General features: G+C 59.5%; 91 protein-coding genes and 1 tRNA gene. 35 read left to right on the top strand and 57 right to left on the bottom strand.

Annotation, left to right across the window (positions count from 1 at the left end; translation table 11 throughout):
* Positions 1–167: 167 nt before the first annotated feature.
* Both J3456_RS17590 and dgt read right to left on the bottom strand, forming a co-directional pair.
* Positions 168–941 (bottom strand): hypothetical protein, encoded by a 774-nt coding sequence (locus tag J3456_RS17590; RefSeq protein WP_349581511.1) that lies wholly within the window; start codon positions 939–941, stop codon positions 168–170.
* Entirely contained in the window at positions 938–2,494 is a 1,557-nt protein-coding gene (dgt, locus tag J3456_RS17585) for a dGTP triphosphohydrolase (protein ID WP_349581510.1), read from the bottom strand. The genes J3456_RS17590 and dgt overlap by 4 nt, the downstream gene beginning before the upstream one ends.
* A gap of 763 nt (positions 2,495–3,257) precedes the next feature.
* On the opposite strand from dgt, the gene J3456_RS17580 reads away from it, so the two are divergent.
* From J3456_RS17580 to J3456_RS17570, 3 genes are all read left to right on the top strand, one after another.
* Complete coding sequence (locus J3456_RS17580; RefSeq protein ID WP_349581509.1) at positions 3,258–4,112, top strand: universal stress protein; 855 nt, start codon at positions 3,258–3,260, stop codon at positions 4,110–4,112.
* Between the two features lie 28 nt (positions 4,113–4,140).
* Positions 4,141–4,554, top strand: a complete 414-nt coding sequence (locus J3456_RS17575) for a c-type cytochrome (RefSeq protein ID WP_349581508.1) — start codon at positions 4,141–4,143, stop codon at positions 4,552–4,554.
* 120 nt (positions 4,555–4,674) lie between these two features.
* A complete protein-coding gene (locus tag J3456_RS17570; protein ID WP_349581507.1) occupies positions 4,675–6,204 on the top strand; it encodes a PAS domain S-box protein in 1,530 nt (509 codons plus the stop codon).
* On the opposite strand, the gene J3456_RS17565 is transcribed toward J3456_RS17570, so the two are convergent.
* Positions 6,201–6,935 (bottom strand): response regulator, encoded by a 735-nt coding sequence (locus tag J3456_RS17565; protein ID WP_349581506.1) that lies wholly within the window; start codon positions 6,933–6,935, stop codon positions 6,201–6,203. The two genes, J3456_RS17570 and J3456_RS17565, sit on opposite strands and share 4 nt — an antisense overlap.
* A gap of 156 nt (positions 6,936–7,091) precedes the next feature.
* Here J3456_RS17565 and J3456_RS17560 point away from each other — a divergent pair, with 156 nt between their 5' ends.
* The gene (locus J3456_RS17560) at positions 7,092–7,775 is read left to right on the top strand and encodes a helix-turn-helix domain-containing protein (protein WP_349581505.1); all 684 of its coding nucleotides are present in this window, start codon (positions 7,092–7,094) and stop codon (positions 7,773–7,775) included.
* A gap of 52 nt (positions 7,776–7,827) precedes the next feature.
* Here J3456_RS17560 and ccoS read toward each other — a convergent pair whose 3' ends face one another.
* The 17 genes from ccoS to J3456_RS17475 form a co-directional block, all read right to left on the bottom strand.
* Entirely contained in the window at positions 7,828–8,019 is a 192-nt protein-coding gene (gene ccoS / locus J3456_RS17555) for a cbb3-type cytochrome oxidase assembly protein CcoS (RefSeq protein WP_349581504.1), read from the bottom strand.
* Complete coding sequence (locus J3456_RS17550; protein ID WP_349581503.1) at positions 8,016–10,136, bottom strand: heavy metal translocating P-type ATPase; 2,121 nt, start codon at positions 10,134–10,136, stop codon at positions 8,016–8,018. The genes ccoS and J3456_RS17550 overlap by 4 nt, the downstream gene beginning before the upstream one ends.
* Complete coding sequence (locus tag J3456_RS17545; protein ID WP_349581502.1) at positions 10,133–10,609, bottom strand: FixH family protein; 477 nt, start codon at positions 10,607–10,609, stop codon at positions 10,133–10,135. Before J3456_RS17545 ends, J3456_RS17550 begins: the two co-directional genes overlap by 4 nt.
* Positions 10,606–12,195 carry a cytochrome c oxidase accessory protein CcoG gene (gene ccoG / locus J3456_RS17540; RefSeq protein WP_349581500.1) on the bottom strand — a complete coding sequence of 530 codons (1,590 nt, stop codon included), beginning with the start codon at positions 12,193–12,195 and terminating at the stop codon, positions 10,606–10,608. Before ccoG ends, J3456_RS17545 begins: the two co-directional genes overlap by 4 nt.
* Positions 12,196–12,294: 99 nt before the next feature.
* Positions 12,295–13,197 carry a cytochrome-c oxidase, cbb3-type subunit III gene (gene ccoP, locus J3456_RS17535; RefSeq protein ID WP_349581499.1) on the bottom strand — a complete coding sequence of 301 codons (903 nt, stop codon included), beginning with the start codon at positions 13,195–13,197 and terminating at the stop codon, positions 12,295–12,297.
* The gene (locus J3456_RS17530; protein WP_349581498.1) at positions 13,197–13,382 is read right to left on the bottom strand and encodes a cbb3-type cytochrome c oxidase subunit 3; all 186 of its coding nucleotides are present in this window, start codon (positions 13,380–13,382) and stop codon (positions 13,197–13,199) included. Before J3456_RS17530 ends, ccoP begins: the two co-directional genes overlap by 1 nt.
* A gap of 10 nt (positions 13,383–13,392) precedes the next feature.
* Complete coding sequence (gene ccoO, locus J3456_RS17525) at positions 13,393–14,229, bottom strand: cytochrome-c oxidase, cbb3-type subunit II (RefSeq protein ID WP_349581497.1); 837 nt, start codon at positions 14,227–14,229, stop codon at positions 13,393–13,395.
* Between the two features lie 5 nt (positions 14,230–14,234).
* Complete coding sequence (gene ccoN, locus J3456_RS17520; RefSeq protein ID WP_349581496.1) at positions 14,235–15,845, bottom strand: cytochrome-c oxidase, cbb3-type subunit I; 1,611 nt, start codon at positions 15,843–15,845, stop codon at positions 14,235–14,237.
* Positions 15,846–15,965: 120 nt separating this feature from the next.
* A complete protein-coding gene (locus J3456_RS17515; protein WP_349581495.1) occupies positions 15,966–18,413 on the bottom strand; it encodes a GcvT family protein in 2,448 nt (815 codons plus the stop codon).
* Position 18,414: 1 nt separating this feature from the next.
* Positions 18,415–20,877 carry a GcvT family protein gene (locus tag J3456_RS17510; RefSeq protein WP_349581493.1) on the bottom strand — a complete coding sequence of 821 codons (2,463 nt, stop codon included), beginning with the start codon at positions 20,875–20,877 and terminating at the stop codon, positions 18,415–18,417.
* 88 nt (positions 20,878–20,965) lie between these two features.
* A complete protein-coding gene (locus tag J3456_RS17505; protein WP_132443370.1) occupies positions 20,966–21,553 on the bottom strand; it encodes a helix-turn-helix domain-containing protein in 588 nt (195 codons plus the stop codon).
* A gap of 91 nt (positions 21,554–21,644) precedes the next feature.
* Positions 21,645–22,910 carry an ABC transporter permease gene (locus J3456_RS17500; protein ID WP_349581491.1) on the bottom strand — a complete coding sequence of 422 codons (1,266 nt, stop codon included), beginning with the start codon at positions 22,908–22,910 and terminating at the stop codon, positions 21,645–21,647.
* Positions 22,910–23,713, bottom strand: coding sequence for a taurine ABC transporter ATP-binding protein (locus J3456_RS17495; RefSeq protein WP_349581489.1), 804 nt, complete (start codon positions 23,711–23,713; stop codon positions 22,910–22,912). The genes J3456_RS17500 and J3456_RS17495 overlap by 1 nt, the downstream gene beginning before the upstream one ends.
* A 114-nt stretch (positions 23,714–23,827) precedes the next feature.
* Entirely contained in the window at positions 23,828–24,820 is a 993-nt protein-coding gene (locus tag J3456_RS17490; RefSeq protein ID WP_349581488.1) for a taurine ABC transporter substrate-binding protein, read from the bottom strand.
* A 426-nt stretch (positions 24,821–25,246) separates the two neighbouring features.
* Positions 25,247–26,023, bottom strand: a complete 777-nt coding sequence (locus tag J3456_RS17485) for a MetQ/NlpA family ABC transporter substrate-binding protein (RefSeq protein WP_349581487.1) — start codon at positions 26,021–26,023, stop codon at positions 25,247–25,249.
* A 41-nt stretch (positions 26,024–26,064) separates the two neighbouring features.
* Positions 26,065–26,739: a methionine ABC transporter permease gene (locus tag J3456_RS17480; RefSeq protein WP_349581486.1), complete on the bottom strand. Its 675-nt coding sequence runs from the start codon at positions 26,737–26,739 to the stop codon at positions 26,065–26,067.
* Positions 26,729–27,790 carry a methionine ABC transporter ATP-binding protein gene (locus J3456_RS17475; protein ID WP_349581485.1) on the bottom strand — a complete coding sequence of 354 codons (1,062 nt, stop codon included), beginning with the start codon at positions 27,788–27,790 and terminating at the stop codon, positions 26,729–26,731. Before J3456_RS17475 ends, J3456_RS17480 begins: the two co-directional genes overlap by 11 nt.
* Positions 27,791–27,982: 192 nt before the next feature.
* Between J3456_RS17475 and J3456_RS17470 the strand changes: the two genes are divergently transcribed.
* A complete protein-coding gene (locus J3456_RS17470; RefSeq protein ID WP_349581483.1) occupies positions 27,983–28,897 on the top strand; it encodes an MBL fold metallo-hydrolase in 915 nt (304 codons plus the stop codon).
* A 347-nt stretch (positions 28,898–29,244) separates the two neighbouring features.
* On the opposite strand, the gene J3456_RS17465 is transcribed toward J3456_RS17470, so the two are convergent.
* The 3 genes from J3456_RS17465 to J3456_RS17455 form a co-directional block, all read right to left on the bottom strand.
* On the bottom strand, positions 29,245–29,802 hold the full coding sequence (locus J3456_RS17465) for a hypothetical protein (RefSeq protein WP_349581481.1): 558 nt from the start codon (positions 29,800–29,802) through the stop codon (positions 29,245–29,247).
* 94 nt (positions 29,803–29,896) lie between these two features.
* Entirely contained in the window at positions 29,897–30,622 is a 726-nt protein-coding gene (locus tag J3456_RS17460) for an RlmE family RNA methyltransferase (protein ID WP_349581480.1), read from the bottom strand.
* Positions 30,622–31,740 carry a Ppx/GppA phosphatase family protein gene (locus J3456_RS17455; RefSeq protein WP_067266266.1) on the bottom strand — a complete coding sequence of 373 codons (1,119 nt, stop codon included), beginning with the start codon at positions 31,738–31,740 and terminating at the stop codon, positions 30,622–30,624. Before J3456_RS17455 ends, J3456_RS17460 begins: the two co-directional genes overlap by 1 nt.
* A 297-nt stretch (positions 31,741–32,037) precedes the next feature.
* On the opposite strand from J3456_RS17455, the gene J3456_RS17450 reads away from it, so the two are divergent.
* From J3456_RS17450 to J3456_RS17440, 3 genes are read left to right on the top strand one after another with little or no spacing between them, the layout of a single operon-like run.
* A complete protein-coding gene (locus J3456_RS17450) occupies positions 32,038–32,334 on the top strand; it encodes a virulence factor (RefSeq protein WP_349581478.1) in 297 nt (98 codons plus the stop codon).
* Positions 32,335–32,364: 30 nt separating this feature from the next.
* A complete protein-coding gene (locus J3456_RS17445) occupies positions 32,365–33,294 on the top strand; it encodes a methylenetetrahydrofolate reductase (RefSeq protein ID WP_349581477.1) in 930 nt (309 codons plus the stop codon).
* A 10-nt stretch (positions 33,295–33,304) separates the two neighbouring features.
* Complete coding sequence (locus J3456_RS17440) at positions 33,305–34,384, top strand: methyltetrahydrofolate cobalamin methyltransferase (RefSeq protein WP_349581476.1); 1,080 nt, start codon at positions 33,305–33,307, stop codon at positions 34,382–34,384.
* A gap of 133 nt (positions 34,385–34,517) precedes the next feature.
* Here the strand turns inward: J3456_RS17440 and J3456_RS17435 are convergent, their stop codons facing one another.
* The 6 genes from J3456_RS17435 to J3456_RS17410 all read right to left on the bottom strand — a co-directional run bounded on the left by J3456_RS17435 (position 34,518) and on the right by J3456_RS17410 (position 40,898).
* Positions 34,518–35,312 (bottom strand): SDR family NAD(P)-dependent oxidoreductase, encoded by a 795-nt coding sequence (locus J3456_RS17435; RefSeq protein ID WP_349581475.1) that lies wholly within the window; start codon positions 35,310–35,312, stop codon positions 34,518–34,520.
* A gap of 64 nt (positions 35,313–35,376) precedes the next feature.
* Positions 35,377–36,372: a zinc-binding alcohol dehydrogenase family protein gene (locus J3456_RS17430; protein ID WP_349581474.1), complete on the bottom strand. Its 996-nt coding sequence runs from the start codon at positions 36,370–36,372 to the stop codon at positions 35,377–35,379.
* A 306-nt stretch (positions 36,373–36,678) separates the two neighbouring features.
* Positions 36,679–37,461, bottom strand: a complete 783-nt coding sequence (locus J3456_RS17425; RefSeq protein WP_349581473.1) for a dimethylarginine dimethylaminohydrolase family protein — start codon at positions 37,459–37,461, stop codon at positions 36,679–36,681.
* A 1-nt stretch (position 37,462) separates the two neighbouring features.
* Complete coding sequence (locus J3456_RS17420) at positions 37,463–39,070, bottom strand: 5-guanidino-2-oxopentanoate decarboxylase (RefSeq protein ID WP_349581471.1); 1,608 nt, start codon at positions 39,068–39,070, stop codon at positions 37,463–37,465.
* On the bottom strand, positions 39,067–40,254 hold the full coding sequence (locus J3456_RS17415; protein ID WP_349581470.1) for a pyridoxal phosphate-dependent aminotransferase: 1,188 nt from the start codon (positions 40,252–40,254) through the stop codon (positions 39,067–39,069). The genes J3456_RS17420 and J3456_RS17415 overlap by 4 nt, the downstream gene beginning before the upstream one ends.
* Entirely contained in the window at positions 40,251–40,898 is a 648-nt protein-coding gene (locus tag J3456_RS17410; protein ID WP_349581469.1) for a TetR/AcrR family transcriptional regulator, read from the bottom strand. The genes J3456_RS17415 and J3456_RS17410 overlap by 4 nt, the downstream gene beginning before the upstream one ends.
* An 86-nt stretch (positions 40,899–40,984) precedes the next feature.
* On the opposite strand from J3456_RS17410, the gene J3456_RS17405 reads away from it, so the two are divergent.
* The 4 genes from J3456_RS17405 to J3456_RS17390 are packed head-to-tail and all read left to right on the top strand — an operon-like array spanning position 40,985 to position 44,151.
* Positions 40,985–41,818 carry an ABC transporter ATP-binding protein gene (locus tag J3456_RS17405; RefSeq protein WP_349581468.1) on the top strand — a complete coding sequence of 278 codons (834 nt, stop codon included), beginning with the start codon at positions 40,985–40,987 and terminating at the stop codon, positions 41,816–41,818.
* Positions 41,819–41,848: 30 nt separating this feature from the next.
* Positions 41,849–42,622: a transporter substrate-binding domain-containing protein gene (locus J3456_RS17400; RefSeq protein ID WP_317389299.1), complete on the top strand. Its 774-nt coding sequence runs from the start codon at positions 41,849–41,851 to the stop codon at positions 42,620–42,622.
* Positions 42,623–42,637: 15 nt separating this feature from the next.
* Positions 42,638–43,384 (top strand): ABC transporter permease, encoded by a 747-nt coding sequence (locus tag J3456_RS17395; protein WP_502989522.1) that lies wholly within the window; start codon positions 42,638–42,640, stop codon positions 43,382–43,384.
* Positions 43,381–44,151 (top strand): ABC transporter permease, encoded by a 771-nt coding sequence (locus tag J3456_RS17390; protein WP_349581466.1) that lies wholly within the window; start codon positions 43,381–43,383, stop codon positions 44,149–44,151. The genes J3456_RS17395 and J3456_RS17390 overlap by 4 nt, the downstream gene beginning before the upstream one ends.
* 54 nt (positions 44,152–44,205) lie before the next feature.
* Here J3456_RS17390 and J3456_RS17385 read toward each other — a convergent pair whose 3' ends face one another.
* A complete protein-coding gene (locus J3456_RS17385; RefSeq protein ID WP_349581465.1) occupies positions 44,206–45,144 on the bottom strand; it encodes a GlxA family transcriptional regulator in 939 nt (312 codons plus the stop codon).
* Positions 45,145–45,226: 82 nt separating this feature from the next.
* Here J3456_RS17385 and J3456_RS17380 point away from each other — a divergent pair, with 82 nt between their 5' ends.
* Genes J3456_RS17380 through J3456_RS17360 form a run of 5 tightly spaced genes read left to right on the top strand, consistent with a single transcriptional unit; the run spans position 45,227 to position 51,517 of the window.
* On the top strand, positions 45,227–46,135 hold the full coding sequence (locus tag J3456_RS17380) for a beta-keto acid cleavage family enzyme (RefSeq protein ID WP_349581464.1): 909 nt from the start codon (positions 45,227–45,229) through the stop codon (positions 46,133–46,135).
* Positions 46,132–47,550: a carnitine 3-dehydrogenase gene (locus tag J3456_RS17375; RefSeq protein WP_349581463.1), complete on the top strand. Its 1,419-nt coding sequence runs from the start codon at positions 46,132–46,134 to the stop codon at positions 47,548–47,550. The genes J3456_RS17380 and J3456_RS17375 overlap by 4 nt, the downstream gene beginning before the upstream one ends.
* Complete coding sequence (locus tag J3456_RS17370; RefSeq protein WP_349581462.1) at positions 47,550–48,710, top strand: acyl-CoA dehydrogenase family protein; 1,161 nt, start codon at positions 47,550–47,552, stop codon at positions 48,708–48,710. Before J3456_RS17375 ends, J3456_RS17370 begins: the two co-directional genes overlap by 1 nt.
* Before the next feature lie 9 nt (positions 48,711–48,719).
* Positions 48,720–50,738, top strand: coding sequence for an acetate--CoA ligase family protein (locus J3456_RS17365; protein ID WP_349581461.1), 2,019 nt, complete (start codon positions 48,720–48,722; stop codon positions 50,736–50,738).
* Complete coding sequence (locus tag J3456_RS17360) at positions 50,735–51,517, top strand: carnitinyl-CoA dehydratase (protein WP_349581459.1); 783 nt, start codon at positions 50,735–50,737, stop codon at positions 51,515–51,517. Before J3456_RS17365 ends, J3456_RS17360 begins: the two co-directional genes overlap by 4 nt.
* Before the next feature lie 277 nt (positions 51,518–51,794).
* On the opposite strand, the gene J3456_RS17355 is transcribed toward J3456_RS17360, so the two are convergent.
* The 10 genes from J3456_RS17355 to iscR all read right to left on the bottom strand — a co-directional run bounded on the left by J3456_RS17355 (position 51,795) and on the right by iscR (position 60,392).
* Positions 51,795–51,871, bottom strand: a tRNA-Arg gene (locus tag J3456_RS17355).
* Positions 51,872–51,945: 74 nt separating this feature from the next.
* Positions 51,946–53,166, bottom strand: a complete 1,221-nt coding sequence (locus J3456_RS17350) for a cysteine desulfurase (protein WP_349581458.1) — start codon at positions 53,164–53,166, stop codon at positions 51,946–51,948.
* A 3-nt stretch (positions 53,167–53,169) separates the two neighbouring features.
* Positions 53,170–53,748: a YIP1 family protein gene (locus J3456_RS17345; RefSeq protein WP_349581457.1), complete on the bottom strand. Its 579-nt coding sequence runs from the start codon at positions 53,746–53,748 to the stop codon at positions 53,170–53,172.
* A 1-nt stretch (position 53,749) separates the two neighbouring features.
* Positions 53,750–54,232 (bottom strand): YIP1 family protein, encoded by a 483-nt coding sequence (locus J3456_RS17340; RefSeq protein ID WP_349581456.1) that lies wholly within the window; start codon positions 54,230–54,232, stop codon positions 53,750–53,752.
* Complete coding sequence (gene sufD, locus J3456_RS17335) at positions 54,232–55,512, bottom strand: Fe-S cluster assembly protein SufD (protein WP_349581455.1); 1,281 nt, start codon at positions 55,510–55,512, stop codon at positions 54,232–54,234. Before sufD ends, J3456_RS17340 begins: the two co-directional genes overlap by 1 nt.
* On the bottom strand, positions 55,512–56,267 hold the full coding sequence (sufC, locus tag J3456_RS17330; RefSeq protein WP_067625310.1) for a Fe-S cluster assembly ATPase SufC: 756 nt from the start codon (positions 56,265–56,267) through the stop codon (positions 55,512–55,514). The genes sufD and sufC overlap by 1 nt, the downstream gene beginning before the upstream one ends.
* Positions 56,268–56,350: 83 nt before the next feature.
* Entirely contained in the window at positions 56,351–57,157 is an 807-nt protein-coding gene (locus J3456_RS17325) for a polysaccharide pyruvyl transferase family protein (protein WP_349581454.1), read from the bottom strand.
* Positions 57,157–58,680, bottom strand: a complete 1,524-nt coding sequence (sufB, locus tag J3456_RS17320) for a Fe-S cluster assembly protein SufB (RefSeq protein ID WP_120352208.1) — start codon at positions 58,678–58,680, stop codon at positions 57,157–57,159. Before sufB ends, J3456_RS17325 begins: the two co-directional genes overlap by 1 nt.
* A 36-nt stretch (positions 58,681–58,716) precedes the next feature.
* Positions 58,717–59,817, bottom strand: a complete 1,101-nt coding sequence (locus J3456_RS17315; protein ID WP_349581453.1) for a cysteine desulfurase family protein — start codon at positions 59,815–59,817, stop codon at positions 58,717–58,719.
* Between the two features lie 113 nt (positions 59,818–59,930).
* Positions 59,931–60,392, bottom strand: coding sequence for a Fe-S cluster assembly transcriptional regulator IscR (gene iscR / locus J3456_RS17310; protein ID WP_349581452.1), 462 nt, complete (start codon positions 60,390–60,392; stop codon positions 59,931–59,933).
* A gap of 172 nt (positions 60,393–60,564) precedes the next feature.
* Between iscR and J3456_RS17305 the strand changes: the two genes are divergently transcribed.
* The 4 genes from J3456_RS17305 (at position 60,565) to J3456_RS17290 (ending at position 63,346) form a co-directional block, all read left to right on the top strand.
* The gene (locus J3456_RS17305) at positions 60,565–61,218 is read left to right on the top strand and encodes an alpha/beta hydrolase (RefSeq protein ID WP_093926309.1); all 654 of its coding nucleotides are present in this window, start codon (positions 60,565–60,567) and stop codon (positions 61,216–61,218) included.
* Positions 61,218–61,454 carry a hypothetical protein gene (locus tag J3456_RS17300; protein WP_349581451.1) on the top strand — a complete coding sequence of 79 codons (237 nt, stop codon included), beginning with the start codon at positions 61,218–61,220 and terminating at the stop codon, positions 61,452–61,454. The genes J3456_RS17305 and J3456_RS17300 overlap by 1 nt, the downstream gene beginning before the upstream one ends.
* Positions 61,451–62,035: an HD domain-containing protein gene (locus J3456_RS17295; protein ID WP_349581450.1), complete on the top strand. Its 585-nt coding sequence runs from the start codon at positions 61,451–61,453 to the stop codon at positions 62,033–62,035. Before J3456_RS17300 ends, J3456_RS17295 begins: the two co-directional genes overlap by 4 nt.
* Positions 62,036–62,131: 96 nt before the next feature.
* Positions 62,132–63,346 (top strand): NADP-dependent isocitrate dehydrogenase, encoded by a 1,215-nt coding sequence (locus J3456_RS17290; protein WP_067942253.1) that lies wholly within the window; start codon positions 62,132–62,134, stop codon positions 63,344–63,346.
* Between the two features lie 308 nt (positions 63,347–63,654).
* On the opposite strand, the gene J3456_RS17285 is transcribed toward J3456_RS17290, so the two are convergent.
* Positions 63,655–63,861 (bottom strand): DUF6356 family protein, encoded by a 207-nt coding sequence (locus tag J3456_RS17285; protein WP_349581449.1) that lies wholly within the window; start codon positions 63,859–63,861, stop codon positions 63,655–63,657.
* A 115-nt stretch (positions 63,862–63,976) separates the two neighbouring features.
* Between J3456_RS17285 and J3456_RS17280 the strand changes: the two genes are divergently transcribed.
* From J3456_RS17280 to typA, 3 genes are all read left to right on the top strand, one after another.
* Entirely contained in the window at positions 63,977–64,435 is a 459-nt protein-coding gene (locus J3456_RS17280) for an Lrp/AsnC family transcriptional regulator (RefSeq protein ID WP_349581448.1), read from the top strand.
* Positions 64,436–64,446: 11 nt separating this feature from the next.
* The gene (locus J3456_RS17275; RefSeq protein WP_067626829.1) at positions 64,447–64,776 is read left to right on the top strand and encodes a DMT family transporter; all 330 of its coding nucleotides are present in this window, start codon (positions 64,447–64,449) and stop codon (positions 64,774–64,776) included.
* A gap of 146 nt (positions 64,777–64,922) precedes the next feature.
* Complete coding sequence (typA, locus tag J3456_RS17270) at positions 64,923–66,740, top strand: translational GTPase TypA (RefSeq protein ID WP_259944410.1); 1,818 nt, start codon at positions 64,923–64,925, stop codon at positions 66,738–66,740.
* 85 nt (positions 66,741–66,825) lie between these two features.
* On the opposite strand, the gene J3456_RS17265 is transcribed toward typA, so the two are convergent.
* From J3456_RS17265 to recA, 4 genes are all read right to left on the bottom strand, one after another.
* Positions 66,826–67,587, bottom strand: a complete 762-nt coding sequence (locus tag J3456_RS17265) for a phosphatase PAP2 family protein (protein WP_349581446.1) — start codon at positions 67,585–67,587, stop codon at positions 66,826–66,828.
* A 45-nt stretch (positions 67,588–67,632) separates the two neighbouring features.
* Positions 67,633–67,920, bottom strand: coding sequence for a DUF1330 domain-containing protein (locus J3456_RS17260; protein ID WP_269344486.1), 288 nt, complete (start codon positions 67,918–67,920; stop codon positions 67,633–67,635).
* 5 nt (positions 67,921–67,925) lie between these two features.
* Positions 67,926–70,583 carry an alanine--tRNA ligase gene (gene alaS / locus J3456_RS17255; protein WP_349581443.1) on the bottom strand — a complete coding sequence of 886 codons (2,658 nt, stop codon included), beginning with the start codon at positions 70,581–70,583 and terminating at the stop codon, positions 67,926–67,928.
* 139 nt (positions 70,584–70,722) lie between these two features.
* On the bottom strand, positions 70,723–71,793 hold the full coding sequence (gene recA / locus J3456_RS17250) for a recombinase RecA (RefSeq protein WP_120351143.1): 1,071 nt from the start codon (positions 71,791–71,793) through the stop codon (positions 70,723–70,725).
* A 203-nt stretch (positions 71,794–71,996) separates the two neighbouring features.
* On the opposite strand from recA, the gene J3456_RS17245 reads away from it, so the two are divergent.
* Entirely contained in the window at positions 71,997–72,590 is a 594-nt protein-coding gene (locus J3456_RS17245) for a gamma-glutamyl kinase (RefSeq protein WP_349581441.1), read from the top strand.
* A 13-nt stretch (positions 72,591–72,603) separates the two neighbouring features.
* Here the strand turns inward: J3456_RS17245 and J3456_RS17240 are convergent, their stop codons facing one another.
* Together J3456_RS17240 and J3456_RS17235 are read right to left on the bottom strand one after the other, a co-directional pair.
* A complete protein-coding gene (locus tag J3456_RS17240) occupies positions 72,604–74,838 on the bottom strand; it encodes an ATP-binding protein (protein WP_502989521.1) in 2,235 nt (744 codons plus the stop codon).
* 175 nt (positions 74,839–75,013) lie between these two features.
* Positions 75,014–76,174: an RsmB/NOP family class I SAM-dependent RNA methyltransferase gene (locus J3456_RS17235; protein WP_349581439.1), complete on the bottom strand. Its 1,161-nt coding sequence runs from the start codon at positions 76,172–76,174 to the stop codon at positions 75,014–75,016.
* 299 nt (positions 76,175–76,473) lie between these two features.
* On the opposite strand from J3456_RS17235, the gene J3456_RS17230 reads away from it, so the two are divergent.
* Entirely contained in the window at positions 76,474–76,662 is a 189-nt protein-coding gene (locus J3456_RS17230; RefSeq protein WP_349581437.1) for a hypothetical protein, read from the top strand.
* On the opposite strand, the gene J3456_RS17225 is transcribed toward J3456_RS17230, so the two are convergent.
* The 4 genes from J3456_RS17225 to J3456_RS17210 all read right to left on the bottom strand — a co-directional run bounded on the left by J3456_RS17225 (position 76,654) and on the right by J3456_RS17210 (position 81,497).
* Positions 76,654–78,171, bottom strand: coding sequence for a tripartite tricarboxylate transporter permease (locus J3456_RS17225; protein WP_349581435.1), 1,518 nt, complete (start codon positions 78,169–78,171; stop codon positions 76,654–76,656). The two genes, J3456_RS17230 and J3456_RS17225, sit on opposite strands and share 9 nt — an antisense overlap.
* Position 78,172: 1 nt before the next feature.
* Positions 78,173–78,667, bottom strand: a complete 495-nt coding sequence (locus J3456_RS17220; protein ID WP_349581433.1) for a tripartite tricarboxylate transporter TctB family protein — start codon at positions 78,665–78,667, stop codon at positions 78,173–78,175.
* Between the two features lie 73 nt (positions 78,668–78,740).
* Entirely contained in the window at positions 78,741–79,730 is a 990-nt protein-coding gene (locus J3456_RS17215; RefSeq protein ID WP_349581432.1) for a tripartite tricarboxylate transporter substrate binding protein, read from the bottom strand.
* Positions 79,731–79,781: 51 nt separating this feature from the next.
* The gene (locus J3456_RS17210; protein ID WP_349581430.1) at positions 79,782–81,497 is read right to left on the bottom strand and encodes a thiamine pyrophosphate-binding protein; all 1,716 of its coding nucleotides are present in this window, start codon (positions 81,495–81,497) and stop codon (positions 79,782–79,784) included.
* 71 nt (positions 81,498–81,568) lie between these two features.
* Between J3456_RS17210 and J3456_RS17205 the strand changes: the two genes are divergently transcribed.
* Both J3456_RS17205 and J3456_RS17200 read left to right on the top strand, forming a co-directional pair.
* Positions 81,569–82,324, top strand: coding sequence for a GntR family transcriptional regulator (locus J3456_RS17205; protein ID WP_349581428.1), 756 nt, complete (start codon positions 81,569–81,571; stop codon positions 82,322–82,324).
* Between the two features lie 60 nt (positions 82,325–82,384).
* Positions 82,385–83,239, top strand: a complete 855-nt coding sequence (locus tag J3456_RS17200) for a VOC family protein (RefSeq protein ID WP_349581426.1) — start codon at positions 82,385–82,387, stop codon at positions 83,237–83,239.
* A 434-nt stretch (positions 83,240–83,673) separates the two neighbouring features.
* Here J3456_RS17200 and J3456_RS17195 read toward each other — a convergent pair whose 3' ends face one another.
* Positions 83,674–84,399 (bottom strand): GntR family transcriptional regulator, encoded by a 726-nt coding sequence (locus J3456_RS17195; RefSeq protein ID WP_349581424.1) that lies wholly within the window; start codon positions 84,397–84,399, stop codon positions 83,674–83,676.
* Complete coding sequence (locus tag J3456_RS17190) at positions 84,396–85,316, bottom strand: hydroxymethylglutaryl-CoA lyase (protein WP_349581422.1); 921 nt, start codon at positions 85,314–85,316, stop codon at positions 84,396–84,398. The genes J3456_RS17195 and J3456_RS17190 overlap by 4 nt, the downstream gene beginning before the upstream one ends.
* A 130-nt stretch (positions 85,317–85,446) precedes the next feature.
* On the opposite strand from J3456_RS17190, the gene J3456_RS17185 reads away from it, so the two are divergent.
* The 4 genes from J3456_RS17185 to J3456_RS17170 all read left to right on the top strand — a co-directional run bounded on the left by J3456_RS17185 (position 85,447) and on the right by J3456_RS17170 (position 89,705).
* The gene (locus J3456_RS17185) at positions 85,447–86,661 is read left to right on the top strand and encodes a CaiB/BaiF CoA transferase family protein (protein ID WP_349581421.1); all 1,215 of its coding nucleotides are present in this window, start codon (positions 85,447–85,449) and stop codon (positions 86,659–86,661) included.
* A gap of 125 nt (positions 86,662–86,786) precedes the next feature.
* A complete protein-coding gene (locus J3456_RS17180) occupies positions 86,787–87,794 on the top strand; it encodes a TRAP transporter substrate-binding protein (RefSeq protein ID WP_349581420.1) in 1,008 nt (335 codons plus the stop codon).
* A 16-nt stretch (positions 87,795–87,810) separates the two neighbouring features.
* Complete coding sequence (locus J3456_RS17175; protein WP_349581417.1) at positions 87,811–88,437, top strand: TRAP transporter small permease; 627 nt, start codon at positions 87,811–87,813, stop codon at positions 88,435–88,437.
* On the top strand, positions 88,434–89,705 hold the full coding sequence (locus J3456_RS17170; protein WP_349581415.1) for a TRAP transporter large permease: 1,272 nt from the start codon (positions 88,434–88,436) through the stop codon (positions 89,703–89,705). The genes J3456_RS17175 and J3456_RS17170 overlap by 4 nt, the downstream gene beginning before the upstream one ends.
* A 424-nt stretch (positions 89,706–90,129) precedes the next feature.
* Here J3456_RS17170 and J3456_RS17165 read toward each other — a convergent pair whose 3' ends face one another.
* The 3 genes from J3456_RS17165 to J3456_RS17155 all read right to left on the bottom strand — a co-directional run bounded on the left by J3456_RS17165 (position 90,130) and on the right by J3456_RS17155 (position 93,539).
* Entirely contained in the window at positions 90,130–90,804 is a 675-nt protein-coding gene (locus J3456_RS17165) for a c-type cytochrome (protein WP_349581413.1), read from the bottom strand.
* Positions 90,791–92,173, bottom strand: coding sequence for a sulfite dehydrogenase (gene soxC / locus J3456_RS17160; RefSeq protein WP_349581411.1), 1,383 nt, complete (start codon positions 92,171–92,173; stop codon positions 90,791–90,793). The genes J3456_RS17165 and soxC overlap by 14 nt, the downstream gene beginning before the upstream one ends.
* Before the next feature lie 1,012 nt (positions 92,174–93,185).
* Positions 93,186–93,539: an FCD domain-containing protein gene (locus J3456_RS17155; RefSeq protein WP_349581409.1), complete on the bottom strand. Its 354-nt coding sequence runs from the start codon at positions 93,537–93,539 to the stop codon at positions 93,186–93,188.
* A 625-nt stretch (positions 93,540–94,164) separates the two neighbouring features.
* Between J3456_RS17155 and J3456_RS17150 the strand changes: the two genes are divergently transcribed.
* Genes J3456_RS17150 through J3456_RS17140 form a run of 3 tightly spaced genes read left to right on the top strand, consistent with a single transcriptional unit; the run spans position 94,165 to position 97,040 of the window.
* Entirely contained in the window at positions 94,165–95,460 is a 1,296-nt protein-coding gene (locus J3456_RS17150; RefSeq protein ID WP_349581408.1) for a TRAP transporter large permease, read from the top strand.
* Positions 95,461–95,495: 35 nt separating this feature from the next.
* On the top strand, positions 95,496–96,530 hold the full coding sequence (locus J3456_RS17145) for a TRAP transporter substrate-binding protein (protein WP_349581407.1): 1,035 nt from the start codon (positions 95,496–95,498) through the stop codon (positions 96,528–96,530).
* Positions 96,531–96,533: 3 nt separating this feature from the next.
* A complete protein-coding gene (locus J3456_RS17140) occupies positions 96,534–97,040 on the top strand; it encodes a TRAP transporter small permease (protein ID WP_349581406.1) in 507 nt (168 codons plus the stop codon).
* Between the two features lie 169 nt (positions 97,041–97,209).
* Here the strand turns inward: J3456_RS17140 and J3456_RS17135 are convergent, their stop codons facing one another.
* Positions 97,210–98,358, bottom strand: a complete 1,149-nt coding sequence (locus J3456_RS17135; RefSeq protein WP_349581404.1) for a site-specific integrase — start codon at positions 98,356–98,358, stop codon at positions 97,210–97,212.
* Between the last annotated feature and the right edge of the window lie 323 nt (positions 98,359–98,681).

The raw sequence follows: 98,681 nt of genomic DNA, 5'->3' as shown, positions 1-98,681 counted from the left end.
CAAAAATCCCATGTCGATCACTCCAAATCCCCCCAACCAAAACCGTCGGGGAAGTGTGTTCACATGGGTCAATTCTCAGTGACAATTTATGGGGCTACCGGGTCAGTTCTCAGTGACAATCAACACTGACCTTCAGATACTATAAGGAAAGGGGAAATTAGAGGCTTCTAATATATATAAGGCAGCCTTGGCTGTTTGTTCTTTTCGTACGCTGCTGGATCGAAAAGGCCGACACTTCCGTTATCAACGAATTTCAGAAGATCCTGATCGAATTGCGTACGGTCCAAAGTATCTAAGTACCGCGTGCCGAACGAGCGCACTTCGCCTTTTACCAGCGAATCCCAACCAACTGTATCTATAGTTTCCGCGACGTAGCGTGAGAGCTTTGGACCCCAACTAAATCCCTTCAGGAGAGCATATCTGAATGCTCTCACCGAACTACCGCAGGGATTTGGGTTTGGCTCCAAGTTGATTTCTAAAATTTTCCCTTTCAATTCATCGAAATAATTTTTCGAAGCTCGAATACGACTGCTCTCGATGTCATAAATAATTGCATCGCAGTTGAAAAATGTCGCACGCCTCAAATCGTTGATGGTGCTCAATTTGACATGGCCGTGAACATGCGCCCAGCTCTTTTGGAGAGGCCACACATCAATTTGCCAACGATGGGATGAAAGTCCGTACCCACCAAATCTATTTATTGTAGCACCTGTAGTTGCCATATGTTTCTCGAACGCTTCAAGATCGTAAGGCACTATCACAAAGTCCAAGTCAGACTTGAAGCCAGCATTTCCAAAAAGGCTTATATCTCGGAGCATTCCACCCACAAGCGCCAAACGACCAAATCGGCGCAGGTTACGAAGTGAAGATCTGACATCTTCGCGGCCGCGATAAGGCGACCTAAAGAAATACTTCACTTTATTTTCAAGCTGCTCAGTCATGAAACTGGTTTCATCTCCCGATAATGGCAATCCAGATCATTATAAAGGTCTATGCAGAATTGATCCGTCATACCTGACACCATGTCAGTCAGTAGTTGCATCTCTTTGTATCTTATTGGTAGCGACTGATCGCCGTGATATTCGGTAATGGCATTTTCAAAAATTCGTTTGTAGTTCTTGGATATACGGCTGTAAACGTATGCAGAGAACGGCGAGCGTCTTTTGCTGCTCGGATCATCATAACTTTTGCGATCACTGATCCCAATCCATAAGTAATCCATCAGACGATTAAGAGTATTGTAACCATTCAGCTCGATTTCCAGTACTTCCTTGTGACTAAAAGCGTTCTCCCGATCAAATTTCTTCAACGCAGAGCAAAGCTTCCCAGCTTTTGAAACTTTTATCAACTCCCCTGAAAAAGAGCCGTCCATGATCGCTTTATAGTTCTCACCAAAAGCTTCAACCACGGCGGAAACCATCAAATGGATTGCATGCACTCTGAACTTTTGTGTCGCAACATCTTGGAGCTCACTCGGGTGGAGTTTCTCTTGTCCACGAAGTTCATGTAACTCAAAATCTGTAACCTCACAGATATAGCCGATCACCGGATCTTGCTCTGGAATCTTGCCATCCTTGTCCCTTGGCTGGTGCGATAGGGTCGCAAGCAAATCATTTAAGGAAACGAAGCCTTTCTTGATCGCATCTTCGGCATCCATTACGGAATAAGCAATATCATCGCATGCTTCCATAATGAGCGCGATTGGATGCCGTGCGGTCCCACTTAGCCCAACCTCGGCACGAATTTTTTCAACCAAAGACTTCTCGGAAGCGAAATAACCTACTTTCTTCAGCGCTTGCTTGTTTTCGTCTAAGCCGTCCGATGGTGCCACGTATTTCATTACAGACGCCAAAGTACCTAAGGTGAGGTTTAGACCCAAATCATCAGCCATAACTTGCAGTTTCGTAAGAACGCGCAATGTCTGCGCATTCCCTTCGAATTCCAGAAAGTCATTTTTATGCTGTTCGGTTAATGAGGCTAAGTCCTTGCGCATACCTGCTGCAACTTTGCCTGCGACACAGTCACGTTCTGGAACCTCAAATAACGCCTTTTTGTTTCGCTCAAACCAAGCGCGAATTGCATACTCACCTTGATGGCCGAACGGGGGGTTTCCAATGTCATGAGCAAGTCCGACGCAGGCCAATATGGCTGGGACGGAACGGTCCGCAAACTCTGGTAGCCGATCTTTAAACGTTTCGGCAACCTCCAACCCGATAGACCTGGCAAGATTCGCAACCTCGATTGAGTGTGTTAACCGAGTCCGAATGCTCTCATTACTTTCAAGTGGGAAAACCTGCGTCTTGTCTCCCAAACGACGAAAGGGTGTCGCAAATAAAACCCGATCATGATCTCTTTCTTGAGCGGTGCGGAACTGACCTTTCAAGAACGAAAGGTGTTCTGAGCTTGGTCTTTCAGTTGGTTTGGGGCGAGTGAAGACGTTTGAAAAGCGGTTATCGCTTAGGAGCTCATCCCATTTCATGCTGTCGCCTGTCATTACGGAGCTCCTTTGGTATCAACTTAGTTTCCAATGCTTGTAGCTGTTTAGCTTCTCATTTCAACTACATGTTTGCTCTCAATCAGCAGAAGCAGTTCAATCTCCAGCCTTATGCTATATCTCGCAGTGGCTGATGCAGATGTCGGTTATGCATACGATGGCTGAGTTAAATTTTTTTTGCGGCTAAGGCTGCCAGGTAACACATTTGTTGATCAGCTGGAACCATTTTGAACTAAGGGCAGCCCTTGGACACCACTTGCAACAAAGTCCACTATGGGCCGACTGCGTCGCGACAGAAAAGAAGAACCAACCATTAATAATATCATCCCGCCTCCGCGCCATCAAGTCGCGATGGGAGAGCACTGGCACTATGCCGTCTAACTATGCCGCCCTGCTCCGCCGAGGATGCCAAGGACGCGCATTGAGGCCTTCGGAAGCCCAATAAAATATGACGCTTAGCGTGCCAACATAGCTCAAAAACGGTCTCGAAAACCGTTGAGCCTTCACGGGTTCCCAGGGTTCGAATCCCTGTCTCTCCGCCACTACCGCCCTAAGAGTAGTGACTTTTTCCCAGATCGATAATGGATGACGATATGCTAAATATCGCTCAACCTCGGCAGGCGCTGGCGCTGTTCTAGCCCCGCGCATGCCCATTCACAGCACCTCCGCCCCCAGGTGACCCCCACACCTCCAATTGATCCAGATCAATGCAGCCTCCCCGGCGCCGCCCCATACTGGCCTTGGTCACATGAGGAGCGCCGCTATGCAAAATACCACACTGACAGTCGTTCTTGGGATCAACGCCCGGCCCAACCAGCTAGAGAGCCTCGCGCGCGAGGCGCAGACACATGGCGCCCATCTGATCGTTCTTTTGCTCAGCGAAACCGCTCCGGTGCCGGTCTATTCCATGGGCGTGGGAGAGCTCAGCACCTATTCCCTTCCCGCTGGCTGGCAATCGGATGTGGATGAGGCCCGCGCCGCGGTCGAACAGCAGCGCAAGGAACTCTCCCAATATCTGACCGACCAAGGTGCCAGCGCAGATGTCCGCGCGGTCTGCGGTGAAGCCACGGCCCTGCGAAACACCGTCGCGCGGGCGGGGCTGACCTGCGATGCGGTAATCATCGGGACGGACCTGCGCAAAGACGCGCGCTTGTTCGAAGACATCGTCCATGCCGCGCTGTTCGATTCCGCTGCCCCCGTCTTGCTGAACATTTCGAGCCCCCGGACGGCTCTGGCCCCGCAATCGGTCTTTGTGGCATGGAAAGCGGGCCTCCCCGCCACGCGGGCGATCCGGGCGGCTTTGCCAAGCCTGCGGACCGCGCGGGAGGTGACCGTGGCACTCTTCGATCCGGTCTCAATCTCTGCCTATGACGGGGAAAACCCCGGCACAGATGTCGCGGCATGGTTGACCCACCAAGGGTGCCACGTTGCGGTGCAGCAATATGCAAGCGGCGGAGAGGACATTGCCACCGCGATCGTGAAGCGCGCCAAGGAAATCGGCGCCGAGCTGATCGTCATGGGGGCCTATGACCACTCCCGCCTGCGCGAAAAGGTTTTTGGCGGCACGACCCGCAGTCTGATTGAACAAAGCGCCTTTCCTGTGCTTCTGTCGCACTAATGCCCCTGATACAAAGGACCTACTGCACATGCGCCCTTGTCTAACCGCCTTTGTCGGGCTGTCCTGCGCCCTTCTCGCTGCCTGTGCAGACGGGTCTTCCGAAGATGCCGACCGGGTCCGCGAAGGGCAGCGGGTCTATGCAAAGGAATGCGCCGCCTGCCACGGTGCGCGGGGCGAAGGGGCTGGCCCAATGTCGCTGCAGCTTGATGTCGTGCCGCCTGACTTGGCAGGGCTAAAACAGCGCAATGACGGGTATTTCCCGCGCGAATTTGTCAGCCGCTTTGTCATGGGCCAGCTTGCAAAAGACGATCCTGCCTCCCCGATGCCCGACTTTTCCGCCGTTGGGCTGCGCCATGTTTACCCCAATGGCGGCGCGGATGGGGAGGTGCTGGAAACCGATTTTGCCAATCTGCTCGATTATTTGGAAGCGATCCAGTGGTAGTGTAATGGAGATCTGGGGGCAGGCACCCGCCGCGGCCCTGACCGCCCCTTCCATTGCGCCCAAGCCCTTAGCCGCGCTATCGCATGCCCTGCCCCGCATCCCCACAAACGGACCCCGCGCATGAAGATCAACGATGAAAGCCCCGTTCTGCTGGCCCTTCTGGATGCCGCCGTTGACGCCATGGTGGTGGCTGATCACGCGGGCAATATCCTGCGGGTGAACAAGGCCGCGGCGGTGCTCTTTGGCCATTCGGTCGAGGCGTTGGTGGGGCGAAACGTGCGCATGCTGATGCCGGGGGACATGGCCGTTCAACACGATGGCTTCCTGCGTCACCACCTTGATACCGGAGAGAAACGCATCATCGGCGTGGGCCGCGATGTCGAAGGGCTGCGCGCGGATGGCAGCGTTTTCCCGCTGCACCTGTCCGTGGGCCGCGCGGATATCTCTGGCGAGGTCGCCTTTGTCGGCATCATGCACGATCTGTCGCGTAGAAAGGCCGCCGAAGAGGCCACCGCCCGCTCGCAACGGATGGATGCCATTGGCCAGATGACCGGCGGCATCGCGCATGATTTCAACAACCTGCTGACGGTGGTGATTGGCAATCTGGAACTGCTAGAAATGTCGGAAACCTCTGCCAAAAGCGGCGCGCTGATTTCCGACGCGCTGGAAGCTGCAGAGATCGGAGCAGACCTGACCTCCCGTCTGATGGTCTTTGCCCGCAAAAGCACGCTGAACGCGGCGGTGATCGACCTCAACGCCGAAGTCTCCAAGGCAGTGGCAATGCTCAGGCGTACCATCCACGCCCATATCGCGGTCGAAACGGCCTTTGCCGAGGATCTCTGGCAGGCCAAGGTGGACGCCACCCAACTTCAGACCGCCGTCTTGAACATCGCGCTCAATGCCCAGGATGCCATGCCCTCGGGCGGGAAAATTACTTTGGAAACCCGCAACATGCAGCTGGATGACACCTATGTCGCACAAGAGATCGGCATCGACATGGGCAACTACATCCGCCTGTCGATCGCCGATACGGGCGCAGGCATGGCCCCCGAAACCCGCACCCGCGCGATGGAGCCGTTCTTTTCGACCAAGCCGGTTGGTCAGGGCACGGGGCTGGGCCTGTCGATGGTTTACGGCTTCATCAAACAATCCGGCGGGCATATCGCGATTTACAGCGAATTGGGCAAGGGCACGACGATCAGCCTCTATTTCCCCGCGCTTAAAGACAGCGCACGAGCGCGCCCCGTATTGAGTGAGGACCCCGCGCGGCACGCCGGCATCGGCACCGGCCTGCGCGTGCTGCTGGTTGAGGATGACCCGATGGTGCTGCGTCTGTCCGAAACCCGGCTGAGAACGCTGGGGTTCGACTGCGTTACGGCAACGACTGGCGATGCCGCTTGGGATATCCTGCAACGGCGCGACGACATCGATGTGGTCTTTACCGATCTGGTGATGCCCGGCGAACTTTCGGGCCATGCCTTGGCCAAACGGGTCGCGCAAGACATGCCCCACCTGCGGATATTGATCACCTCAGGCTTTTCCGAAAACGTCCTGCGCGGAGAGGAGGAGACCCATGCCTTCGCCATCCTGCGCAAGCCCTACAGACAGGCGGATTTGGCCGAGGCATTCCGCAGCTTGCTGCAAGATTAATCCGCGCTCTCGCCGGGGCTTTCGGTCAGCACATAGCCGACACCGCGTACCGTCTTGATCAACTGCGGGCGGGTCGGATCACGCTCGACCTTTTTGCGCAGCCGCGCCACTTGGTTGTCGATTGTCCGGTCCAAAGGCGCCCAGTTCTGCCCGTCGATCAGGTCCATCAGCCGGTCGCGCGACAGCGGTTTCTTCGCGTGGGTCAGAAAGGCGGCCAAGAGTTTGAAATCAGCCGTGGTCAGTTCCCCCTCCTGCCCGTCACGGCCCAGCAGCAGCATCCGGTCGAGGTTGATCTTTAGCCCATCGAGCGCAAGCCATAGGTCATGGGCTTGCGGAACAGGCACTTCCGCCTCGCGTTTGCCACTGCGCCGCAAAACCGATTTCACACGGGCCAACACTTCTCGCACATGGAACGGCTTGGTCAGATAGTCGTCCGCCCCCAGTTCCAGCCCGACAACCCGGTCGATCACATCGTCTTTACCCGTCACCATGAAGATCGGCACGTCTTGGTCGCGCTGAAGCTCACGCGCGATGTCCAGCCCGTCTTCCGCGCCGAGGTTGAGATCCAATGTCACCAGATCAAAGGCTTCCGCCGCAAAAGCCGCCCGCACGCCTTGCGCGTTATGCGCCTCGGTCACAAGGTAGCCATCGCTTTCAAGGCAGCGCCTCAGAAGCGTTCGGATCTTGGTATCGTCATCAACAACAAGGATTTTTTTCGCGGTCACGGCCATCACCCACAAAAGCTGCGTTTGTATAGTCCGCAACCCAAGCGAGCACCACCCGCAGCAGCCCCCCCTGCGACAAAGCGTTACAAACGGATACAACACCGCAGGTCTTGCTGCGACATGCGTCTGAGAATGTGACCGCGCCCCAGAAAGGACGATCGCATGTACGTGACGCTATCAAATGAGTTCACTCCCGCAGTCAAAGTGCCAGAGATACAGCTTTGCCCCCGCGCCCCCGCCGCGCAGACGCCCCGCAAGCGGCAGGCGGTCGGGACGCATCTGTTTCGCGAAGGCGACATCGCCCATCATATCTATGAGATCACCTCGGGTGTCTTTCGTCTGACCCGCGTGCTGGGCAACGGGCGGCGGCAGGTCATCGCCTTCGGCCTGCCGGGCGATATCATCGGCTTTCCCAACGGCGCGCTGCATCACAGCGATTGCGAGGCGATCGAGGCGACGGAGGTGATCGCACACCCCCGCCATTCGCTCGACGATTTCGGCGGAGACAACGACACGCATAAGCGGCTGTTGAACGCCGCCCTGCGTGAGATCTCGGCGATGCAGGATCACTTCATGATGCTGGCCCGCAAATCCGCGATGGAAAAACTCGCGTCCTTTCTGATCACGCTGGCGGAGCGCAACGGGCGGCCGGTCGGCAATGACACCACCTGCGCCCTGCCCATGACACGCGGCGACATCGCCGATTTTCTGGGCCTGACGATCGAAACCGTCAGCCGCACCCTGACCCGCCTGCGCAAACGGGATATCATCGCGCTTGAAACCTCTCAGACGGTCCTGATCAAGGATATGGAGGCGCTGATCGCGGCCTCTCAGGCCGCTGACTAAAAGCAATCTTCCACAGACCCAAAAGCGCGGGTTTCGACCCGCGCTTCGCGTATCAGGTCGTTTTGTCCGGCCTAGGGTTCTGCCGGTCCTCCCCGCTCGGCGCCTCTCCATTCTCCAGCAGAATCCGCGCGGCGTCGCCTTCCAGATCATCATATTGCCCATTGCGCAGCGTCCAAAGGCAGGCCGCAAGCCCGGCCGCGCCAAGGCAGATGGAGACGGGGATCAGAACGATCAGGATATTCATCGGCGCACCGCATTCAAAACCACGAGGATAGAGGAAGACGACATCACCGCCGCCGCCATCAGCGGGGTGGCAAAGCCCATGACCGCCACCGGGATCGCGACCGCGTTATAGGCCGCGGCCAAGGCCAAGTTCTGCCGTATGCGGCTGCGCGCCCGCCGCGCCAGACGCAACGTATCCTCCACACCAGAAAGATCACCGCCCAGCATCACCCCGTCCGAGGCGACCCGTGCCGCATCCAGTGCCGTGGCAGGCGCGAGAGAGGCATGCGCCCCGGCAAGCGCCGCCGTGTCATTCAGCCCGTCGCCCACCATCAGCACCCGCCTGCCCTGCGCAGCCATATCGCGGACCAGATCGGCCTTATCCTCTGGCCGGACGGCGGCATGGACCGTTGCAATGCCCAATGTTCGGGCCAAGATAGCCGCCCGCTGCGCCGTATCGCCGGTGACCATGGCAACCTCCAGCCCCCGCTCTTGCAGCGCGCTGACCGCTTCTGCGGCACCGGCGCGGGGTGTCTCAATCAGCGGCAGAGGGATGGAACGCTCCGGCAGGTGCAACTCCGGCCCGTCCTGCCCCCGGCGCAAGGAAACCGGCGCGCCGTTCCACAGAGCGTTGACCCCCTGCCCCGGCACCTCTCTCACTTCACGCAACTCGGAAGGTATATGACCCTGCAGCGCCGCCGCCAAAGCGCGTGACGCCGGATGGTCCGACGCCTGCGCGAGGGCAAGTGCCACCGAAGCGGCTACCGCATCAAGCGCGGGCAGACGCGCCACGCCTTCGGTCAGGGTGCCGGTCTTGTCGAACAGAACCGTGTCGATCTCGGCCAAACGCTCCAGCGCCGTGGGGGATTTTAGCAGCACGCCCGCGCGGAACAAACGCCCCGTCATCGCCGCCGTCACCGCCGGAATGGCCAGTGCCAAGGCGCAGGGGCAGGTGATGATCAGCGTCGCCGTGGCCACCGCATTCGCTTGATAGAGGTCCCCCGTCAGCCCCCACCAAACGGCGAAGGCCAGCGCCGCCAGCCCATGCACCACCGGCGCGTAAAGCCGTGCTGCACGGTCCGCGATCCCGCTGTAGCGGTGCTTGCCCGTTTCGGCCACTTCGACGAGGGCCGCAAGGCGGCGCAGGGTGCTGTCCTCGGCCCGGCGGGTGACGCGCAGGTTCAGCGGCGCACCGAGGATCACCTCGCCCGCACAGATCGCCCCGCCTGCCGCCACGGCAAGGGGGTCGGCCTCTCCGGTCAGGGCGGAACGGTCCACCATCGCGGCCCCTAGGGCGATCCCATCCACCGGGGCGCGGGTCCCGGCGGCAAGGGCGATCCGGTCGTCGGGCATTAAGGCGCTCACCTCCACCGTCTCACGGCCCTTAGCGGTCAGCCGGGTGGCGCGCGGCAGTTCCAGCGCCGTCAATTCCGCCGCGGCAGAGCGCGCCGTCGCCCTTGCGCGGTGCTCAAGATAGCGGCCCACGAGCAGGAAAAAGGTCAGCGACAGCGCCGCGTCGAACCATGTATGCGCCCCCGTGGCGGCAAAAGTCTCATAAAGTGAAGTCGCTGCCGCCAGCAGGATCGCCAGCGCAATCGGCACGTCCATGTTCATCCGCCCGGCCCTTAGGGCGCCCCCTGCCGAGGCAAAGAACGGCACCGCGGAGAAGGCCAAGGCAGGCAGCGCGATGGCCGCGGAAACCCAGTGAAACATCTCTCGCGTGATATCGCCCGCCCCGGACCAGACCGCGACGGAAACCGCCATCACGTTCATCATGGCAAAGCCCGCGACGGCAGCACGGGCCAGCAGTCGGCGGCCCGTGTCATCCCCCGCAGGGCGCAGGGCGGTTGCATCCAATTCATGTGCCTCGAAGCCCGCATCGTTCAACGCCTGAAGTGCCGCGCTGGCGTCATGGCCGGGCATCAAGACGATCCGCACCCGTTTGGCCCCAAGGTTCACCCGCGCAGTTTTGATCGACGGCAGTTTGGCCAAAACCCCCTCGACCCCCGCAATGCAGGCCGCGCAGCGGATCTGTGGCAAGGCAAGGTGAAGCGCCTCGTCGTTCTCCGCAAGCCGCTGCGCCGCGGCCTCGGCCGAGGGGGCGGCTGCGACACAGCCCGGACAGGCGGCGATAGTCATCGTGTCACCCGCAACGGAATGCGGCGGCGAAAGAGTGTGCCATCGGTGGCGCGCATTTCGATCCGTAGGTTCCAATTGCCAGCGCCTGCGGTGACCGGTGCCACCCATGCATGGCCATCCCACGCGAAGGCAGGCGTCATGTCATCCGCCACAGTGGTCGCACGGCCCAGTGTCGCCGCGATGATTTCGGGCCGTACCACCGCCTTCCCAGCGTCCTGCACCGCCAAGCGCAGCGCGGTGGCGGTCAGCTTTGTTTCAACCATCCATCCCAACGCCTCTTGCGCCGCGCGGTCCGTGTCGAAATTCTGCGAGGCGATGTAGCTCGACTCGGTTTCCTTGCCCGGAAAGGTGCGCACCGCGTTGAACGCAAGCGCGAGGTTCACCGCGATGATGATCGAAAAGCCGCCCACGAAGATCGCCAGCACATGCCAGCCTGTGAGGGGGCGTTGCCTTTGCAACTCTGCTGCGGTCATTGGCTATCCTTTCCATTGAAAATCGTATCGCCAAAGGCCCGCTCGCCCGAGCGGGCATCTTCGACCCAGAACCGCAGATTGCTGCGCGGCGCGGCGGCGGCGTTACTTTGGGCCGGGGCGATCACATAGACCCGTTGCAGGCGGGTGGAGTCGGCGGGGACAGTAACCACCGGACCAAGCGCGCCTTCGACGCTCAGGTTCAAGCCATGGTCCCCCGCGAGAGACAGCCGGAACGCCCGCGCCTCCCCATGTTTGTTGCGCAGACGGATGTCATAGGCGTTGCGGATCGATCCGTCCGACAGGGTGACGAAGATCGGGTTGCGCACGGGCGCGATGGTCATGTCGATCTCTGGCCGGATGAACAGGGCCACGACAAGCACCACGCCTATGGCGGCCCAAGCAGCGGTGTAGATGAGCGTCCGAGGCCGGAAGACGTGCTGCCAAAGCGGCTTGGGTTGCCACGGAGGCGCGTTGGCCCCGGCGACATCCCCCGCCGGTGTTTCGGCAAGGCCCGCCACGGCGGCGCTTGCCTTAGGCGCAGTGGGCGGCTCATCATCCAGCGCGAGGTAGTCGATCAGCCCGCGCGGGCGGCCGATCTTGGCCATCACATCGTCGCAGGCGTCGATGCAGAGCGCGCAGGTGATACATTCCATCTGCTGGCCTTCGCGGATGTCGATCCCCATTGGGCAGACCGCCACACAGGCGTTGCAATCGATGCAATCGCCCAAGACCTCTCCATCCCGCGATTGGCGGTCGCCTGCGGTGTTTTTGTCCAGCGCCGCGCCGTAGCGCGCCACCGCATTGCTGCTGCCGATCGCCTCTGCCGCCGCTTTCTGACGTTTCACCCCGCCCTTGCCGCGCGGCTCCCCCCGCCATTTGCGGTAACCGACGGTCAGCGTTCCGGGGTCCATCATCGCACCTTGGATCCGGGGCCAAGGGCACATGTAGATGCAGACCTGTTCACGCATGAAGCCGCCAAAGATAAAAGTCGTGGCGGTGAGCACGGCAATGGTGGCATAGGCCACGGGGGTGGCTTGCAGGGTCACGAGGTCGCGCGCCAGACTGGGCGCATCGGCAAAGTAAAAGACCCAAGCCCCGCCCGTGGCCAACGCGATCAGCAGCCAGACCAGCCATTTGCCCCCCCGCAGCCGCGCCTTGCGCAGGCTCCACGGCGCGTTGTGCAAACGAATTCGGGCGTTGCGGTCGCCCTCAATCCAGCGTTCGACGGTCATGAAGAGATCGGACCAGACGGTTTGCGGGCAGGCATAGCCGCACCAGACCCGACCCAGAGCGGAGGTGAACAAGAACAACCCCAGCCCCGCCATGATCAGCAGCCCGGCCACAAAGTAAAACTCATGCGGCCAAATCTCGATCCAGAAGAAATGGAAACGGCGGTTGGCGAGATCGACCAGAACCGCTTGGTCCGGCAGGTTCGGCCCCCTGTCCCAGCGGATCCACGGGGTGACGTAATAGACCCCTAGCGTGAGGATCAGGATCACCCACTTCAACCGTCGGAAAAAGCCGCTCACCCGGCGGGGAAAGATCGGCTCTCGTGCGGCAAAAAGCGGGGGGGCGGCGTTGGACATCGGCGGTATGCTCCGGGGGGTTGCGTCTTGCGGCCTACACCCGCGGGGCGCACGCCGCTTTGATCTGCATCAATCCGCAGATCATTTTGTCATACCTGCTTAGTCGGCAGCTGCGCCCTCGGCAGCGACTGCGGCCTCGCCGCCGCCCAGACCGTGGACATAGGCGGTCACAGCGCGCACCTCGGCCTCGCCCAGGCGGGCCTGCCATGGCGGCATGACCCCCATGCGGGGCGCTTTGAGTTGCCGCAGGATCGCATCATGGCTGCCGCCGCGCAGCCAGATCGCATCGGCAAGGTTCGGCGCGCCCATCTCACGGTCGCCAAGGCCACGCTCCCCATGGCAAGCGCTACAGTTGTCGGCAAAGACTTCCGCTCCCGCCCGCGCCGCGCCCGCGTCATGCTCAAGCCCCGACAGGCTGCGAACGAAATGCACGGTGGCGTTGAGATCGGCCTCTTCCATCCAGTCAAAGGGCGGCATTTCAGAGAAGCGCGCGTCGGGGTCATCCTCGTTACGGATACCGTGGCGCACGGTATAGGCGATCTCCTCCATCGAGCCGCCCCAGAGCCAATCGTCATCCAAAAGGTTGGGGTAGCCCGAGGCCACGACACCCCCCGCCCCCGCGCCATGGCATTGAGAGCAATTGGCCGCAAAGACCGACCGCCCGGCCTGTGTCGCGAAACGGTGCAGAACTTCGTTGTCCTTCAGCACCGCCAGATCGATGGTCACGAGGCTCTCCGTCAGATCGGCGTTCGACAGGTCCACGCGGGCGATTTCGGCGGCGACCTCACCGCGGGTGGAATAGCCCAAAAGCCCCGCCGTAGCGCCCGAGACCATCGGCCAAGCGGGATAGAGGATGGTATAGATCACGCCCCAGACGACGGTGGCGTAAAAGGTCCAGAGCCACCAGCGCGGCAGGGGCGTATTTAACTCTTCGATGCCGTCCCAATTGTGACCGGTTGTTTCGGTGCCAGTTGCAGGGTCGATTTTGCGCTCGTCAGTCATTAGCTGGCTCCGTCATTGCGGGCTTGATTGGGCTCATCGCCGCGAAAGGGCACGGCGGCGGCATCGTCGTGCAGGGCGCGCGCGCCGGGGCGAAAGGCCCAAGCAATGACGCCGAGAAAGATCAGCGTCAGGATCAAGAGCGCCCAGCTGTCGGCCAGTTCGCGCAGGAAGGAATAGGTGTCCATTGCGGTCTCCTCAGCGGTTGGCGTCGGGCACGAAGGTCGAGAAATCGACCAGCGTTCCGAGCATTTGCAGATAGGCGATCAGAGCATCCATTTCGCTGATGCCGGGCTGCCCGTCGAAGTTGCGCACCTGCGCGCCGGGGTAGCGTTCGAGTAGCGCGTCGTAGTCCCCCATGGGATCGACCTGCACCCGGAAATCGCCACGGACATTCGCGATCATCTCATCACTATAGGGCACCCCAACCGTCCGGTGGGTCGCCACCAGATCGGTCACATCCTCAGGCTCAAGCTTGGCGTCCATCAGAAAGGCGTATTTCGGCATCACGCTTTCCGGCACGACCGACTGCGGGTCCATCAGATGATCCACATGCCACTCATCCGAATAGCGCCCACCGACCCGCGCCAGGTCCGGCCCGGTGCGTTTAGAGCCCCATTGGAACGGGTGGTCGTACATCGATTCCGCGGCAAGGCTGTAGTGGCCATATCGTTCGGTCTCGTCGCGCATCGGGCGGATCATCTGGCTGTGGCAGGTATAGCAGCCCTCGCGCACATAGATTTCCCGCCCCGCCAGTTCCAGCGGCGAATAGGGGCGCATGCCCTCGACCTCTTCGATGGTGTTCTCCAGCCAGAACAGTGGCGCGATTTCGACGATCCCGCCGATACTGACCACCCCGAGCGAGGCAATCAGCAGCAGGGTCGCATTGCGCTCGAACCGCTGGTGAAAGGTGATCGTCTGCGTCTCGGGCGGCAGTTCGTTGGGGATTTTGCCCGTCTTCACGCCTCCGCTGGCGGTCACCACCTTGGGATCGTCAGCGGGGTCATAGTTCGGGCTGTGGGGGTTCTTGGCCATTGATCTTACTCCGCTGGCAGGGCGACGGTGACGGGGCGGGCTTGCGGGGCGCGGATGGTCATCCACATGTTCCAGACCATCACCGCACCCCCCGCGAGGTACAAAACCCCGCCCAGACCACGCACCACATACATCAGGAATTTGGCTTCGACGGTGTCGGCAAAGCTGTTGACGAGGAAGCCATTGGCATCGACCTCACGCCACATCAGCCCCTCCATAATGCCCGAGACCCACATCGACGCCGCGTAGAGAACGATCCCAAGGGTCGCGAGCCAGAAGTGCAGGTTGATCGCCGCCATGGAGTGCATCTGCGCCCTGCCCCAGAGCCGTGGCGTCAGGAAGTAAAGCGCGCCAAAGGTGATCAGCCCATTCCAGCCAAGCGCGCCGGAATGCACATGGCCGATGGTCCAGTCGGTGTAGTGGCTGAGGCTGTTCACCGCGCGGATCGACATCATCGGCCCCTCAAAGGTCGACATGCCGTAAAAGGCGAGCGAGGCGACAAACATGCGGATGATCGGATCGGTACGGATCTTGTCCCACGCGCCTTCGAGCGTCATCAGACCGTTGATCATGCCGCCCCAGCTGGGCATCCACAGGATGATCGAAAACACCATCCCCAGTGTCGCCGCCCAATCGGGCAAGGCGGTGTAATGTAGGTGGTGCGGCCCGGCCCAGATATAGAGAAAGATCAGCGCCCAGAAGTGGATGATCGACAGCTTGTAGCTATAGACCGGGCGGCCCGCCTGTTTCGGCACGAAGTAATACATCATCCCAAGGAAACCGGCCGTCAGGAAGAAGCCCACCGCGTTATGGCCGTACCACCACTGCGTCATGGCGTCCTGAACGCCTGCAAAGACCTGCACCGATTTAGAACCCCAGATCGACACCGGGATGGCGAGGTTGTTGACCACATGCAGCATGGCCACGGTGATGATGAAGGCTAGAAAGAACCAGTTCGCCACATAGATATGACGCTCGCGCCGCTTCAGGATCGTGCCGAAAAACACGGCGAGGTAGGTCAGCCAAACGATGGTCAGCCATATGTCGACGTACCATTCCGGCTCGGCATATTCTTTGGATTGCGTGGCCCCCAGCAGATAGCCTGTCGCCGCCAGCACGATGAAAAGCTGATAGCCCCAAAAGACGAACCACGCCGCGTTCCCACCCCAGAGCCGCGCCGAAGAGGTGCGCTGCACGATGTAGAACGACGTGGCGATCAAGGCATTGCCACCAAAGGCAAAAATCACCGCGCTGGTGTGCAGCGGGCGCAGCCGGCCAAAGTTCGCATAGGGCTGCGCCCATTCGATATTGAGCGCAGGGAAGGCGAGCTGAAAGGCGATGAAGGTGCCGACCAGAAACCCCACCACGCCCCAAAAGGCGGTGGCAATCACGCCATAGCGGATCGGGCCATCCATATAGCCCTGCGGCGCCATGGACGCGGCGGGCCGTGCATCCTGAACCGGCATGCGGCGCAACTGCCAAAAGAACAACCCCGCCGCCACCAGCATGATCAGCAGGGCATGGACCATATAAGCCGGATCGCGCGCCCAATCCGCCCCGAGTGCTGCAAAGAACACTATAAGCGCAAGCACGATCAACTTGAGCGTATCGACCATATTCCGAATCCCTTCATCTTTGGGAGACGGATCGCATGCCGCCCATGCCCCCGCTTTGATCTATGTCAAAGAGGGCGGCATAAGCCTGCGAAGGGCGCGGTTTTTAGGCGGGCGCGCGGCTCAGCTTTTCGAGCGCGCCCCGCTGGGATCATACATCGGTTTCAGGCTCGCCTCGGCCTTGATCCGGCGGCCCGCGACGTCGATCTCATAGGTCGAGCCCAGCAGATCGGCGACGCTTTCCCCGTCGCAGGGCACATAGCCCAGCCCGACCGCGCCGCCCAAGTGATGCCCGTAATTGCCCGAACTGAGATAACCCGCGAGTTGCCCGTCCCGCAGGATCGGCTCTGCGTGATACAGCAGCGGCTCCGGGTCCGTCAGACGGAATTGCACCATCCGCAGGCTCAGACCCGCCTCCTTCTTGCGCAACACCGCGTCGCGGCCAATGAAATCGGGTTTGTCGGTCTTCACCGCAAAGCCCAAGCCCGCCTCTAGCACATGATCCTCGCAGGTGATGTCATGGCCGAAGTGGCGAAAGCCCTTTTCGATCCGGCAACTGTCCATCGCGTGCAGCCCGCAGAGTTTCAGCCCATAGGCCGCGCCTGACTCGATCAGCGCCTCAAAAACATGGGCCGCCATTTCGGTGCTGACGTAAAGCTCCCAACCCAGTTCGCCCACGTATGACACGCGGTGCGCCCGGGCGAGGCCCATGCCAATCTCGATCTCCCGCGCCATGCCGAAGGGGTGCGTTTCGTTAGAGAAGTCATTGGGCGATATCGCCTGCAACACCTCCCGCGCCTTTGGCCCCATGATGGCGAGGACCGCTTCACCCGCGGTCACATCCGTGATCACAATGAGGCGCTCGCCCGCATGGCGGCGCAGCCATGTCTCATCCGCCAGCCGCGTCGCGGCGGGAGTGACGACGAGAAAGGCCGTTTCGCTGAGCCGCGTCACGGTGACATCCGCCTCGATCCCGCCGCGGGGGTTGAGGAACTGGGTATAGACGATTTTGCCCACCGGCACCGCCATCTGCGCGCCGCAGAGATGGTTCATGAAAGTCTCGGCCTCGGGCCCCTCGACCCGGATTTTGCCGAAGGACGACATATCATAAAGCCCGACGCCCGTGCGGACGGCGGCGTGTTCGGCGGCTTGGTTGTCGAACCAGTTCTGCCGCCCCCAAGCGTAGCGGTATTCGCGCTCTTGGCCTGCATCCGCAAACCAGTTGGCCCGCTCCCAGCCCGCGAATTCGCCCATGACCGCGCCATGCTCCAGCAAATGCGCGTGCACCGGGCTGCGCCGGATGCCCCGCGCGGTCGCCTTTTGGCGATAGGGAAAGTGATCGGCATAGAGCAGGCCCAGCGTTTCAGTCGACCGCGTCGCCAGATAGGTCTTATTTCCCTGAAACGTCTGCATCCGCGCGATGTCCACGTCACCCAGATCAAAGGGTTTTTGCCCGTCGTCCATCCATTGCGCCAGCGCCATGCCTGCGCCGCCCGCCGATTGAATCCCAATGGAGTTGAACCCGGCGGCGACCCAGACATTGTCCATCTCAGGGGCCTGACCCAGGTGATAGGCATCATCGGGGGTGAAACTTTCGGGACCATTGAAAAAGGTGTGAATCCCCGCGTCCGCCAGCAGCGGCAACCGTTTGACGGCCATCTCAAGGATCGGCTCGAAATGGTCGAAATCCTCGGGCAGTTGGTCAAACTCGAAACTCTCGGGAATACCCTGCAGCGCCCATGGTTTGGCGACAGGCTCAAACGCACCAAGCAGGATTTTGCCCGCATCCTCTTTGTAATAGGCATATTCATCGGGGACCCGCAGCACCGGCAATTCGCGCAAGGAGGGAATGGCTTCGGTGACGATATAGAAATGCTCGCAGGCTTGCAGCGGCACGTTGCTGCCCAGCATCCGGCCCACGTCCCGCCCCCACATGCCCGCGCAATTGATGACATGCTCGGCCTTGATCTGCCCCGCGCTGCCATCCTCCCCGGCCCAATCTACTGCTGTGACCCTACGCCCCGCACGCACCACGCCGGTGGCCTTGACCCGCTCCGCCACAATCGCGCCACGCGCCCGCGCGCCCTTGGCCAACGCCAGTGCAATATTGGCCGGATCGCCCTGCCCGTCTTTCGGCAGATAGACCGCGCCGGTCATGCCTTCGGTTTCTACATGGGGATACTTGGCGTGCACTTCCGCGGGGGTGATTTCCTCAACCTCCACGCCAAAGGCGCGGGCCATGGCGGCCTGACGCAGGATTTCCTCGCGCCGCGCGGGCGTCAGCGCGGCAGTAATCGACCCCACGCGCTTGAACCCCATGGCGACCCCGGTTTCCGCCTCAAGCGCGCCGTAGAGTTCTTGGGAATATTTCGCCAGCCGCGTCATGTTCTGGGTCGCACGAAGCTGCGCGATCAACCCTGCCGCGTGCCATGTGGTGCCAGAGGTAAGTTGTTTGCGTTCCAACAACACGACATCGGTCCAGCCGAGCTTTGTCAGATGGTACGCGACCGAACAGCCGATCACGCCACCGCCGATGATTACGGCGCGGGCTTTGGAAGGCAGTTGTACCATTTCAGACCTCCTGCGCGCGGATGCGGGTGTTTTCACTGTCCCAAAGCGGCGCGTCGGGCTGCACCGTGGCGCGGTAGCTCTGGCCAAAGATTTCCACCGTGAGGTCCGTGCCCGGCACGGCAGCCACGGCCTGAACCACCCCGAGGGCGATGGAGGCATCGACGCGGTAGCCATAGCCGCCGCTGGTCACCTCACCCACGGCATCTCCGTTCTGGCGCAGTGTGGCCATCGCTGGCGCGTCTTGTGGATTGCCCTCAACGACCAACGTGACGAAGCGCCGCTGCGGCCACGCCGCCCGCTCGGCAACCAGCGCCGCTTTGCCTGGAAACGCCTGCGGTTTCTCCAATCGGATGAACCGTTCCAACCCGGCCTCCAACAGGGTGTATTCTTGCGACAGGTCGCCTTTCCAGGTGCGGTAGCCTTTTTCAAGCCGCATGGAATTGAGCGCGAACATCCCGAAAGGCACGGCCCCACCCGCGATGACCGCATCATAGATCGCGGGCATATCCAAGGGCGCCGCGTGAATTTCCCAGCCCAACTCGCCTGCGAAACAGACCCGCGCGAGCAGCGCGGGTTTGCCCTGCACCGATGCCTCTTGATGGCTGAGCCAAGGCAGTGCCAGATCGGCATCGGGGGCCAGTGGTGCCAAAAGCGCACGGGATTTCGGGCCACAGAGGATCAGGGTCGAGACCGCATCCGTCCGATCCGTCAGGCTGATCGCCCCCCCTTTGGGCAACGCATCGCGCAGCAGTTCAAAGTCATGCCATTGCGCGGGGGCGGCGGTGATCAGGGTGAAGTCATCCTCCTCATGGCGCAGGATCGACATTTCGGTCAACACCCGCCCCCGGCTGTCGGGGAAATAGCCCAGTGTCATCCGCCCCACTTTGGGCAGCGCGCCTGCAATTCGCCCCAGCAGCCACTCCGCAGCGCCCGGTCCCGCCAGCGCAAAGCGTGAGAAACCGGGCAGGTCCAGCACGCCGACATGGTCGCGCACCGCCTCGACCTCCGCCCGGACCCGGACGGCCCATGGGCCAGCCCTGTCCCATGTCTGGGTCGCCACTTCCGAAGTATCATCGCCGGGTTTCGCGAACCAATTCGCCCGCTCCCATCCGTTGTAAGCGCCCATCTGACCGCCCGCCGCGCGCAGGCGGTCTTGCAGCGGCGACAGTTTCTTATCGCGCCCCGCAGGCCATGCGTGATGCGAGAAATGCATCGCATATTCATGACCATAGGTCTCTAGCGCCTTGGCGAGGGTGAAGTCGTGATCGGCATGGGCAGTGAAGCGGCGCGGGTCGACATCCCACATGTCCCACTCCGTCTCACCCGCCATGATCCATTCGGCCATGACCTTGCCCGCGCCGCCGCCCTGCGCGATTCCGAAGGTAAAGCTATGCGCCTCAAAGGCATTCGGCACGCCGGGCATCGGGCCGAGCATCGGCAAGCCATCAGGCGCATAGGGGATCGGCCCGTTGATCACCCGCCCCACACCGCTTTGGCCCAAAAGCGGCATCCGCGCCATGGCGTCTTCGATATACCATTCCAGCCGGTCTAGATCGTCGGGGTAGAGCTGAAAACTGAAATCCTCGGGCATCGGATCGTCGGGGGTGATCCAATGGGCCTTGCAGTTGCGTTCATAGGGGCCGAGGTTCAGACCGTTCTTGTCTTGGCGCAGGTAATAGGAACTGTCCACATCGCGGACCATCGGCATTTTGTGGCCCTTTTCGGCGGTCCATGCGGCAAGCTCAGGAATTTCTTCGGTCAGGAAATACTGATGGCTCATCACCACCGCAGGCACCCGGCGGCCGCCATGGGGGCGGAACCATTCGCCGACCCGCTGCGCGTAATAGCCGGCAGCGTTGACCACCTTCTCGCAGCGGATATCGCCTTTTTCGGTATGGACGATCCATTCGTCCCCATCGCGATCTATGCCGGTGGCGGGGGTAAAGCGGTGAATTTCCCCCCCGGCCTCCCGCGCGCCTTTTGCAAGGGCCTGGGTCAGTTGTGCCGGGTCGATGTCCCCATCCAAGGGGTCCCACAACCCGCCCGCGAGGTCATGTAGCTCTACAAACGGGTTATGCTCTTTCAGCTCCGCGGGGGTGCACATCTCCATCCCCAGCCCCTGCGCGCGGGCCATGGAGGCGACATGTTCAAACTCCTGCATCCGTTCACGGCTATGGGCCAAACGCAGCGCCCCGGTCACGTGGTAGTTGATCGGATAGCCCACCGCCTCGCCCAAGCTGCGGTACATCTCGAGCCCGTAGCGCTGCATGTTCATCACCGCCCATGAATTTGAGAAATTGGGGCAGTTGCCCGCCGCATGCCACGTGGAGCCAGCGGTGAGTTCGTTCTTTTCAAGCAGGACGCAATCGGTCCAACCCGCACGGACAAGGTGGTAGAGGGTTGAGACCCCAACCACGCCGCCCCCAATGATGACGACCCGCGCCGTTGTTGGAAAATCAGCCACGTTCAGCTCCTCTCGCCAAGCACTGCCAAAGGCTGACCAACGGCGCCCCCAGTCAGTTTGAAACCATTTGAATTGATGAAAACCCGGTTCAGTAAACCGGCGGAGAGATCACCCAGACCACCACAGCGGGCGTGTCGTAGGGGTTGTCCCAAGTGTAATATTCGCCCCGAATGCGAAAGCTGTCGCCGGGGCAGACGGTAAAGCTGCGCTCTGCAATCTTCAGGTTCAACCGGCCCGAGATGACAAAGCCCACCTCCTGCGTTTCGCGCATGACGGGCGCCTCCAGCCCCGAATAGGCGGCGAAGGTCGAATGGATGACCTCGAAACTGTCGGTCAGATCGGGGGAAAGCAACTCTTCCGTCAACCCGTTGGCCGCACTTCCCATGGCCCGCCGTGCCCCGGCGCGCACGACATAGCCGCGTTCTTCGGGGGTCACTGTCGCTTCGCCAAAGAGCAGAGAGACCGGCACGTCCAAGATCTCGGCCATGCGTCGCAGATCTGAGATGGAGGGGGTCGAGATATCGCGTTCGACCTGACTGACCCAGCCAACGGAACGGTCCAACGCCTCGGCCATATCGGTCAGGGTCAGCCTGCGCCCCTTGCGGATCGCGCGTAGATCGGCCCCCAGTGAGCGCGGCGCCGTGGCCTCGGCCCCCTGCCTTTTCGCTCTGGTCATGTGAAAATATCCTCCATTTTTTCACTGTGGCGCGGAATCCGGCGTCTGGCAAGTGTTTCTCCTCAAAAGCAAAGGACTGGGGCGGGCGGGGTTAAGACCGCCCTTTCCAAGGCACCAGCAGCCGCTCGGCCTTGCGCATCAACATGTCGATGCCAAAACCGATGACGCCAATCAGGATGATCCCCATCAGAACGATGTCGGTCAGCTGGAATTTGGAGGCGACCATGATCATCATCCCAGCCCCCTTTTCTGCGGCCACCAGTTCGGCGGCCACCACCGTGCCCCAGCAGACGCCCATCGCCACCCGCGCCCCGGTAAAGATCTCGGGCAGAGAGTTCGGCACGATCACATGGCGCATGATCTGCGCCTTGGACGCGCCAAGCGAATAGGCCGCGTGGACCTTGGTGATATTCACCCCCGACACGCCCGACCGCGCAGCGATGGCCATGATCCATAGGGCCGCAAGGAACAGCAGGATGATCTTGCCCACCTCGCCGATGCCCGCCCAGATGATCACCAACGGAATCAGCGCAAGCGGCGGCACGGGGCGCATGAATTCGACAATCGGATCGAACCAGCCGCGAAACCAGCCCGACAGGCCCATGGCATAGCCCAGCGGAATGCCCACCAGCGCCCCAAGGGCAAAGCCCACGACAACGCGGAAAAGCGAATAGCCCAAATGCTCCCACAGGGTGCTGTCCCGGTAACCTTGGCTGGAAATCTCACCCAACCGGGCGACCACGGCCTCAGGTGGCGGCAGCCAAATCGGCTCCATCTGCCAGCCCTTCGCAGGCTCAAAATTAAGCGTGCCCTTGGGCGACATGCCGACGCGGCCAAAATCAGTCAGCACCTCCCCACCCGGCACGATCTGCTGGCCGTTCACCGCGACGACGCGGTGCCCGACATCGCGGCCCTTGTCGTCATTCTTATCGACGCGCAAAAGCCCCGACCGCCATGCGCCGATGGTGAAAGCATCATTCTTGGCCCAGCCTTCCCCGGGATCGACCTGCGGCGTGTCGGCGTTTTCACCCACGGGATGCACCAAGACGGTGATCGTCGCATCATCGCGGCTGCCGTCTTCGACCTCTGCAGTATAGGTCAGCTCGGCCAGCCCCTCAAAGGGGCCGGGCGCATGCAAAAACCGGGGCAGCAGCGACGAGCCGGTAAAAGCGCCCCACAGCAAAAAGATCGTTAGGATCGAGATTACGCTGGCGGTGCGGTTCGAAGTGACAGCACTTTCATCGCCAAAGGTGACGGTCTTGCGCGCAACAAACCCATTCGCAGTCTGGTCGACGGCAAGACGCACCAGAAAGAATGAGACGGCGAAGATAACAATATAAATCAGTAGGATAACCATTATGCGTCCTCCGTCCGGCCCATAATCTCTTCTTCCATGTCCCAGATCATACCAAGGATCTCTTCGCGTCTTTCGGCGAATTCGGGATGCTTCTTAACCTCGCGCAGATCGTGGCCCACGCCCAAATCGGCAAAGGGCAGACGGTATTCGCGGTGAATGCGCCCCGGTCGCGGCGCCATGACCAAGAGCCGCTCGCCCAGCAGCAGTGCCTCTTCGACCGAATGGGTGATGAGGATGATGGTCTTGCCCGTCTCTTTCCAAAGCTTCAGCACAAGGCTTTGCATCTTTTCACGGGTCAGGGCATCAAGCGCGCCCAAAGGCTCATCCATCAGGATCACGTCGGGATCATTTGCTAGACAACGCGCCAACGCCACCCGCTGTTGCATCCCGCCGGAAAGCTCATAGATCGCCTTTTCCTTGAAGTCCCGCAGCCCGACGATGTCGAGCAGGTGGTCGACCTCGGCCCCATATTGTTTTTCGCTCTGCCCCTTCATCCGAGGGCCAAAACTCACGTTCTCGCGCACCGACATCCATTCAAACAGCGCACCCTGCTGAAAGACCATGCCCCGCTCTGCATCCGGCCCGGTCACGTTGTGGCCATTCAAAACGATCTTGCCCGAGGTTGGCGCAAGAAAGCCCGCAACGATGTTCAGAAGCGTCGTCTTGCCACAGCCCGAAGGGCCCAGCACTGACATCAACTGGCCTTCGGCAAGGTCAAGCGATACGTTTTCAAGCGCCTGTACGTGACCGCCATTGGGCAGGTCGAACCGCATCGACAGATTTTCGATTTTTAGTCCCGACATGCCGCCCCGGTGCCCCCTGTTATTTTTGTAAGGCCGCCCCCCGCCCTGCCCGGCTCTTCGGCTACAAAGAACCGGGCAAAGACGGAGGGCGGCCCCTTATTGAGCCGTCTTAACTTACATTTCGCCTGCGGCTTGCAACGGACCGGTGTTGACCGCGTCGTCGTAGCTGTCGAGTGCCGCGTCGATCGCGCCCGCTTCGACAAAGACATCGGCGACGCCTTTCATGAACTCCTGCGCGCCACCGCCGAGCCATTTCTCTCCCATCTGATCCTCAACCGAGGGGAAGGTGAAGGTCGCGATCGTTTCCATCGTGGCGTCTTCGTCCATGCCGGCGTCCTTGGCGATCACGGGCAGCATCTTGGCTTGGTTGGCCTCATCGGCCCACATGGCATTCGCTTCTGCCGTGACTTTTAGGAAAGCAGACACCGTATCGGAATTTTCAGCCACCCAAGACGCCGGGCCAGAGGTCACGTCGAAAACGAGAATGCCCAGCTCTTCTTTCTCGGCGCCGGTCATAAGGATATTGCCATGCTCCAGCATCCGCCGCAGAGAGCCACCCCAGCCGCAGGCCATATCGACCGAGCCCTGCGCGATGGCTGCAGCGCCATCAGGCGGCGCCATATCGACCACATCAAGCGACCCAACATTCACGCCGAAGTGGCTCATTTGTTTGAGAAAACCGTAGTGTGCAGCGGTGCCGAGCGGCACTGCGACCTTCTTGCCTGCCAGTTCCGCAACGGAAGATTTATCAATCTCCAACTCCTCCCGGATCACGCAGTTATCATTCTCGGAATAGCTGACCGCGACATCGAGAATCTGAATATCTTGCCCCGCCGAGGTCGCCACCACGAAGGGCGGCACGCCTTGGCTTACCGACATATGCACATCGCCCGACGCCATCGCCGCCGACATGGCGGTGCCGGAATCGAAGCTGACCCAATTCACACTGGTGCCGAGTGCTTCGTCATACATTCCTTCGGCCTTGGCGTATTGGAACGGCATCGGCCATTCGAGGAAATACCCCACGGTCAAATCCTGCGCGGCAGATTGGGTGACACCCATCACAAGCAGGCTGGCGGCGGTGCCCATCAGTTTCACGGTCTTCATGATATTCTCCCTAGGTCTGTTATGGTCGCTTCTTCTAATTGAACGTCCCGTCCACATGTTTCGCGACCATCGGCCCTTGTCAGACATCAGGAAGGGCAAGCCCCGGGTCATGTGAAAAAACCCTTCGTCATTTCACGATACGGGTGGAATTGAACTTTTCAACAAAATTCTCACGCCGCAACGCAACATAATTTCCATGTTAATGAGTTTGCGTAGAATTTAGCCGCGGACAGTTTTGCCCCTCGCAACGATAGACGAGATCTATGCGGTATTCCTAAACAGAAATTTAATTGTTTTGGCCGACCGTCAGACTCAACCGATCTGGAGAGGGAGTCTTAACCTGGCGAAAAGCGCCCCTTTGGGGCTATTGTGATCTTGACCCGCGCGGGGCGGGTCAAGTCTGTCGTGATACTCTGAAAGCCGCGTTTACCAGGAGGTGATAACGGTGCCCTGATAGCTTTCATCGATGAAGGCTTTGATTTCATCGGAATGATAGGCCTTGAGCAGTGTCTCAACCCATGCGGCTTCCTCGTCGCCTTTGCGCACGGCGATGACGTTCACATATGGGTTCTCGGCGCTTTCCATCGCGATGGAATCTTCCTTGGGGCTCAGACCCGAGGCAATCGCGTAGTTGGTATTGATCAAAGCCGCATCCAGATCGGCCAGCGACCGCGGCAGTTGGGCGGCATCAAGCTCTTTGAAGGACAGGTCCCTGGGGTTCTCGGTGATGTCAAGCACGGTCGGCACCAGACCTGCGACCTCATCAACTTTGATCAGGCCCAGTTCTTGCAGAACCAGCAGCGCGCGGCCACCGTTTGTAGGGTCGTTCGGGATGCCGAATGTGGCCCCTTCTTCCAGATCGGCAAGCGCCGTGATCTTGTCGGAATAAACACCCATGGGGGTCGTGATGGTGTTGCCTACGACGCTCAACTCAAAGCCGCGGTCTTTCATCTGCGCTTCAAGATAGGGCACGTGCTGGAACGAGTTTGCCTGAATGTCGCCATCGGCCAGCGCTTGGTTCGGGACCACGTAGTCAGAGAATTCGACCACGTCGATGTCCAAGCCCATCGGCTCGGCGATGCGGGCGACTTCTTCCATGATCTCGGCGTGTTCGCCGGGGGAAACGCCGACTTTGATTTCCTCGGCGGCAAGACCGGTGGCCATCAGCGCCAGAACGGAAGTGAGTGTCGTAAGACGAAGCATAGTAGTCTCCTTAGATTGAGAGAGCGGGTGTAAGGCGCGGCCTATTGGCCGCTGCTTTTGGTGGCCCGTTTGTCCACGGCGCTGGCGACACGCTCGCCAATGGACTGAACAAGCTGTACCAAGACGATAAGGATGATCACGACGATTGCCATGACGTCAGGCATAAACCGTTGATATCCATACCGAATACCAAGGTCTCCCAGCCCTTCGCCCCCTACGGCCCCGACCATGGCGGAATAGCCGATCAGGCTGACAATCGCCAAGGTCAGGCTCAGCGTGATGCCGGGGAGCGCTTCGGGCAACAGCACTTTGCGGATGATCTGCAGCGGGGTCGCGCCCATGGCGCGGGCGGCTTCGATCAAGCCGGAATCGACCTCACGGATCGCGTTTTCCACCAAACGCGCGATGAAGGGGACCGTCGCAATGGTCAGCGGCACAATGGCCGCCGTGGTGCCGATAGAGGTGCCAGCGACCATGCGGGTAAAGGGAATGATCGCCACAACGAGAATGATAAACGGAACGGAGCGCGTGGCGTTCACCACCAGCCCGAGCACCTTGTTCACCCAAGGCGCGGACAGCAGTTCCCCGCGTTGCGAGGTGGCCAGAAACAGCCCCAGCGGGAGGCCAAAGACCGTGCCAAGGATCGCGGATACCGCCACCATATAGAGCGTTTGCCCCGTCGCTTCGATCAAAAGGTTAATCAGATTAGCCGACATAGCCCAGCACCTTCGTCAGAAGCCCGTGTTGTTCCAAAAAGGCGCGCGCTTGGGCGGCCTGCGCCACCGGCAGAGACACCAGCAGGTTGCCGAAGGGCCGGGTTCCGATCTCTTCGACAGCGCCCGCAAGGATATTGACCGGAATGCCCATATCCTGCGTCAGCCGCGCCAACATCGGATCGGTGGCATGGGCGCCTGCAAAGGTGACGCGGATCACCTCTTCGCCGCCCGTTGCAGGGGCGGTTTGGGTCAGCCGTTCTTTGACGAAAGCAGGCAGGGTGACGCCGGTCACGCCCGAAAGGAAGGACCGCGTCGTCGCGTGTTGCGGCGCGGTGAAAATGTCATAGGTGGCCCCATGTTCGACGATCCGGCCCGCGTCGATCACCGCCACATGGCTCGCGATGTCGCGTACCACGGCCATCTCATGGGTGATCAGCAAGATCGTCAGCCCCAGATCGCGGTTAATGTCCTTCAAAAGCGACAGAACCGTTTGGGTGGTCTCAGGGTCCAGAGCCGAGGTTGCCTCGTCCGAGAGCAGCACCTTTGGCCCGGTGGCCAAGGCGCGCGCAATGCCGATCCGCTGCTTCTGTCCGCCCGAAAGCTCTGCTGGATAGCGCCCCGCCTGCGCGCTCAGCCCGACCCGGTCGATAAGGTCCGCCACACGCGGTTTGATCTGCGTGCTCGGCATCCCGGCCACTTCGAGCGGCAGCGCGATATTGCCCGCCACGCTACGTGAAGACAGCAGGTTAAAGTGTTGAAAAATCATGCCAACGTCACGTCGGATCGCGCGCAACTTGCCGCCTTTGGCGGTGCCGACATCCTCACCGCCGACCAGTACCTTGCCGGTGGTCGGGCGTTCCAACCCGTTGACCATGCGCAGCAAAGTCGACTTGCCCGCCCCCGAACGCCCGATGATCCCGGTGATTGAGCCCGGTGCCACGTCGAGGGATATCCCCTCAAGTGCATTCACGGTCGCCCCGCCTGCTTTGGTAAAGGCCTTGCCGACCTTGTCAAAGGCGATCGAGGCACCTTCTATTGTGATATCAGTCATTTTCCGTCCGGGTCGGGGTGGGTTTCGAGTGGTGTCCCCTAGATAGAACCCCTGCCCCCGATGCAAGCCACGATCATGCATAGCTGCCTTGTTTTGCACACTTATCTCTTGCCGGGGCATTCGCCCCTTGTGCCGTCATCCGATGAGGATAGTTATATTCATGAATCGGAATGAATGCGGGGAGGGCATAAGATGAAGGTCAACAGACGGACGGTGCTGGCAGGGATGGGCGCGGCGGCCCTTGCCCATGGCCCGCTGCGTGCCTTTGCCCTAACCTCTGCTCAGTTCGGTGGGTATGAGTTTGTCAGTGTGAGCGACGGCAATCTGGTGCTTCCGCGGAGTTTCTTTTTTGAAGGTTTGCCGCAGGAGGAACTGGCGCAGGTTTTGGCGCCTTTCGAGCTCCCTCAAGACCAGTTGGCGCCGCCCTGCAACCTGACGCTTTTGCGCAATGAGGACCGTGTGATCCTCTTCGACGCGGGCGCTGGTCCCGCCTTTATGCCGTCGGCCGGGTCGCTTTCAGAAAGTTTGGACGCCGCGGGCGTCGCCCCGGAGGCGGTGACCGACGTTGTTTTTACCCATGGCCACCCGGATCACCTTTGGGGCGTGCTGGACGATTTCGACGATCTGGTCTTTCCAAATGCGCGCTACCACATGGGTCAGGTCGAATGGGACTATTGGCGCGATCCGGCGACCGTGGACACAATCGGCGCAGCCCGCGCCGCCTTTGCCGTCGGAGCCGCGCGGCGGTTGGCGGTGATCGAGGACCGGGTGACCCTTTTCTCCGACGGCGATGAAAAGCTGCCCGGCATCGTGGCACAGGCGAGTTTCGGGCATACGCCCGGGCATATGTCGTTCCTACTGGGCGGCGGCAGTGACGCGCTGATGATCGGCGGCGATGCCATCGGCAACCACCATCTCGCCTTCGCCCGGCCCGGTTGGGCCAGCGGCTCGGACCAAGGCCCCGAACGCGGCGCCAAGACTCGGCAGCGGTTGCTGGAGCGGCTGGCGGATGAACAGATCTGGCTGATGGGGTTTCACCTGCCGCAGGGCGGTCTGGGCCGGGTTGAACGCCGTGGCGAGAGCTATCGTTTCGTCGGAGCTGAGTAGTGAAGCGGCTAGCTTGCATTGCCTCCCTGCTGCTCGCCTAATACGCCACGACCAGTAAATATTGCGGACAGATACCCCGGCTCGCCGATCTACGACAAACCCTATGCGGTCGTCCCCGGCGCGCGCTCTGCCATGGGCGCGACCGCACCGCAAACCTATGAAAACGCGAGCCATAACAACGACCTAAGCTTCATCGCGACCGGCGACGGGGTTGTTTCGCTGTATTCAATAATCCCATACTTCACTGTCATGTTTCGATAGTCCTTGCCAGGGCACTCTTAAGCAGCAGTTCGGTCCCGCGAACCCTAAGGATCCGATGACAGATCACGCCCACGCAAAATGTGACATCAGAAAAAGGCAGCCGCTTCCAACTCTACCGTGATTACCCCGATAATCGCGCCGTTGGATGGTTCTGTAATCGGCATCGAAACGCGGCTTTGATGCACTTTGGAGCTCTCATCAATGGCCACTTGATCGATTACGAACATCCCCGATGGGGGCGTGAAACGATTGCTGTTCTTGGGCTTGCCGCCTTTGAAATAGACCGATGCGGTGCCGCTGGTGACCACGGTCAACCCATAGGCATCAAGCAGCGCCACTTCGGCAATCTGACCTTTGGCGCGGGCAATCTGCGCCGCTAAGAAGGCGGCGGCGACAGGGGCCTTTGCTTGGCTTTTCGGGGTGGCCTGCGCGGTCACTGCCGCAGACGCGGCGGCCAAGACATTCATCTCACGGTGTCGTTGGTTCTGCTGGGCAATCGCGTCCACGATGCGGGCATCATTGACCCAAGACAGCAGATCCCGGTCGATATAATCGTTCAGCGCCCAAGGCACTTCGGACGCGGTAACCTTGAGCCCGGAACACAGGATGAAGATGAGCGATACAAGTGGCAAATGTCGAAGCATCGGGGAGCCCTCATGAGGTTGGCGGCGCAAAGACCGCGGGAGAGCTACACCCTAGCGTTCGATTGGTTTACGCCTCATGAACGGCGATGGCCGCTTAAACCTCTTCGCCCTTAAACCCCGTTGCCACAACGAATTTCTCTGATGAATCCGGTCGGCTTGCGGGCGGTTTGATATTGGCAACCTTGGTGAAACGGCGCTTGAGCAGCTTTTGCAACTCGCCCTCCGCGCCCCCCGCCAGCACCTTGGCCACGAATGTGCCGCCCTCTTCCAAAACGTCGAAAGCGAAATAGGCCGCTGCCTCGCAGAGCGAAATAATGCGCAGGTGGTCGGTCTGCTTGTGCCCCGAAGAGGCCGCCGCCATGTCGGACATGACCACATCCGCCTTGCCGCCCAGCCATTCCTTCACCTTGATGTCTGCGTCGTCTTCCATGAAGTCGAGCTGGTGCAGCTCGCAGCCCGCGATCGGCTCCATCTCTTGCAGGTCGACGCCCAGAATGGTGCCCTGCGCCTTGCCCTTCTTCTCGCCCAGCACATTGCAGCGTTTGACCGCGACCTGACACCAACCACCCGGCGCGGCGCCAAGGTCCACCACCCGTGCACCGGGGACAAGAAAACGATATTTATCGTCTAGTTCCATAATCTTATAAGCCGCCCGCCCGCGATAGCCTTCGGCCTGCGCGCGTTTGACATATGGATCGTTCAATTGCCGCTGCAACCAGCGGGTCGAACTGAGCTTGCGCCCGCGTGCGGATTTCACCTTGACCTTGAGGTCACGCTGACCGCGCCCCGAGGTGTTCTTTCCGTCCGGTGTCTTGGCCATCAAAAGACCCCTTCTTCTAATACGCCATCGGCGCTCATCTGTGCATATAGCAGGCCTTCGCGCAGACCGCGATCCGCAACTGACAACCTGTCGGTCGGCCAGCAGCGCATCAAGGCTTGCAGGATCGCAGCCCCCGACATGATCAGGGCGGCGCGGTCTTGGCCGATCCGCGGGTCCGCGCGACGTCCACCCGGCCCCATGGCGATATAAGAGTGGATCACCTTGTCGATCTGCGCACTGGTCATGCTGAGGCCATCGACCTTGGTGCGGTCATAGCGCTTCAGGTTCAAGTGGCTTGCCGCCACGGTGGTCACAGTGCCCGAGGTCCCGACGATCTGAAACCGCTTTTGCGACTGGATCGTCTGATAGGGCGTGAAATCGGTGAGGTTCTCTTCGAAAAACCAGCTCATCAGGGCGAAACGCGCGGCATCGTCTTCGACATCAGAGAATTGGTCGCGCAGCGTCGCCACGCCCAGAGGCACGCTGATCCAATCTACTACCCGTGCGGCGGGCACATCAGATTTCGCCTGATAGAAGCCGCCCTGAAGCCGCATGATCGACCGGGCGCGATCCGCCCGAGGGACTTTGGAAATGTCGATCCAGACCAACTCGGTCGAGCCGCCGCCGATGTCCACAACCAGCAGGTTCTCCGTCTTGCGGCTGACCAGCGGCGCGCAAGAGATCACGGCAAGTTGGGCTTCTTCCTCGGGGCGGATGATATCGAGCTTGAGACCCGTCTCGCGCTGGATACGGCGCATGAACTCTGCGCCGTTTTGCGCGCGGCGACAGGCTTCGGTCGCCACAAGTCGCATGTTTTGCACCTTGTTGCGGCGCAATTTCTGCTGACAAATACGCAATGCTTGGATGGTGCGCGCCATCGATCCGCGCGACAAACGCCCGGTTTTTTCCAAACCGGCACCCAATTGTACCGATTTTGAGAAACTGTCCACCACATGGAAACCGCTGCCACGAGGCTGGGCGATCAACATGCGGCAGCTATTTGTACCCAGATCTAGGGCCGCATATAGCTCATTAGATCTGGGCGGAACTGGCGCGGGGCTCAGAGCCGGGATGTCTTTGTCGAGCGCACCCGCACCTTTGGGACGCTGTGGCGCCATGGTTACGCGCCTTTCATATCGAGTTGCCCCCAAGGTATTCCCTGCGCCGGGCCGGTGCAAGTGGTCGCAGTGCCTTGGGCCAATTTCCGCGGCGTCCTGCGCCATGCCCCTACCTTTCGGCATCTCAGGACCACCTCACAATCATCTTGAGAATAATGGGGGCGCAGGGCCCTCGTGATGGCCCGCCCGATGAGCTATCACGAGCCCCAAGTCGCGGATGGGTCGTGTTTCGTCGAAAAACGGCCCTGTCCTGACCGCGACGCTCGTTAGACAGGTTTAAACCGGAGGAATCGTCCCATGCCCGCAGTCACCATCGTTTACTGGCGCGATATCCCCGCTCAGGTGATCGTCGGCAAGGGCCGCCGTGGGTCGAAACGCCCCCTGCCCGAACGCTTTGAACAGGCGATTGACCGCGCGGCGATGAAGATCGGCGCCGAGGATACCGACGCTTATCTGGCGGAATGGCGCAAGGCGGACCCCTTTGAGGTTGAAGGCGATCCCGATGCCATCGCCGACGCCGAAGCCGCCCGGATCGACGCGGAATACGACCGCGACCGGATTAAGCAACTGATTGACAACGACGGCTGGGCATAGCCTGCCAGCCCTATGATCAAGGACACGCTCATGGCACTTTTGAACTTCCGCAAAAAGGAAACACCGGCCCCGCAGGCGCCGGTGGCCGAAGTCGAGGCGCTGTTGAAAGATTATTCGATCGAGGTGATGCCCCGCACCGCCGAGAAGGTCGAGGATTTTCGCGCCCTGCTGCCAGAGGGCACCCGTGTTTATATCGCCCATATCGATGGCACCCCGATCGAGGATATGGTCGCCACCGCCGCGCGGCTGAACGCCGATGGCTTCAAAGTCATGCCGCATTTCCCGGCCCGCATCATCAAAGATCGCGCCACGCTGGCCGACTGGATCGCCCGCTATCAGGGCGAAGCCGATGTGCGCCAAGCGCTGTTGCTGGCAGGCGGTGTCACCGCGCCCGTGGGCGACTTTACCGACAGCATGCAGCTGATGGAGACGGGGCTTTTCGACGAGGCCGGATTCACCCGGTTGCATGTCGCCGGCCACCCCGAAGGCAACCGTGATATCGATGCCGACGGAGGCCGTCTGAACGTTGATGCCGCGCTGAAATGGAAGAACGATTTCCAGACCCGCACCGACGCCGAAATGGCCATCGCCACGCAATTTTCCTTTGACGCAGAGCCGATCATCGAATGGGCCAACAGTCTGAAAGCTACGGGCATCACCCTGCCCATTCATATCGGCATCGCAGGGCCTGCCAAGCTGCAAACGCTGATCAAATTCGCCATTGCCTGCGGCGTCGGCCCCTCGCTCAAGGTGCTGCAAAAACGTGCGATGGACGTCACCAAGCTGCTGTTGCCCTATGAGCCCGCAGATGTGATCAGCGACCTGGCCGCCTACAAAGCGGCCCACCCGGATTTTAACATCACCCATGTGCATCTTTTCCCGCTGGGCGGGATCAAAAGCAGCGCCACATGGGTCCAAGAGAATGGCGGCGCCTCTGGGGTGCCCGCCGACGCATCCTAAAGGAAGTTACATGACCAGAACCGTCATCGAATCCAAGACCAAGACCGCCGTCATCGGCTTTGACGAGCCGTTTTGCGTGATCGGAGAGCGGATCAACCCCACGGGCCGCAAGATCCTCAGCCAAGAGCTAGAGCGAGGCGATTTTTCGCGGGTCGAGGCCGACGCCATCGCGCAGGTTGCCGCTGGGGCCACGGTTTTGGATGTGAACTCGGGCGCGGTCTTTTCCAACAAAATGGCCGAAGACCCACGCTATGCCGACAACAACTTTGTCGAGCCGATGCTGATGCCGGAACTGATCAAAGTGGTGCAAAATGCCGTCGACGCGCCGATCTGTATCGACAGCTCCGTGCCCGGCGCGCTGGAGGCGGGGCTTGAGACCTGCGAAGGCCGTCCGCTGCTGAACTCCGTCACCGGAGAGGAAGAGCGGCTTGAGCTCGTGCTGCCGCTGGTCAAGAAATACAACGTGCCCGTGGTGGCGATCTCTAACGACGACACCGGCATTTCCGAAGACCCGGATGTGCGCTTTGCCGTGGCCAAAAAGATCGTCGAACGTGCCGCCGATTTCGGCATCCCCGCCCATGACATCGTGGTCGACCCGCTGGTCATGCCGATTGGCGCCATGGCAACGGCGGGCCATCAGGTCTTTACCCTTGTGCGCCGCCTGCGCGAAGAGTTGGGCGTGAACACCACCTGCGGCGCCTCCAACATCTCTTTCGGTCTGCCCAATCGTCACGGCATCAACAACGCCTTCCTGCCAATGGCAATGGGTGCTGGCATGACAAGCGCGATAATGAACCCGGTGGCCGTGCCGCTCAACGCCACCAAGATCGCCGAGAAGCGCGCCGAGATGGCCGCCGCGGGGATCATCCTGCCCGAAGAGATGGATGACGAGACCTTCGTGACGCTCTTCAATCTGGGATCAACCAAGCCCCGCCCGGGCAAGGAGATGGAGGCCATCCGCGCCGCCAACTTCCTCTTTGACCGTGACCCCCATGGCAGCGCATGGATCGAGTTCAACAAGGTCGCCCCCAAAGCCGGTCAAGAAGGCCGAGGCCGCGCGGGCCGCACCGGCGGCCGCCGCCGCCGCTGAGCCCGCTCGGAACGATGAAAGGCCCCGCCAGCATCGCTGCACGGGGCCTTTTGTTGTCGACATTCATGGAGAGCCGTTTTTCAGATAGGCAAACGGCGGAAATCGGGCGCCATCCCGACGGCCCCTGCAAAATCTAATCCGCCCGGTTCTGGCTCACGAGTTCTTGGATCGCGGCCATAACCGCCGCGACATGGTCGGCGTCCGCTGCGGCGCTATGCGGTTCATTAAAGCCGCCCATATCATTGTCGAAATACTTTCCCGAGGCCTTTGAAAAGTCGTCTGAAAGCGCGGCACGGCACAGGATGTCGGCGCCGATACTCAGGTCATTTCCAGCAACGCCAAAGCCTTCCTTCACCATTTTGGACGCCAACAGCGACCCGGGATTGACCGCGATGAAGAGCGGGCCAACCTGATGCGCGCGGGCCATTTCCTGCGTCCAGATCGTGATCGCCAATTTGCTCTGCGCATAGGCCGCCATATCGTCCAAGGTGCTGTTGCCCCGAAGGGCGGCCAGATCCACCGGTGCCTGCGCGGCAGATGAAAGGTTCACCACCCGCCCCGCTTTGGGCAGTACCGGCAGCAAGAGTTGCACCAGCAGATAGGGCGCCAAAGTGTTGACCACAAAGCGCGCGTCCAACCCCGCTTCGGTGCGCGCATCGGGCAGTTTCAGGACACCTGCGTTGTTGATCACTACGTCGATCTGGCTGTGATCAATGCGCAGCGCCTCTGCCAATGCCGCGACCTCATCCAACCGCGACAAATCTGCACGGTAGGTCTGGGGCGTGCCGCCCACCTCTGCCGCCGCTGCGCTTAATTTTTCGGCGCTGCGCCCGTGCAGCAGGACAGTATGCCCCTGCCCGCTGAGTTTCTTTGCCGTCAGCAGACCGATGCCGTCGGTCGCGCCGGTGATGAGGATGGTCTTGGTCATGGCTTTCTCCTTATCGGGGTCTCTGTGCGTCTCTGCGATGGCGCGGGATGCATCGTTCGGGCGATCACCAACCGCCCAAAACCTGCTTGCCGATCACCCGCCCGCTTTCTTGGCGCAGATGGGCTGCGCGAAGGTTCTCTACATTTATCACGCCCGCATGTTCGGTCACGGTAGATTGCAACCTGCCTGCGTCGATCATCTGCGCCACCCGGTTCAACAGGTCACGCTGCGCGGCCATGTCCTCGGTCTGGAACATCGACCTTGTGAACATAAACTCCCAATGCACGCTCAGAGCTTTGGGTTTCGCCGCTTTCATGTCCAGCGTTTCGGGGTCGTCGATCAATGCGATCTGGCCGCGCGGGGCGATTGCTTCGATGATGGCTGGCCAATGCATGTCCGTGGCCGTCAGCGCGGCAACATAGCTGGGCGTGAGGTTGAGGTCAGCCAGCTGCGCCACCAGATCACCCCGGTGATCCACCACATGATCCGCCCCCATCTTGCGCACCCAGTCTTGGGTTTCCGGACGCGAGGCGGTGGCGATCACGGTCAATCCGGTCAGCGCTTTGGCCAATTGGATCAGGATCGATCCTACGCCCCCGGCCCCGCCAATCACCAGAAGCGCCTGCCCCTTACCGGCCCCTTCCGTCAGCCGGAAAGCATCGAACAGCATTTCCCATGCGGTGATCGCAGTCAGCGGCAGACTGGCGGCCTCAACAAAATCGAGCGTTTCCGGCTTTCGCCCCACGATCCGCGCATCAACCGCATGAAAGGCGGCGTTGGTGCCTGCACGGGTCACATCCCCGGCATAGAACACCGCATCCCCGACTGCGAAATCCGTAACCTCTGAGCCCAAGTCGACGACCACCCCTGCCGCGTCGAACCCCAAGACCTTTGGGCCGCCATCGGGGGCGGAAAGCGCCCGCAGCTTCACATCCACCGGATTGACAGAGATGCCCTTTACCTCGACCAAAAGATCGCCCGGTCCCGGGGTGGGGCGGTCGATTTCCAACGCCTCCAAAACCTCTGCCGCGCCGGTGGTGTTATAGCCAATGGCTTTCATTTCGATTGTCCTTCTGCCCGAATTACGTTGTTGGACAGAAGGTATCAGTTTGCTGGCCTGTATAAACCGGGGCGAAACCAATTTGAGTTTATCGAAACGCAGTATAATGGGAACGCGCCAAGCGCCTGCGCGGTGCGCACTCCCCAGAGGCTCTCAAGGTCAGATGCAGTCGACTGCAGAACGATTAAACCGCATCAACTCATATCGCCGGAAGTTTGTCCTTCGCCCCCTCTACCCGAAAACATTCGTCACCGCAGGACGCTGCACTCATGCGAGGGGATCAAACCTTCCAAGCGACCCTCAGTATCAGAACCTTAGCGACAGGCACGACATGCCGCCGTCCAGTTTGGCGCATTCCGCATTATTGATCTCGACCACTTCAAAGCCTGCCTTCGTCAACATTTCCGCGGTGCGGGGGAAGCCCGCAGGGCAGACCACATATTGGTTGAACCGGATGCTATTGGCGGCGGCCTCTTCGCCCTCGGCGGTGTGCAGAACGCGGTAGCCTTCGAAACAGCCCGAAGCGTCGAGCCGTTTGGTGCTGAGGATGGTGTCCCCGTCAAGCAGTGAGCAATCGGTCTTGAAGTGCAGCACGCCCGGCGGCGTAACGACCTCGCGGAGGCTATAGCCCCAGTCCGAGACGATCCGCGTGAGCTCGACCACGCCTTCGGCATCGGTGCGGTCTGATCTGCCCACCAAGATCTCGCGCCCGGTGACCAGAATGTCGCCTCCCTCGATATGGCCCGGGCCTTCGATCTGGCGCAGGTCACTGTAAAGGGTGCTCAAGGTCGGTGCCATTTCGGCCACCTCTCCCATGCGGCTCGGTGCGCCGGGGCGCATGAGTACGGCACCCTTTGGCAAACAAAGCGCGGTATCCTCAACAAAGACGGAATCGGGAAAGGCTTCCAGCGCAGGCAGTTCGATCACCTCAGCGCCGGTTTCTTTCAATGTGGCAACGTAATGCGCATGGGCCTTTTCCATCTGCGCAAGATCGGGGGTGCCGATGTCCTCGGCGCGCAGACCGTCGACGATGCTGGCGGCGGGGCGACGGGTGACGGCGCGGGTGAATTCATAGATGGGGTCTGTCATGTTATGCTCTCTTGTTTGCTTGCGCGGGGGTCGGCTGTGCCTGAATCTCAATGAGCGTCGGCCCGCCAGTCGCGCTGGCCGCTCGCAGCGCATCTGCAACGGCGCCGGGCCGCGTATCGCAGCGCCAGAAGGGCAAGCTGCAGGATTGGGCGACGGCGGCGAAGTCCGGCGGGGCCGGGTCACATCCGACGACGCTTACCCCCGCGTCCTGCATGGAGGTAGCGATTTCCTGATAGCCGTGGTTGTTCCAGATGATGAAGCAAATCGGCAGGTTTTCTTGCACCGCGCACATCAATTCCGGAAGGCTGAACTGCGCGCCGCCATCGCCTGCAATGCAGATCACCGGCGTGTCGGGTGCCGCGAGCGCCGCCCCGATTGCAGCGGGGATGCCATAGCCAAGCGCGCCAAAGCCGGTGGCGGCGTTGAACCAGCCGCCGGGGCGGTCGTGGTCGTAGTAAAGGTTGCCCGCATAGATTGGCTGGGCGGAATCGCCGACGATGATCGCCCCCGGAACGGCGCCGCGCACTTCAGCGAGGGTGTCGCAAGCCGCGCGCATTTCCGGGCCGATCTCTTCAAACGCCTCGCGGCGGGCCATGGCCGCCCGCGCGGCCCCGTCTGGCGCGGCAGCCCCGTCGATTGCGGCATTCAGCGCGTCGATTGCGGAAGCCGCATCGCCGTGGATCGACAGTTCGGCGGCATGGCGGGAAAGCTGTTCAGCGCAAATATCGACGCGGATGAGCCTTTGGATCTCGGGCATGGTGCCGGAGGCGTACATATCATAATCGGTCGGACCCAGTTCGGTGCCCAGGGCCAGAACCACGTCCGACTGCGCGATCAGTGCCCGCACGGCTTGCAGGCTGGGGCTGGCCGGAACGCCCAAAGGATGCTCGAACATTACGCCGCGGGCATTCACCGTTTGCACCACCGGCGCGCCTAGCTTTTCGGCAAGGGTCCGCAGGGCATTCCCGGCTTTTCGGACCCCGCCGCCGGCAAGGATCAAAGGTGCTTTGCTCTGCGCGAGTATCGCGGCGGCATCTGAAAGCTGTTCGGCAGACGGGGGTGTCAAAACGGTAGAGGAAATAGAGGGCACTTCGGCGGTATAGGGAGCGCCGGCCACGTCCAGCGGTATCTCAAGATGTGTGGGCCCCGGCCGGCCGGACTGGAACGGCTCAAATACCCGGTCGAGCATGGGGGCAAGTTCATCGGCGGTCTCAACCCGCTCGGAGATCAGCGCCACGGTCCGTGCCATCGCCCGCTGATCGGGGAGTTCGTGGAGATGGCCCCTGCCCTTGCCAAGGCTGGGCAGCGTGTTGACGCCAGAGATCACCAGCATCGGCACAGAATCCGCGCGGGCTTGGCCTATTGCGGTCAGCGTATTGGTCAGCCCCGGCCCCGTTATGACAAAGGCAACACCCGGTTTGCCGGAGACCCGTGCATAGCCATCCGCCATGAAGCCCGCGCCCTGTTCGTGCCGGGGCGTCACATGGCGGATGCCCGAGGCCGCCAAGCCCCGATAAAGCTCGATCGTGTGCACGCCGGGGATGCCAAAGACACAGTCGACACCGCGCTGTGAAAGCTGGGCGACCAGCGCCTCGCCGAGGCTGGTCATGCCGTTTCCAGCTGCAGTTGCGCCGCGTGCCGGATGATCCGGTCACAGGCCGCATCAAAGGCCGCGTCGCCGGTGGTCAGCGCCACACGCACCCAAGCATCGAGCGTTTCCCCAAAGGACGCACCGGGCATGACCGCCACGCCAACCTGCTCAAGCAGGTGCATGGCATAGTCGGTGCCGCTCATTCCGGTGGCCGACACGTCGATCATTGCAAACATGCCTGCATCCGGTTGATGAACCTTGAACGGGCTCTCTTGCGACAGACGGCGGTGCAAACGCTCGGCACGGGCGGCAAAGCGCTGCTTCATGCCATCCGCCACAGGGGATCCTTCGCGCACCGCTTTTTCGGTCATGTCAGCGATAAAGGGCTGGTTGCCGAAAAGCATGGTCTCCGACAGCGGCAAGAGGGCCTCGGTAAAGGCTTCGGGGCCAATGCACCAACCGCTGCGAAAGCCCGGTGCGGCGTGGGATTTTGAGATCGAGGATACGACGATGGTGCGGTCAGCCAGCTGCGGACGCCACAGAGGCGAGCAGAATTCAGAGGTGTCGAAGATAAGCTCTTCGTACACTTCATCAGAGATAATCCACAGATCATGGGCAATGGCCAGTTCACCAAGCGCGTCTATCTCCGCGCGGGTCAGGACCGCGCCGGTGGGATTATGCGGCGTGGTCAGCAAGATTGCCGTGGTCTGCGGGGTGATCCTTGCGGCGATGTCATCCGCATGAAGGCGAAAGCCGTTTTCCGGGCGCAGCGGGACGGGCACCATCTCGGCACCGCTGGATCGGATAACCCCTTCGTAAGTGGCATACATCGGATCGCCGACCAGAACCTGCTGCCCGGCCTCGGCCACGCCCAACAGCACGGCATAAAGCGCCGTCTGCGTGCCGGGAAAACACATCGCTTGGTCCGGCGTGATGCGACGGCCCGCGCGGCGCGAATAACGCTCGGCCAATGCAGCGCGCAGACCTGTCTCACCCCGACCGTCGGAATAGCCAGTGCGGCCCCGGCGCATCGCATCGGCCGCAACATCCATGAGCGCATCCGGCGTCGGCACGTCCGGCTCGCCGATGGTCAACTCGATAATATCACGGCCCTGTGCGGCAAGCTCGCGCGCCTTTAGATGCACTTCCCATTTTGCGCCGCCAAGACCTGCCAGCCGTCGGGTGATATCTGTCGTTTTCATGTCTGTTGCCCTGCTTTTGTGAGGTCTATCCCGAGGAGTGCTCCGACGGAGCGAATTCCGATTTCTGCAAGCTCATCCGGCGCGAAAGCGCTCGGTAGAACACCGCCTTCCATCCACAATCCATCAATCACAGCGTTGCAGGCGATGGCCAAATGGCGCAGCTCTTGTGTTGTGCGGGGCTTACCCGCCTCGTTCAATACGGCGACGATCAGCGCCTCAAGGCGGTTGCGGAAATTGTAATAGGTCCGCTTGTGACTTTCGCGCATCTGCGCGTCGTCATGGACCTTGGTCAGAAACCCCGCCCAAAGGCTGACCGATCCCGCATCGACAACCGGCGGTGTCAGGCTGCCGACGACAAAAGCCGCCAACCGTGCCACCGGCGCGTTACAATCGGCCCCCGCGAAGGCCGATGTCAGGTCGGTGAGCCGGTCCATGTGATGCTCATAGGCCGCGGTGATCAGGTCTTCTTTCGACGAAAAGTGATGCCTGATCATACCCTGTGACACATCGGCACGAGCCGCGATTGCCCGGACCGTCGCGGCCTGAACACCCTTTTCGGCGATCAGCGACAGGGTGGCCTTTATCAGGGCCTCCCTGCGGTGCTCCGCTGGCTCACGTTTAAATTTAGGCGTGCTGTCCGACACAGGCGGTTTCCGAACCTCCTAATTATACACTTGCATGATTACGAAATACGGGCCTTACTACAAGACACAAATTTGGGACACATCGAATGAGGGGCGCGGACGCTTTGCAGACAGAGCCGATCAGAGCCACACAAGCAGCCGAAGACGCCAGTGCCGATAGCGCGGCGGAGAATGAGGCCATAAGAATAACCGACCTGCACAAATCCTTTGGCGCGTTGGAGGTTCTCAAAGGTGTCTCACTGACCGCGCAAAAGGGCGATGTTGTCGCTATCATCGGCGGCAGCGGGTCGGGCAAATCTACCTGCCTGCGCTGCATCAATTTCCTCGAAACCCCAAGTGCGGGTCAGATCATCGTCAACGGTGAAGAGATCAAGATGCGCCAAGACGGCTCCCCCGTTGACCGCCGCCAGATCGAACGCATCCGAACCCGCCTTGGCATGGTGTTTCAGGCTTTCAACCTCTGGACCCACCGCACCCTGCTGGAAAACGTCATCGAGGTGCCGGTCCATGTCCTCAAAGTGCCGCGGGATGAGGCCATCAAGCGCGCACGGGTGCTGCTAGACCGGGTCGGACTGGGCGATAAGGCTGATACATTTCCTGCGTTTCTGTCGGGCGGTCAGCAGCAACGCGCGGCAATTGCGCGCGCCCTTGCGGTAGAACCCAGCGTGATGCTGTTTGACGAACCCACCAGCGCGCTTGACCCCGAGTTGGTGGGCGAGGTGCTCACGGTGATCCGCGATCTGGCCGCCGAAGGGCGGACCATGCTGCTTGTCACCCATGAGATGAAATTCGCGCGCGAGGTGGCGACACATGTCGTCTACCTTTTTGAGGGGCGCATCGAAGAACAAGGCCCGCCGGAAGAGCTTTTCGGCAACCCTCAATCCGCTCGGCTGCGGCAGTTTTTGCAGACAGTCGGCTAAACCACCAAGAAAAAAACAGGGAGACTACCAATGACATTTAAGAAACTCATGACGAGTGCGATCGCGACAGCAGTGCTGAGCGCCGGTGCCGTGGCCGCCGAAGAGGTCAAGATCGGCATCGCAGCCGAACCTTACCCGCCCTTCGCCTCTCTCAATGCCTCCGGTGAATGGGAAGGCTGGGAAGTTGAGATCATCGACGCGGTCTGCAAGGCCGCCGAGTTGGACTGTGTGATCACCCCCGTGGCTTGGGACGGCATCATCCCCTCGCTGACGGGCCAGCAGGTCGATGCGATCATGGCCTCCATGTCGATCACCGAAGAGCGTCAGAAAACGATCGATTTCTCTGATCCCTACTACAACACACCCGCGGTGATCGTGGCGGATAAGTCGATGGACATCGAACCTACGGCCGAGTCGCTGGCTGGCAAGATCATCGGCATTCAAGCCTCAACCATCCACCAAGCCTATGCCAATGAATATTTCGGCGATGCGGCGGAAATTCGGGTCTATCAGACGCAGGACGAAGCCAATCAGGATCTGGTCTCGGGTCGGATCGACGCCACACAGGCCGACAGCATCGCTATGGCGGATTTCGTCAATTCCGACATCGGCACCTGCTGCGAGATCAAAGGATCGGTGGAGAATGACGAGGCCATCTTGGGACAAGGTGTCGGCGCTGGCGTGCGCAAGGGCGATGATGCGCTGCGTGAAAGCCTGAACAAAGGCATCGCGCAGATCCTCGAAGATGGGACCCACGAAGAGATCACCGGGCGCTATTTCGACACCAGCATCTACGCAGAGTAAGCGCGTATTGTGGAGATGATCTTCGAAACGCTCGGGCTTGCCGAGAGCGCGAAACTACTATCCCTCAGCCCACCGGGCTGGGGCGGCAACCTGTTGCGTGGGCTTGCGAACTCTCTGCAGATCGCGTTCGGCGCCTTTGGGTTCGGTCTGCTGATCGGGCTCTTTGGGGCCTACGGCAAGCTCTATGGCGGGGTGGTCCTGCGCGACCTCCTCGCCGTTTATACGACTGTGATCCGGGCCGTGCCGGAATTGGTGCTGATCTTGATCCTCTATTACGTCGGCACCGATCTCATTAACAAAGTCTCAGGCGCCATGGGCTATGGCCGGGTCGAGATTAGCGGTGTCGTCGCCGGGATCTGGGTGCTCGGCGTGGTGCAGGGCGCCTATGCCACCGAGGTGCTGCGCGGCGCGATCCAAGCCGTGCCCGCGGGCCAGATCGAGGCCGCGCGCGCGTACGGGATGCCGCCGCTGATGCTGCTGCGCCGGGTGACGATCCCCGCGATGATGTCCTTTGCCACGCCGGGCCTTGCGAACCTGTGGCTTATTGCGACCAAAGATACCGCGCTTCTGGCCATCGTCGGCTTCAGCGAATTGACGCTGGAGACCCGACAGGCCGCCGCCAGCACGCGCGCCTATTTCACCTTCTTCCTCGCCGCGGGCGCGCTCTATTTGATCGTGACGCTATGTTCGGGCGCGGTCTTTGCCCGGATCGAAAAATGGGCGCGGCGCGGTCAGCCGTCGCTGAAAGGAGCGAGCCGATGATCCCCTTTCGCGCTCTGATGCAGCCCCACCGCATTGTCATGCTGGCGCTTTTGCTGGTCGTAGTCATCTGGTGCGCCGTGGCGCTGCGGTGGGATTGGATACCGGAATATGCCCCGCTGGCATTGGAAGGGCTCTGGCGCACGATCTGGATACTGGTCGTGACCTGTGTGCTAGGGTTTCTTTTGGCCATCCCGCTGGGCCTCGCGCAGGCCATCGGGCCTTGGTACCTGTCTGCCCCTGCCCGGATATTCTGCACCGTCATCCGGGGCACGCCGCTGCTCTTGCAGATCTGGCTGCTCTACTACGGTCTCGGCTCGCTTTTCCCGCAAATTCCTTGGATCCGCGGCAGTGAACTCTGGCCCTACCTGCGCCAAGCTTGGCCCTATGCGGTGCTGGCGCTGACACTGTCTTATGCGGGCTACGAAGGCGAAGTCATGCGCGGCGCGTTTTCTAGTGTGAACAAGGGGCAGCTTGAGGCTGCAAACGCATTCGGCATGCCGCGTTTCACCATGTTTCGCCGCATTTGGCTGCCGCAGGCGATCCGCAACGTGCTGCCGACGCTTGGGGGCGAAACCATCCTGCAACTCAAGGCCACACCTCTGGTCGCGACGATCACGGTGGTCGAGCTTTATGCTGTATCCTCGCGTGTGCGCTCGGACACGTTTATCGTCTATGAACCGCTGATCTTGCTGGCTGTGTTTTACATGATCATCGCCGGGGTCATCGCCTTGTTGTTTCGACGGTTCGAGAACCAAGTGCCGGGATAGGGGCGGCAGCGGTTGGATGAGATCCAACTTCTCAAACGGGGATCGGGAACGCGATCAGTCCGCCCTCAAATCCATGGGCGTCGTGCCAAACTGGGTCTTGAAGGCGCGCGTCATGGCACTTGCGTTTTCGTAACCGCAGCGCGTGGCGATCTCAGAAATTGACAGGTTGGTGCCTTCGGCCAGACTCTTCGCGGCGATCAGGCGTCGGTGCCGATAGACTTGGCCCGGCGTCGCATTCAGACTGCGTGCAAACCGTCTTTGCAAGCTTTTGAGCGAACACCCCAAGTGACGTGCAATCGTCGGGATCGGCACGGGTGCTTCGATAGTCTCATCCATAAGGACAAGCGCCCGAGACACCAGTTTGGACCGCACAGATATGCTATTCGTGGCCCCCAACGGCTGATTAGTTTCATGCAAGAAAAGCGACGCGACATCGAGCCGTGTGATTTCACCGCAGTGCGCCCCGATCAACGTCAGAACCAAGTCAAAGGACGCCATGGCACCACCGCAGGTGATCCGGTTGCCGTCTATCACAAACCGTTCTTGCCGGGCATCTACCTGCGGAAATGTCTCTGAAAAGCTTTCGAAAAGATGCCCATGGATGGTCGCGGGCCTGTCGTCCAACAGCCCTGCAGCCGCCAGCAGCCAGGCCCCCATATCGAGCCCCACCAGACATTTCGCATTCGCGCAGAGCCCCCGCAGCGCGGAGAGCACCTGACTGCAGCTCAGCGCAAGATGGCCATAGCTGGCGGTCACCATGAGGTAATCAGAGGGGGGCTTTGTCGCCGTGGCCAATTCGGTCTGTACCAACATCCCGCTTGAAGACCGCACGAGCCCCCCCTCAAGCGAAAGCAGGCGCCAGTCATACCGCGCCTGCCCGGTGATGCTGTTCGCGGCGCGAAACGGCTCCAAAGTGTTGGCCAGACAATGGTTCGAGAAACCATCGAAAAGCAGAATGTCGATCTTAACCGTCTCGCCCGTTGATTTTGTCATTTCCTGCATGTTTCTGTCTAGCACTGCACATGTCCGCCGATCAATCCGGGTAGTCTGCAGTTAAAGCTAAAAGGAGACCAAGATGCCCCTGCAGATGACCCGTGAGGTCTTTATCACCTGCGCCGTGACCGGTTCCGGCAGCAGCCAAGATCGGTCACCCCATGTTCCTCGCAGCCCTGAACAGATCGCCAATTCAGCCATTGCCGCCGCCAAAGCGGGTGCGGCGATTGTGCATTGCCACGTGCGCGACCCCGCGACCGGCGTGCCCTCACGCGATCCGAAACTTTACCGCGAAGTGACCGATCGCATCCGCGATGCCGAAGTCGATGTGGTGCTGAACCTGACCGCAGGCATGGGCGGCGATATGGTCTTTGGCCCGCCCTCCGCGCCGCTGCCGCTGAATGATGCCACCGATATGGTCAGCGCCGAGGAACGGCTGGCCCATATCGAAGACTGCCTTCCCGAGATTTGCACTCTCGATTGTGGCACGATGAACTTTGCCGAAGCCGATTATGTGATGACGAACACGCCCGGCATGCTGACGACAATGGGCGCGCGTATGGAAGCGCTTGGCGTGAAGCCGGAGATTGAGGCATTTGATACCGGCCACCTTTGGTATGCGAAACAACTGGTTAAGGATGGCGTGCTGTCTTCGCCCGCGCTGGTGCAGCTGTGCATGGGCATTCCGTGGGGCGCGCCCAATGACCTGAACACCTTCATGGCGATGGTCAACAATGTCCCCCACGACTGGAACTGGTCCGCGTTCTCGATTGGCCGGGATGAGATGCCTTATGTGGCCGCATCTGTTTTGGCAGGCGGGCATGTGCGCGTCGGGCTTGAGGATAACCTGTGGCTGGGCAAAGGCGAGCTTGCCACCAATGAGGCGCTTGTTTCGCGTGCCGTGTCGATCATCGAAAACATGGGGGCAACCATCATGGGCCCCGATGCCGTGCGCCAAAAACTTGGCCTGACAAAGCAGGCGCCACGATGACCAAAACAGCAGCAATCATCGGCGGTGGTGTCATTGGCGGCGGCTGGGCCGCGCGCTTTGCCTTGTCTGGATGGAACGTCGCTATTTTCGACCCCGATCCCGAAGCCGAACGCAAAATCAGCGAAGTCATGGCGAACGCGCGCCGGTCCCTGCCTGCCCTGTCCGAGGTGGCCCTACCGCCCGAAGGTCAGGTGAAAATCGTCCCCACATTGGCCGGCGCCGTCGCGGACGCAGACTGGATTCAAGAGAGCGCGCCGGAACGGCTTGAGATGAAGCACAAGATCTTCACCGAGGTTCAGTCCCATTGCCGCAAAGACGCAATGATCGGCTCTTCAACCTCGGGGTTCAAACCGTCTGAACTGCAGCAAGGGGCGTTGCGGCCCAGCCAGATTTTCGTCGCGCATCCATTCAACCCTGTCTATCTTCTTCCGCTTATCGAACTGGTCGGTGACGATGCCACGACCACACGCGCGCATGCGGTGCTTGCTGAGATCGGCATGAAGCCCCTGAAGGTGCGCAAAGAAATCGACGCGCATGTGGCCGATCGTTTTCTCGAAGCGGTCTGGCGCGAGGCGCTTTGGCTGATCAAGGACGGCATCGCCACGACCGAGGAAATCGATGACGCGATCCGGTTTGGCTTTGGGCTGCGTTGGGGTCAGATGGGTCTGTTTGAAACCTACCGCGTTGCGGGCGGCGAGGCCGGGATGGCCCATTTCATCGAACAATTCGGGCCCTGCCTGCAGTGGCCTTGGACCAAATTGATGGATGTGCCCGAGCTGACCGATGAATTGGTACAGATGATCGCCAGCCAATCGGATCAACAATCCGGCGCATATACGATCCGCGAGCTTGAACGCATTCGCGACGACAATCTGGTGTCCATGATGCGGGCCCTGAAGGGCCGTGACTGGGGTGCGGGCGCACTGCTGAACGCGCATGACGCCCGCCGTGAGGGCAAAGCCGACCCTGACTTCACCAAACCCATCATCACTGTCGCCCGCACCATTCCAATCGATTGGACGGATTACAACGGCCATATGAATGAAAGCCGCTATGGGCAGCTGTGGTCGGATGCCGCCGATGCGCTCATGCGCATGATCGGGGCCGATGCCGCCTATATCAAATCGGGCTTCAGCTATTTTACCGCCGATACCCACACCAAGTTCCGCAATGAATGCCATGCCGGCGACAATGTCACAGTTGTCACGACCATTCTTGAGGGTGCGGGCAAAAAGCTGCGGCTCTTCCATGAATTGAAAAATACCGATGGCGATGTGGTGGCAACCTGCAATCAATTCCTGCTGCACGTCAGTTTGGAAACCCGCAAATCCTGCGACCCTGCGGCGCATATTAGTGACAAACTAACCTCGATCATCGCGGCCCAGGCCGCCCTGCCAAAGCCGGAGCTTACCTGATGCATTTTGGATTGACCGAAGAACAAGAGATGATCGTTTCCACCGTGCGGTCCTTCGTGGAAAACGAAATCTACCCCCACGAGGCCGAGGTAGAGCGCACAGGCGAAGTCCCCGATGACGTCGCGCAGGCGATCAAGCAAAAGACCATCGATCTTGGGTTCTATGCCTGCAACTTTCCCGAAAGCGTGGGTGGGGCCGGTCTGTCGCATCTTGAATTCGCGCTGGTAGAACGCGAATTGGGCCGCGGCTCTATGGCGTTGAACCACTTCTTCGGGCGGCCGCAGAATATCTTGATGGCCTGCAAGGACGATCAGATTGACCGCTACCTCACCCCCGCCATCCGCGGCGAAAAGATGGATGCGCTAGCCATGACCGAACCCGATGCCGGGTCCGATGTGCGTGGCATGAAATGTACGGCCAAACGCGATGGCGGAGACTGGGTTCTGAACGGAACCAAGCATTTCATCTCTGGCGCGGACCATGCGGATTTCGTGATCGTCTTCGTGGCAACCGGCGAAGACGACACGCCGCGCGGCCCCAAAAAACGCATCACCACCTTTCTGGTCGACCGTGGCACGCCCGGTTTCACCATTCGCGATGGCTACAAATCGGTCTCGCACCGTGGCTACAAGAACATGATCCTCGAATTTGACAACTGCCGCCTGCCGGATGCACAGGTTCTTGGCGAGGTTGATGGTGGCTTTGCGGTGATGAACGAATGGCTTTACGCCACGCGGATCACGGTCGCCACTATGTCTGTGGGACGCGCACGTCGTTGTTTTGACATGGCGTTGGATTACGCGGCTGAACGCAAACAGTTCGGGCAACAGATCGGCAAATATCAAGGCATCAGCTTTCAGCTTGCCGACATGATCACCGAAATCGATGCGGCGGATCACCTGACTTTGGCAGCGGCGTGGCGGTTGGATCAAGGCCTGCCCGCGAACCGCGAAATCGCCAGTGCAAAGCTCTACGCCTCCGAAATGCTGGCGCGGGTGACGGATGCCACCCTGCAAATCTTTGGCGGCATGGGCTTGATGGATGACTTTCCGATTGAACGCTTCTGGCGCGATGCGCGGGTCGAGCGGATTTGGGATGGCACATCTGAAATCCAGCGCCACATCATCAGCCGCGATCTATTGCGCCCCCTTGGCGCCTAGGACCAAGACATGAGTGATCTTGAGCGCCTCCTTCGTCCCCGCTCCATTGCCGTTGTCGGCGGTGGGGCGTGGTGCGACTCCGTGATCGAACAGAACCAGAAGATCGGGTTCATAGGTGATATCTGGCCCGTGCATCCCAAAAAAGACAGTGTCGGCGGGTTGCCAGCCTTTAAGACGCTTGCTGATTTACCAGACGCGCCGGATGCGACGTTCATCGGAGTGAACCGCAGCGCAACCATCGATCTGGTTGGCGAGTTGAACCAGATGGGTGCCGGGGGTGCCGTGTGTTTTGCCAGTGGCTTCAAAGAAACCGCCGACGGTGCGGATTTGCACGACCAATTGCTGGCCGCAGCAGGGGGAATGCCCATTCTGGGGCCAAATTGCTACGGGGTTCTGAATGCCGTGGATCGGGTGGCGCTTTGGCCTGATCAACATGGGTTGGCTCCCGTGGAAACGGGCGTGGCGATCCTTGCGCAGTCGTCCAATATCGCGATTAACCTCACGATGCAGCAACGCGGGTTGCCCATCGCCTATACCATCACCGCGGGCAATCAGGCCCAACAAGGACTTGCCAGCATTGCCCAAACAGTCATCCGCGACGACCGCGTGACGGCGCTTGGGCTTTACATCGAAAGCTTTGGCGACATCGCGGCCTTCGAAGAACTGGCGCGGCTTTCGCGCGCGCTCGGCAAACCGATCGTGGCGTTGAAGGTTGGCCGTTCGCAGGAATCGCAACTGGCGACCATTTCGCACACGGCCTCGCTCGCTGGCAGCAGCGCTGGTTCGGACGCGGTATTGGCGCGGCTTGGCATTGCGCGGGTCGGTTCCCCCGCCGCACTGCTTGAAACGTTGAAGCTGTTTCACTGCCATGGCCGCCTGTCCGGGGCGCGAATTGCGTCCTTGAGTTGTTCAGGTGGCGAGGCGAGCGTTATGGCGGATACCGCCGCGCAATATGGCCTGACGTTTCCACCGCTGACATCCGAGCAGACAGATACACTTTCGCAACACCTCAGTTCGCTGGTCAATCTGGCGAACCCTCTGGATTACCACACGCAAATCTGGCGCGATAAGGCGGCTATGACGACGGTGTTCGCGGCCATGACGGGCGATGATATCGATCTGACGCTTGTGGTTCTTGATTTCCCCCGCTTGGACAGCTGTACTGCCGGTGATTGGATGATTGCGATTGAGGCGATTGAGGAGGCAGCCCGTCAAACGGGCCGCCCGTTTGGGGTGGTCGGGTCGATCGTCGAAAACCTTCCTGAAGCCGTTGCAAAACGCCTGCTTGGCGCGGGGATCGTGCCGCTCTGCGACTTTGGCACGACCTGTGAAGCGATCAGCGCCGCGCGCATGTCGATGAACCAAGATCATCAGCCCCTGCTGCGCGCGCAAAGCTTGGCAACCACCACCACGGTTACCGAAGGCGATGCCAAACTGGCCCTTGCGTCATACGGCATGGACGTGCCCAAAAGCCGTGGAGGCGTAGGGCGAGCGGATGTGGTCGATTGCGCCAAAAAGATCGGTTTTCCCGTGGCCCTAAAGGGCGAAGGGGTTGCCCACAAAACGGAGGCCGGCGCGGTGAGACTGAACCTTGCTGACGCAGCGCAGGTTGAGGCGGCGGCGCTGAAGATGCAATCCACTACCTTCCTTGTGGACGAAATGATTAACGGCACAGTCGCAGAACTTTTGATTGGTGTTGTCGCGGACCCTGCCCACGGGTTCGTCCTGACCTTGGCCGCGGGCGGTACGCTGACGGAAATTCTGAAGGACGGTCAATCCTTGCTGCTCCCCACGACGGATGCCGATATTCGACACGCCCTGGGGCAGTTAAGAATAAACCCCCTATTGATCGGCTTCCGCGGTGGTGAAACAGCAAACATAGATGCCATTGTTGACGCGGTCTTAAGGCTGCAAAACTTTGTCACTGACTACGCCGACGAGCTTGCCGAAATCGAAATCAATCCACTCATTTGTACAAAAGACCGTGCGATCATCGCCGATGCGCTTTTGGTGAAAGGAACAACATGACAAGTCCCGTTAAAACGCGCCGCGAGGGTGCCGTCCTCGAAATCACTTTGGACCGCCCAAAGGCCAATGCCATTGATCTGCAAACCAGCCGTGTCCTGGGCGAAACCTTTGCTGCGTTTCGCGATGAACCTGATTTGCGCGTTGCGATTATCACAGGCGCGGGGTCGAAATTCTTCTGCCCCGGCTGGGATTTGAAAGCTGCCGCAGATGGCGATGAGGTGGATGGTGATTACGGCGTTGGCGGCTTTGGCGGACTGCAAGAATTGCGCGACATGAACAAACCGGTGATCGCTGCGGTAAACGGTATTTGTTGTGGCGGCGGGCTCGAATTGGCGTTGTCGGCAGACGTTATCTTGGCGGCCGATCATGCAAGTTTTGCGCTGCCCGAAATCACGTCTGGCACGGTGGCTGATGCCGCCTCCATCAAATTGCCAAAGCGCATCCCCTACCACATCGCAATGGAAATGCTGTTCACAGGCCGCTGGCTGGACGCCGAAGAGGCCAACCGCTGGGGGTTTGTGAACCGCATTCACGCGGCGGACGATCTGATGGCGCAGGCATGGGATATGGCACGCCTTTTGGCCTCGGGTCCGCCGCTGGTCTATGCCGCGATCAAAGAAATCGTGCGTGATGCTGAGGATAGCAATTTTCTGGACACTATGAACCGGGTTACCAAACGCCAGCTAAAGACTGTCGATGTGCTTTACGGGTCTGAGGATAACGCCGAAGGTGCGCGCGCCTTTGCAGAAAAGCGGAATCCGGTCTGGAAAGGGCGCTGAAATCGTTATGTCCGGGCTTTCACGGCCTGCGCGGGGCTATTGGTTCCGTGCCATGTCGACAGCCCACTTAACGAACGATTGGGCCACCGATTTCCCACCCCCGGTGGCGGATGATGAGATAGATCGTCCCAAAATCTTTTTCGCGTTTCCCACTAGATTTCACGCTGCCAGCGAGGAAAACATCCCAATCCACGGAGCCGCAGGCGGAAATATTAGCGCAAACCGTCGCCCGCAACAGCAACGCGGAACAGTCGGATCGATTAAGTGATTGATTTAGTGGCGGACCCTAGAGGATTCGAACCTCTGGCCTCTGCCTTCGGAGGGCAGCGCTCTATCCAGCTGAGCTAAGGGTCCACTGAGGGGCGGTATAGCCAGAGCGAGCCGCCCCTGCAATGGGAAATCCGGGCGCAAGGGCGGCGAAATTGAGCTTAGGCGAAAAGATCATGTGCCAATTCAAGTGCGTCAACCAAAGTGTCGACCTCGGCGCGGGTGTTATACATGCCAAAGGACGCTCGGCAGGTGGCAGAAACACCCAGATGCGTCATCAAAGGTGCCGCGCAATGGTGCCCGGCCCGCACCGCTACGCCCTTTTTGTCGAGCACGGTTGAAATGTCATGGGCATGGGCCGCGCCATCCAAGGTGAAGCTAAAGATCGCAGCCTTATCCGGTGTCGTGCCCTGAAGGTTAAGCCAGTTCAGACCGCTGAGACGGGACACGGCGTAGTCGCGCAGATCATCTTCATGGGCGGCGATATTCTCCATCCCCAGGTCCATCATGAAATCCAGCGCCACGCCCAAGCCGATGGTGGCCACGATGCCGGGGGTGCCCGCCTCGAACATCATTGGTGGGTCGTTGTAGCTGACCGTCTCTTTGCTGACTTCGCGGATCATGTCGCCGCCCCCGATGAAGGGGCGCATTTCGGCCATCCGATCAGACTTGATGTAGATCGCGCCTGAGCCGGAGGGGCCGTAGAGTTTGTGCCCCGTGACAGCATAGAAATCACAGCCAATGTCTTGGACATCCACCGGCATATGCACCGCCCCCTGCGAGCCATCGACCAGCACCGGAACGCCTTTTTCATGCGCCGCGGCGGTGATGGATTTTACATCAACTTTGGTTCCCAAAACGTTGGAAAGATGCGAGATTGCAACCAGCTTGGTCTTTGGCCCGATGGCATCGATCACCGCCTGCGGATCCAGTGCGCCGGTGGCGTCTACATCGACCCATTTCAGCACCACGCCCTGCCGCTCGCGCAGGAAATGCCATGGCACGATATTGGCGTGATGCTCCATCACCGACAGAACGATTTCATCACCGGCCTGCATCCGCGGCATGGCCCAGCCATAGGCCACGGTGTTGATCCCCATGGTGGCACCGGTGTTTAGCACGATTTCGTCTTCTGATCCGGCATTGAGAAACCGCGCAACAGTACCGCGCACGCTTTCATATTTGTCGGTCGCCAGGTTAGAAAGGTAGTGCAAGCCACGGTGAACATTGGAGTATTCATTCGCATAGGCTTGGGTGATCGCGTCGATCACCACCTGCGGCTTCTGCGCTGATGCCCCATTGTCGAGATAGACCAGCGGCTTGCCGTTTACCTCGCGGCTGAGGATCGGAAACTGCGCCCGGACGGCTTCAACGTCGAACATGACTTAAACTCCTTGGGCGGTGAGCCCGATCAAAGACAGCAAGAGGCCAAGACCCAGCAAGACCCCAAGCGCAGCCCCTGCCAGCACGGCGGCAGCGTGCAACAGCCCCGGCAATTGCAGCAGTTCGGCCACGAAATTCAGCAGGATCCAAAGACCCCAAAAGGTAACGACGAAAGAGGCCAGCAGCGCGACAGGTGGCAGGGCCAGGGTCAGCAGAAGGATCCCCAGCTGCGCACAGAGCCGCAGCGCTTGCAGCCACACAACAGCGGCCAAGAGCGGTTCAACCGCGCCCTGCCCGCCCATAGCCCTGCCGACCCAAGAGAGCGCGTACACATAGAGCAGCATCAACCCTGCCAGCAGCGCAAATAGCACAAGTGGCGATTGAAAATAGGTCGGGAGCGCCATGGCGGGGGGCGCGATCACAAACATCGCCGAGATCACCAGCGCGTTCAGCGCCGCAACCAAGGCGAGCGATGTCCAAATCACCTCTCGCCCCAACGGCAGGGCCGCGATCGTCTGCGCCGCTGTACGGGGGCTGCGCAGCGTGGTTTGCGCAAGTTGGGTCAGGGAAGCAATGTCCATCTCAGCCCCGCTGCGCCGCAAGCAGGCCCGCGACCCAGAACCAGAAAAAGACCGCCAACCAAACGACGCCCACGATCTGCGCCTGCACGCCCGGCCCGATAAAGCCTAGCGCAAGGCCCAGCAACAGCAGGATCGGCGCGGAGGCGAGAAGCGACCAAACCAACGTCAACCGCACCGCATAGCCGGTGAGCCGCTGCCCCGCGATGCGGCTGATCGCCCAAACCATCGCCGCCAGACCATAGAGCAGCATCGGCATCACGAAGATCCAGAAGAACGCGCTCCAATACTGCCGCACGGCCAGCGGTCCTTCGGGGTCAAGATGCGCCGCGCGGGCTTGATAAGGGGACAGGGCCACGAAAATCAGCAGCCCCGCCATCAGCGCGAACATCAGCACGCGCACCTCGTTGCGGCCTTGCGCCAGCAGCCCCGACATCACTTTGCCGGGGCCGCGATAGGTCGCAACGATATCGCTGGTGACAGCCATCAGGCGCTACGACGCTCCAACCACGCGCTGAGACGCCCGTTGATCTCCTCGCGCAGACCCTCTGCTTCGATCTCTTCCACCGCTTCGGCAAGGAAGGCCAGTGTCAGAAGGTCGGTCGCCTCGGCATGGGACACGCCGCGGGCGCGGAGGTAGAACAGCGCCTCTTCGTCAATCGCACCAGAGGTCGAGCCATGCGAACAGGCCACGTCATCGGCGTAGATCTCAAGTTCAGGCTTGGCGAGGAACTGGCTGTCGCCGTCCAGCAAAAGCGACTGGCTGATCTGATAGCCATCGGTTTTCTGCGCGCCTTCCTTAACGAGGATTTTGCCTTGGAACACGCCTGTCGCACCATTGCGCAGCACCTTCTTGAAGACCTGACGGCTTTCGCAATTCACCGCGTCATGGGTGATGAAAACCGTGTCGTCATGATGGAAGTCACCATCACCGACGCAGGCACCGGCCACATGGGCCGAGGCATCATCGCCGGTGAGCTCGATCACGCATTCGTTGCGCGTCAGCGCGCCGTTCACGGTGACGGTGAAGCTCTTGAACAGCGACTCGCTGCCGAGACGGGTGAAGATATGTGTCGCAGCCCGGCGCTCATGATCGCGGCCCTGTGCACGGACATGGTGGAAGCGCGCGGTGTCGGCCACTTCAACCTCCATCACGGTGTTGAAGCGCGCGGCAGCGGGGCCGTTCTCCAAAAGCGTCACTTCGGCGCCTTTTTCAAGCTTCACAACGTGGTGCAACATCGCATCCGAAGTCTCTGATTTATGGGTATAAACCAGATTGATCGGCTTGCTCACTTGGCCTGTGACATGGATCAGCACACCGTCACTCGCGAAGGCTGTATTCAACGCGGCCAGCGGGCGTTGGACCGGTTTTTGGCCGTTCTTTTCCAGCGTACCATAGAGGTCACGCGCCCAATGCAGGTCGCTGTCCGTCGCCGCAAGCCGTTCGATGCTGACGCCTTCCAGCGACAGATCGTCGGAGGCTTCGGCGTCGAATTCACCGTCGACGAAGACGATCCGCAGACGGTCGGTATCGTCGAAAAGCGGTGCCTCGCCGTGATCGAAAATCGCAGCGGGCAGTGCCTCGGGTTGCGTCAGCGTGTCGGGGCGGGTGAACTTCCAATATTCATCCCGGCGTTGCGGCAGGCCCATGGCACGGAGCCGCGCCAGCGCGTCCTCGCGCGCCGCCTGGGCCCAGCCACCCTGCGGCATGCTGAGCCGTGCGATCATCGCCTCGGTCGGGGTTTCTTGCAGTTTCGCTTCGGCCATTATGCCACCTCAGCGAGAATGTCTGCGTAACCGTTATTCTCGACTTCAAGAGCAAGCTCGGGGCCACCGGTCTTGATGATGCGACCGTCGTGCATGATGTGCACAACGTCAGGTTTGATGTGGTCCAAAAGACGCTGGTAGTGGGTGATGACAAGGAAACCACGGCCTTCGGTGCGCAGGGCGTTCACGCCTTCGGCGACCAGTTTCATGGCGTCGACGTCAAGGCCCGAATCCGTCTCGTCGAGGATGCACATCTTCGGCTCAAGCATGGCCATCTGCAGGATTTCATTGCGCTTTTTCTCACCACCCGAGAAGCCCATGTTCACGGGGCGCTTCAGCATGTCGGCGTCGATCTTTAGATCCTTCGCCTTGGCGCGGATTTCCTTAAGGAAGTCTGCCGCCGACATTTCCTCTTCGCCGCGCGCTTTGCGCTGTGCGTTCACCGCTGTGCGCAGGAAGGTCATGTTGCCAACGCCGGGAATTTCAACGGGGTATTGGAAGGCAAGGAAAAGGCCCGCCGCGGCGCGCTCTTCGGGCTCCAAGTCCAGCAGGTCTTCGCCTTCGAGCGTGGCGGAGCCTTCGGTGACCTCATAGCCATCCTTGCCCGAGAGCACATAGCTCAACGTCGACTTGCCCGAGCCGTTCGGCCCCATGATGGCGTGTACTTTGCCAGCTTCGACTTCCAGATCGACGCCTTTGAGGATCTGCTTGTCCTCTTCTTCCAGTTTCACCTGCAGGTTCTTGATGCTCAGCATTTCGGTCTCCTTCTGGCGCGATTTGCGCCGCAATTCATGCTATTTCAGTGTTATCTCAGGGGCTTGCCCCTGCGTGTTAAAGTTCATGCCGCCCCCTCATGGGCACAGAGCGCGGCGGGAAAGTGTTCGATCAGCGCCGCGCGGCAGGCAGCAATGCCGTCGTGATAGGCCAGCGGCGCATCGGGTTTGCGGGCCGCCGGAATATCGGTCAAGGCCATCGGCACGCGCATGTCACGGCCCACCGAGGCGGCGTAGTCGTGGAACTTGAGCCGTCCCTGCCCTTCGGGTGCGACCCAAGTGTTCGCCACGCCGTAGGCATCCGCCGTAATCAGCCCGTGGAGGGATGAGGCAAAGACATGGGCGCAGGATGCGATGGCGGCGCAGACATGCTCTACCGGGTCGCGCGGATCGATCAGCACATAGGCGCTGTCGGAGGCCACGAGGTCCAGCAGTTCGGGAGCATCGGCGAGCGTATGATGCGGCACAATACCGATCTTGTCGCCGCGCGGTGCATCGCTTGGCAAAACCTCGTTCACCAGAAGCCCGGGATCGCCGAAAGCGTCAGTCTCCACCCCCAAAAGCGCCGCGGTCACCGGACCGCGCAGCAATGCGATCTCGATGTTTTTCAAAAACGCACGTCCCCCTGCGGGACGCAGCAGACCACTGCCCCAGATCACCGGCTTGGCCCCGTCGCGCGGCGTGTCGAAGGTGCGCCGCACGATTTGCAAGAGCGAGCCAAGACCAAAGACATCCGCCGCGTCCACCGACGCATGGACCACCCGCCGCCCTGAGACATGGCTCAGGATCAGCGGGCTCAGCGCATCGCCGAAATTCGGCTGCGCCTTCCACCAATGCAGGCGGAGGGGGGTATGCGCCGCAGCAAGGCTCATCAGCCGACGGAGCCTTCCAGCGAAATGGCCACCAGCGCTTGCGCTTCCATGGCGAACTCCATCGGCAGGGCTTGCAGCACGTCCTTGCAGAAACCGTTTACAACCAGCGCCACGGCCTCTTCCTCGTCCATCCCACGCGAGCGGCAGTAGAACATTTGATCGTCGTCCACCTTGGAGGTGGTCGCCTCATGCTCGACCCGGCTGCTGTTATTTTTGACTTCAATGTAAGGCACAGTATGCGCCCCGCATTCTGAGCCGATCAGCAAGCTGTCACACTGGGTATAGTTGCGCGATTCTTTGGCCTTAGGGTGCATCGACACGAGGCCACGGTAGGTGTTCTGCGCCTTGCCCGCCGAGATGCCCTTGGACACGATGCGCGACTTGGTGCGCTTGCCGAGATGGATCATCTTGGTGCCGGTGTCGGCCTGCTGCATGTTGTTGGCGATGGCGATGGAGTAGAACTCGCCTTGGCTGTCGTCGCCGCGCAGAATGCAGGAGGGGTATTTCCACGTCACGGCAGAGCCGGTTTCGACCTGCGTCCACATCACCTTGGCGCGGTCGCCGCGGCAGTCGGCACGTTTGGTCACGAAGTTATAGATGCCGCCTTTGCCGTCCTCGTCACCGGGGTACCAGTTTTGAACGGTGGAGTATTTCACCTCGGCATCTTCTTCGATGATGATCTCAACGACGGCGGCGTGCAGTTGCGACTCGTCACGCTGGGGCGCGGTGCAGCCTTCGAGGTAGGACACGTAAGAGCCCTTGTCGGCGATGATCAACGTCCGCTCGAACTGGCCGGTGTTTTCGGCGTTGATACGGAAGTAGGTCGACAGTTCCATCGGGCAGCGCACGCCCGGCGGCACGTAGACGAAGGAACCATCAGAGAAGACAGCGGAGTTCAGCGTGGCGTAGAAGTTGTCCGATACGGGCACAACCGAGCCGAGGTACTTCTTCACCAGTTCGGGATGCTCGCGGATCGCTTCGGAGATCGAACAGAAGATCACCCCAGCCTTTTTCAGTTCCTCTTGGAAGGTCGTCCCGACCGACACTGAGTCAAAAACCGCATCGACGGCCACTTTGCGGCCCTCCGCAGGGGCATCTTCGGCCCCTTCGACACCAGCAAGGATCATCTGCTCTTTCAGCGGAATACCCAGTTTCTTGTAGGTGTCCAGCAGCTTGGGGTCCACGTCATCAAGCGACTTGGGCTTTTCCGCCATGCTTTTCGGACGCGCATAGTAATACTGGTCCTGAAAGTCGATCTCGGGGTAATCGACCATTGCCCAGTCGGGCTCTTTCTTGGTCAACCAACGATCATAAGCCGCGAGGCGCCATTCAAGCATCCACTCCGGCTCTTCGTTCTTTTCCGAGATCAGCCGCACGATGTCCGGCGTCAGCCCCTTGGGGGCGTATTCCATCTCAATGTCGGTGGACCAGCCGTATTTGTATTTGCCGCCGACTTCGCGCACGGCATCCACGGTTTCCTGGTCGACGCCTTCCTTGACGCCATCATTCTCTTTCAGGGTCATATTTTCCAAGGTTTCAGTTCCTTTCCGTGGCGGCGCTCAGGCGGCCCGCGTTTCGTGCTTTTTCAGTTTGGCGGTCCAGCTTGTGGCGAACCGCAGGATATCTTCCCGGGTGGTGTTCAGGCCCAGCGACACCCGGATCGCGCTGGCAGCCTGTGTTTCATCAAAGCCCATGGCGCGCAACACGGCACTGGCGCGGACCTTGCCGCTGGAACAGGCCGATCCCGCCGAAATGGCAAAACCGGCGAGGTCCATTTGCATCACTTGGGTCTCGCCCTTCCAGCCGGGCGTAATGATGCATGAAGTGTTGGGCAGGCGCGCAGCGCTTTTCCCTACAAAAATAGTCAGACTTGTGGCATCCGCAAGGGTCGCTTCCAACAAATCACGCTGTTCTGCCACCTCTTCCCACCGCCCCGCAGAGACATCTGCCGCCGCAGCCTCTGCCGCCGCGCCGAAACCTGCGATGGCGGGGATATTTTCGGTCCCCGAGCGGCGCCCCATCTCCTGCCCGCCGCCGCGCAAAAGCGCGTGTTCGGCCAAATCGATGCCGCGTTTGACGATCAACGCGCCGATGCCCTTGGGCCCACCCAGCTTATGCGCCGAGACAGGGATGAAATCCGCCCCCGACGTGGCCATTTTGAACCGCGTTTTGCCAAGGGCCTGCACCGCATCGACCAAAACATAGGGGCTGTTCTCCATCGCCCAGCACTGTTGCGCCAAGGGCATGGTTTGTTGCAGCACGCCAGTTTCGCTGTTGGCAGCCTGAAGAGCGACCAGATCAGCGCCCGCCGCAGCGGTCAGATCACCGTCCCAAACGCCATGCGCATCGACGCCCAAACGATCCGCCTGCCCCCATGAGAGCACCGCGTCATGCTCCACGGCGGATGTCACCACCCGCGCGCCCATCGCAGCCGCCAGCGCCGCCGCCTCTGTTGCACCAGAGGTGAAAATCACATCGACAGGGTCACAACCCACAAGCCCAGCCACCTGCACCCGCGCGCGTTCGACCACAGCCTTGGCCGCACGGCCTTCGGCATGGACCGAGGAGGGGTTGCCGGGCAGATCCATCGCCGCGATCATCGCCGCGCGCGCCTCCGCCCGCAGCGGCGTGGTCGCGTTATGGTCGAGGTAGACCCGCATCCTTCATCCTTTTCCAAATACCGCGGGGGTCCGGGGGCAGCGCCCCCGAAATCCAACATCGCCACCCGCGCAGGCCACAACGGCCAAAGCGCGCCCGCTGCCCAAAACCACCCTCACGTCTCATCCACCACGGCAAAGAGGGTCGGCACCGCCGGACAGGGGGCCAACTCGTTATCCACCACATCCGACAGGCGGGTCTGGTGCAAGAAAACATAGACATGCGCGCTCAGCCCCTGCCAAAGCCGGTTGGTCAGCGATTGCGCCCGGCTGCCCGAAAGCCCGCCCGAGGCACCTGCCCCCTTGTGCATCGCATCCACCGTCTCATCCACCGCGGAAAGCACATCGACCACGCGAATATCCGTAGCCGGGCGCGCCAGACGGTAGCCCCCGCCCGGCCCCCGGACAGAGGTCACCAGCTCGGCCCGCCGCAGTTTGACAAACAACTGTTCGAGATAGGGCAAAGACACCGACTGTCGCTCGGCAATGTCACCCAGTGACACCAGCGTCCCCGCAGGCTGTAGGGCAATATCGGCCAAAGCGACCATCGCGTAGCGCCCTTTGGTGGATAGCTTCATCGTCTTACCCTCACTCGCCGTGCCATTTGATTGACGTGGGCGGCTTAAATGCCTAAGTCCAAAGACTGACCCACGCGACACTGCGCGGAACCAGATTAGAACCGTTCTAAGGTGGCCTAGCGAATTCGTCAACTATTCGCGGCGATCTTTGAACCCCCAGACAGGGACACCCATGCCCGAGGTTATTTTTCCCGGACCCGAAGGCCGCCTTGAAGGCCGCTACCACCCCCAAAAAGAACGTGACGCCCCAATTGCCATCGTGCTGCATCCGCATCCGCAGTTCGGCGGCACGATGAATCACAAGGTCGTCTATAACCTGCACTATGCGTTCTACAACATGGGTTTCACCGTGTTGCGCTTTAACTTCCGCGGCGTAGGCCGCAGCCAGGGTGAATACGACCAAGGCATCGGCGAATTGTCCGACGCGGCTTCGGCGCTTGATTACTTGCAGTCGATGAACAACAACTCCAAGCATTGCTGGGTTGCTGGTTTTTCCTTCGGCGCATGGATCGGCATGCAACTACTGATGCGCCGGCCTGAGATCACCGGCTTCATCTCGGTCTCGCCGCCCGCGAATATGTACGACTTTTCGTTCCTCGCGCCCTGCCCGGCCTCAGGTCTGGTCATCAACGGCACTGCCGACCGCGTGGCGCCGCCTGCGGACACGACCAATCTGGTCAGCAAGCTGCATGAGCAAAAAGGCATCACGATCACCCATCAGGAAGTCGAAGGCGCCGGGCACTTCTTTGAAGAGCCGCATATGGACACGTTGATCACCTCGACCAGCGACTATGTGAAACGCCGTCTGACGGAATCCACGCGCTGATGGCGGATGCGGTCGTTATCGAACTGGCCAACAAGCTTGCCGAGGAATGTCTCGCCGTGCAGGCCGAGACCGGTGAGGAGCGGCTGTTTATCGAAGTTGGCGAGGTGCTTGGCGCCTCGTCACAAACCCTTGAAGAAGCCTTTTTGACGGCGATCCGGACGCGGATGGCCAATGACAAGGCCCGCGGTTTTCTTGCCCGCAAACTGCGCGATCATCGCGGCAAGGCAGGCGCATGACCGAGCGGCTCGACCAGCAGATCGCCTTTCTCAATGAGGCCGATAAGCTCAAGACAATCCTGCGCGGCACTACGCTGTGCGACGCAAGCCGGGCGGAAAATTCAGCCGAACATTCATGGCATTTGACGCTCTACGCGCTGGTTCTGGCCGATCAGGCCGGTCCGGAGGTGGAGATCAACCGTGTCATCAAGATGCTGATCCTGCACGATCTTGTCGAGATCGACGCGGGCGACAACCCGATCTTCGGCGATTATGACGCCGCTGAAATGGAAGCGCAGGAACAAATCGCCGCCGACCGCATCTTTGGCCTGCTGCCCGCCGATCTGCGGGACGCATTGCGCAGCATCTGGGAAGAGTTCGAAGCCGCCGAGAGCCCTTCGGCCCGCTTTGCCAAATCGCTCGACCGGTTCCAACCCCCGATGCAAAACCTCGCCTCAGGCGGGGGCAGCTGGACCGATTACAATGTTTCGGAAGCGCAGATCGAAGAGAAGGTTGGCCGCAAGATCGCCATCGGCGCCCCTGCGCTTTGGTCCTACGCCCGGGCCCGTATCAGCAGCTTTTTCGCCGGGGTCGGCGCCTGACCGCGAGCTTCGGCATACCATGGTATACGATCTTTCTCTTTGGCCCCCGATAGGCTAAAGCACGGTTAAATACATCCCCAACCAAAGGAATTCGTCATGTCGAAGATTAAGGTAGAAAACCCCATCGTCGAACTCGACGGCGATGAGATGACCCGGATCATCTGGGATTTCATTAAGAAAAAGCTGATTACGCCCTATCTTGACGTTGACCTGAAGTATTACGACCTCGGTATGGAAGTGCGGGACGAGACCGACGACCAGATCACCGTCGACGCGGCCCATGCGATCCGCGAGCATGGCGTCGGCGTGAAATGCGCCACCATCACCCCCGATGAGGCGCGTGTCGAAGAGTTTGGCCTCAAGCGCATGTACCGCAGCCCCAACGGCACCATCCGCAACATTCTGGGCGGCGTCATCTTTCGCGAGCCGATCATCTGCCGCAACGTGCCGCGCCTTGTGCCCGGCTGGACCCAGCCGATCGTCGTGGGCCGCCATGCCTTTGGCGACCAATACCGCGCCACCGATTTCCGTTTTCCCGGCAAGGGCAAGCTGACGATCAAGTTCGTCGGTGACGATGGGGAAACCATCGAGAAGGAAGTCTTCGACGCGCCGTCCGCCGGTGTCACCATGGCGATGTACAACCTTGACGATTCGATTCGGGATTTTGCGCGCGCCTCTTTCAACTACGGTCTGAACCGGGGTTGGCCGGTGTATCTGTCGACCAAAAACACGATCCTCAAAGCCTATGACGGGCGCTTCAAAGACCTGTTCCAAGAGATTTTCGACGAAGAGTTCGCCGAGGATTTCAAGAAAAAGAACATCTGGTACGAACACCGCCTGATCGACGACATGGTCGCCTCGGCGATGAAATGGTCGGGCGGCTATGTCTGGGCCTGCAAAAACTACGACGGCGACGTGCAGTCCGACACCGTGGCGCAGGGCTTTGGCTCGCTCGGGCTGATGACCTCGCAGTTGATGACCCCGGATGGCAAAATCGTTGAGGCCGAAGCCGCGCATGGCACCGTGACGCGCCACTACCGTCAGCACCAGAAGGGCGAAGAGACTTCGACCAACTCCATCGCCTCGATCTACGCTTGGACGGGCGGATTGAAGCACCGCGGCAAGCTGGACGATAACACGGCGCTGATCAATTTCGCCGAGACACTTGAGAAGGTTGTCGTGGACACGGTGGAATCGGGCTTCATGACCAAGGACCTTGCCCTGTTGGTGGGGCCGGATCAGGGCTGGCTGACAACCATGGGCTTCTTGGAGAAGGTGGATGAGAACCTGAACAAGGCGTTGGCTGGCTGAGCCGGTCGGATACTGAGACGACAAAAGGGGCCGCTGCGATGCGGCCCTTTTTTTCGTTTGCTCCTGCCACCCAGCCCGGAATCAAGCCGTAGGCGCCGGGCCATCGCCTGCCTGCCCGTCACGCCGGAGGCGTGCCGCTATATATGGGCGCACCTTTGGTGCGACCGGGTAGGCGATTTGGTGAGGCTGGGCGCGACTTTGCGAGCGCACATCACGGTAGAGCCATCAAGTGGCTTAAAGCACCGTCTGGATCGCCAACCCGCGGGCAGGCGCCGGCCCTCACCGCGAAATTGGAGCCGCGCTGACGCTCACTGCCCGCGATGATGCGTCCGGGCATAAAGCTTCGCGATGATCCCACTCGCCGTCTTCTCAAACAAACACGGGATCAGCGCATGCACCAGCGCCGCCCCCGCTGCCGCGAACAGCAGGCCAGAGAACTTCAGCGCGAAGGCCATATGTTCAAAAAACGTCTCCTCCACCTTTGCGGGGTGGTCGAGAAAGATGCGTGCGATCATGGGGAGCTCCTGTCTTTGCCTTTGCAGCACCTTAACCCAATCCCTCTGTGACGTTTTCTCAAATCCCGCCCCGCAACCCCTTGCCCATGAGAAAATTTCCCACCAAACTCCCACAATGATGACACTTAATGACATTGACCGCCGCATATTGGTCGAACTGCAACGCGACGCCAGCCAATCACTCGAAGCGCTCGGGGCCGCTGTTCATCTTTCGCGCAATGCCTGCTGGCGCCGTATCCGCACGCTTGAGAAGGCAGGCGTGATCAAGAACCGTGTCACACTCTTGGATGCCGCGAAACTTGACCTCGGCCTCAGCGTCTTCATTCAGGTGCGCACCAACGCCCATGCGCCCGATTGGTTGGACAAGTTCTCAAGGGCCACGCAGGCCATGCCCGAAATTCTCGGCGTCTACCGGATGACCGGTGATCTGGACTATTTGATCCGCGCGCGGGTTCGGGATATGGCGGGGTATGATCGCCTTTATCAGGACCTGATCCGCCGGGTGCCGCTGTCGGATGTTTCGGCCAGTTTCGTGATGGAGGAAATCAAAGAAACCACCGAACTCCCGCTCTGAGGAAGACCGAGATGCATTACCTGTGGCTCATCATCGCCGTGGTGGCGGAAACCCTTGGCACGACCGCGGTGCAGGCCTCGCATCAATTCACCCGGCTCTGGCCCTCGGTGGCGGTGGTGGTTTTCTACATGATCTCTTTCTACTGCATGTCGCTGGCTTTGAAGGTCATGCCGGTTGGAATCGTCTATGCCTTTTGGGCGGGCCTCGGGATCGTGCTGATCGCGCTTATCGGCTTCGTGCTTTTCGGCCAACGGCTGGACCTGCCCGCTGTCCTCGGCCTTTTGCTGATCATCAGCGGCATTCTGGTCATCCATCTCTTCTCGAACAGCGCCACCCATTAAGGCCGCAGCGGCGGCACAGGTTCGCGCAGTAACAGGCACCGCGCGCCATTAGGGCTAGCAATTGTAGCCGGAGCGCGGTATGGGCGGCGCAATTATACGCGCAGCTTCAGGTTGGCGCGTCCCTCCCCTATCCAAAGGCTAACTTAATGGACCTGCGCAACATCGCAATCATCGCTCACGTCGACCACGGCAAAACGACGCTGGTGGACGAGCTTCTGAAACAATCCGGCACCTACCGCGAAAACCAGGCGACCACCGAACGCGCCATGGACAGCAACGATTTGGAGCGCGAGCGCGGCATCACCATTTTCGCCAAGCCGACCTCGGTCGTGTGGAACAACACCCGCATCAACATCGTCGACACCCCCGGCCACGCCGACTTTGGTGGCGAAGTTGAGCGTATCTTGTCGATGGTCGACGGTGTGGTCCTGCTTGTCGACGCCGCCGAAGGCCCGATGCCACAGACCAAATTCGTGACCTCCAAAGCGCTGAAACTGGGCCTGCGCCCGATCGTTGTGCTGAACAAAGTCGACAAGCCCGATGCCGAGCCTGACCGCGCGCTTGACGAATGCTTTGACCTTTTCGCCAGCTTGGATGCCACCGACGAGCAGCTTGAATTCCCGCATATGTACGCCTCGGGCCGTTCCGGCTGGGCGGATGCCGAACTCGACGGGCCGCGCAAAGACCTGACCGCGCTGTTTGATCTGATCCTTGAGCACGTCCCTGCCCCCAAGCAGATCGAAAACGCCGACAAACCCTTCACCATGCTGGCCACCACGCTTGGCGGCGACCCCTTCTTGGGCCGTTTGCTGACCGGCCGTGTGGAAACCGGCACTCTGAAGGCAGGTCAGACACTCAAAGCCATGTCGCGTGATGGCACTCTGATCGAGAACTTCCGCTGCACCAAAATCCTCGCCTTCCGCGGGCTGGAGCAGACCGCCATCGACGTGGCCGAAGCCGGTGACATCGTCTCTATTGCGGGCATGACCAAGGCGACCGTGGCCGACACGCTGGCCGATGCCTCCGTGAACGAGGCGATCCCCGCCCAGCCGATTGACCCGCCGACCATCACAGTGACCTTTGGCATCAACGACAGCCCTCTGGCAGGCCGTGATGGCAAAAAAGTGCAGTCGCGCGTGATCCGTGAGCGCCTGATGAAGGAAGCCGAATCCAACGTCGCAATCAAAATCTCCGACACACCGGGCGGCGACGCTTTCGAAGTGGCTGGTCGTGGCGAATTGCAGATGGGCGTTCTGATTGAAAACATGCGCCGTGAGGGTTTTGAGCTTTCGATCTCTCGCCCGCAGGTTCTCTTTCAAGAGATCGACGGCGTCCGTCATGAGCCCATTGAAGAAGCCACCATCGACGTGGATGACGAATACTCCGGCGCGGTCATCGAAAAGATCACCGGCACCCGCAAGGGTGAACTGGTCGAGATGAAACCAGCCGGTGCAGGCAAGACCCGCATCATCGCCCATGTCCCCTCGCGCGGGTTGATCGGCTACCACGGCGAATTCCTGACCGACACGCGCGGCACAGGCGTCATCAACCGCGTCTTCCACTCTTGGGCACCGCACAAAGGCACGATTCCGGGCCGACGCGCGGGCGTTCTGATCTCCATGGAAAACGGCTCCTCGGTGGCTTTCGCCCTGTGGAACCTCGAAGAGCGTGGCAAAATGATGATCGGCGCGCAGGCTGACGTTTACACCGGCATGATCATCGGTGAGCACAGCCGCGAGAACGATCTCGAAGTGAACCCGCTGAAGGGCAAAAAACTGACCAACGTGCGCGCCTCGGGCACCGACGAAGCGGTACGTTTGACCACGCCGATGACGCTGAGCCTTGAAGAAGCCATCGCCTATATCGACGACGATGAGCTTGTTGAAGTGACACCGAACGCGGTCCGCCTGCGCAAGCGTTACCTTGACCCGCATGAGCGCAAGCGCATGGCGAAAGCTGGCTAAGCCACGAATTTCGGTAAACAAAAACGGCAGCGCATCCCAAGATGCGCTGCCGTTTTCACATCTGACGCCGAAAAAATCGGAGAAATTATCTATCGCTTTCCTCTTTGTCGATATGCCCGCGTTTCGCCAGACTGAGCGCGGCCAACAGGCAAAGGATGGCCCAAGCACCACCCCCAAGCCAGCCTGCCGCCACATCCGTCGGCCAATGCACCCCCATATAGACACGGCTGATCCCAACGAGCAGGGTGAGCAAGACGGCAACCGCCAGCGTATAGACCTTGAGCGCCCGGCGCTTCTGCGCCCGTGCCACCATCGCTCCTAGCGTAAGGTAAGCGACAGCCGCCATCATCGAATGCCCCGAAGGAAAGCTCGCCGTGTGGACCAATGACCCATGCGGCACAAGGTCGGGGCGTGGCCTGTCAAAGAACTCCTTGGCGATACTGCTCAAGACGATCCCCCCGCCAACAGTCGCAAGAATATAGAGCGCGGTAGACCACCGCCGTTGCAACAAGAAAAAGAGCGAGACCACAACGGTCGTCAGCAGCAAGACTGCAACACCGCCCAAGGCTGTGAGGTCACGGCCGATCTCTTCCACCCACCACGGGCCGATGGGATCCGACAGATCGCCCGGCGTGCGCAGGAACAATAGGATGTCACGGTCAAGATTGCTGGTGCTGCCGGCCACGACCTCTTCGGTGAGTTCGGCCAAGGTCCAGACGGCGATGACCGAAAGGCCCATCAGGGCCAAAGTGGTCACCTCCACGTGGCGGCGGCACCATTGGGCGAAAGCAGATAGTCGGTTGAGGTTCATATGGGTCAACCGCCGTTCGGGGCGAAGGTTCCCCATCAAAGCAAGACGCCCCACCTGCTATTCAGGCGGGGCGCTCTCCAATCATTCCTCGGTTTCGACGATCATCAATTCGCGCTCAGACGCGCCGCGCGCATAGTTCAACGCAGCCTGATAAGCATCAGAATGGTAACATTTTTCCGCTGTTTCAACATCGGGGAAACGCGCCACGACATTGCGCGGCCGTTCCTTGCCCTCAAGCTGAACGAAACGCCCGCCCCGCGCAATGAACTTGCCGCCATGGGCCGCGATGGCCTCAGTGGCGCCGGCGGCGTATTTCTTATATGCCTCTTCGTCGGTGACGGTGACATGTGCAATCCAGAGTGCGCCCATGGGCCTTATCCTTTCAAGATGTTTTCAGCCGCGGCAATCGCCGCTTCTGCATTTTCAGCCGAAGCACCACCGCCCTGAGCCATGTCGGGCCGACCACCGCCGCCCTTACCGCCCAATTCGGCCACCGCCGCTTTGACCATGTCGACTGCCGAAACACGATCTGTCAAATCCTGTGTCACGCCGCCTGCGACCGCGGCCTTGCCTCCGGTATCGGCAATCAGCAGCACCGCGCCAGAGCCCAGCTTGGCCTTATGCTCATCCACCAGACCGGGCAGGTCTTTGCCCGTGATACCGCTGAGCACTTGGCCCACGAATTTAACGCCATTTACCTCACGCGCTTCGGGTGCGGCCGCACCGCCGCCCGACATCGCCAATTCGCGCCGCAACTGCGCCACTTCGTTGGACAGGCTCCGGCGTTCGTCAAGCAGGGCGCGCACCCGTTCGGGCACGTCGCTGGTCGCTGTTTTCAACTCTGCCGCAACCCGGCTCAGCGCCGCCTCCTGCTCGCGCAGCCAAGCCAAAGCTTCGGACCCGGTCAGCGCCTCGATCCGACGCACACCCGCGCTGCTGGCGCTGTCCCCCAGCAGAACAAAGGCGCCGATATCCCCAGTCTGACGCACATGGGTGCCGCCGCAAAGCTCAAGCGAATAGGTCGATTTGTCGCTGCCCTTGCCGGAACCTTCCAAATGACCCATCGAGACGACACGCACCTCATCGCCATATTTTTCACCAAAAAGCGCCTGCGCGCCCATGGCCCGCGCGTCATCCGGCGTCATGATCCGCGTCTCCACCGGCGTATTTTGGCGGATATAGTCATTCACCTCGCGCTCGACTTGTGTCAGTTCCTCCTGCGACAGCCCCTTGGCGTGCGAGAAATCAAACCGTAGACGGTCATGCGCGTTGAGCGAACCACGCTGCGACACATGATCCCCAAGCGCATTGCGCAGGGCCTCATGCAGCAAGTGCGTGGCCGAATGGTTGGCCCGGATGGCACTGCGCCGCAAACGATCGACCTCAAGAACAGCCGTTTGACCCGGTTTCACCTCGCCTTCAACCACATGGCCGAAATGCACAAAGACACCTGCAGATTTGCGTGTGTCGGTCACATTCACGATACCGGTTTGCGTGCGGATCACGCCGGTGTCGCCGACCTGCCCGCCGCTCTCCGCATAAAACGGTGTCTGGTTGAGCGCGACCTGCACATCACTGCCCACAGCGGCAGCATCCACCTGATCACTGCCCTGCACCAAGGCCACGATCTGCCCTTCGGCGCTTTCGGTGTCATAGCCCAAAAACTCGGTTACGCCGCTTTTGTCGGCCACGTCGAACCAGACGGCGGCGTCCGCAGCCTCACCCGACCCAGCCCAAGCCGCGCGGGCTTTCGCTTTCTGCGCCGCCATCGCGGTGTCGAACCCGTCGGTATCCACCGCGCGCCCTTTTTCGCGCAGCGCATCCTGTGTCAGGTCAAGCGGGAACCCGTAGGTGTCATATAGCTTAAACGCCGCCTCCCCCGGCAGTGTGGCCCCCTCGGGTAGACCACTCAATTCATCATCCAGCAGCTTCAAACCGCGATCCAGCGTTTGGCGGAAACGGGTTTCCTCCAGCAACAACGTCTCCCGGATGAGCGATTGTGCCTGACCCAATTCAGGGTAAGCCGCGCCCATCTGCTGCACCAACGAAGGTACCAGCTGATGCATTAAAGGGTCCTTAACGCCAAGCAAATGCGCGTGGCGCATCGCGCGTCGCATAATCCGACGCAGAACATAGCCCCGGCCCTCGTTCGAAGGCATCACCCCATCCGCAATCAGGAAAGAGGTCGACCGCAAGTGGTCGGCAATCACCCGGTGATGGGTCTTTCCCGGTCCATCGGGATCGGTCGAAGATGCATGTGCGCTGGCCTCAATCAGACTGCGCATCAAGTCCGTGGCATAGTTGTCATTCGTGCCCTGCAACAGCGCCGCAACCCGCTCGATCCCCATGCCGGTATCGATCGACTGGTTGGGCAGCGGCTGGCGCGTCCCATCTTCGAACTGCTCGTATTGCATGAAAACGAGGTTCCAGATCTCAACGAAACGGTCCCCGTCTTCCTCCGGCGATCCCGGAGGGCCACCCCAGATGTGATCCCCATGATCGTAGAAAATCTCGGTACAGGGTCCGCAGGGGCCAGTTGGGCCAGCGGACCAGAAGTTATCATCCGTCGCAATGCGAATGATCCGCTCGTCCGGCAGGCCAGTGTGCGCCTTCCAAATTTTAACCGCTTCTTCATCCGTATGGTACACCGTGACCAGAAGCCGGTTCGGGTCGATGCCGAACTCTTTCGTCAGCAGGTCCCAAGCGAAGGGGATCGCCTCGGCCTTAAAGTAGTCGCCAAAGCTGAAATTGCCCAGCATCTCGAAAAACGTGTGGTGCCGCGCGGTATAGCCCACGTTGTCGAGGTCATTGTGCTTACCGCCCGCCCGCACACATTTCTGCGCCGACGTGGCGCGGCTGTAATCACGTGTCTCCACCCCGGTAAAAAGGTTCTTAAACTGCACCATACCAGCAGCGGTGAACATCAGTGTCGGGTCGTTGCGCGGCACCAGCGGGCTGGAGGGCACGATCTGATGCCCCTGCGCATCGAAATAATTCAGAAAAGTTGAGCGAATTTCATTCAGCGTCTTCATGGGCGAGGCCTTCCGGGGCAGATTTGATCGGTCCCAAATACCCCTCAGCCTCGGTGCTGTCCACCGTTCCTGCCCATGAAAAAGAGGCGCAGCCCATGGCCACGCCCCCGTTGCAGTATCTTAAATACCCAAAGCGTATTTACGCTTCGAGAATATCCGCGTCATCGCCGCCGGACCCTTCGAAGTCCAAACCATGGGCTGCGCGGATCTTATCCTCAATCTCCGACGCCATAGCGGTGTTTTGCTTCAGGAAGTTCTTCGCGTTCTCGCGTCCCTGCCCGATCCGCTCATCCCCATAGCTGAACCATGAGCCCGATTTATCGACCACGCCCGCTTTGACCCCAAGATCAAGCAACTCGCCCATCTTGGAGATGCCTTCGCCATACATGATGTCGAACTCGACCTGCTTGAACGGCGGCGCAACTTTGTTTTTGACGATCTTCACCTTTGTCGCGTTGCCGACAACCTCATCACGGTCTTTCAACGCGCCGATGCGGCGAATGTCGAGCCGAACAGAAGAGTAGAATTTCAGCGCGTTACCGCCCGTTGTCGTCTCAGGTGACCCGAACATGACGCCGATTTTCATCCGAATTTGGTTAATGAAAATGACCATACAGTTCGACCGGCTGATCGAGCCCGTCAGCTTGCGCATGGCTTGGGACATCAAACGGGCCTGAACGCCGACGCTGCTGTCGCCCATCTCACCTTCAAGCTCGGACTTCGGCGTCAGAGCTGCGACTGAGTCGACGATAACCATGTTGACCGCGCCAGATCGCACAAGAGTGTCGGTGATCTCCAGGGCTTGCTCGCCCGTGTCAGGCTGCGAAATGAGCAGTTCGTCAATGTCCACGCCAAGCTTTTTCGCATACTGCGGATCAAGCGCGTGTTCCGCATCGACAAAAGCGCAGACGCCGCCAGCTTTTTGTTGTTCAGCGACGCAGTGCAGGGTCAAAGTTGTCTTACCCGAGGATTCCGGACCATAAATTTCAATGATACGCCCCATCGGCAAACCGCCAATGCCGAGCGCGATATCAAGACCCAGCGAGCCTGTGGAGCTGGCTTTGATGTCCTGGATCGCCCCTTCGGCGCCCAGCTTCATGATCGACCCTTTGCCGAACTGACGTTCGATCTGGGCCAGCGCGCTGTCGAGCGCCTTTTGCTTTTCTGCGGTTTTCTTGCTGTCCATTGTCAAAAGATCTGCCGTTGCCATTAGGTTCATCCCTTAGTGTCACAGTGGCGCACCGGCGGCAATCGCCTGCACGCTGTGTCGCTTATGTTCTTCTAATGTTCCATATGAGGGTAAATGAAGAACATTTCAATGATTTTGTTTGCACTTTAAGTTTTCTCGGGAATGGTAAGGAAATGGTTTACCCGACATAGATGGGACCATGTGCAGCTTGGGATAAGACGCGAGTGATTGTTTTTTTCAAAGAACGGCTGGCCTTTCTGTCAGTGCCCAAAACCGGAACCACCGCCTATGAAAAGGCGCTCGCGCCCCGCGCGGACATGGTGATCTCCGATCCCCCCATCCTGAAACACGCGCCAGTTTATCGGTATAATCGGTTCGTTCGGCCGATGTTCCTTAAAGTCTGCGATGCCGAGCTTGAACTTATGGCCGTCATGCGCGAGCCGATTTCTTGGCTGGGCAGTTGGTACCGCTATCGGCAGCGCCCTTTCATGGAGGGTAAGCCCAACAACACCTTTGGGATTACTTTCGACGAATTCGTGCTCGCCTATATGAAAGGCGACAAGCCGGGTTTTGCCGATGTTGGAAGCCAGTTGAAGTTTATGGAGACCCAACCAAACGGCACCGGAATCACCCACTACTTCCGCTATGAAGATCAGCCCCGGCTGCGTCATTTTTTGGAAGAGCGGCTCGACGTGACCCTGTCTTTGGGCCGAGAGAATGTATCGCCCAAGATGGAATTGGTGCTTTCCCCAAACGTCGAAAAACGCTTTCGCCGGAAATTCGCTGCGGAATTCGAGCTTTATGAGTCGATCCCTTAGTCCTCCCCTCAGCCTAGTGTAGCTGGTTATGTACCGTATTGGTCAGATCGGTCAGGGAGAAGGGTTTGGGCAAGAAAACCGAGTTGGGAATTTTTGACTGTTCCTGACCAAAATTATCCTCCGCATAGCCAGAAACGAAAACGACCCGCACGTCCGGTCTTTGTTTCAAAGCTTGGCGTACCCAGCTTGGCCCGTCCATGCCTGGCATGACGACATCCGTTACAAAGACGTCGATATCGAGTTCCTGATCTTCGAGCATCTTCAGTGCGGCTTCGGCGGATTCCGCTTCAAGTACCGTGTAGCCGCGGAGGCGTAGGGCTCGGCTGGCAAATGCCCGCACCGGCGCTTCATCTTCGACTAGCAGGATTACCCCATCGGAACGCTGCAGCGGGCCCTGATCGGGCTGCGGGGCGGTCTTCCGAGAAACCGTACGCGGCTGCCCCTCAAGCACTGGAAAGTATAAGGTGAAACAAGTTCCACGCCCTAACTCACTGTCGATAAAGATAAACCCGCCCGTCTGCTTGACGATCCCATAGGCGGTAGAAAGGCCAAGGCCGGTCCCCTCGCCGGTCCGTTTGGTAGTGAAAAACGGCTCGAACACTTTTTGCAGTTTATCTTTCGGGATGCCGGTGCCATCGTCGTGGACCTGCACTGTGACATAGCGCCCGGCGGGAACGCTGACCCGGTCCCGTTCGAGCGGTTGGTCGAGTGTCGTCACTTCGGTCAGGATGCGAATCTCACCCCCGGCGGGCATCGCATCACGGGCATTGACGACGAGGTTCATTAACACCTGCTCCAATTGGCGTTTATCCGCACGGATTGGCGCAAGAACCGGGTCATGGCTCAAGGTTAGCGTTACCTTCTCGCCCACCAGACGGTTCAGCAAATGGGTAAGGTCGGCCAAGGTATCGCGCATGTCCAGCGTTTCGGGCCGGAGGGTTTGTTTGCGGGAGAAGGCGAGGAGCTGCCCCACCAGCGCCGCTGCGCGATTGGCGTTCTGGTTGATTTGAACCAAATCGCTGAAATCCGGATCGCCTTGGTCATGGCGCAGCAAGAGGAGATCGCAATGGCCTGAGATTGCGGTCAGAAGGTTGTTGAAATCATGCGCCACACCGCCAGCCAGCTGGCCAATGGCTTGCATTTTTTGGCTCTGCACGAATTGCGCCTCTAGCGATTTCAGTTCGGTCGCGTCTTGTAGCACCGCGATCAGGGCGGCCTCTCCGCCTTCGGATATCCGGTTCAGCGAGACCTGTACGAAAATCTCCTGATCCGTGCGGGTAAGTCTGAGAAATTCGGATTTCTGCACCAATCGCCCTGCGAGACTGTCATTCAACCAGTCCGAGATAGACCGGCCCAGCCCCTCCATTAGTTGTGAAAGATGCGCGCCGCGTCGCAGGGATACGCCGATTAGTTTGGCCGCCATTCGGTTGAACGCCAATACGGTCCCATCCGGCCCCAGCTTGATCATCGGCACGGGGAGGTCTTGAAAAGTTTCCCATCCCAATTCACTGGCTGAGAAACCCCCATCGGGCGGGGGCACAAGGTAGAGTGCACGGCGGTTGGCACCGGCGTCGACTTCGGCCACCAATACCTGACGGTTGCCCTGTGCGGTGGATATTTCCGCCACGGTTCCCGATGTCAGCGGTAGGGAATTAAACAATCGGTCCAAGGACTTCACCCGGTCCCCGACGAATATTCGAGCCGCCTCATTCATAAAGAGGATCGTCCCGCCCCGACCGACCATGACCATGGGCAAGGCCATGCTATCTTGGCTGGCACGGGGGCCCGTGCGAGCTGGTGCTGGTTCGATCCGCCAAAGCAAGCGGTCAGCCGACACATGGTGTACGGATATGCGCACCGGGCCGACGCGGGTGATCACTTCTTCCCGTGCGTTACCGCTTGCCGTGGCACGGGACTGCAGACGGTAGAGAAGGCCCACTGGATTGGAGAAATGCGTTCGCAGGGCCTGCGCCAGGGTCTCTCCGCCACCGTCGCCAAACTGCTTTTGAGCCGCTTCATTGCGGTAGATGACTTGACGGTCGGTCGACGCGATAAAGCTCGGCGTGCCGTCTTTTGCGATGAAATCGGCGACCCCGTCGGTGCTGGCTTGGTTCAACGTCCGCGCCCGCAGGCGGAGGGCCATGAAACCGATCAAAATCAAGCCGAGCGTCACCGCCGCTGCGGTAAGGCCAAGCTTCAACGAAGCCTCTGCGCTGCGCTGCGCGAGCGCACCGGTGGCCACGGCCATCGCCCCAAGCAGCCATAGCCGCGTGAGCCCTGCCTGCTCGCCTATCCCTGAATCCCCTACGCCCTGCTGCACGCAATCCCCCTAACAACCGAATCATAGGACTATTACGTGCGAGAGAGGTTAAGCAGGCTTTAACCCTAGAACACTTGCACGCATTGGTTGATTATGGGGTAAATTACTCGCGCGTCAACTGTGCTGAGAAAAAGCCGTCGCCCTCTGCAGTCACGGCATAACGGTCCATCCGGGCGATTTTCCAGCCCGGGTGACGGGCCAAAAATGCCTCAACCCGCGCCTCATTTTCCTCTCGAAAAAGCGAGCATGTGGCATAGGCCAAAACGCCGTTGGGTTGCGTAAGCGCCGCTGCGGTATCGAGAATCTGGTCTTGAATGGTAGTTAGTTCAGCCAGCCGGTCGGGGGTCAGAGTCCACTTCCCCTCAGCCGCGCGGCGCCATGCGCCAGACCCCGAACAGGGCGCGTCGCAGAGCACCAGGTCATAGGGTGCGCCAGCTTCGGCTTTTTCAGTATCGGCCAAGGAAATCTCAACGCCCGCGCGCGCGGCGCGGGGGGAAAGGTCGCTCATCCGACGTGGGTCGATGTCATGGGCCGTGATTTCGCGCGTGGGGTCCATGGCCAGAGCCAAGGCCTTGCCACCGCCCCCGGCGCAGTAGTCCAGCACCCGCCCCCCCAGCGGCAGGGCGGCGACAACTGCTTGGCTCGCCGCGTCCTGCAATTCAACGTAGCCATCTGCAAAAGCAGAGGAATTCCGGATCCGGCGTTGACCTTCGATTACGGTTAGCGCGGCATCGGCAAGCGGGTTGGCTCGGGTTTGAACGCCCTCCTCCGCCAGCAGTTCTTGCGCGGCAGGCACCGCGATCCGCGCCGTGTTGACCCTCAGGCAGATCGGCCCGCGTTCCTGAAGCGCCATGGCTGCGGCATCCGCCTTTTCCCCAAGCGCTGCGTCAAACAACGGCAGCAGCCAATCGGGCAGGTTCAACCTTGTGGCGCGGTCTTCGGGCGCCTGTGGGAAAGCACGTTCCGCGTCGCTCAACGGCGTGGGCGCATGGCCCTCACCCGTGAACAACGCCTTAAGGTCAGCCCCTTGCCCGTGCAGCACACCGATCATCAGGGCACGGCCCGTATCTCCCCTGCCGTAATGGGCCGCCGTCCGTTTCTGGCGCAGCACGTCAAAGACATGGTCCCGCACGGCGGCCCGGTCTTTGGAGCCTGCAAAACGGCTTTGCCGCGCCCAACGGGTCAGCGCCTGTTCGGCGGCCAGCCCCCCGGCGATCGCATCTAAAACTTCTATCGCAGCCGATACGCGCGCGCCCGGGGTCATGGCATCTTCCTTAGGTAAAGAACGGCGCTCAAGCCGTTGCTTTTATGGGTTAACCGATACGGTAGTTCGGGCTTTCGCGGGTGATCTGCACGTCATGCATGTGATTATCATATAGCCGAAGCTTATTGAATTTCTTAATATTTTTCACCTTACTGCATCAGTCAGCATCAGTAGATCACCCTCTGAACAGAGGTATACACTCCCAAATGGCTGGACGGAAGGCGATCATTTTCGCTTCAGGAAATCTCGCAACTTCGAGCTTTGAGCCCACTTTCAATCGCTTTTTCAGAGGACGAACGATGCTCGATAGCCGCCATTTTATGCATTTTGAAGTATCTCGACAGCTGGCAAGCGAGAATACCTTCACAGATGCGCCGGTTGAAGCGCGTGAGTTACTTGAAAAGCTGCCAGCCGTTCTGATTGCAACTCATGCCAATCATCCGCCCTATTGGGCGGTTGTAGGGTTCACCCGTAAACTCTCAATTTGAGGCGTTTTGCACTTTGCTGCGCAAGGCAGGTCTAATTCTCAATAGCCAAATAAAACCAAGGGTCAGAAGTAATAGAACGGCACTGCCTGGGCTACGTAGGAAAATGGTTGGATCTCCCTCAGATACGATAAGTGACCGGCGCAAAAACTCTTCCAGGTAGGGGCCGAGGATTACCCCCATTAGTGCTGGCACTACAGGATAGGAAAAAATGCGTAGGAGAAAAGCTAACACACCAATCGCGAGAGCCATCCACATTTGGAAAAAAGAGAAGGATGAGGCATAGACCCCGACCATCGAAATCATGCCGATAAATGCGTAGAGTAGACCTCGATTTATCTGCGACAGACGTAAGTAAATCGGGCCGAATGCAATGACTGATAGGAACACAAAGATCGCCGCAGCAAAGAGTGCGGCGAACATGGGGGCGATGATTGCAAAATTCTCACCCAAAAGCGCAGGTCCAGGAACAAGGCCGTGGATGAGCAGCACGCCGAAGATGATGGCGGTTACCGCGTCGCCTGGAATCCCCATCGTGAGCAAAGGAATAATCGCACCGCCGCACATGCCGTTGTTGGCAGATTCAGAGGCCGCCAACCCCTCGTAAGACCCTTTGCCGAACTTCTCGGGATGACGAGAAGAACGTTTTGCTTCGGCGTAGGCAATGAATGAGGCCATTGATGCGCCACCGCCTGGCAACATACCAATCAAGACGCCAATAATTGCGCTTTTAATATAGGTGAAAAATCCGACCTCGCGGATCAATGTCCAATTAGGGAGAAAATCTCTCCGTTTTGGACGTAGTATCTTGGCCACGGCTTCAGGCTTTCCAACCTTGGTAGGCATAGATGCTTGTGCGATCAGCTCGCAGGTGGCGAAAAGACCGATGACTGCGGGTAAAAGGTTAATGCCCTCAATCAGATGATAGCTGCCGAAATCAAAACGGCCGACTGGGACCATCGGATCGATTCCGACGGTGGAGATCATTAAGCCGATTGCCATGGCCAACATCGCCTTAAGTAACGACCCCGACGCAACAATCGTGACGGTGACCACCGCGAGCAGAACCAAAGAGAACTTATCCGGCGTCTGGAACAGCAAGGCCAACGCACTGATTGGCTGAGCGAGCGCGATCAGGACAACCACCCCTATGAGCCCACCGATGGAGGACGAAAAAGCACTGAGGCCAAGGGCCTGCGTGCCTTTGCCGGCTTTCATCAGTGCGTGGCCGTCGAGTGTTGTGATGGCGCCTGACGGAGCGCCGGGAATATTTAAGGTGATGCCGGTGATCGATCCCGCGTATATCCCCGCCATATAGATAGAAGCTACCATGACCAGCGCGTCTTTAACTTCCATACCAAAGGTAAACGGCAATAAAAGCGCTATGGCGAGCGTCGCAGTAAGGCCAGGAATTGCGCCAAACGCCAACCCCAAAAGAAAACCACCGACAAGATGAAGGAACGTGCCGGGGTTGGCGAGTGCGAGGAAACCATCAGCAACTTGACCGATCATCTTAGAACTCCCACAATGGCAAATAGAGGCCAAATAATTTAACGAAGAAGAGCCAACCGGTAACCGTGATGAACAGCGCGATGATTGCCGATGAAAGGGCCGAAGCCCCCCACTTCCCGTTGCGCTCAAAGTTAAAATAAATCGCAATCAGGAAAGTGTATCCGGCGGTCGCCGTCATGTAGCCCGCATAAACGAAAGCCAAGATATAGAGTGCCGTAAGCCCTACCGCAATGACAGGACCGAGTATGACAATGCGAGGAATGTTATCCGATGTTTCGGCTGCTGCAATTATATCCTGCTGGGCCTTAAATTCTTTCAGGATGATAAGAAAGGTCGCCACATAAACAAATCCACATAGGATGATTGGCAAGAACGAAGGCCCCGGCTCGCCATTCACGAAAGGCCTGTCCATTCCCAGCAACTGGCTTGCATAAACGGTATTTAGCACCGTCAATGCAAAGGCGAAGAGAATTTGGCCTCGGAGTAATTTTGTCATGTGTCGCCCCTCGTCTCGAAGCTATTTAGTCACGCCGCGATAGGGCTGGAGCGTTGACTCCAGCCCTTGTGGGTCAATTCTTGTCCAGCACGCCGTCGGCCACCAGCTTATCCATCAGCGCAAAGGCTTTCGTCTGCGAGGAGGAGATATAGGCTTCAGTTTCTTCACCATCCATCCAAACGGCCCCCATGCCGGTTTCCTCGGCTTTCGCGAGGAAGGCTTCGTCTTGAAACACCTTCTCAAAAGCGGCTTCTAAAGTGGCCTGCTGTTCAGCATCTACAGCAGCCTGCGTGGCGATTAGCCGAAAGCCGCCCCATACGACGTCGTATCCCGCTTCCTTGAAGGTCGGCACATCAGGGAAATTTGGGTCGCGTTCATCGGCCATAACGGCCAAAACGCGGGCTTGTCCTGATTCCACTGCAGAATAGGCCGCCGAGATGCTGGTCGAAGCAGCATCGGTTTCGCCGGACAGTAAAGCTTCACGTTGGGGGCCAGAGCCTTTAGGGTAAGGGACGTGAAGAAATTCCACATCAGCCTGTTGCTCGAAGTCAAGCGCAGGCAAGTGCCACACACCGCCGGTACCCACGTTAGATATCTTGATAGTCCCCGGCGCTTTACGAGCAGCTTCGACCATCTCACCGAGCGTTGTCCAAGGCGCATCAGCACGCACGACCAGTGCAGTCGGATGCACTGTAACCGACCCAAGATAGGCCAGCTCTTCGGTGTCGTAGCCCGGTACCAGTTCGTAATAGGGAACAGTGATGACGCTATCCCATGTAAGCGACCCAATTGTGTAGCCGTCCGGGCGAGACTTCATCAAACGCAACGTGCCCACGCCACTCTGAGCGCCTGTCACGTTTTGCGTATTCACACCCACGCCCAAAGGCTTTTCGGCAAAGCTCATGAAGGTGCGCATGACGGTATCCGTGCCGCCTCCCGCGCTCCATGGCATGATATGCATAATGTCTTTTTGTGGATAGTCCTGTGCCAGTGCGGCTGACCCGAGCCCCATGACGATAGTAGCAGAGGCCGCAGCGGATTTGACCAAGGTGAATATTTGCATTTATTTCTCTCCTGTTGATTGACCGGTTCTAATGGCGATGGGACGTCGGTTTTAGTAGAAATACGGCAGCTTCCTTTCGCGGGCGACGTCGACCCACGGAGGAACAAAGGGGATAATCTTATCTTGGGAAGGGACCATCATCTCAATAAAGTTCGCGCCCGGGTTGTTTATCGCTTCAGCCAAGGTCGCTTCGATTTGATCTTCTGATGTGATCCGTGCCGTCTCGAATCCGAACCCTTCTGCGATCTTGATATAATCAACAGCGCCGAAATCAGTGGTCCAAGGGGCATCAACATCATCCAGCAAGATGGCTTCAGCCCGGATCCAGCCGTAGTTATCATTTCTGGTCAAGATGACGGTGATATTCTTATTACTGCGCTTGATTGTCTCAAAGTCTCCCAGCACAAATGCGATAGAACCATCACCCGTGAAGGAGATTACTGGGCCGTCATTTGCATATGCCGCACCGATCCCGGCAGGCACGGAATAGCCCAAGGCGCCCATAGAGTAATTTGTAATATAGCGCCGACCGGCCTCCCGCACGGAAAGCAGCGCCGAAGGGTAGATTGCACTTACTCCTGGTTCCGCCGTGACGATCGCATCGGTCGGAAGTAGTTTGTCCAGCGCTTGCGTGAGCTTAACTGGAGAAACGGTTCCCGCAGGCATTTCAATGTTAGAGTTAAATACTGCATCCAGCGCAGTGCGTTTCAGCTCGGTAAGATCAACTCTGTTTCGTGCAAGCGTAGGGCGTTCGTCACGGATTACAGCTGTCATGTATTCAAGGCTTGCGCGCGCATCCCCGACCATACCAACCTTCAGCGGGTAATTGTTTCCGACATGCGCTTCAGCAATATCAAGGTGCATGAAGGTGGTATGTTCCGGATCACCGTACAGCTTCCAATGATTGGTCCCGCTCGAGTCTGTGTTTGAACCAATGAAGAAAACGCAATCCGCTTCCTTTGCATAGGCATTGGAATATTCCATTCCGCCACGCGCGCCCACAACTCTGAGCGCAAGAGGATGAGTTTCGGGAATAATTCCCTTGCCCGGAGTAGTAGTGCCCACCGGAATTTGCAGCAGCTCCGCCAGTTCAAGAACCGCATCCGTAGCTTTGGAGATCAATGCCCCCTGACCACAAATGATCACCGGCTTTTCGGCGGAGAGCAACGCATCAACTGCTTTGCGTATTTTCTTGTGATCGGCCACTGGCCGATGAGATGGATAGAATTGGTAATCTTCTTCCGCATAGAGATCGGTGATCTCAGCTTCATCGTGGAACACATTGATTGGCACACGAATATGAACCGGTGCCGGGCGTCCCGACGTCGCGACCCGGAAAGCCCGGCGCAGCAGTAGCGGAATGTCCTTCACATTAGTTAGATAGAATGACTCCTTGCAAATACTTGCGTACATCGCAGTTTGGTCGACCCCGGTAAGCCCATGCTTTTTGTCTTGGTTCATGGGTACATCAGAGCTGAAATAGATGACAGGAACAGAAGAAAGAAACGCTTCGGTTATCCCCGGCGTGCAATGGGTCACGCCGGGGCTCGGCGCTTCCAGTACCGCTGGTCTGCCGGTTATCTTCGCGTAGGCCTCAGCGGCATAAGAGGCCGTGCGCTCGTCTCGAGTAAGGACATACTCGATGGTCGAAGATTTCTGCCATTCTTTATACCAGCCGATAGTGGTCTCACCTGGAAGGCCAAAAACATGACTAACGCCATGCAACTCAAGCATTCTCAGAATAACTTCTGCCCCGTTCATGTTCATTGCTTGCCTTCCCATACGAACTGTAGATACTTCTGTATACAGAGCGAAACACAGGTCTGAACGCAAATCAATTGATTTCTTTTGATCCTCTTTCTACTATCGGCTTTGACATAGTTTTGAGCGGATTTCGGAATCAGATGCAGACAGCCCCAGCCACCGTCGAGCGCACCTATCTCCAACTGAAAGAGATGGCGGTGAACTATGATTTTAAGCCTGATTCCCGGTTGAACGAGACTGAACTGGCTAAGAAATTAGCGACCAGTCGAACGCCACTTCGGGAGGCTCTCAACCGCTTGGTCGCCGAAGGGTTCTTTACTTTCCGCAGTGGCAAAGGGTTTTTCTGTAGGTCGCTTAACCCTATAGGCATCATGCATCTTTACGAAGCGCGTGCGGCAATTGAATGCGAGGCTGCAAGCTTGGCCGCTCACCGAGCTGATCCAACCAAGCTCAAAGAGCTTGAGCAGTACTTGGATGAATCAAAAGCCAACTACACCCCGGGTACATCCCCTACCGAACTGCTGCGGATGGACGAGGCCTTTCACGTTGGGCTGACCTCATTGACCGACAACAAAGAGATGATCCGCCTTCTTGAGAATGTGAACGACCGGATACGCTTTATTCGGCTCATCGACCTCAGAACACTCGCAGAAAGAAGCGGTGGCGAAGTCGTGACTATTCGTCCTCACGCCGAGATTTTGCAGGCGGTCAAACAGGGTGATAGCGAAGCTGCGCGGCAAGCGATGGTTCAACACCTTACAAAAAGGCTTGAGGCGGTCACCGAGAACGTTCGCAATGCGTTTGCAGAGCTCTACACGCCAGGCGACTGACCGGATCGGTCTTTGATATGCAAGGTTACTTGCGCGAATACCCACTGGAGATCTTTTAAAATGTTCCACCCCGTTACCGGCATTGATCACTGCGTCGCTCTGACCCAGGACCTTGACAGCACAGCTGAAAAGTATCGCGCAATGGGCTTTAGGCTCTCCCCCAGAGGTACGCATTCTAAGGCAAAGGGTTCAGCAAACTACACCATCATGTTCCCACAAGATTACTTTGAAATACTTGGATTTATTGCTGAGACTGAGGTCAATGCCCCACGGCGTGAGATGTTGGCCACGATGGGGGAGGGATTGCATGCGATTTCCTGCAGGATCGAAAATGCAAATGCTGCTGCAAATGGTTTGGCTGACCTTGGCTTAAAAACGCAGGAGCTCAACAGTTTTTCACGCCCCGTTCCACGCCCAGATGGTTCGGAGGAAGTTGCTTCATTCTCTACGTTGACCTTTTCTCCAAGCGAGGTGCCCTTCGGATCGGTTTTTATGTGCGAACATAAGACACCTGATGTGGTTTGGATGCCCGAACTCCTTGATCATCCGAATGGCGCCTGTGGCCTCGATGCGGTGCTCGCCATATCAGATACCCCGGAACAGGATGCGCTAAAATTTGCCCGACTTTGGGCCCACGGCAGCGTCTCAGAGAGCGAGGGTTGCTATAATGTAGCAACGGGCCCGAACTCAGCAGCGCTTTTGCTATTTACTAAAGAAAAACTTGCAAAACTTTTTCCTGACGCAGATTTTGACTCGACCGCGCGAGGTGCCTTTGCTGGAATAAGAATTAAAACAAGCGATACCGAACGACTTAAAGCATTCTTAACTGAGTCTCAGATCCCCTACTCTGTCAGTTTAGGGAGTGTTTATCTCTGCCCTCAAAACTCCTCAGGGATTCTATTGGAGTTCGTTTGAACTCAAGGGAAACCGACAATCAGACAAAGACACCCGCTAACAGGGGTAGGTTTGTTGCGCGAGCGAATGGTTAATCAAGCTCTCCAACCTCTCCGGTCCTTTCGTCCGTCTCTGGATCAAAATCTCGCAAACCTACAAGGCTGGCCATTCCGGCCAATAACAAATTTAGCCGGCCGCAAGAGAGCGCCCACTGCAGGGAATTCAAGGCTCCCGTCTTTCCGCTCGTAACGGCGGAAAGACCAGATGCGATTAACACGTAAAAAGCATGCTTAGTTCTTGATTGCCAGGCAGGGCGTGTGCCTATGGTACGAAATGGCTCACCTCGCCTGGCCCCCTTCCCTTTTCGTCAATAAATAATTTCATCAGTGGCGTTCAGCCCAGAGTTGGACGGGCTCCCCGCCCGCACACACACAAGTTAGCCCCTACGTTGACAGCTATCCCTCATCCGCCCGGTCCAGCTCCTTCTTCGCGAGATCAGCGGCAGCCTGCAGGTGGGTGGTCATTGCCAGCGCCGCCCAGTCGGGCGCGCGCGCAACAATCGCGTCGGCGATTTCGAGGTGATGGCGGGCTGAGCGCCGCATGTCCTCTTCCCGGTACATGCGGAAGGTGCGCGCCACAAGTGCGAGGTGCACCACTACCGAGAGCATCGCCTTGAGCCGTGACGACCGCGCAGCCTCGAGCACGAGGTTGTGGAAAGCCTCGTTGGCCTCCGACATGATGCGGAAGTCTTCGTCGGAGCGCGGCGGTACGTGGCGCGCCATCAGCTCGGCGAGCCGGTGCAGCTCGGCGGCTTCCTCCGGAAGCGCGTGGGTGGCGGCCCGACGTGCGGCGTAACCTTCAAGCATCATGCGGATCTCGAATATTTGCATGATCTCGTCATCGGCCAGCGCCACCACCCGCAGTCCCGGCCCGGCATCACGAGTCAGCAGGCCTTCGAGCAGCAGCCGCTTCACCGCCTCTCGCACAGGTGTCCGCGACATGTTCAGGCTCTCTGCGAGATCCACCTCCGTCACCCGGTCGTCCTCGCTCAGGCCCCCCGAGAAGATCCGGTCTCGGATCGTCTCGTAGGCCTGTTCTGCTGCCGGACCTTTCGGTGCGGCAGGTTGCGCGAGCTGCGTATCGGGCGCTGCAGGCGCGGGTGGGACGGAGGAACGGGTCATACAGCTGATATAGGTTGCTGGCTGGCAGACGGAAAGGTTCCGGCCTTCATTACCATACCCGGCACATCGTGGCCAAGCTCCGCCTCAAGCCAAAGGGCAGCCTCGGTGGCGCGCTCGATGTTCCAGCCTGTCCCGTACCCAGCCCGCTCCAGCATGTAGGCCAGATCCTCGGTTGAGATGTTGCCGGTGGCTCGCGGCGCGAAGGGGCAGCCGCCTACCCCGCCCAGCGAAGCATCGAACGATCGCACACCCGCCTGCAGCCCGGCCCAAGCGTTGGCAAAGCCGGTGTTGCGAGTGTTGTGCAGGTGCAAGCGGATCGGCAGGTCCGGCCAGCGCGCCTTCACCGCATCCACACGCTCGAGGATGTCCGAAGGCGCCGCAACACCGATGGTGTCGGCCAGTGTCAGCTCGGCGGGCATTATCTTCAACGCCTTCTCCAACACCGCCATCATGCGCTCGACAGACATCTCGCCCTCGAACGGGCAACCGAAGGCCGCCGCGAGTGTCAGCCCGGCGCAGATCTGCCCTTCGGCCACGCGAGCAACGTCATGCCAGAGCGCAATACCATCCTCTGTCGACATGCCTTGGTTTCGGCGACTGAAGGTCTCGCTCAGCACCACGGCGAAGTTCACCTCGTCAAGCTTCGCCGCGACCGCCCGGTCGAAGCCGCGCCGGTTCAGCGCGAGTCCGATGTAGCGCGCCTGCCCGCGCGGCAGCATGGCGGCCAGATCCTCGGCGTCGGCCATCTGCGGAACCTTCTTCGGGTTCACGAAGCTGGTGACCTCGATCCTGCGTGCACCCGCAGCAATCGCATGCTGAACCAAAAGTAATTTTGCATCCAATTTTAAAATGTGCTTTTCGTTCTGGATACCATCTCTCGGTGAAACTTCAACAATTTCAACTTTTTCTACGCTCATAATCAACCTCACACACCAGCACGCGAATTTCTCTGTTTACATTTCATCTCATAATGTATCCATTGCTGGCAAGAGCAGTCTTCCGGCAAGTGGTGGCCGGACTGCGGAACGACAGACGGGAGGGCAGCGGATGCAACAGGCAGACGCGACGCGGCAAGGACCGCTTTCTAACATTCGTGTACTTGAGATGGGACAACTCTTGGCAGGCCCCTTCTGCGGGCAGCTTCTGGCAGATTTCGGCGCGGAAGTAATCAAGTGTGAGCAGCCCGGCCTCGGCGATCCGATGCGGGTCTGGGGCCAAGAGAAGCCGCACGGCAAGTCGCTCTGGTGGCCCGTGGTGGCCCGCAACAAGAAGTCGCTAACCATCAACCTGCGCACGCCCGAGGGCCAGGAGCTGGTCAAGGAGCTGATCAAAAGCACCGACATTCTGGTTGAGAACTTTCGCCCCGGCACGATGGAGCGCTGGAACCTCGGCTACGAGGAGCTCAAGGCGATCAACCCGCGCCTGATCATGGTGCGGGTCAGCGGCTACGGCCAGACCGGCCCCTACTCAACGCGCGCCGGCTACGGCTCCATCGGCGAGGCGATGGGCGGGCTGCGCTACGTCGTGGGCGATCCCAGCACCGCGCCGAGCCGCGTAGGCATCTCTATCGGTGACGAGCTGGCAGCGACCTACGCCTGCATGGGCGCGCTAATGGCGCTGCATCACCGCAACGAGACCGGTGAGGGACAGGTGGTCGACAGTGCCATCTACGAATCTGTGCTGGCGATGATGGAAAGCCTTGTCAGTGAATACGACGTGGGCGGCTACACCCGCGAACGGACCGGTGCGACGCTGCCGAACATCTCGCCTTCGAACGTCTTCGAGACCCGCGACGGCAAAATGCTTTTGATCGCCGCCAACCAGGACACAGTGTTTCGTCGCCTCGCCGCCGCCATGGGTCGGCCCGAGATGGCCACCGACGACCGCTACGCTACGCACACCGCACGCGGCGCCAACATGACTGAACTTGACGGCATGATCGCCGATTGGACCAAGACTATCGACCTGGAGCCGCTCCAGGACCTGCTGGAAAGAAACGGCGTGCCCTGCGGGTTAATCTACACTGCCGCCGACATGCTTGAGGATCCGCATTTCAAGGCACGTGAGGCCATCGTAGAGCTGCCGCACAAGGACTTCGGCTCGATCCGGATGCAGAACGTAGCCCCGCGCCTGTCGCGGACCCCGGGTGCCGTGCGCCACGCCGGCCCTGATCTTGGTGAGCACACGGATCACGTGCTGCGTGACATCCTGTCCGCCACCGAAGATCGTATCGAGGAGTTACGCGCCGCAGGAATCGTCTGAGCGCTACGAACCGCAAAATAGCTGCGCGCGGGACGGGTCTGGAGGAGATCCGCCGGCCGCCAAACCGCCCAGACCGGGCAAACCGTCGAGGCATAAGCCCGCGGGCATCAAGGGAGGAAATACGCATGAAACCCCAGAAGAGCACCCTGTTCACCGGCTTGCTGCTGGCCAGCACTGCGCTTATCGCAACGTCCGGCACAGCGATGGCCGAGCGCACGCTGCGCGCTACGGTGCAGGTAGCCACCAACCACCCGATCGGCGCCAACGTCGTGACCTTCAAGGACGCGCTTGAAAAGATCTCGGGTGGCGAGATGAACGTCGAGATCTACGACAGCGCCCAGCTCTACAAGGGCAGCCAAGTGCCCAAGGCCGTCGCGAGCGGCGCCATCGACATGGGCGTGGTGCTGGCCGACGAGTACTCGGGTACCATCCCCGCCGCCGGCATCTTCTCGGTGCCGTTCCTGTTCCCGAGCTACGAGGTGTTGGCCAAGGCTGCCGATCCCGAGGGCGAGTTCCGCCAGACCTTCGACGCCATGATCGGCGAGACCGGCACCAGGGTGCTGTGGTGGCAGGATTATGGCCCGGTGCAACTGCTGTCCAAGGACGAGCCCCTGACGGAGCCATCACAGATGAACGGCCTGTTGGTGCGCGCCATGGGGAAGCCCTCGGGCGACTTCATCGACGCCGTGGGCGGTACCCCGGTGGTCATCGGCGGCTCCGAGCAGTTCATGGCCTACCAGCGCGGTACAGTCGACGTCGGCATGAGCGGCACCACCGCTGTGCAATCGCGCAGCCTGTACGAGGTGATGGACAACGTTACCATGACCAACCACTCGCTGGCCGAGTTCATCGTAGTGATCAACAACGATCTCTTCGAGGACCTCTCGGACCAGGAAAAGGAATGGGTCACCGAGGCCGCGATGACCGCCGAGCAGGACCTGCGCGAGAAAACCGAGGACAACAACGTCGCCTCGCAGGAATGGCTTGCAGACGGCAAGGCTACCGTGACCGAGCTCACGCCCGAGCAGCTTGCGGCGTGGCAGGAAGCGGCAGCCCCTGCGGTGGGCGTCTTTATCGAGGACGGCGGCGAGACCGCGCAGAACCTGGTAGATGCCGTCCAGGCCCTCCATTGAGCCCCGGCCAGGTTTCATGATGCATGACACCACAAACGATGAGGGCCGGTACAGCGCCGGCCCCGCCCCGGCGCAGGCGAAGCACCGCACGTTGCCGAAGCCTCTGAGGGTCCTGAAGGTTGCCGACCTGATCTCGGTAACGGCGGCACGCATTGGGGCCGTGATGATCGTGGTGATCGCGGTGATCCTCGCTTACGAGGTGACGGCCCGCTACATCTTCCGTGCACCGACGCGGTGGACCTCCGACGTGGGCACCACGCTGATGATGTGGCTGACCTTCATCGCGATGGCCGAAACCCTGCGCACCAACGCCATGATCCGCATCACCGCGCTGGTCGGCAATGCCCGCCCCGCCATGCGCAAACTGAGCCAGGCCTTCACCCTGCTGGTGGTGGGCGGCTTCGCGGTCCTGGCCGTTTGGCTGTGCATCGGCGAGTTCATCGAGAGCGTCGCCACGGGCCGCCGCCAGCCCACCATGCTGCAGATGCCTGAATGGCTCGCCGAGGCGCCGATCATCGCGGGCTATGCCTGCCTCGCGCTGCAGGCGTTTGCCGATCTCGTCCGCCTGCCTTTCCGGCCGGCTCCCAGCTTCATATCGCACGAAGAGGCCGAGGTACACGGTCTGGCCGAGGAGGGCAAATGATCCCCGTCTACATCGTTTCCGTCCTGGTGCTACTGATGCTCACCGGCCTGCCCGTGGCTTTCTCGTTGGCGGCGCTCGGGACTGGCCTGATCGTACTCAAAGGCCTGCCCCTTGCGCTGATCCCCACCAACCTCTTTGGCTCACTGAACGACTTCGTGCTGCTCGCGGTGCCACTGTTTTTGCTGATGTCGAACATCCTGCTGCGCGGCGGCGTGGGCCGTGACCTGTTCCGCGCGGTTCAGAGCTGGGTCGGCCACTGGCCGGGCGGCATCGGCGTTTCGGCGTTGCTGTCTTGCGGCATTTTCTCGGCAATCTCCGGAAGCTCGGTCACCACGGCGGCCACCGTCGGCACCGTGGCCGTGCCTGAGATGACCAGCCGCGGCTACAAGCCCTCATTCACGCTGGGCCTTCTCGCAGCGGGTGGTACGCTTGGCATCCTCATCCCGCCTTCGATCCCGCTGATCGTCTACGGCGTGATCGCGGAAGAAAGCATCGGCAAGCTGTTCTTGGCAGGTGTCGGCCCGGGCATCCTGCTGATCACCGTCTTCGCGATCTACACCATTCTGGTTTCGGCCTTCGGAAGCCAGGCAGAAGCAAGCCCCAAGTCGAGCTGGTCTGAGCGCATGGCCGCCACCTCGCGCGCCTTCCCCACCATCCTGCTGGCCGTGGTCATGCTGGGCGGTATCTACGCAGGCGCATTCACCCCGACCGAGGCCTCGGCCATCGGCGCCACCATGGCGCTGCTGATCACCGTCGTGCAGCGCAGCCTGAGCTGGCAGGATTTCCTCCACGCGGTGAAGGACAGCGTCAAAACGACATCGGTGATCTTCCTGATTGTCGTGGGCGCCAAGATCTTCGGCAAAGCCATCACGCTCTACCAGCTGCCCGCGCAAATCGCGCAGGTGTTCGAGACTCACGTCCCCAGCCAGCTCGGATTCATCATTATCGTGTCGCTGATCCTGCTGTTCATTGGCCTCTTCCTCGAAAGCATGTCGATGCTGCTGATCATGGTGCCGGTGCTGCTACCGACAGTGCTGGGGCTCGGCCTCGACCCGATCTGGTTCGGCGTCTACTTCGTGCTGCTGATCGAGATCGCGCTGATCACACCGCCGGTGGGGCTCAACCTGTTCGTCATCCAGGCGATTGCAGGAACGCCCCTCTCGACCGTGGTCAAGGGCGTGCTGCCCTTCGTGCTGATGATGCTTGGCGTCGCAGTGCTGCTGGCGCTGTTCCCGCAGATCGCGCTTTGGCTGCCCGGAAAGCTTTGACGCACAGGCGACGAGACAACGGAAAAACCGGCCGGGAGCTTCGAGATATTCCAAATTGTAGGACACGGGCGACAGGAGACTGTTGCCCGTTTTTCGCTTCAGATCTTCATCAACCTTGAAGTTTGGCGCTCATAAAGATGGGTAGCAGCGCGACCCCCAAGAAAACCGCGCAATGCTGGCGGAAACTTGGGACTTAGGTCAATTTAGCTACGGAGTAGCTTCCCATAATGACCGCGGTGCCGCCGCAAAACATGGGAGTCCATGACCGGTAAGGCCAGTTCGGGGCGCCGACCGCGAATCTCCAATTAAGAATATTTGTATTTGAAACCAGTAGGAGCTCGAAGCGGAAATCGCGCTTCGAGTCCTTGGCACAGCTTACCTGCACCCCGAAGTGGAATAGGCGGTCGTAGGAGTGGCTTGATTCCTATTTCCCGGGTGTGCCGTCCCGCGGGTCAGGCACGAACCCATCGGCGTTGGGCATCACGACCTTAGGCATGGTTTCGGCATCGAGCACCGAATCCGGTTCATTAGAGGTGATACCCGCGCGCCCCAAGATAAAGGCGCTCACAGCATAAACCTCGTCGGCCGTCAGGGACCCGGGTGCGTGTAACGGCATCGCGCGATGCACATAGTCGAAGAGCGTCGAGCTATGAGGCCAATAGCTCTCTATCGTTTTAATGGGCTTGTCGCTCGCCAGACTGTCACGCCCCCCGATCAATTTCGGAGCACCGAGCTCTGAGATACCTTCCAAGTTTTCCCCATGACACGAAGAGCATTCGTACTCATAGATCTCCGCGCCCTCCGCGTAGGTTCCACTGCCTTCGGGAAACCCTCTCCCGTCTGGCATTGCGTCGATATCGATCGCAGCGACCTCCTCTTTGGATGCGGGTCTTCCAATACCAAACCGGTTTTTTTCAGGAGCCAGCCCGATGTTGCTTTCCGAACTTGAAACCGGGACGGGCTGAGGCGCGCGTTCACCGGTCTCTTCAATGATGTCGGGCAGTGCGGCGGACGTCCGGGTTTCAGAATTACTCTGGGCAAGAGCAATAGAGCCGGCCAAAGTCAGTCCCCCGATGAGCAGCAGTTTATGCGTGAACATTGGTCACCTCCCCGTCCTTTGCAATGTGCCAGCTTTGAATGGAATTCAGGTGGTAGACGGACTTGGTGCCGCGCACCTCAACCAACTCCTGAAGGGTTGGCTGGACCGAACCGGTGTCGTCGACAGCTCGGCTTTGAATGACAGCCTCTTCACCAGTCCAGGTCCAGGGCAGTCTGAACCGCGTGTGGCACTTGGGAAGGACCGGTCCTTCGAGCTTGGCTTCTTGCCAGGTCTTGCCGCCATTGACGGAGATCTCGACGCGCTTGATGGCGCCTCGGCCGGACCACGCCAATCCAGTGATCTCGTAGAAACCGGCCCGCGGCAGCTTCATCGCGCCAGAGGGAAAGGTGATAACTGATTTCGTGTCCATCTCCATACTGAATTGGCGCGCCGTGCCATCAGGCATGAGATCAGTGTATTTCGAGGTCTCTTCGCGGGTCATGAAGGGCTTGTCGCTTACTTCCAGGCGCCGCAACCACTTGATGTGCGTATTACCCTCGTAGCCCGGCAGCAAAAGCCGGAGCGGGTAGCCCTGCTCCGGCCGCAGCGCCTCGCCATTTTGCGCATAGGCAAGGATGGCGTCGTCCATGGCTTTGTCGATCGGCACCGAACGCGTCATGACTGCAGCATCTGCGCCCTCTGCGAGGATCCAGGTGGCATTGCCCTTGATGCCAGCCATCTCAAGCACCGTCGACAGGCGCACGCCGGTCCATTCGGAGGTCGATGTCAGGCCATGGGTCCCCTGCACTGTTTTCAGCGTTGGCTTGACCCATTCGGTAAGGCCGTTTCCCGAGCACTCGATGAAATGGATGCGGCTTACCGCGGGCAGTCGCTTGAGATCATCCATAGTGAAGCGCATGGGCTCATCGACCATACCGTGAAGGATCAACGAATGGGTTTCCGGGTCGATCGTGGGGATGCCACCGTGGTGGCGCTCGAAGTGTAGCCCTGAAGGCGTGATGATGCCGTGGCTTGACCCCAAGGGTGTCATCGACCAGCTGGAGTCCAAACTCGCTGTCGGGTAGCGCCAGCGCACTTCGTTCTCAAATTGCGAGCGGGAACCATAGCCACCATCTTCGAGAATGGTCCTGCCCTGCTCTTTTGTTGGATCGGGCTGAACGAAATAGTCATACGCACCGGGAGGGACCTCTGCCGCAGCGCGGCTGCCCACAAACGCGGCGCCGCCCATGGCCAGCCCGCCAGACAAGAGGCCGCGCCGGGACAACCCGTTGAACATGCCCTCCTTGCAGTCGCAATCTTCATCTTGGTCGGGGTTGAGTAGCTGGCTCTCTAATTCGACCAGGCTTTCGGCCATATGTCGTTCTGCCGGGCCATATCTGGAAGCCGGGAACCGGTCGTCATGCGTCATATCATCCCTCCCTGAAATAACATGTTCTCGAAGCGAAAAACGCTCCGTTTGGAAACATAATGCGAAGACTTAATTGCTATGGCAACTTATTTTCCCTCTTAGGGAGAAATTCCAGCACAGCACCCGCCCTCCCCAAACGCTGCAGAACGGCCCCCAGCACCAGGAGTTCATTCCAGGAAAAAGCGTGCCGATTTCTCTACAGACATGGGGCTCCTTCGCAGTAACCAGCGGTTTTTGCTGGACTGTTTTCGCTGGCTCCCCCACGATGCAGCGGAATGCACACCGCGCCGGTTAGGCGCAGCCTCGCCGCAGCTATGATCCGATCGGAGAAAGGCGACTTTGAGCAGTCCAGAAACAACTATGAGGAAACCAGCAAGCGATTGGATAAGAACGCTCGGTCGCATGAAGCCTGGCTGAAGCAAAAGCATGTTCAGAAATCCAGAACCTAAAGACGGGTTGGAGACGCACCTACGCCAGAGTTCCGTTTGGAAGAACGCAGGCAGGGCGACCAGTCCTTGGCACTTCATCATGCATTCTGCGTTGAAATATATTGTCGCTGTGGTGGCATTTCGTGTCGAAACCCCTGACCAAATTTTCGAAAGCCGCACATACAGCTTGGACAAGTATCAACTCTAATTTCGAGTTAATCTACGCCGATTGCGCGTTCAATAGGGTCCCCCGAGCTTCCAGGTGTCGGAGACAAGGTCGACGCCTACTGAAGGGCCCATCTCAGCCTTACCAAATACTTGATGCCGCCCATCGAATGCCCGCGATAGAGGCTTTCAAGCCTTCTACCGACAACAACTTTGCCCGATCGATAACTCTCTTCGGCTCAGACCATGGCGGTAGCGACCGCCTTACTCTGGTGAGCCATCCCCGCGCAGTGCAATTCGCATCGCCGCGGCGGCCGCGGCCAGTACATGTGCTGAAATCACATTAGCCGCCCATTCAGGCGATCTTGCCGCTATCGCAACGATGATTTCGCGGTGATGCTCCGCGCTGCGCAAAAGATTCACTTCCCCGTGAGGTAATAAGTCCGCGCTACAACACCGATGTCCACCGCAACAGAAATCACCGTCATCAGCCGCGGCGAACAGACCGCTTCATAGATCGTGCGGTGAAAGGCTTCATTGGCCACGGAAATGATCCGGTAGTCATCTGGGGACTTAGACGGGGTATACGCCAGCATCCGCTCGGCCAGCGTCTGAAGCTCGGCAATCTGCTCGGGCGAGGCCGGTTTGGCCGCGCGCCCCGCAGCATAGCTTTCCAGCCTACGCCGGATTTGAAAAAATCTCCTCCAGCTCGTCTTCGGGAAACTTCGCCACCCGGGTGCTGTAGCCCTTCCCCCGCTCCACCAAGCCTTCATGGATCAAACGGTGATTTGCATCCCGCACCGGCGCTGTGCTAAACCCCAACTCCAGCGGCACGGCCTGTCCCGTTAGGCGTTGGCCTTGCACAGATCGCCTTTCAGAATTCTGCTGCGGATGGCTTTATAGGCAAGCACTGCCGCCCCAGGCTTTACTGCGTCATCCGGCATTAAGCATTGTCCGCCTAATCCAACTCCACCTCATCTCCCTTTGCCACCCGGGAAGGCCCTACGTTGTACACATAATGCGCAGTACCTGTATCGATCCGAGACCGCCCCTTTTAGACCCTCTCGTGCAAAAGGATACGGAACCTACAAGGCGCAACATAGTATTCAGGTAGTGTTTTAAGCCAACTCACGCCCGCCGCGTCTGTCACAGTTTTGTATTCATTCCACTCCCGAAAAAGAAACTTCTTTATATAAAAACCCATTTCTTTGAAAAAAGGTATACCAAACTGTACGACCTTCTGGTTTGATGCTCCTCGGGAGATGGGGGGAGTCGGGACGTCTTTCCGATGCAGGAGAGGCGTCCAAGATCCTTTAAAAATACGTGTTTCGATCGCCAAGCGCGGTTGGATCTGGGGAGGAAGTCAGTGACAAAAGTCAAAACCCGGCAGGTGGCTGCATGATCGAGCCCACCCTCGTCGTGATTGTTCTGCTTGCGCTCATCGGAGCAGGGGCGCCTATCTTTCTCGCCTTGGGTACCAGCGGGCTTTTGGGGCTTTGGATGGCGCGCGGCCCTATCGCATTTTTCTTTGCACCCACCTCATTCTTCGGGCAGCTCAATTCCTTTGAGTTGATCGCTTTGCCGCTCTTCATTCTTATGGGCAATCTCTTGGGCGCCACCCCGGTGGGGGCTAATCTCTTCAAAGCCGCCGCGTTATGGCTGCAATGGCTCAAAGGGGGCTTGGCCATATCCACCGTGGGGGCCTCTGCCGTTTTTGGCGCAGTCTCCGGCGTCTCTGTCGCCGGCGTGGCGGCCGTGGGCTCGATTGCGGTGCCGCAAATGCTCGCGCGGGGCTATTCAGAGCGTCTGGCCGCCGGATCGGTCGCCTCCTCTGGCGCCCTGGCCATGCTCATCCCGCCTTCGGTGCCTTTCATTATCTACGGGGCCGTCTCAGGCGTCTCCGTGGGCGCGCTTTTTGTGGGCGGCATTGTGCCCGGCATCGCCTTGGCGCTGGCCTTGTCCCTCTACATCTATACCCGGGTCACACTGAACCCCGAAGAAGCGCCGCGCGACACCGGCCCCAAACCTGCCCTGTCGGTCCGGTTTAAGGCTTTGGGCGGCATCTGGCACGCGCTTTTGCTGATCTTCATTGTGCTGGGGGCGATCTATTCTGGCTTTGCCACCCCGTCAGAAGCCGCCGCCTTTGGTGCGGCGGGGGCCTTTTTAATCGCCGCCGGTATCTTTCGGGTTTTGACGCTCAAGTCCACGATGCGGATTCTGGAAAACTCGGTCAAAGTCTCCGGCACCATCCTGCTGATCATTGGCTGTGCGCGCATTTTTGGCGATTATCTGAACCTGGTGCGGGTGCCTGAGCTTATCACCGAAGCCTTGGTCTCCACACCTTTACCGGATTGGACGATCCTGGTGATCTTGATGCTCGCGCTGATCATCTTGGGGATGCTGGTGGATGCGGTCTCGCTGATCGTTGTGACCACTCCGATCCTACTGCCGCTGATCGTGACCATGGGCTATGACCCGCTGTGGTTTGGCATCATATTGGTGATGAACCTTGAGATCGCGGTGGTCACCCCACCTGTGGGGCTGAACCTATATGCGCTGCGCGGGGTCTGCCCCATGCTGCGCATTGAGACAATCATTCGCTCGGTCTTGCCCTTTGTCGCCGTGCAATTCGTCGTTTTGATGATCTTTGTTCTGTTCCCGCAACTGAGCCTTTGGCTGCCCAGTCTGCTCTAACCAAAAACGCAAGCTCAACACTGGAGGAAAGACCCATGACCATTGACCGTAGAGAGTTTCTGCAATCGAGCGCCGCCCTATTTGGCGCAAGCCTGGCATTTGGCCTGAGCGCAGGGGCCGCCCTTGCAGAGACGAAGATGACTGGCGTGTCCTACCTGCCGCCGAGCTACAAAGCTTTGTCTTATGGCTCTGCTGGCTTTGTGGAGCGGCTGAATGCCTCAGACGCGGTAACGGTCGACTATTACGACAGCGGCAAGCTGCTGAAAGCCGATGAACAGCTGCCCGCGCTGCGCGCGGGCTCCATCGATTTTATGTTCCACACTACAAGCTATGTGACCCGCTCGATCCCCATTCTGGGCATCACCGGTCTGCCGGGCGTGGTCGACGCACTTTATGAAAACCCCGATCGCCTCAAAAAGGGCAGCCCGCTGTTTAACTTTATCAACGAGCAACTGGCCGAAGAAGACCTCTATATGGTCTCGATGATGGGCAATATCCTTGAGCCAGAATACATCTGGTCGACCGAAGCGGCCCCGGTACGTTCACTGGACGATCTGGACGGCAAAAAACTGCGGGTTGTGAGCTTTGAAGCCACCAAAGTTGTCGAAGGCTTTGGCGCGGCGGCGGTGCGCATCCCCTCCTCGGAGCTCTATCTGGCCCTTCAGCGCAACACGGTGGATGCGGCCGTTGCCAATATCTCCACCGTGGTCGGCCGGTCGCTGCAAGAGCAGATCGACCATGTCTATAAACTGCCCATGACCTCCTTTGGCATCGGTCTTTTTGTCACCACCGACAAATGGGCCAGCATGGGGGAAGCTGAGAAAGCCGCCTTTGAAGAGGCCGCCATGTGGTTTGACGAACATGGGGCTGAGCACTCCAACAATTCCATCTACCCCGATGAATATTGGCCCATGATGGAAGAAGAAGGCATCGAGGTCATCGAGCCCAGCGAAGACGACATTGCCAAGCTCAATCAGTCCGCAGAAGACGTGCGTCAGGCGTGGATTGAAGAAGTGGGCAAAGACGTCGGCGAGCGCGCCATCGCGCTGGCCCTCGGCGAGGCGTCCTAACCCATGGTCGGCGCCGTCACGCGAGGGTTCTCCGGCATTGTCCGTGCGGCGCAGATCGGCGGGCAGATCGTGTTGGCCTTTATGGTCATCACGATCTGCTATGACGCGATCATGCGCTATGTCTTCACGGCGCCGACCTCCTGGTCTTTGGAGATCAACACCTTTTTAATTGTCTATGTCGCCTTGATGACCGCAGCCGATGTGCAGCGGACCAAGGACCATATCGCGATTTCATTTTTTTCAGACGCGATGGGCCCGCGCGTCCAGCGGGCTGGCCAGGCCCTGATTGGCCTGGCCGGCATGGGCTTTTGCGGCGTCATGGCCTGGCGCGGCGTGCTGATCACCGCACAATCATGGGAATATGGTGAACGGGTCTCCTCCAGCTTTGGCACCTATATGGTGTTTCCCTATGCGCTGTTGCCTTTGGGCTTTACCATGCTGGGGTTGCAGTTTTTCGCAGACCTTATGAATGCGATAACAGGCGCGGCGGGCAAGCAAGCGCGGGACTGACCCCCGCTCCACCTAACCCGCGCTGTGGCCCGAGCGAGCGGCGCGGTGCCTCTCGGGGCAGATCAGCGGTCTGCCTTTTGTTACACGGCCAGGCTGCGGCAGTCCTCCTCAGCATGCACGCGATTGTCTTTAGTCATAAGATTTAGCAATATCAATTACTTAAAAACCTTCATGCATCAGCCTGCATCAACTTTGAAGCTTCATGTCGAAGGTCTACACTTGTGAATGGCTGGATGGAAGGCCACCACTCTGCATCGAGAACGGCCGCAACTTCAAGGACCGGCCCCAACTTTCGGCGTTTGTAGAGGTCGGTGGTAGGGCTTCCGGCCTCAAAAAGTTGCCGCCTGGTCCGAGATGATATCTCAAAATGCCCCATAACTGCGCTGATCGCTGCATCGCTCACCCTCTCGTCGAGCCAGTCGGCGAATGTGCGTCTAATCGAATACCAATTTACGTTCCCTTGTTCGGTTGGTTCCAGCACTTTCCGCTTGATTTGATCCGACGTTCTGCCCGAATGCGCTCGCGCCACCAATCTCTGAATAATTTGCGTAAAATTACGAGCCCCTGCTGAGATCGGCCCGCCGCTTTCATGAATAAGAAAACCGTCTCCATGTGCTGCAATCAGTCTGCTCAAGATACGCTCCATAGGACCAGTAACCGGAATAATGGGGGTGCTCTTTCGCCTATTCGTCTCGACAAAACCTTCCCCCAGAAGATCAATAACACCAAGGTCAATGCGAACCTTCGTCCCCGTCATGTCCGCCACCGCACCGATCCGACCACCGCAACCAATGTCGAGAAGGAGAAGATCAAGAATGTGTGGCCGCCTACATGTATCGATCAGCAGGCCCAGTTCCTCGAAGGTGATGTATCGGCCTTTAGGATTACGATCTTCCGGCGCTGTGACCCCTGCGATGAAAGGGATCTTCGGCGGCTGATGAATCGTTAGATTGTCGCTTTGCGCAAGTTTGCAGGCCTCTACCGCGCTGCCGATAATGTCAGCGATAGTATTGGGGTGCAGCCGGGGCTTGCCCTCCGGCGTCAGGGTCTTTAGCTTCGACTTGGCATTCTTGGGACGGACCCGCCCCTCTTCCATACCCTTCACCAGCGCCCGAAGAGCACGTCCCATCTTGGACATCCTGACGTTCCAAAGATGCGGCTTGAAGTATAGCTCTCTACGGTTTTCCAAAAGACGAAAGCGTTCGGCCGCAAGCTGCTTCCGCTTGTCCTGCTCAAAGCCGAGCCAAATTTCACTGAACGTTGGATCATCGCCGCTGTCAGGTCGAATGGTCTCAGTGCGATCCAAGACGACCTTCATGCGCTCCCTTGCAAGCTTTCTTGCCTGTTCGAGAGTTGCCGCATGAAGGTGCTCCGCTCTAATTTTTTTCGCGTCAGGATCCCACCACCTCAAGTAGAGTGCGCACCGGTTCTCAGCTATGGTGAACCGACCGATTTTCTCAATTGTCTTCATGCATCAGTTACCCCGTGACTTTCTCACTGGATAACAACAACATTGTTGATTGTCACTGAGAACTGACCCGGTATTTTCACCGAGATTTGACCCACCCTCAGTTATGCGTCGTGGTTTATGACGCGGTCAATGTTTTGGCCTCCTTTCGTGTTTTCTTTGCAGCCTCAGCG

It is taken from the genome of Sulfitobacter sp. NFXS29 (assembly GCF_040148765.1).
Taxonomy (GTDB): domain Bacteria; phylum Pseudomonadota; class Alphaproteobacteria; order Rhodobacterales; family Rhodobacteraceae; genus Sulfitobacter.
The sequence above is the reverse complement of the archived record's forward strand: the minus strand, read 5'-3'. Positions and strand labels throughout refer to the sequence as shown.

Excerpts from the sequence above, each read along its gene's own strand:
- sufB (WP_120352208.1), bottom strand. The coding sequence starts at position 58,680 with ATGACCCTGAAAGAGAATGATGGCGTCAAGGAAGGCGTCGACCAGGAA.
- J3456_RS17215 (WP_349581432.1), bottom strand. The coding sequence starts at position 79,730 with ATGCAAATATTCACCTTGGTCAAATCCGCTGCGGCCTCTGCTACTATC.
- J3456_RS17325 (WP_349581454.1), bottom strand. The coding sequence starts at position 57,157 with ATGAGCCTTGCTGCGGCGCATACCCCCCTCCGCCTGCATTGGTGGAAG.
- iscR (WP_349581452.1), bottom strand. The coding sequence starts at position 60,392 with ATGAAGCTATCCACCAAAGGGCGCTACGCGATGGTCGCTTTGGCCGAT.
- J3456_RS17455 (WP_067266266.1), bottom strand. The coding sequence starts at position 31,740 with ATGGCGCCACAGCGTCCCAAAGGTGCGGGTGCGCTCGACAAAGACATC.
- ccoN (WP_349581496.1), bottom strand. The coding sequence starts at position 15,845 with ATGGTCGATACGCTCAAGTTGATCGTGCTTGCGCTTATAGTGTTCTTT.
- J3456_RS17165 (WP_349581413.1), bottom strand. The coding sequence starts at position 90,804 with ATGTTCACGCATAAACTGCTGCTCATCGGGGGACTGACTTTGGCCGGC.
- J3456_RS17405 (WP_349581468.1), top strand. The coding sequence starts at position 40,985 with ATGAGGGGCGCGGACGCTTTGCAGACAGAGCCGATCAGAGCCACACAA.
- J3456_RS17170 (WP_349581415.1), top strand. The coding sequence starts at position 88,434 with ATGATCCCCGTCTACATCGTTTCCGTCCTGGTGCTACTGATGCTCACC.
- J3456_RS17475 (WP_349581485.1), bottom strand. The coding sequence starts at position 27,790 with ATGACTGATATCACAATAGAAGGTGCCTCGATCGCCTTTGACAAGGTC.
- J3456_RS17345 (WP_349581457.1), bottom strand. The coding sequence starts at position 53,748 with ATGGACATTGCTTCCCTGACCCAACTTGCGCAAACCACGCTGCGCAGC.
- J3456_RS17395 (WP_502989522.1), top strand. The coding sequence starts at position 42,638 with ATGATCTTCGAAACGCTCGGGCTTGCCGAGAGCGCGAAACTACTATCC.
- J3456_RS17490 (WP_349581488.1), bottom strand. The coding sequence starts at position 24,820 with ATGAAGACCGTGAAACTGATGGGCACCGCCGCCAGCCTGCTTGTGATG.
- ccoP (WP_349581499.1), bottom strand. The coding sequence starts at position 13,197 with ATGACTGACGAGCGCAAAATCGACCCTGCAACTGGCACCGAAACAACC.
- sufD (WP_349581455.1), bottom strand. The coding sequence starts at position 55,512 with ATGGCCGAAGCGAAACTGCAAGAAACCCCGACCGAGGCGATGATCGCA.
- J3456_RS17500 (WP_349581491.1), bottom strand. The coding sequence starts at position 22,910 with ATGGTTATCCTACTGATTTATATTGTTATCTTCGCCGTCTCATTCTTT.
- J3456_RS17300 (WP_349581451.1), top strand. The coding sequence starts at position 61,218 with ATGGCGGATGCGGTCGTTATCGAACTGGCCAACAAGCTTGCCGAGGAA.
- J3456_RS17140 (WP_349581406.1), top strand. The coding sequence starts at position 96,534 with ATGGTCGGCGCCGTCACGCGAGGGTTCTCCGGCATTGTCCGTGCGGCG.
- J3456_RS17370 (WP_349581462.1), top strand. The coding sequence starts at position 47,550 with ATGCATTTTGGATTGACCGAAGAACAAGAGATGATCGTTTCCACCGTG.
- J3456_RS17530 (WP_349581498.1), bottom strand. The coding sequence starts at position 13,382 with ATGGACACCTATTCCTTCCTGCGCGAACTGGCCGACAGCTGGGCGCTC.
- typA (WP_259944410.1), top strand. The coding sequence starts at position 64,923 with ATGGACCTGCGCAACATCGCAATCATCGCTCACGTCGACCACGGCAAA.
- ccoG (WP_349581500.1), bottom strand. The coding sequence starts at position 12,195 with ATGTCCAACGCCGCCCCCCCGCTTTTTGCCGCACGAGAGCCGATCTTT.
- J3456_RS17260 (WP_269344486.1), bottom strand. The coding sequence starts at position 67,920 with ATGGGCGCACTCTGGATTGCACATGTCACCGTCACCGACGAAGAGGCA.
- J3456_RS17430 (WP_349581474.1), bottom strand. The coding sequence starts at position 36,372 with ATGAAAGCCATTGGCTATAACACCACCGGCGCGGCAGAGGTTTTGGAG.
- J3456_RS17350 (WP_349581458.1), bottom strand. The coding sequence starts at position 53,166 with ATGTTCGACGTTGAAGCCGTCCGGGCGCAGTTTCCGATCCTCAGCCGC.
- J3456_RS17295 (WP_349581450.1), top strand. The coding sequence starts at position 61,451 with ATGACCGAGCGGCTCGACCAGCAGATCGCCTTTCTCAATGAGGCCGAT.
- J3456_RS17550 (WP_349581503.1), bottom strand. The coding sequence starts at position 10,136 with ATGACTATCGCCGCCTGTCCGGGCTGTGTCGCAGCCGCCCCCTCGGCC.
- J3456_RS17285 (WP_349581449.1), bottom strand. The coding sequence starts at position 63,861 with ATGATCGCACGCATCTTTCTCGACCACCCCGCAAAGGTGGAGGAGACG.
- J3456_RS17150 (WP_349581408.1), top strand. The coding sequence starts at position 94,165 with ATGATCGAGCCCACCCTCGTCGTGATTGTTCTGCTTGCGCTCATCGGA.
- J3456_RS17275 (WP_067626829.1), top strand. The coding sequence starts at position 64,447 with ATGCATTACCTGTGGCTCATCATCGCCGTGGTGGCGGAAACCCTTGGC.
- J3456_RS17200 (WP_349581426.1), top strand. The coding sequence starts at position 82,385 with ATGTTCCACCCCGTTACCGGCATTGATCACTGCGTCGCTCTGACCCAG.
- J3456_RS17195 (WP_349581424.1), bottom strand. The coding sequence starts at position 84,399 with ATGACCCGTTCCTCCGTCCCACCCGCGCCTGCAGCGCCCGATACGCAG.
- J3456_RS17560 (WP_349581505.1), top strand. The coding sequence starts at position 7,092 with ATGTACGTGACGCTATCAAATGAGTTCACTCCCGCAGTCAAAGTGCCA.
- J3456_RS17590 (WP_349581511.1), bottom strand. The coding sequence starts at position 941 with ATGACTGAGCAGCTTGAAAATAAAGTGAAGTATTTCTTTAGGTCGCCT.
- soxC (WP_349581411.1), bottom strand. The coding sequence starts at position 92,173 with ATGACGCATGACGACCGGTTCCCGGCTTCCAGATATGGCCCGGCAGAA.
- J3456_RS17515 (WP_349581495.1), bottom strand. The coding sequence starts at position 18,413 with ATGGTACAACTGCCTTCCAAAGCCCGCGCCGTAATCATCGGCGGTGGC.
- J3456_RS17340 (WP_349581456.1), bottom strand. The coding sequence starts at position 54,232 with ATGGCTGTCACCAGCGATATCGTTGCGACCTATCGCGGCCCCGGCAAA.
- J3456_RS17470 (WP_349581483.1), top strand. The coding sequence starts at position 27,983 with ATGAAGGTCAACAGACGGACGGTGCTGGCAGGGATGGGCGCGGCGGCC.
- J3456_RS17225 (WP_349581435.1), bottom strand. The coding sequence starts at position 78,171 with ATGATCGGTCAAGTTGCTGATGGTTTCCTCGCACTCGCCAACCCCGGC.
- J3456_RS17485 (WP_349581487.1), bottom strand. The coding sequence starts at position 26,023 with ATGCTTCGTCTTACGACACTCACTTCCGTTCTGGCGCTGATGGCCACC.
- J3456_RS17580 (WP_349581509.1), top strand. The coding sequence starts at position 3,258 with ATGCAAAATACCACACTGACAGTCGTTCTTGGGATCAACGCCCGGCCC.
- J3456_RS17155 (WP_349581409.1), bottom strand. The coding sequence starts at position 93,539 with ATGAAGGCTTGGTGGAGCGGGGGAAGGGCTACAGCACCCGGGTGGCGA.
- recA (WP_120351143.1), bottom strand. The coding sequence starts at position 71,793 with ATGGCAACGGCAGATCTTTTGACAATGGACAGCAAGAAAACCGCAGAA.
- J3456_RS17230 (WP_349581437.1), top strand. The coding sequence starts at position 76,474 with ATGCTCGATAGCCGCCATTTTATGCATTTTGAAGTATCTCGACAGCTG.
- J3456_RS17305 (WP_093926309.1), top strand. The coding sequence starts at position 60,565 with ATGCCCGAGGTTATTTTTCCCGGACCCGAAGGCCGCCTTGAAGGCCGC.
- J3456_RS17390 (WP_349581466.1), top strand. The coding sequence starts at position 43,381 with ATGATCCCCTTTCGCGCTCTGATGCAGCCCCACCGCATTGTCATGCTG.
- J3456_RS17385 (WP_349581465.1), bottom strand. The coding sequence starts at position 45,144 with ATGACAAAATCAACGGGCGAGACGGTTAAGATCGACATTCTGCTTTTC.
- J3456_RS17220 (WP_349581433.1), bottom strand. The coding sequence starts at position 78,667 with ATGACAAAATTACTCCGAGGCCAAATTCTCTTCGCCTTTGCATTGACG.
- J3456_RS17315 (WP_349581453.1), bottom strand. The coding sequence starts at position 59,817 with ATGCGGGTCTACCTCGACCATAACGCGACCACGCCGCTGCGGGCGGAG.
- J3456_RS17465 (WP_349581481.1), bottom strand. The coding sequence starts at position 29,802 with ATGCTTCGACATTTGCCACTTGTATCGCTCATCTTCATCCTGTGTTCC.
- J3456_RS17145 (WP_349581407.1), top strand. The coding sequence starts at position 95,496 with ATGACCATTGACCGTAGAGAGTTTCTGCAATCGAGCGCCGCCCTATTT.
- J3456_RS17280 (WP_349581448.1), top strand. The coding sequence starts at position 63,977 with ATGATGACACTTAATGACATTGACCGCCGCATATTGGTCGAACTGCAA.
- J3456_RS17175 (WP_349581417.1), top strand. The coding sequence starts at position 87,811 with ATGATGCATGACACCACAAACGATGAGGGCCGGTACAGCGCCGGCCCC.
- J3456_RS17425 (WP_349581473.1), bottom strand. The coding sequence starts at position 37,461 with ATGACAGACCCCATCTATGAATTCACCCGCGCCGTCACCCGTCGCCCC.
- J3456_RS17570 (WP_349581507.1), top strand. The coding sequence starts at position 4,675 with ATGAAGATCAACGATGAAAGCCCCGTTCTGCTGGCCCTTCTGGATGCC.
- J3456_RS17545 (WP_349581502.1), bottom strand. The coding sequence starts at position 10,609 with ATGACCGCAGCAGAGTTGCAAAGGCAACGCCCCCTCACAGGCTGGCAT.
- J3456_RS17190 (WP_349581422.1), bottom strand. The coding sequence starts at position 85,316 with ATGAGCGTAGAAAAAGTTGAAATTGTTGAAGTTTCACCGAGAGATGGT.
- ccoS (WP_349581504.1), bottom strand. The coding sequence starts at position 8,019 with ATGAATATCCTGATCGTTCTGATCCCCGTCTCCATCTGCCTTGGCGCG.
- J3456_RS17290 (WP_067942253.1), top strand. The coding sequence starts at position 62,132 with ATGTCGAAGATTAAGGTAGAAAACCCCATCGTCGAACTCGACGGCGAT.
- J3456_RS17365 (WP_349581461.1), top strand. The coding sequence starts at position 48,720 with ATGAGTGATCTTGAGCGCCTCCTTCGTCCCCGCTCCATTGCCGTTGTC.
- J3456_RS17445 (WP_349581477.1), top strand. The coding sequence starts at position 32,365 with ATGGCACTTTTGAACTTCCGCAAAAAGGAAACACCGGCCCCGCAGGCG.
- J3456_RS17565 (WP_349581506.1), bottom strand. The coding sequence starts at position 6,935 with ATGGCCGTGACCGCGAAAAAAATCCTTGTTGTTGATGACGATACCAAG.
- J3456_RS17185 (WP_349581421.1), top strand. The coding sequence starts at position 85,447 with ATGCAACAGGCAGACGCGACGCGGCAAGGACCGCTTTCTAACATTCGT.
- J3456_RS17420 (WP_349581471.1), bottom strand. The coding sequence starts at position 39,070 with ATGACCAGCCTCGGCGAGGCGCTGGTCGCCCAGCTTTCACAGCGCGGT.
- J3456_RS17435 (WP_349581475.1), bottom strand. The coding sequence starts at position 35,312 with ATGACCAAGACCATCCTCATCACCGGCGCGACCGACGGCATCGGTCTG.
- J3456_RS17575 (WP_349581508.1), top strand. The coding sequence starts at position 4,141 with ATGCGCCCTTGTCTAACCGCCTTTGTCGGGCTGTCCTGCGCCCTTCTC.
- J3456_RS17440 (WP_349581476.1), top strand. The coding sequence starts at position 33,305 with ATGACCAGAACCGTCATCGAATCCAAGACCAAGACCGCCGTCATCGGC.
- dgt (WP_349581510.1), bottom strand. The coding sequence starts at position 2,494 with ATGACAGGCGACAGCATGAAATGGGATGAGCTCCTAAGCGATAACCGC.
- J3456_RS17360 (WP_349581459.1), top strand. The coding sequence starts at position 50,735 with ATGACAAGTCCCGTTAAAACGCGCCGCGAGGGTGCCGTCCTCGAAATC.
- J3456_RS17375 (WP_349581463.1), top strand. The coding sequence starts at position 46,132 with ATGACCAAAACAGCAGCAATCATCGGCGGTGGTGTCATTGGCGGCGGC.
- J3456_RS17480 (WP_349581486.1), bottom strand. The coding sequence starts at position 26,739 with ATGTCGGCTAATCTGATTAACCTTTTGATCGAAGCGACGGGGCAAACG.
- J3456_RS17240 (WP_502989521.1), bottom strand. The coding sequence starts at position 74,838 with ATGGCCGTGGCCACCGGTGCGCTCGCGCAGCGCAGCGCAGAGGCTTCG.
- J3456_RS17505 (WP_132443370.1), bottom strand. The coding sequence starts at position 21,553 with ATGACCAGAGCGAAAAGGCAGGGGGCCGAGGCCACGGCGCCGCGCTCA.
- J3456_RS17460 (WP_349581480.1), bottom strand. The coding sequence starts at position 30,622 with ATGGCCAAGACACCGGACGGAAAGAACACCTCGGGGCGCGGTCAGCGT.
- J3456_RS17210 (WP_349581430.1), bottom strand. The coding sequence starts at position 81,497 with ATGAACATGAACGGGGCAGAAGTTATTCTGAGAATGCTTGAGTTGCAT.
- J3456_RS17400 (WP_317389299.1), top strand. The coding sequence starts at position 41,849 with ATGACATTTAAGAAACTCATGACGAGTGCGATCGCGACAGCAGTGCTG.
- J3456_RS17380 (WP_349581464.1), top strand. The coding sequence starts at position 45,227 with ATGCCCCTGCAGATGACCCGTGAGGTCTTTATCACCTGCGCCGTGACC.
- J3456_RS17135 (WP_349581404.1), bottom strand. The coding sequence starts at position 98,358 with ATGAAGGTCGTCTTGGATCGCACTGAGACCATTCGACCTGACAGCGGC.
- alaS (WP_349581443.1), bottom strand. The coding sequence starts at position 70,583 with ATGAAGACGCTGAATGAAATTCGCTCAACTTTTCTGAATTATTTCGAT.
- J3456_RS17180 (WP_349581420.1), top strand. The coding sequence starts at position 86,787 with ATGAAACCCCAGAAGAGCACCCTGTTCACCGGCTTGCTGCTGGCCAGC.
- J3456_RS17235 (WP_349581439.1), bottom strand. The coding sequence starts at position 76,174 with ATGACCCCGGGCGCGCGCGTATCGGCTGCGATAGAAGTTTTAGATGCG.
- ccoO (WP_349581497.1), bottom strand. The coding sequence starts at position 14,229 with ATGGCCAAGAACCCCCACAGCCCGAACTATGACCCCGCTGACGATCCC.
- J3456_RS17265 (WP_349581446.1), bottom strand. The coding sequence starts at position 67,587 with ATGGGGAACCTTCGCCCCGAACGGCGGTTGACCCATATGAACCTCAAC.
- sufC (WP_067625310.1), bottom strand. The coding sequence starts at position 56,267 with ATGCTGAGCATCAAGAACCTGCAGGTGAAACTGGAAGAAGAGGACAAG.
- J3456_RS17415 (WP_349581470.1), bottom strand. The coding sequence starts at position 40,254 with ATGAAAACGACAGATATCACCCGACGGCTGGCAGGTCTTGGCGGCGCA.
- J3456_RS17450 (WP_349581478.1), top strand. The coding sequence starts at position 32,038 with ATGCCCGCAGTCACCATCGTTTACTGGCGCGATATCCCCGCTCAGGTG.
- J3456_RS17495 (WP_349581489.1), bottom strand. The coding sequence starts at position 23,713 with ATGTCGGGACTAAAAATCGAAAATCTGTCGATGCGGTTCGACCTGCCC.